A 115,343-nucleotide genomic window follows, 5' to 3' on the forward strand; every position below is an offset into this window, starting at 1 on the left:
CAAATGCATAACCAGTCACAAATTAAAATGAAAACCTATAAAAACAAAAACCAAAGTAATAGTAAAATTACTCTGGTTTAATTATTTATTTTTGTACTTTAATCTGTATCAGATTTTCAGGACTAGTCAGTAGGTATTATCTTTCAATCATTATATTCTTAACAAGGGTTTCTTCACCTACTTTTAAAATCCCTACATATACTCCGCTTTGAAGACTGGATACATCAATTTTCTTTTCATTGTTTACTCTGAGCATTGATCTTCCCATAGAATTACTGATTTCAAAACTGAAGTTTGATGTTTGCACTGGTAATTCAATATGTAAAATATCATTTGCAGGATTTGGATAGATCTTGACAGTTTCCAGAGAATTCACTGAGGCAGCTTTAGTAACAGTGGTCAGGTTGGTTGATGCTGTTGCAAAATGCTGTAATGCTCCTACAGCGGCTTTTCCAATATTATAGACATAAACCGGATCAACATTAGTAAAGGTGTCCTTTGAAGTGTGGGGATAGCTGCTTCTTATCCTTTCAAAAAAACCGGTAATTACTTCTCCTTTCCGCTCAAAAGGAATATAATCAGTAGCTTCAGCAGGGTCTACGGCAGTCTGAAGAGGAGAGTACAGGGCTGTACAGTTTCTTAGCTGTTGGGTTACAGCGGCAGAAGCTGCGTTATTAGAGGAAACCCCACCCTGATCTTCATCACAATATACCGTATTGTTATTATTTCCTTTTACGCCACCTACCTGGTCCAGGTTGAATACTAATTTTATATCCAGTTTACGGATACCTCCCTGATATACAACATTATTCACATAATGGCTGCTTCCGATAAGTCCTTGTTCTTCTCCGGAGAAATGGATGAACTTGATTGAGTATTCTGTAGGAACATCCTTTAATATCCGGGCCGCTTCCAGAATTATAGAAGTGCCGCTGCCATTATCATTAACCCCGGGACCATTAATGGTATCATAATGTCCGCAGATAATAACATATTTGTCCGGGTAAAGAGTTCCTGTTTTTGTTATAATCAGGTTTTTGGAAGTAGCAGACCCATAGGTGAATGGACTTTCCACAATCTGGCTTGCAGAATAACCATAAGAAATGTATTTGTTTTTAATCCAGGTAAGGGTGTTGTTATTGGCCTGTGAGCCGGTTGTTTTTATTCCTAAGTTTCCAAACTCCTGGAGGTTTGCCGTTATATTGGCCTGGGTAACCATATCAGCCCTGTTCTTATAGGCCTGGATAAAGCTTTGTGCTGTAACGCCCTGTATCAACATTGTGGCGCACAAGAATGTTGTAATTCTTTTCATATTATTATTTTAAATTGGTATTACGAATATAATAAATAAATCCCAACATGGTGTTTAATAACATATGTATTACATTGAAAATGTATAATTATGCTAAAACTTATACAGTTTTTATGAGCTTTATGATATTGTATACTGGATTTTATTCAAATAAAAACCTCCGTGAACGGAGGTTAGTAATTTATTTTCACAAAGGTAATGTACATCGGTTATTTTTTGATCAGAATTTTTCTGACCACAGTTTGATCGGTTGTTTTTAAAACTCCAAGATAAGCACCATTTTCCAGGCCGGCAACATTAATTTCTGTTTCATTAGTTGTCTTTAAAATAGAACGCCCAGGAAAATCAGTGACTTCAAAACTGAAGTTCTTTATATTAGAATCAGGAAGCTCGATATGGATGATATCTTTTACAGGGTTCGGATATATTTTTACATTTTCCAGCGATTTTTTCGAGTTTATATCCTGAGTCCCCATTGTATTATTACTTGTGGAAGCAACAGCAAAATGTTGCAGTGCTCCAACCGAAGCTTTTCCTATATTATAAATATAAACAGGATCAGTATTGGCAAAAGTATCATTTGAAGTATGTGGATAATTACTTCTTAATCTTTCAAAAAAACCGGTAATTACTTCCCCTTTTTCTTCAAATGGCATGTAGTCTGAATCGGCAGCCGGATCTACCGCAGTCTGAAGAGGAGAGTAGAGGGCAGTACAGTTTCTCAGTTCCTGGGTCACCGTTGCGGAAGCTGCATTATTGGAAGATACACCTCCCTGATCCTCATCGCAGTATACTGTATTGTTGGTATTGCTGCTTTTACCACCTACCTGATCCAGATTAAAAACAAGCTTAATATCTAAAACACGGGTATTTCCCTGATAAGCAATGTTATCAGCATAATGATAGCTTCCTCTTAACCCCTGTTCTTCTCCGGAAAAATGGATGAATTTAATAGAATATTCCGTGGGTACATCCTTTAGTATTCTTGCTGCTTCCAAAATAATAGAAGTTCCGCTGCCATTATCATTAACTCCCGGACCATAGATGGTATCAAAATGTCCGCAAATAATTACATATTTATCAGGATAAACCGTACCTGTTTTAGTGATGATAAGGTTTTTGGAATTCACTCCGCTAAAGCTGAATGGGTCTTCCACAATCTGGCTGGATGTATATCCGTAAGAAAGGTATTTGCTTTTAAGCCAGTTCAGGGCATTGGTATTTGCTGCAGATCCTGTTGTTTTAACTCCAAAATTGGCAAACTCCTGAAGATTATTGATAATATTAGTTTGGGTTACCATGTCAGCTCTATCCTTATAAGCCTGGATAAAACTCTGTGCACCGATATTTTGTGCTACAACAGCAGTAAGTAAAAAAGCAGCGATTTTTTTCATTTTTTTAATGGACTTGTTTTTCGGCTGCTAATATAATAAATAACCGGCGATTATTTTTTTAAAACTGAAAATTGTTTTGATGTTTATTCAGTTTTAATTCAAAAAAGATTTGCCTGCTTCCTGAAAACAAAAGTCCCGGGAAACCCCGGGACTATATTGATAACAAAAATACTATTCTACATTATTTTACTTGATCTACAACAGCTTTGAAAGCTTCAGGGTGATTCATTGCTAAATCTGCTAAAACTTTTCTGTTAAGCTCGATGTTGTTCTTTTTAAGAGCTCCCATAAATTGAGAGTAAGACATTCCGTGTTCTCTGGTACCTGCGTTGATACGGGTAATCCAAAGAGCTCTGAAATTTCTCTTTTTCTCTTTTCTACCACGGTAAGCATATTGCATTGCTTTTTCTACCGCGTTTTTAGCTACAGTCCAAACGTTCTTTCTTCTTCCGAAATAACCTTTAGCTTGCTTAAAAATTTTCTTTCTGCGAGCTCTTGAAGCTACGGCATTTACTGATCTTGGCATAATTTAAATTGTTTTTTTGAAATGTGCGACAAACTGTTTCATTGTACTTAATTGCTCCATTTCAGGGTTAAAATTTTGAATTTGTTTTGAATTCTTATAAACCGGATATAGATTTATAAAAACTACTTAATTGCTAATTGACGTTGAACGCTTTTCTCATCCACTTTAGCTACGTAAGAAGTAGTAGTAAGATTTCTCTTCTGCTTAGTTTCTTTCTTAGTTAAGATGTGGCTTTTGTAAGCGTTTTTTCTTTTGATCTTACCTGTTCCGGTAAGAGCAAAACGTTTCTTAGCACCTGATTTCGTTTTTAATTTTGGCATTGTTTTGCTTTTTTATTGTTTTTGTTATCAATATCTGTTCTGGCTACTCCTAAAGACATTAGGAATAATAGTGTGCAAAGATACAAAAAAAATCAATCCGAATTTTCATGTTCTGTGATTTTCTTGTCTTTACATAAAAAAGCCGCCTCCTAAAAAAGAAGCGGCTGTAATGTAATGCAGGCTTAATCAAAATCTTTGTAAGCTATTTCCTTTCTTTCTTCATTATTCCCGCCCAAAATAATTTTAATCCTAAAACCATTAGGAATAAAGTATCCTCCTCTTGAATAAAGCTGAAGTTTGATGTGTGGATTAGAGACGGTACCTGTAACAGCACTATTGGAATGCCAGATAGAAGTATCATTATTGTAAATAACAAGGTTTCCATCATTCTGTGCAATAAGTTTTGGGGTTCCCTGGCTTCTAACCGTATTGGAGCTCCACAATACAGAAAGGCTGCCCGGTCTTTCGCGATATAAAACCAGATTACTGTCATGTTGCATTATGAGACGGTAAGTACTGCCATTATTCTCTAAACTGATAGATTCTCCTGCATATAATATCTGAGGATGGTTGGTGGTTTCTGAAATAAACTTCAGTTCTGTAAGCCCTGTACCGGGAATGGAGTTTGTCTCATTTGTGATGGTATGAGCATTCCTGTTTTGTACCGGTGTACTGTCCAGAGTATCATCCTGAGCGCATGATGCCATAAGCATCGAAAGACTTAAAAAAGTCATTAATTTGATTTTCATGAGTTATTTATTTAGCGGGACAAATATAGTAATTATAAAATTAACTCACACATTAAAGATTACGTAAATTATTGAGACACCTTTATTCATGGTTGTTTTCATTATGTATTTAAGACACTTTTTGGTGTTTAAATGAAAAAGTCACATTGTTTTCGAATGTGACTTTTTTATATGGCAGAATAACTTAACTATGATTGAAAAAATGCCAGTAAATCTTTATTGATGGTTTCTGCTTCTGTTGTAGGCATGCCGTGTGGAAATCCGGGATAAGAAATCAGTTTTCCGTTTTTAAGAAGGATAGCAGCTACTTTTCCTGTAGTTTCAAATGGTACAATCTGGTCATCCTCACCATGCATCACCAGAACCGGTATATCAACGCTCTTCAGGTCCTCGGTAAAATCTGTTTCTGAAAATGCTTTTATGCAGTCATAATGTGCCTTGACGGAACCATTCATTCCCTGTCTCCACCAGTTTCTCTGAATACCTTCAGAAATCTCAGCACCTTCTCTGTTGTATCCATAGAATGGGAAAGTGATATCAATAAAGAATTGCTGTCTGTGTTTCGCTGTGTTATTACGGATATCATCAAAAACAGACATTGGAACTCCATTTGGATTATTTTCATTCTGAACCATAATTGGAGTAACAGCACTTACCAAAACTGCCTTTGCAACCCTTCCGTTACCGTGTCTGGCAACATATCTGATTACTTCACCACCTCCGGTAGAGTGCCCTACATGAATAACATTTTTTAAATCCAGTGCTTCTACAATTTCAGCAACATCAGATGCATATGTATCCATATCATGTCCAAAAGGTGTTTGTTCTGATCTTCCATGACCTCTTCTGTCATGAGCAATTACCCTGTATCCCTGCTCAAGGAAGAAAAACATTTGTGCATCCCAGTCATCACTTGAAAGCGGCCATCCGTGATGAAAGAATACAGGCTGCCCCTTTCCCCAATCTTTGTAATAAATCTGTGTTCCGTCTTTTAATTTAAGTGTGTTCATTGTTTTCTTTTTTATGATTAATAAATATCTAAATAATTTGACTTTTTATAATCACAAATGTAGATTGAAAATCTTTATGAATTATTGATACAGGATAATAATTGATTAAAATTAAAAAATAAGGAATAAAGTTATCAGAATACAAAATAAAAAAACCTCAAACTGATTTGAGGTTTTATATTGAATAATTGACTTAATTATTTTGCTGGTTTTTTAGGACTCATCATCATAATCATTCTCTTTCCTTCAAGTTTAGGAAGCTGGTCTACTTTTCCAACATGCTCCAATTCCTGAGCCAGCTTTAAAAGTAAAATTTCTCCCTGGTCTTTAAAGATAATCGAACGTCCTTTAAAAAATACGTAGGTTTTTAATTTTGAACCTTCTTCAAGGAATTTTTCAGCATGCTTTTTCTTGAATTCATAATCGTGATCATCAGTCTGAGGTCCGAAACGGATCTCTTTTACCACCACTTTTACCTGCTTAGCTTTAAGTTCCTTCTGTTTTTTCTTTTGCTCGTATAAAAACTTTTTATAGTCTAATATCCTTGCAATAAAAGGTTCTGCCTTGTCGGAAATTACTACAAGATCCAATTCCTGTTCTGAAGCAAGCTGTCTTGCTTTATCAATTGGATAAACTCCCGGCTCTACGTTATCGCCCACTAAACGAAGCTCTCTCACACGAATTTTATCGTTGATCAAGTGAGCGTCCTCTTGTACCGGACGTCTCTGTGGGCCCCTGTTGTTAAATCTTTGTGCTGTTGTATTATAATTTTATTGGTTAACTTTCTATTAATTTTAATCGGTCGTTCTCTGATGATTAAACCGCGGCTTCCTTCTTAAAGTAAGAAACAAAATCTTCCATTTTCATTACTCCAAGGTCACCTTCACCACGTCTTCTTACAGAAATCGTACCATCTTTTTCTTCATTTTCACCGATAACAAGCATGAAAGGAATCTTCTTCAATTCGGCATCACGGATCTTCTTACCGGTCTTCTCATTTCTGTCATCAATCTGACCGCTAATATCGTGATTTTCCAAAAATTGTGAAACTTTTTTTGCATAATCTACATATTTTTCACTGATCGGTAGAATAATAAACTGATCAGGGCTTAGCCATAATGGGAAATCCCCTGCAGTATTTTCCAGCAAAATGGCAATAAATCGTTCCATAGAACCAAATGGAGCTCTGTGGATCATTACCGGTCTGTGCTTTTCATTATCACTTCCGATATAGTGAAGATCAAATCTTTCAGGAAGATTATAATCTACCTGAATGGTTCCTAACTGCCATTTTCTTCCTAAAGCATCTTTCACCATAAAATCAAGCTTAGGACCATAGAATGCGGCTTCTCCGTATTCAATCACTGTTTTTAAGCCTTTCTTTTCTGCTGCATTGATGATCGCACTTTCTGCCTTCTCCCAGTTCTCATCGGAACCGATATACTTTTGTTTGTTTTCAGGATCTCTTAATGATACCTGAGTTACAAAATCTTCAAACCCTAAAGACTTGAAAACATAGAGAGTCAGATCAATTACTTTTTCAAATTCTTCAGAAAGCTGATCCGGAGTACAGAACAGGTGAGCGTCATCCTGGGTAAATCCACGAACTCTTGTTAATCCGTGAAGCTCTCCGCTTTGCTCGTATCTGTATACTGTACCGAATTCTGCATATCTTTTCGGAAGATCCCTGTAACTCCATTGTGAAGTTTTGTAAATTTCACAGTGATGAGGACAGTTCATTGGTTTCAGTAAAAATTCTTCTCCTTCATTCGGAGTTTTAATCGGCTGGAAGCTGTCTTCCCCGTATTTATCCCAGTGTCCTGAAGTGACATATAATTCTTTTGCTCCGATATGCGGAGACATAACAAATTCATAACCTCCTTTTTTCTGAGCTTCAGAAAGGAAATTTTCCAGCTTTCTTCTTAAAGCAGTTCCTTTTGGTAACCAAAGCGGTAAACCGGCACCTACTTTTTCAGAGAATGCAAAAATTCCAAGCTCTTTACCTAGTTTTCTGTGGTCTCTTCTTTTAGCTTCTTCCAGTCTTTCAAGATATTCTGTCAGATCTTTCTGCTTAGGGAAGGAAATACCATATACTCTCGTCAGTTGAGGATTTTTTTCATTCCCTCTCCAGTAAGCACCTGCTGCATTCAGGATTTTAACTGCTTTTACAATCCCTGTATTCGGGATGTGTCCGCCACGGCATAAGTCCGTAAAGTTATCGTGCGTTACAAAAGTAATCTCTCCATCATTAAGATTTGAGATTAATTCTACTTTATAAGGATTATCTGCATAAGTCTTTAAGGCTTCTTCTTTAGAAACCGGATATAGGGAGAATGTAGAGCCTTTCTTTGCATTTTCAAGAATTTTCTTTTCAATCTTCTCAAAATCTTTTTCAGATAAACTCTCGTCTCCGAAATCTACATCATAATAGAATCCGCTTTCAATGGCCGGACCTATTGTAAGCTTAGCATTAGGATAAAACTCAAGGATAGCCTGCGCCAAAAGGTGGGCAGAAGAATGCCAGAAGGCTTTTTTTCCAAGATCATCATTCCAGGTCAAAAGTTGTACCGTAGAATCCGTGGTTATAGGTGTGGTCGTTTCTACTTGTTTGTCATTAACAATTGCGGAAATGGTATTTCTAGCCAATCCCTCGCTTATAGATTTTGCCACATCTAGAGGAGTAACTGCTCCCTCGAATTCTTTGACACTATTGTCTGGAAGTGTAATTTTTATCATTGTTTACTAAGAAATTTTAAGATGCAAAAATACGCTTTTTTTAGATAAAATACTATACCGGCTTGTATTTAGAATGAGAATTAATATTAAAAATGAAAAGATTTTGCATTTAACCGATAAAGAAAAATTTATTTACTAATGTTATGGTGTTAAAGTAAGCTTTCAGAGCCGGAACAATAGATATTTTAAATTTTATAAACTTATTTAAAATATAATTGCAACTTGATTAATAGTGTTATTTTACCAAACAGAAATAAGTTAAAATAAATTCAAAGCCATAACTATTATGAATACTATAAACGTTGACCTGCATTGTGACCTGCTGTATTACCTGCTCAGTCCTGCATCTGTTATTGATGATAAGGAGCTGGGATGTTCTCTTCCCTATTTAAAAGAAGGAAATGTAAAACTTCAGGTAACGGCAATTTACGCCGGGACGGGAAAAGACAGCACGCACTATGGATTAGAACAAAGCCGGTTATTCTCGGAGCTGACTCAGAATGAAAACTTTTTCCTCTTTAGTAATCAAAGCTATAAAAAACCTGAAAACAGCGGTAAAATAGGAATACTGGCTTCTATTGAAAATGCATCATCCTTTTGTGATGAAAAAGAAAGCCTGGATTCAGGATTTAAAAAACTGGAAACCATTATAGAAAATACAGGGAAAGTATTATACATTGGTATTACCCATCATTTAGAAAACCGTTTCGGGGGAGGAAATTATGCTGATACAGGCCTGAAAGATGACGGAAAAGTTTTGATCGACTATATTTCAGACAGGAAAATTGCAGTTGACCTCGCTCATACAAGTGATCAGCTGGCGTATGACATTTTAAATTATATTGATCAGAAAAATTATTCTGTCCCTGTTCTGGCAAGCCATTCCAATTACAGAGCCGTTTGTGAGAACAACAGAAATTTACCTGATGAGCTGGCTAAAGAAGTCATCAAGCGGAAAGGCCTGATCGGGCTTAACTTTATCAAAGATTATATTGATCCCGACCATTCTGAAAAATTGTACGAACATATCCGGTATGGGCTGGAACTGGGAGGAGAAAACAGCATTGCTTATGGTGCAGATTATTTCTATTATAAAGACCATCCGGATACATCACGCCATCCGTTTTTCTTTACCGGTCATTCAGACGCCTCAGTTTACCCAATGATTAACGAAGAAATTAAAGAAAAATTCTCTCCGGAACTGGCAGGAAAAATCAGTCATAAAAATGCTTTGGATTTTATAGAAAGTATAGTGTAAGAAAGAAATGTTTATTTTAATTGCTCCCGCAGATGAAGTTTTTGAAGGTCTGCCTGATCAGCTTATCTGCGAGCGTTTTATACATTAAGTAATTTACATTAATTAATTTAAAAGCATCTGTTTAATGGGTGTTTATTAATGTTTTCTTTTGTACTTCACTTTCTGCTTAATAATTTCAATTACATCCACATTCTTAACTTTAGATTTGATCCATCCGTGAATGTCAATATAGAATAATGAACGGCGGTAATATTCATTTTTAGAAAATTCTTCAAGTTTTTTATCAAAATTCTCAAAGGCTTTCTGTCGTTGATCCAATACCTGATTGTTAAGATTCTTAAAGAACTGGATACTCTCAAAATGGAATTCCTCAGGCTTTTTCATTTTTCTGGCAAACTTCAAAGTAGAAACAATAAATTCATCATAATCTTCATCTTTCCCGGACTCATATTTGGCCATCAAGATCAGGATGCGGGTATGGAAAAGCAGATCTTCCTGTACATTCCCCTTAGATTCTATCACTCTCATAGAATATTCAATGGATTTTTCAAACATCTTACTGCCGAAAAACATGGCGGCCATTTTAAGATAAAGAATCATAAAATGATGTTCATCAATTCTTTCCCTGAGCTTTTCCATTTTCAGCTCAATTTCAGGAATAAGCTTTGTTCCGGTAAAAAATTCTCCTTTTACAAAATGAATGTTCATCAATGTATTGTAGTGGGTTAGAAAAATAAGCGACTGAAGATTTTCATTTTGGGAAAAATTTTCAGCATTTACCCTTTTATTAAAATTCTCAAAATGCTCTTCAAGAATGTCTATATTCCCATACAGAAACAAGATTTTTAACAGGTAAGTATTTCCTTTAATATACCACACCGGATGGCTGAAAATCATTTCCGGATTTTTATGAAAAAGATCGACCCACTGATAAGCATATTTCAGGGTATATTTATAATCCTGTAAAAGCTGGTTCTTCCAGACGTGCGCTTTAAAAAACCACAGCTTTTCTGTAAAATTCAGTTTTTCAAGTCTTATATTTTTGATCTGGGAATCAAAAATTCCCAGAATTTCTGCCCGGTCCGTATCATTTTTAACATATCCGTGAGTAAGCATTTCACTATATAATTTCAGTGAAAGATTGGATAGTTTTGTGGTATAACGGTTCTGTTTACTTATCTCCTGTGACTGCCTGATCAGCTCATCTGCCCGCCCTTCGATACTTCGTGTAATAAACTGTGACTCAATTACTTTTTCAAGATCGATAATTTCGGAAGCAATGCTTTTTTCATCCAGTTCCAATGCGGTTTGTTTGGTCTTATCTAATATTTTTAAAGCTTGCTTATAAAGCCCTTTCTGATATAAAATATTGGCAAAGTCCAACTGTTCACGAAGCTGAATTCTATAATTCTGGTGACTTGGGTTCATACGGAGACTCACCAGAATCTGTTTGTAAAGATGGGCTTTAAGGTTGGAAAGCTGTTGTTTGGTAGAAATTTTTTTCTCAATAATTACAGTTTCGTCATATTCCTTCATCTTATCCATTTCAGAAAAAAGCAGAAGAAATTTTGCGTCTACGTTAATTCCCAGACGGTTAACATATAATTTAAACTGTCGTTTTTCCGAAGTGGTCAATGACTTTACCAATACAAACAAAAAATCTTTCTGCAATTCTGCCATTGTAAATTTTTATAAATTAAATTACTGATTAATAGGTAAATAAGACTGTTTTTTCAACTGTTGAATATTGTAATTTTCAAAAAATGTGAAAATGAAAAAATATTGCAAGCTGTAGTTTTGAATCAAATTTAAGTAAAAAACTTCATTTATGAATTCCGAAAAAATTGAAATTTTTGATACGACACTGAGAGATGGGGAACAGGTTCCGGGATGTAAACTGAATACGGAACAGAAACTGATTATTGCAGAAAGGCTTGATGAGCTAGGGATTGATATCATTGAAGCAGGGTTTCCGATTTCCAGTCCGGGAGATTTTGAATCTGTTTCAGAAATTTCAAAACTGGTAAAAAATGCTAAAGTGTGCGGACTTACAAGGGCAAACAAGAAGGATATAGATACCGCTGCCGAAGCTCTGAAGTCTGCAAGAAAGCCAAGAATCCATACCGGAATAGGAACTTCCGATTCCCATATCAGATATAAGTTCAACTCAACCAGGGAAGATATTATTGAACGTGCTGCCGAAGCTGTAAAATATGCCAAGAAGTATGTGGAAGATGTAGAGTTTTACGCAGAGGATGCCGGAAGAACAGATAATGCCTATCTGGCACAGGTATGTGAAGCCGTAATTAAGGCAGGTGCTACTGTTTTAAACATTCCTGATACAACAGGATACTGCCTGCCGGAAGAGTACGGGCAGAAAATAAAATACCTGAAAGAAAATGTAAAAGGAATTGAAAAAGCGGTATTGTCGTGCCATTGTCATAACGATTTGGGATTGGCAACTGCTAATTCTATTGCCGGAGTAATTAACGGAGCCCGTCAGGTAGAATGTACCATCAACGGATTGGGTGAAAGGGCCGGAAATACAGCACTGGAAGAAGTTGTTATGATTCTGAAGCAGCATAAAAACTTAAATCTTCATACCGACGTAAACTCCAGAATGCTGAATGAAATGAGCCTAATGGTTTCAGACCTGATGGGAATGGCAGTACAGCCTAATAAGGCAATTGTGGGAGCCAATGCTTTTGCCCACAGTTCAGGAATCCATCAGGACGGAGTGATCAAGAACAGGGAAACCTATGAAATCATTGATCCTGAAGAAGTAGGAGTGAATGCCTCTTCGATTATCCTTACAGCCAGAAGCGGACGTTCAGCATTGGCATACCGCTTTAAACATATCGGTCATGAAGTTACCAAGAATGAACTTGATTACCTGTATCTGGAATTTCTGAAAATTGCGGATGTAAAAAAGGAAATATGTAATGATGATCTACGTCTTATCATGGAAGCTTTTAAACTGGAAAATAGAGTAGCAGGTTGATTTAAAGTCAAGATAAAATTAAAAATGAAGAACACACAAAAAACACTTTTTGATAAAGTTTGGGATGCGCATGTTGTGGAAACCATTCCGGACGGGCCTCAGATCATTTATATTGATAAACATCTGATTCATGAAGTTACAAGTCCACAGGCCTTTGCTGAGCTTGAATCCAGAAACCTTGAAATATTCAGGCCGGAACAGATTGTGGCTACTGCGGATCACAATGTACCAACACTTCATCAGGATCTCCCGATACAGGATGAACTTTCAAGAAATCAGGTCAGGCAGCTTACCGAAAATTGTCAGAAACATAACATTGAACTATTCGGGCTGGGGCATCAGTATCAGGGGATTGTGCATATTATTGCACCAGAACTTGGCATTACCCAACCGGGAATGAGCATTGTTTGTGGCGACAGTCATACCTCTACCCATGGAGCATTCGGAGCAATTGCTTTTGGAATAGGAACAAGCCAGGTTGCACAGGTATTTGCAAGCCAATGTCTGTTACTCAACAAACCGAAATCCATGAGAATTACCGTTAATGGAAGATTGAATGAAAATGTTCAGCCCAAAGATGTGATTCTTTATATTATTTCAAAAATAGGAACAGATGGAGGAACAGGATATTTCTGTGAATATGCCGGGAATGTATTTGAAGAAATGTCGATGGAAGGAAGGATGACAGTTTGTAATATGAGTATTGAAATGGGCGCCAGAGGAGGAATGATTGCTCCCGATGAAACCACTTTTGAATATGTGCAAGGAAGAAAATTTGCTCCTAAGGGAGAAGAGTGGGAAGAAAAAGTAGCCTATTGGAAAACCTTGAGAACAGATGACGGAGCTGCTTTTGATAAAGAACTAAGCTTCGATGCAGCAGATATATACCCAATGATTACTTACGGCACTAATCCGGGAATGGGAATTTCAATCCGCGAGACTATTCCATCACCAAAGAATGAGTCTGAAGAAAAAGCTTTGCAATATATGGGACTGGAAGCCGGACAGTCAGTTAACAGCATCAGGGTGAATTATGTTTTTATAGGAAGCTGTACCAATGCAAGAATAGAGGATTTTCGTTCAGCAGCTCAGTATATTAAAGGAAAGAGTAAATCAGAGGCGGTAAAAGCACTGATTGTTCCAGGCTCTCAGCAGGTTGTAAAACAGATTTATGAAGAAGGACTGGACAAAATCTTTAATGATGCAGGATTTCAGATCCGTCAGCCGGGATGTTCTGCATGTCTGGCAATGAATGATGATAAAATTCCGGAAGGAGAGTATTGTGTTTCCACGTCCAACAGAAACTTTGAAGGCAGGCAGGGACAAGGCTCGAGAACAATTCTTGCCAGTCCACTTACAGCAGCAAAAGCAGCAATAGAAGGCAGAATTTCAGCTTTTGAAAGTTTAAACTAGACGAATTTAAATATATTTTAACCACAAAACACAAAAGATTATAAAGCTTAAATAAAAAAGTAGTTATTATTTCTTGCTGAAAAAGGGTACTTAAGTTTTTTAAAATCTTTGATTTCCATTTTTTTAGTGAACTTCTTATAAGCATTTTGTGCCTTTGTGAGTTTAAGTCTAAACAATATAGAATACATGCAAAAATTAGTTATTATAAAATCTACTGCAGTTCCATTGCCTGCAGAAAATATAGATACAGACCAGATCATTCCGGCAAGATTCCTGAAAAGTATAGATAGAAAAGGGTTCGGAGAGAATCTGTTCAGGGACTGGAGGTTCAATATCCATACAGGAGAACCGAATCCTGATTTTGTCCTGAATAATCCAAAGTTTGAAGGTGAAATTCTGGTGGCAGGAAATAATTTCGGATGTGGAAGCAGTCGTGAACATGCTGCATGGGCATTAACAGATTATGGTTTTAAAGTGATTGTTTCCAGTTATTTTGCTGATATTTTCAAGGGAAATGCTTTAAATAACGGACTTCTTCCGGTCAAAGTATCAGAAGGATTTTTAAAGGAAATTTTAGATGGGATCAATGAAAACCCTGCTCATGAAATTGCAATTGATGTAGAACTGCAATCAATTAGCTTTAAAGATACAACTGAAACCTTTGAGCTTGATTCTTACAAAAAAATATGCCTGTTAAACGGCTATGATGATATCGATTTTTTAATCAGCAGGAAAGAGGCTATAAAAAAATTTGAATTGGCTACACTAAAGACACAAAAAACAAATGAACAACAATTATTTTAAAATCGCAGTTCTTCCCGGAGATGGGATCGGACCTGAAATTATCAGTGAGAGTATTAAAATTCTGGATGTAATTGCTGAAGTTTTTCAGTACACATTTAAATTCGATTATGGACTGATAGGCGCTGAAGCTATTTTCAAAACAGGAAACCCATTGCCTGATGAAACATTGAAAATATGTAAGGAGTCCAGCGCTGTTCTTTTCGGAGCAATAGGAGATCCGGTATTTGATAATAATCCGGAAGCAAAAGTAAGACCTGAACAGGGATTGTTAAAACTTCGTAAAGAGCTGGGATTGTTTGCCAATATCCGTCCTTTGAAGACATATCCGTCCTTGATTGATAAGAGTCCGTTGAAAAGAGAAATTATTGAAGGGGCTGATATCCAGATTTTCAGGGAGCTGGTAAGCGGAATTTATTTTGGTGAAAAATTTACCGACCCGGAAGGTAATTACGCTTATGATGTCTGCAAATACAGCCGTGAAGATATTATTCCGATTGCACATATGGCATTTCAGGAAGCACAGAAAAGAAAGAAAAAACTTACTCTTATTGATAAAGCGAATGTACTGGACACTTCAAGATTATGGAGGAAAATCTGCCAGGAAATTGCACCTCAATATCCTGATGTACAGCTTGATTATATGTTTGTAGATAATGCAGCCATGCAGCTGATTCTTAATCCTAAACAATTTGATGTTATTCTGACTGAAAATATGTTTGGGGATATTATTTCTGATGAAGCAAGTGTCATCGGTGGCTCTATCGGATTACTTCCTTCTGCCTCCGTAGGAGAAAAAAATGCTTTGTTTGAGCCGATCCACGGATCTTATCCTCAGGCAAAAGGCAAAGGAATTGCCAATCCTGTTGCTTCCATTCTGAGTGTCGCTATGATGCTTGATCATCTTAGCTTACATCCGGCTGCAGATAAATTAAGACAATCTGTGGAACATGCGATTGAGAATAAATATGTTACTGTCGATCTTAATACAAAACAATATTATTCCACAAGTGAAGTAGGCAGTTTTATTGCTGATTATATCAGGTATTCCGAAAAGTCATATTACAATTTCGAAAACGTAAAAATCGGAAAATCCACCATAGTATAGTTCGTAACCGACTAAGTTCAATAGATAGATAGTTAGAGAAAGGTTCTGCCTCACATGAGACAGAACCTTTTATTCATCTGTATTATCCGTTTTTCCTGACTTATTTTCTGAAGGTTTTTGAATATCTTCTTTATCTATATCAGGTGGGTTGGTCTTTTTTGAAGAAGCAGGAATGTTCTGGAAATCCTGATTCTGTTTTTTAGTCTCTGCAGCATTGGCAGGTTCTTTCTTTTTGGTGTTTCCTTTTGTATCCATGACTTTACATTTTAAGTTCGAAGAACATGTAGAGTATCATTCAAAGGGTTTGCCAAACAGAAAAATTTTATTCTAAAGTCCCAAAATACCAATTTTGCCGGTTTTGTCTTCAATGGTATAATTCAGAGCTTTTGCCAAAACAAAAATATTATTAAGGTTTTCCATTAATTGTTTATGACCTTCACTTCTTAATTGATTTTGATCAATTGATTTTATGGCTGTTTCCTTGGCTTTCTCGGTTACATTCCTGATGTCCTTTTCAGAAATTCTGTTAAAAAATGAATCATCCAGTGACTGAATTTCAACACTGGGAGTTATCCTTATATCCGCATCAGGGAGTTCAGTGATGACCAGTTTTTTATTGATTGAGTCTACTTCGATCTTCATTTTATTCAGATCATATGAAACCTGTGCATTGGTCTTGGTATAGGTAATAATACTGTTGCTGGAAACTTCTTTTCCAAACATTTCATATCCCATCTTAGTTTTCTGCATGCTGGAAATATTCTGTTCCATTACTACCATTTTATTCATCCTGGCAATCTGATTGGTCAGGACGTAATAATCAGACTTCTCAGTTTTTCCACCAAGATTCAGACAGGATTTAAGGCCAAAAAACAAAAGCACCATAACGCCTGCTCCTGCAATAAACGATAAGATTATTTTATTATTTCTCAAGTCTATTTAAAAATTTCTTTGATTACAGAGGAATCGTTTTTCTTTAAAATTTCAACCAGATCTCTTTCAATATATCCGGTCGTAGGCATTTCCACAATCCTTCCGGCTTCTTTTCCGTATCTCTGAAGAATAATGGTAGGAACCTTCTGGATATTGTAAAGACCTTCATCTCCGGAAGGAGATTCTTTTTTACGGTTAACAGCAATAATTGTCAGCTTGCTTTCCGGAAAGCCAACTTCTTCCAGAATCTTCATCAGTCGCGGAAAATCCCTGTGGCTATCTTCGCACCAGGTACCTATAAAAGCTATAATGTTATAAGAATTCAGTCTTTCTTTTCGGAGTTCACCAATTGCTTTCTGATCAAGAGCATATTCATCGTGTTCTTTTACGTACCAGTCAGAATAGGGAGCTTTTAAAAATTGTTCTTTTAGCTGATGCCCCAAAAGCATTTTGCCATCATTCTGGGTTTCAACCTCCCTGTTAACAACAGTTTTTTGAGCGCTAAATTGCTGAACAGCTAAAAAAATGCTTGAAAGGGCAACAATATTCGTAATAATTTTTTTCATATTTTATTTCTCAATAATAGATTTCAAATCAGCAGGAGAGTAGTATTTATTCTTTAATACTTTATGATCTGCCTTTCTGTAGACATTGAATTTCTCTCCGGATTTTTCATAAAAAGATTCTACTTCTTTATCTTTATAAAATTCAACTGTTTCTTCTGCCTGCTCTACTGTATCACAAGCTTTAGACATATTGGATCGCTGAACTTCATTGAATAGCTCTACAAATTTATTGCCAAGACCGAATTCAAGGACTGCACCACTCAAAACATACTGGAGATCACACAAGGCGTCTGCAATCTCTACAATATTCTGATCAGCAATAGCTTGCTTTAATTCGTTTAGTTCTTCCTGAAGAAGTTCTACTCTGAGGTTGCATCTTTCTGCGGAAGGAATTTGTGGGGTATCTAAAATAGGGGCTTTGAAAGTAGTATGGAATTCTGCTACTTGGTTCAGACTATCAATTTTATCCATGAATTTTTTTATTTATCACAAAGATAGAAAACGATTTGTAAATGGTAAAATGTATGCTGTGAAATGTAAGATGAACTTGTAATGATATCCGCATAAAAAACTCCACAATGTGAAACTGTGGAGTTTTCAGATAAGAAGGAATCTATAAATTATTGTATTTCTTCATATTTCCAGATTCCGGAGATCTGTAGAATTGTCATGCCGGGTTGTTTTTCTCCGTAGCCAAATACACAAATGTATTTTGAATAACAGGTTTTGCAGTGGGTTCCAAAATACAGAGTAGGCAGCTGATTAACAGTTAACTCTCCGAAATGCAACATTCCGGGAGATGTTGTTGTAACAATTTCATGCTTTAATAATTCATTTTTTGGCAGCACTTTATCTTCATTGTAAATTTGTAGAATGGGAAATCCGGACTGATGTGGAATTATTTCAACTCTGTTTTCATGACTGCAGTCACAGCAGATAAACTTTACCGTAGCTGCAGGAATGATCTCATTATTCAGGAAAACACTTTTTTCCAGAAGGGCTTTTTTGCTGATTCTTATTTTTTCTGATATTGAATACATCTGATTTTGTTTATTACTGAATAACGGTACCTGCCAAGTTATTGTATTTTCCACTTGGGCTTTTTTTAATAGTAACTTTTATATATCCTTCTTCAGCTAACTTATTCCAGGTTTTCTGATACCCTGTGGTAATATCAACAGGAATTTTCCACATGGTTTGTTTGCCGTTACCTGCCTGTCCGAACCACGGAATAATATCTGCCGTTTGAGATTGGAAAGGCAGCAGATTATTCAGGACGTCTATCTCATAGTAAAAATCATATTTATTTTCGGGCTGATTTAGAGCCCGCTCTGTAAAAGTATAGACATACCCATTGATAATCGGGCTTGTAAAACTTCCTCCTAAAGTAGGCACACCGGTTCCGTCATAGTTGCCAACAGCACCACTGTACCGGTCAAATTTTTGTCCGGCCTGAAGCGGAACATCATCCACAATATTATATCCTCCATTTGCCGGAGGCCAGCCGCTATTAAGACTGTTTGTTTTAAAGAGAGCTTCCAGTTCACTCCATTTACCCTGCTTGTACAGATCAAATGCCTGACTTCTGATTGCCTGACTTACAGATCCCGATGGATCATACGTTAAAGCAAATTCGTCTGCATTTTTATAAAATACAATTTTAACGGGGTTTGTACTGTTGTCAGTTTCATCCTCTCTGTCTGAACTACAAGCCAATGAAAAAGAAGTGACCGCTAAAAAAAAGAAATACTTAAATAAATGTTTCATATAAAAAATTTAAAGTGTGATTTTAATAATTCTATTTCCGGAGGGATATTCCATCTAAAACTCAACTGCATTAAGAGCATTTTAACCCGATATCCTACCGGGGTGAAATCAATTAAAAGAAGGATAAAGAATACGAATAAGCCGGACTTTAATTGCCTGAAATAATTTCATGACATCTGGACAAATACAATTCGGAAAACAGTACAAAGAATAATATTGCGTGATAAATTTAATAAAAAAGCATTATTGAATTAAATTTATTTAAGATAAAAAATAATAAATGTATTTACATCATAAATAATTTATTTTTAATATTGAGTTGTATTTACTGAGGACAGAATAAAAAAAGACTGCCCTATACGGGGCAGCCTTCTTTTCATCCTTAGTTTATTAAGCTGATTAATTTTTAATAAATCTTTTTGCAGACTCTCCAACCTGGATCGTATAAGCTCCTTTGATAAGAGCACTTACATTTACAGATCCTCTCTGAAGTTTTCCTGAATCAACCAGTTTTCCACCCATGTCGAAGATTTTGTAATCTTCCGATGTTGTATTAGAAACATACAATATGTCTTTAACAGGGTTAGGGAATAACTTAATATCTGTGATCAGATCTTTTGTATTAGATAATTCTCCTTTAGCGGAAGATACAATATTAAGCGTGTAATCTTCAACTTGTCCATATGTATAAGCTTCACAAGATGAAGTAGGAATGGAGCTGTATTTCATCATAACTCTCATTCTTGTTGACCCTACAGTGGCTGTCGCAGGAATTGTAATAGATCCTGATACCGGACTTGTTGTAGATCCTGATCTTGTCCAGGCAAGCTCTCCGCTGTCTGTGAAATCCCCATCTCCATTATAGTCAATATAAACTGCGTATGCTTCACTGTACTTTGTAGAAGTCCAGACCGGAGTTATAGAGATGGTATATGCGCTACCTCTGGTCACATTGGTAGAAACAGAAGTAAAGTTTTCATAGCCCGCAGTTCCTGTAGAAGTATTATTGATTGTTCCGAATTTTACATTTCCGATTCTTTCGTCTGCAGTATTGGATGCAGAAGAAGAACAGTAAGTAACAGTTCCGCCTGAAAGAGTGGTAACACTTACTGTATTGCTGGAAACAGAAGCATTTCCTGCTGCATCTTTTGCTTTCACTGAGAAAGAGTAGGTAGTTGCAGGAGTAAGTCCTGTTACTGTATACGTTGTAGAAGCAGTAGAACCAATTAATGAAGCTCCCTGATATACATCGTAACCTGTAACTCCTACATTGTCCGTAGCTCCGGACCATGAAAGATTGGTAGTTGTAGATGTTGTTCCTGAAGCTGCAAGGGTAGGAGCAGTAGGAGCGACAGTATCAGGAGTACCTGACCCTGCGTTTACTGTAATGTTGGCATTATTTACATCAAAGAAAATGTGATTTGATCCTTTTACCATAATTCTTCCTGAACTGGTAAACACATTAGGAATTGTTACAGCCTGCGAACCGTCATTTGGTGTTCCGGCCAATAGAGTAGTCCATGTATTTCCGTTATCTGTTGACCAAAGGATGTCCACATTCGCTGCATTTACACCATTTGCTGTAGTTCCTGCAACATTCCATGTCACCGTTTGAGAGCTTCCTCCGGAATATGTTGTTGCTGAATTCTGTGAAGTAATGTTAAATGGCCCGGCAGTTCCGTTAACAGTGATTACAGCATCATCAGAATTGTTTCCTGAACCTCCGGCTCTGTTATCACGAACTGTAAATCTGAAATTTAATGTTCTCGCTACTGAAGAAAGAGCTTCAACTGTAATTTCGGAGCCGGCTGTAGTAGTTGCACCTGCCAATACGGAAGCCATTCTTGGGAAATATCTTACGGGAACAGTGGTAGGAGCCCATGATCTGAAGTTAGGACCAGATGTTTTTGTTGCGCTGGCTGCGGAACTTGCTCCTGTTTGTGAAGAAGAAGCATTGTCCATCTGCTCCCAGATATAGGTTAAAGAATCTCCGTTTGCATCTGTACCGGTCCCTGTCAGTACAAAAGGTGTTCCTTTTGGAATTGTATAATCCAATCCTGCATTGGCTGTCGGAATTGAGTTTCCTGTATCGGTATTTACTGAACAGGTTTTAGCCTTAATATTATTGGTGATCTGCTGAATGCTTATCGCATGGAAGAATGCATCTGAATGCGGCTGAATATCCTGGCTTGTGATCCCGGCATATCCCATGATGGTAGATCCTGATCCCGGTTCCATATTAGCACCTGTACCTTCATTGCTCATGGAGAAGGTGTGGTTGCCTCCGAACTGATGTCCCATCTCGTGAGCTACGTAGTCGATATCAAAATTATCTCCTGAAGGAATAGCATCAGCCGGGGAAGTGTATCCGCTTCCTTTCGATCCGTTTGTACAGATACAGCCGATACATCCTGCATTTCCACCACCTCCTGACGCACCGAACAGGTGTCCGATATCATAGTTCGCTTCGCCAATTACAGAGGTTAGAGTACTTTGTAACTGAGAATTCCAGTTGCTCATTCCTGAGGCCGCAGAATAAGGGTCAGTAGAAGCGTTGGTGTAAATTACAGAGTCATTGTTGGAGATAAGAACCATTCTTGCTGCAAAATCTTTTTCAAAAACACCGTTTACACGGGTCATCGTATTGTTCATAGCAGCAAGAGCCTGAGCTTTAGTACCTCCGAAATACGCGGTATACTCACCCGTACAGGATAATGCCAGCCTGAATGTTCTTAATTTGGCATCATCAGCATTTGGCCTCGCCGTAAGACTTGTATTAGCTGTGCCCTTTTTTGCAACATCTATTACAGTACATTCAAACTTACTAAGATCATCCTTTTTATCTGACTTTCTGTAAACAACATAAGTAGAAAGATCTTTAGAATAAGGCTCAATGAATACGGCGGATCTGTCACCGTAAACTTCCATTGAAGATAAACCAAGTGGGGAAACGCTGAAATAGACTGTAGAATTGGAATCACCAAGACCTTCTCCTACATATGATTTAATATCCGGATATTTTGCAGCAAGCTCAGGTGCAAAATTGGAATTCTCCCTCACTTTAAAATTCTCCATTTTTCCTTCGGAATTCGGAAAAGAGATAATGAGTTCCGACTTTTCGCCGGCAGCCAATCTTTTGGGAGCTTTTGCCAGAGCATTCTTTAATCCGTTGATATCCAGATTGTATATCTTTGGATTATTAATGTTAGACTTGTTTTCGAAAATCTCAGATGAACTTTTTCTGGAACCTTCTGACCAAAGACGATCGGTCTGCGCGAAAGAAACACCCGTAATAAGGAGCATTCCAATCAGGGTTAATTGTTTTTTCATATTAAATATTAATTTTAATTGTGGAATGTCAAATCTAATAAAAAATATTTTACGAAAAACAAAAATTTTTAAGAAAAATTTAGACTATTTGTTCAAAATATTATGCAATACATTAAATATACTTAACAAAATCAGTGGATAAGCCATAAAAAAACAAATGGTACATACCTCAGTATATACCATTTGTTCAATTATAAATTAATTAATCTTCTGATTACATTTTATCATCTGCAGTTGGTCCATAAAGTCCCGGAACTTTATTTCCGGTTGCCCTTAAGTAAACTACAAGCTCACCTCTGTGATGATACAAATGATTATAAAGAAAACCTCTGACCACCTGAATTTTCGGTGATGGTGGAAAAAGAACATTTCCGTTCATTTCCATTTTCCACTCATTGAAATAAGTGTTTTCGTCCGATTCTTCCAGTACTCTTTGAGCTTTCGCCACATTTTCTTCAAACTTTAAAAGAATATTCTCTGCTTTGGAAATGTCTCCTTTATCATACTCATATTGCCCCATATCAAAGACATCCTGATTGAAAGTAGGAGCGTACCAGTTATAGACTTCTGCAATATGTGATGCCAGCTGGCCGGTTGTCCAGTTCTTTTCTGACGGCTTCCAGTCCAGAGCGCTGTCAGGAATTGCTTTTAAAATTTTTCTGGTGTTTTCGGCCTCATGCAGAAATTCACCTAAAAGTGCCTGTTTAATCATTTGTATTGGGATTTAATTATTTTGTAATATCTCTTCCGATCACCAGCCTCTGAATTTCAGAAGTACCTTCACCAATCGTACAAAGCTTAGAATCTCTGTAGAATTTCTCAGCAGGGAAATCTTTTGTGTATCCGTAACCTCCGAAGATCTGAACAGCATTATTTGAAATTCTCACACAAGCTTCTGAAGCATATAATTTAGCCATTGCTCCCTCTTTAGTCATTTTCTGCTTGGCATTTTTCAATGTTGCCGCTCTTTGGATGAGCAATTCAGCCGCATCAATTTCCGTAGCCATATCAGCTAACATAAAGTTAACGGCTTGAAAATCAGAAATTGGTTTGCCAAACTGATGTCTTTCTTTTGCATATTTAAGAGCAGCCTTGTATGCTCCTCTCGCAGTTCCCAGACTTAATGCAGCAATAGAAATTCTACCGCCGTCCAAAATTTTCATAGCCTGCTTAAATCCTTCTCCTACTTCTCCTAAGCGGTGTGAATCCGGTACGCGAACATTGTCAAAGATCAATTCTGCAGTCTCAGAAGCACGCATTCCAAGTTTGTTTTCCTTTTTTCCTGAAGTAAAGCCAGGCATTCCTTTTTCTAAAACAAAAGCAGTAGAGTTATTTTTAGCTCCTTTTTCACCTGTTCTTGTCATCACTACTGCAATATCTCCTGAAATAGCATGGGTAATAAAGTTTTTAGCACCGTTTATAACCCATCCATCCCCGTCTTTTACAGCAGTAGTAGACATACCGCCGGAATCTGAACCCGTATTATGTTCTGTTAACCCCCAGGCCCCGATTACCTTCCCGGATGCCAGTTGAGGAAGCCATTTGTTTCTCTGTTCTTCATTTCCAAACTCATAAATATGGTTGGTACAAAGTGAGTTATGTGCTGCTACAGAAAGACCGATCGAAGGATCAACCTGAGAGATCTCATCCAGAATGGTAACATACTCATGATACCCTAAACCGGAACCGCCATACTGCTCGGGAATTACAACTCCCATAAATCCCATTTCCCCCAATTGGTGAAACAGATCTTTTGGAAAAGTCTGGCTTTCATCCCACTCCATTATATTCGGTCGGATATTCTTCTCTGCAAATTCTCTAGCCGTCTCCGCTATCATTTTGATGTTGTCAATAGTCTCTGTATTCATATAGATAATAGTTAGTTCCCAAAGATAATTAAATTGATGGAAAGCCAAAAAAAATTATTTCCGGCATATGATTTCTCTCTCAATATTTTAATTTTCAATTTCTTATCTGTTAAAATTTATCGCTTTCTTAATAAATAACTTTAGTCCTGAAGGATCTTAATTTTCTATTTTAGTATTCAAATTTTACAATATGAAAAAACTTCTACTTCCTGTGATCTTCATTTCATCTTATCTTCTTTCGCAGGCTCCGGCCGGATATTATAACGGAACAGCAGGCCTCTCAGGGTATGCACTGAAATCTAAACTACATGATATTATTTCGGAAAAAAATATTAACTGGCATTATGGTGATCTTCCTGCATACTATGGACGGACTGATCTTGACCTGTATTATGATCATGATGTTTCGAATACCATGTATCTTCTGGATATCTATTCGGAAATACCTTCAGGAACAGATGCTTATGAATATACCCAGGGACAGTTAATTTCCTCTGCCGGAGCGGAAGGCCTGGGATATAACAGGGAACACATGATCCCTCAGAGCACATTCAGCACAAGCTCAAAAATCAGTGATTATCCGATGTATTCTGATCTGAATTTTATAGTCCCTGTTGACGCAAGAATTAATCAGTTAAGAAATAACTACCCTTACGGAGTAGGGGGAACAGTCAGCTATTACAATTTCACAAACAGTTCCAGAATGGCCAATTCTGCGATTCCCAATTATCCTTATACGGGACGTGTATATGAGCCCATTGATGAGTTTAAAGGAGATATTGCAAGAACCCTGTTGTATTTTGTTGTAAGATATGAAGGAAAATTAAATTCATTTAATACCGCCTACAGTACTTCTTCAACCATCACTCCGGCAACAGACCAGTGTCCGTTCGACGGAACCGAAGAACGGGCTATTGATTTAGCTTATATTGAAATGCTGAAACAATGGAATACCCTGGATCCGGTTTCACAAAGGGAAATTGACAGAAACAATACTGTCTACACAATACAAAAGAACAGAAATCCCTTCATTGATCATCCTGAGTGGGCAAACCTTATCTGGTCAGAAACTCCGGATATGGTACCTCCTGCAGCACCCGGAACTCTTGTCTCTACTCAACAGAATGCTCATTTTATTAATCTGAGCTGGAGTGCTCCTTCTGATGCAGATCTTTTGGGATACAGGATATATATGAACGGTTCTGCAACTCCTGTTGCCGTCACAAAAAATACGTCTTTAAGTATTGACCACCTGGATCCGTCCACTACTTATACTTTTACAGTAAAGGCTTTTGATAAAGGGTATCTGGAATCACCGGCCAGCAATACGGTAACAGTAACAACACTGACTTCTGATTCTTATGCAAAGGACCTTCTGATCACGAAATACATTTCAGGAACCCATAATATGACTGTCAGCAATAACGCCCTGGAAATTAGTAATAAGACAGGTCATGAAGTTAATTTAAACAACTACAGAATCAACATTCTTTTTAAAAATACAACCAGCGGAGCTTATTATAATGGTGACACTTATGAGCTGGAAGGAAAAATAGGAAACAATGAAAGCTTTGTTATTTTAAACCCCAGAGCTGATCTGAGCTGTTACAGTAACGGGCAGGCAAAGTTTGTAACCGCTTCTGATCCGATGACATATAAGGGGACCAATTATGTTGAACTGGCATACAACAAAACGGTAACTGTAGATGCAATAGGTGTAAAATATACAGATAATACCAATGGAAATGTTTCCTTATACAGGAAAAACACGGTCACTCAGCCTGTCAATACATTTAACATCAATGAGTGGGATGCTTTCCCTTCCGACTATTGTCAGAATTTAGGGGGAACGTTATCCGCGGATGAACTGATCACCTCTGCAGAAGAATTTAAAGTTTATCCTAATCCTGTGGATGATTATTTGTTTATCACCGGAAAATATGAGAATATCGGAAATGTAAAAATCACAGACCTTTCCGGCAAGATAATTTATACAGAAAAATATCCTTTTAGAAATAAGAAGAGTATTCCTGTGCAAGGACTTCCGGCGGGAGTTTACATTTTGAAACTGGACGGTCACATTCATAAATTTATTAAGAAGTAGTATATTTTCCACAGGTTTACAGTCATTAAACCTGGTGTTTATCCTATTATTGATATAAGCAGATTCACTAATAATCAATATCTATAAGTGTTTCTGCTTATATTTTTTATTTATAAGTATTTATGCTTATATTTGCAGTATGATAGCGGTTATTACCGGTGATATTATAAATTCACAACATGCGGATACGGAAGTTTGGATTACCAAACTAAAAAATCTTCTCGAAAATTGGGGAAGCACACCCCAAACATGGGAGATCTACAGAGGAGATGAATTTCAGTTCAAATGTAATATTGATGATGTTTTCTGGTATTTTCTAGCCATAAAATCAATTATTAAAAGTCAGGAAAATTTAGACGTAAGAATGGCCATAGGTATAGGTGAAGAAAGTTTTTCTTCGGAGAAGATCACCGAATCCAACGGTACCGCATATGTACATTCAGGAAGATTGTTAAATGACCTGAAGAGCGATGGCCATACTGTTGCTATTAAAACATCCAATGAGTCTGTAGACAGAGATCTGAATATTCTCTTAAAATGGGCTTCTAAAGATTTTGACAACTGGACTATGGCTACTGCAGAGATCATACACGAAATGATTATGAATCAGGACATCACCCAGGAAGATCTTGCTAAGAAATTTACAATTTCACAATCTTCGGTAAGCCAGAGACTGAAACGGGCCAACTATGAGCTCATTGTAGAAACGAATCAATACTTCAGAAAGAAAATCTCAGAATTATAATCATGATCTTTATTCAACTCATATTGGCACATCTACTCGGAGATTTTATTCTTCAGCCGGATTCATGGGTTGCAGATAAAGAAAACCGCAGATTAAAAAGCAAATTTTTATATCTTCATATTCTGATACATACTGCTTTAAGTTTAATTTTCCTGTGGAATCTTACACTTTGGTGGGTAGCTGTTCTGACAGGTGCTTCTCATTTCATTATTGATGCAGCTAAGCTTACCTTTCAAAACATCAAAACTAAAAAAAGATGGTTCTTCATTGATCAGGTTTTACATGTCCTGGTAATTGCGGGAGTGTCTTTTTACTTCGGGGAATTTGATTTAAGCTTTTTAAAGAACCAGGAATTTTTAAAAATACTTATGGCGGCATTATTTCTTACAATGCCCGCTTCTATTTTTATCAAAATACTTTTGTCATCCTGGACACCGTCTCCGGATGGCCCCAATAATATACAAACCGAATCATTAACAAGTGCCGGAAAATATATCGGAATTTTAGAACGTTTACTGGTTTTCACCTTTATAATGGTGGATCACTGGGAAGGAGTAGGTTTCATGGTTGCTGCAAAATCTGTTTTCAGATTCAGTGACCTTGCCCAGGCAAAACAGAGAAAGCTCACAGAATATGTACTGATTGGTACACTGCTGAGTTTCGGACTGGCTGTCTTAACAGGAATAATAATTAAATAAATCAATAAATCTAACTACAATTTAGAAAGTAAAATTATGAGTCAAAAGAAAGAAATGTTGTATGAGGGTAAAGCGAAACAAGTATTTGCTACCGATAATCCTGATGAAGTAGTAGTACGTTTCAAAGACGATGCTACAGCATTTAACGCTCAAAAAAGAGGGCAGGTTGACCTGAAAGGGGAAATGAACAATGCAATTACAACCCTTATCTTTGAATACTTAAATGAAAAAGGAATCAAAACTCATTTCATCAAGCAATTAGACGAAAGAGAGCAATTGGTAAGAAAAGTATCAATCATTCCATTGGAAATGGTAGTAAGAAACTATTCTGCCGGAAGTATGGCCCAAAGATTAGGTGTTGAAGAAGGCATCAAATCCCCGGTAACCATCTTTGACATCTGTTATAAAAAAGACGAATTGGGGGATCCGCTTATCAATGACCACCATGCCGTTTTCTTAGGTGCTGCTACCTACGAAGAACTTGATGAAATGTATGAATTGACCTCAGATATCAATGAAATCCTTATTGACCTTTTTGACAAGATCAATATTATTCTGGTAGATTTCAAAATTGAATTGGGTAAAACTTCAGACGGCCAGATTATTTTAGCGGATGAAATTTCTCCTGATACATGCAGACTTTGGGATAAAGACACCATGAAGAAGCTGGATAAAGACAGATTCAGAAGAGATCTGGGAGAAGTTACAGAAGCTTACGTTGAGATCTATAACCGTCTTAAAAACCTTCTTGGGAAATAAGACAGATCAGATGTCAGAGATCAGATTCTGACTGCCGAAAGCATTTTAGTAAGAAATACAATTTGAAGTCATTTTTGGGGCTGATATCTTAATCTGACTTCTAAAGATCTACAATTAGAAAAAATAGAAATGAAAAGTTTAGACATTCATAAAAGTGAATATTTAAAACAGTTTAAAGACCAAACCTACGGCAGAAACCTTTTCAGAACACAGGAAGAAGAAAGGCTGGATGCTCCCAATGAAGAATGTGGGATCTTTGGACTATATTCAGATAATGATCTGGATACATTCTCTCTTTCACAGTTCGGACTTTTTGCATTACAGCACAGGGGCCAGGAGGCGTGTGGTATTTCTGTTCTGAAAGACGGGAAAATCACAAACATGAAGGATGAAGGATTGGTTTTGGACGTTTATAAAGACATTCAGGAACCTGAAACTTTTATGGGAAATTCTGCTATCGGACATACCCGTTATACGACAGCAGGAGATAAAAAGAAATATAATTTCCAGCCATTTTTCGCTAAAAACGAATATGACCAGATTATACTTTCCATTGCTCACAACGGAAACCTTACCAATGCAAAAGAATTAAAAGCTGAACTGGAAGCTGAAGGAGTAGTTTTCAGAGCAACTTCTGATTCTGAAGTTATTCTGAGATTAATTCAGAAAAACCTTGACCTGGGTCTTCGGGGTGCCATTAAAGCTACTATGGAAAAAATCGAAGGAGCGTATTCTGTAGTAGGAATGACAAGAAATAAATTCTTTGCATTCAGAGATTTCAATGGCATCCGTCCGCTGGTTTTGGGAGCAATTGACGAAAAGTCTTATGTAGTTGCTTCAGAATCAGTAGCGTTAGACGCTGTAGGAGCACAGTATGTACGTGATATTCTTCCGGGTGAAATTATTTATACCAATGAAAATGAACCGGGTAAACTTCATTCTTATATGATGGATGAAGCTAAAGGAAAGCAAAGAATCTGTTCGTTTGAATATATTTATTTTGCAAGACCGGATTCAACGCTGGAAAATATTAATGTTTATGAAATCAGGGAAAAATCAGGAGAAAAAATCTGGGAACAGGCACCTGTGGATGCTGATGTTGTAATCGGAGTTCCGGATTCCGGAGTTCCTGCCGCTATTGGATTTTCAAAAGCTTCAGGCATACCTTTCCGCCCTGTACTGATCAAAAACAGATATATAGGAAGAAGTTTTATCGTTCCAACACAGGAAATGAGAGAACGTGTTGTTAACCTGAAATTGAACCCGATTATCTCTGAAATAAAAGATAAAAGGGTAGTAATCATTGATGACTCTATTGTTCGTGGTACAACCTCTAAAAGACTGGTTAAAATTTTAAAAGACGCAGGTGTAAAAGAAATTCATTTCAGAAGTGTTTCTCCTCCTATTATTGCACCTTGTTATTTAGGAATTGATACGCCTTCAAAAGACGATCTGATTTCAGCTAATATGTCAACAGAAGAACTTAAAAATTATTTGGGAGTAGACTCTTTAGAGTTTTTAAGTACAGATAACCTGAAAGAAATTCTAGGATCTTCCAATCACTGCTTCGGATGTTTTACAGAAGAATATCCGGTAGGAAAAGGAGAGGAGGTAGATTTATTTAACTGATTTCAGTTTAGAAAATAAATAGCAGCCAGGTATAATAAGATCATTATGCCTGGCTTTTTTATGCTCTGCCAACGGATTAATCAATAACATATAAGCTCCTTCTAAGTAAAGCAGGAGCGTATTTATAGAAAATTAGCAAAAGGTTAATATTCCCTTTATGATCCAACGTAGTGGTAAACTCTAAATTTGTATCATAATCAGAAATATGAAAAAGATCATTTATGCGGTAATTCTTTTAGTATCTATCCATCTGTACAATGCTCAGTCTTTTGATAAACAGGCTCACCGGGGAGGAAAAACCTTATACCCTGAAAATACAATTCAGGCCATGAAAAATGCATTAGAAATGAATGTTACTACATTGGAAATGGACCTGGCTATAACAAAGGATAAAAAAGTAATTCTTTCTCACGATGCTTTTCTTTCTCCTGAGTTAGTAACCAGACCGGATGGGAAATATATACCAAAGGATTCAGGTTTTTATTATAAAATCTATGAGATGGATTATGCAAAAATCCAGACATTTGATGTAGGATTAAAGAAGCTGTCTAACTATCCCGACCAAAAGAAAATCAAAGTACAGAAGCCTCTTTTTTCAGAGGTAATTGATGCCTGCGAAAGCTATTCCCGTGAATTGAAAAGACCTTTACCTTTTTATAATATAGAAACTAAAACACGACCATTTTCTGATAATATCCTTCATCCTGAACCAAAAGATTTTGTGGAGATGATGATGAAAATTATTTTAGAAAAGGGGATTCAGGATCGCGTAATCATCCAGTCTTTTGATCCGAGAACGCTTGAAATCATTCATCAGGATTATCCCGGCATAATGACCGCTTTGCTGGTAGAAAAAGTGGATGACAGGAAACTGGAACAACAGAGAGCCCATTTCAAAAATGTACCTGTAGAAAAATTCAGATTATATCCAGATCACCTGAACGGAGTATCCGGAGATATGAAATTTTTAAGTTTTATTCCAACCATTTACAGTCCGGAACATTCCCTTGTTACTCCTCAGTTGATTAAAGAATGTCATGCTGCAGGAATGAAGGTCATTCCCTGGACGGTTAACAGCAAAGAAAGATTAGAGGAATTGAAAACAATGGGAATAGACGGAGCCATCAGTGATGATCCCAGAATATTTGAATAGCTTATCATTAATAAAAAAATGGCCGGAAAAAATTCCGGCCATTTTCAATGCATAAACTGCATTTGGAGTTAAAAAAATTGATTAAATCTAATTAAAATTTATAATTCAGACCTAACTGGAATACCCTGTTGTTATTATCAGCAGCCGGAACTCTTTTATCAATCTTTGTCAAGCTGTTCACGTATCTTGCATTGATCCCGATGTTAGGTGTAATGTCATATCCCAGACCAAGTCCTAAACCAAAATTAAATTTGTTGATATTATCCTTGTTAAGATCTTCAGAGTGAGATTCTGTTGTGGTTGTAGTAATACCTCCTGTAGTACTGGCAACCGTAGCTTCTCCTTTCGTTTTACCATTCAGAAAATAACTGAATTCAGGTCCTGCTTCAATATAAAACCCTTCAAATGGCTTCATTTGAACCATTACAGGAACTGAGATATAATTCATTGTCAGTTTATCCTGACCTTTGGTTTTTATAGTAGTAGCTCCTTGCACTTCTTCGGTTGAATAAGCGACATCTCTTGCTCCCATCTGATTATATAATACCTCAGGTTGTAAGCTGAATTGTTTAGAGATTGGAATATTAACCAAAACCCCTGCATGGAATCCTAATTTCTGGCTGTTAAGACCAAAGCTTTGCTGGCTCATGTAAGCAGAGTTACCTCCGGCTTTAATACCAAATCTGACAGGCTGAACATCATTTTTAAGTGGAGATGATTTTACAGTTTCTGTTTCCTGGGCGAAAGCTAACGTACCAGCCGTTAATGCAAATCCTAAAAATAACTTCTTCATAATTTCTATTTTTAATTTTACTATTTGTCTCTGTTATTTTACAAAATGCTTGCCAAACTCACCAAACCCTGATTAACAGACCGTTGAGCAAGGTTTTTTCTTGTTAAAAAAAGACACTAAAAGCAGTTGTTTGTTTAAAATATTTCAATGTATATAGAATATTATGATAATTTTTAAACTTAATTTCTCTGATAGAATATATCTGTTTTTTTAAGTTTGTGATAAGGTTTATGGTTGCTGTTTCTATAATTCAGAAAATAAAGGTAAACTATCAGATCAATTTATACAGGATACCTGAACTTAACAACATATAATAAATGAAAAGGTCAGACTTAAAAATTAAAGTCCAACCTTTTCTATTGAAATCAAAATGTATTGCTTATTTCGTAGCTGTAATATTCTTAATTCTTTTTGATACTGGTTTAAGTTTGAAATGATAAGTGGAGTATATGTATTTCAAATGAACAGGTATTATAATTGAGGAATATTATAATAGTACAATCAGTACTTCAATTTGCAAATTCCTTGCCAAAGTATTTTGCATAAAAAAGGTCGGGTTAAATAATAACCTGACCTTTTAATATTTAAAAAGTATGTCTTATATTAGAATTTATAAGCTAATCCAACCTGGAATACATTGTTTTTTAAAGAATTAGTACCGTTAGGTCTGTTTTCAAGGGTATCGGATAATCCGGCAACATATCTGACGTTAACTCCGATATTTGGAGTAAAGTAGTAACCGGCACCAATACCAAGACCAAAATCAAAAGTCTTCATTCCATCTTTAACATCAAGAGAATTTGAATTGTCTTTTAATTTTGAGCTTAACAGGAAGCTAAATTGAGGACCTGCTTCTAAATACAGATTAGGAAGTGCATTATACTGGAACATAACCGGTACTGAAATGTAATCCATGTTCAGTTTAACATCACTGTTTGACTCGGCTTTTGCTCCCATACCGCTATACAAAACTTCCGGCTGGATTGAGAAATCCTGAGCTACAGGAATATTTGCGAATACACCGCCATAAAATCCAGCTTTTGAATTCCATGCATCGTTGGAAAGACCTGAAACATTAAGACCGGCTTTTAAACCAAATCTAACCGGTGACGAAGAAGTATTGGTAGAAGTTTTTTGTGCGAAAGTGAAAGTGCCTGCTATAAGTGCAAGACCTAGAAAAATCTTTTTCATAAGTATTATTTAATAGTTTTTAAGTTTTATTTAACATTTTATTTATTATCAAACATCGTGCCAAGATAAAATAACAATACACAAAATCCCTCTTAAGTTAAAAATATTCAATATTTTATAATAAATAACTCTCCTTATATAAGAGTTAAAAGGATAAATGGTAATATGTTTTATTAACATATTTTATGATTTTAAACAAAAAAAAGACCAGATTAAATTAATCTGATCTTCTATTGAATATAAAATTTGTTAGTGAATGTGAAACAGCTTATTATTTGAATTTATAAGCTAATCCAACCTGGAATACATTATTTTTTACAGCATCACCGGAATTATTCTTATAAATGTCCGTAAGGCCCGCTGTATATCTTGCTGTAATCCCTAAATTAGGAAGGAAATAATACCCCGCTCCAATACCGATACCAAAGTTGAACGTTTGGAAATCATCTTTATCAAGGGTAGCGATTTGAGTGCTGCTGTTACTGTTTGTTGAATTTTTAATCTTATCCTTAGCACTTACCAGGAATCCGAACTCCGGTCCTGCTTCAAGGAAGAACTCAGGAGTGGCATTATACTGGAACATTACAGGAACCGCAATATATCCTAAATTTCTTGAATATTCATTTCTATAGGTATTTCCTCCTGCAGTAAATTCTCTGGTTACTTTTGAACCTAAATCATTATAAAGAACCTCAGGTTGTACACTGAATGAACTTGCTAGTGGGATATTAGCGAAAACACCTGCATTAAAACCAATTTTTGATTTTGAATCACTTAAGTCAGCACCGTTAGAAAGTGAAGATACGTTCATTCCTCCTTTCACCCCGAATGTTGCTGAACTTGTAGATGTTGTCTGTTGAGCGAATGCTAACGTGCTTGCAGTTACTGCTAATCCTAAAATTAACTTTTTCATAACTTTAATTTTTTAATTTTACTCTTTCTTAATTTTAAATTTTACTACTGTCAACATTTCAGTTGAACGCAGAGTATCTTCCAAATTGCTTGCCAAAATTATTTTTTATGATTAAAATCAATAATAAAACCACTTATAACATAAGTGGTTTTAGATTTAAGTTATTGATATACAAATATATATTTAACTAAATAAACATTTGTTTAGAAAAACTCTAAATTGACAATTTTGTCAAAATCAAGCTATATTTTTCATTTTGATTCTACTGAAACAGTTACGCATCATTGAGTTTTCTGTAAAAATGCAGAGATTCAAGAATGTTTTTCTGGCTGCACTGATAATCATAGGTGCATTTCCCGATTTCCGATAACAGGGAAAAATTGATTTTGCTATCAGTATTCTTTTTATCATTAAGTAATAAGGCGGTAATATCATCATCTTTAAAATCACTGATGTCCAAATAAGGATAATAACGTTGGATATTTTCAATAATGCGCTGCGAATCCTCTTCGGAAATAAGATTTTCAAGATAACCAAGGTGAGCTTCACAAATCATTCCCATTGCTACAGCTTCACCATGAAGTATCGGATTTCCCTGTTGCAGGCATAAACTTTCTACTGCATGTCCTATAGTATGTCCAAAGTTCAGTGTCTTTCTGATATTTTTTTCATGAAAATCTTTTTCCACTACTTCCTGCTTAATATTCATTGATGTTTGAATGTGAGGAATAACAGCCTCTACATCAAGCTTGTGAATCTGAATCAATTGGTCCCAGTGGGCTCTATCTGCAATCAGCCCATGTTTAAGCATTTCTGCAAAACCGCTTCTTAACTCTTTAAACGGCAGGGTTTCCAGGAATTTAGGATAAATAAATATTTGCTCAGGAAAAGCAAATGTCCCCACCATATTTTTATAATGCATCAGGTCAATGCCCGTTTTTCCTCCAATTGAAGCATCACACATGGAAAGAAGAGTTGTAGGAATATTGATAAACTGAATCCCTCTTTTATAGGTAGAAGCTACAAAACCTCCCATATCCGTAATTACACCGCCACCAAGATTGATAACCAGTGCTTTTCTGTCCGCCTGCATTTCCGTAAGAATCTCCCAAAGCTGGTTAGCAGTCTGAATATTTTTCATTTCTTCACCGGCTTCAATTTCCAGAATTTCAAAACCAAGGTCTGTTTCCATATTTCCCAGCAGAACCGGGAGGCAATATTCATGAGTATTCTCATCTACCAGTATAAAAATTTTACTGAATGATTTTTCGTGGAGAAACTGGTTCAGTTCATTGAAATTATCGTTTAATATTGTAATCATCTTCAATTTTCTGTAAAGTTAAAAAGTAAACTATACTGCAAAGTTATGATTCTTAATTTTTAACTCGTAACTAAATTACTATCTTTGCAGAAATTTTTAGAATGAGCAGAGATAATAATAATTCAGAAAAACCAAAAAGACCAAGAATTTCAACAAGAAAAAGTTCTGATGATTCTCGTGCTTCCAAATCTGGAAATTCCTCAGGGTCAAAATCTTTCAAGAAATCTTTTTCAAAAGACGGAGGAAGAAAAGGTCCGGAACATAAAGGATCCAATTCAAAATTTGACAAAAAGCCCTTTAGAAAAAATACGGAAAGCTTTGAAAATTCCGGTGATGATTTTGAATCAAAATCAGGAAAAAAGCCATACATCACTAATAAAAGTGAGAGTTATGAAAAAAAATCTTTCGGTAAATCTAAAAGGGGAGGAAAAAACTTTGATACAAGAGATAAGTATGAAAGAGGCAGCCTGAAATATGGACGAAGACCATCTGGTGATGAAAGGAATGAGGATAAAGCAAAATCTTTTGTACAGAAAAGAAGATTGAACAAGATCGAAAAAGATGTTCATAAAGACAGTATCCGTCTCAATAAGTATATCGCTAATTCCGGAATTTGCAGCAGAAGAGAAGCTGATGAATTAATTACTCAGGGGCTGGTAGAAGTCAACGGAAAAGTGGTAACCGAGATGGGATACCAGGTACAGAAAACTGACAGGGTGGTTTTTGACGGGCAGAGTATTACTCCTGAAAAACCGGTATATGTTCTTTTAAATAAGCCTAAAGGATATATTTCCACCACTAAAGATGATAAGGCAAGAAAAACAGTAATGGATCTTGTAGCGAATGCTTCTCCTTACAGACTTTTCCCGGTAGGGAGGCTGGACCGTTCAACGACAGGAGTTATTTTGCTAACCAATGATGGACATATGACAAAGAAACTGACCCATCCTTCTTTTGATGCCAGAAAAATCTACCATGTAACTCTTGATAAGAAGCTTACCGGTGAAGATTTACGTCTTATTGCAGAAGGAATCCGCCTGGATGAGGGAGTAGCTGTTGTTGATCAGATTTCTTATATTGAAGGAAAGCCTAAAAATGAAGTTGGAATTGAAATTCACATCGGATGGAACCGTGTGATCAGAAGAATATTCCAGAGATTGGGGTATGAGGTAGAAGCTTTAGACCGTGTTATGTTTGCAGGACTTACAAAGAAGAACATCAAAAGAGGACACTGGAGAATTCTTACAGAACTGGAAGTGAATAATCTTAAAATGTTGTAAAAGATCATGCATTATAAGCCTGGATTATCTTATCCAGGTTTCCAATGGATCTTATATTCAACATTCAGGATATAAAAGTAAAAGCGCAGAATATTTTCTGCGCTTTGTTTTTTCTTATAGGACTATCCTAATACAGTTACTCCCTTTTCAATCATTTCATAGATTGCATCTCTGCCATTATCCGGTTTTACATTTACTGCACGGGTACCATTAAAATGAAGGCAGGTGATATATCCGTTGGCAACTGCATCCAGACAGGTAAATTTCACACAATAATCCAATGCCAGACCTACGATTTCCACCAGTTGGATATCATGATATTTCAGGAAATCGTCCAATCCTGTTTTCATAAAGTGATTATTATCCTGAAAACCACTGTAACTGTCAATTTCCGGATTTTTCCCTTTCTGTATAATATGAGTTACTTTATCCCTATTCAGATCTTTATGAAATTCAGCGCCAAAAGTCCCCTGAATACAGTGGTCCGGCCACATAAACTGTGGCACCCCGTTTAAAATAATACTTTCTCCTACTTTTCTGTCATTACTGCTTGCAAAGCTTTTATGCCCTGCTGGATGCCAGTCCTGGGTCAACACAACCTGGTCATATTCATTTTCTTCCATTAAAAGATTGATATATGGAATAATTTCCCCGGCTCCGGGAACTGCAAGTGCTCCGCCTTCACAAAAATCATTCTGTACATCGACTATTATTAACGCTTTTTTCATATCTAGATTTCTCGAATTTTTGATAAATTTACAAAACTAATGCACAAAAAATTGTCCAAAAATGAATTATCGGACAAATCGGCAATATTTAAAAATTAAAACCTGAACAATGAGTGATTTAGAGAAAAAGAAATTTCCAATAGGACCATTTGAAGCGCCTGAAAATATTTGTGATACCACCCTGGATTCTTATATTAAAATCATCAAAGACTTTCCGGGCAGACTAAAAAACCTCATTGAAAACTTTACGGATGACCAGCTTGATACGCCTTACAGAGAAGAAGGATGGACTGTAAGGCAGCTTGTGAATCATCTTGCAGACAGTCACATGAACAGTTTTATCCGCTTTAAACTGGCTCTTACAGAAGATAATCCTACCATAAAACCGTATGACGAAGCCAAATGGGCAGAACTTCAGGACAGTTTTCAAATGCCGGTAAAGCCAGCAATGAGAATGTTAAAAGGAACACATCAGAGATGGGTAGTCCTTCTTAAGAGCCTTACCAATAAACAATTTGAGAGAACCTTTCACCATCCTGAACACAACAGAAGCTATAACCTCAGGGAAAGTCTGGCTCTATATGTCTGGCATTGTCATCACCATTTTGCACATATTGAAAACCTGAAGAAAGAAAAAGGTTGGTAAAAAAGAGTCTTCATCATCCTGTTTATTATGACGAAATTGTAGACAGGATTTCCAGGCTGTCAGAAAATTCCCGGGGGAAATGGGGACGCATGAACGTATGCCAGATGCTAAAACATTGTGATCTTGTACTCCAGATTGCCCTTAAAAAGACCGAGCTTCCCAGGATCAATTATGCTTTTAAAGCCATCGGGATTGTTACTAAAATAGAAATGCATATTTTCAATAACGGAATTCCCAGAAACATGCCTACATTTCAAAAACTAATTGTTAATTTTGAGTGTGATTTTGATGAATCAAAAAACAATCTCCTGAAAACTCTGGAGGAGTTCCGGACAGCATGTAAAAGCAAAACACTGCCGGATCATCACAGTTTATTCGGGAATATGACTGAAAAAGACTGGCAGTTTTTAGAATATAAACATCTTGATCATCATTTAAAACAATTTAATGTATGAGTTTCTTTGATAAAATATTCGGTGGTAAAAATGAAGCCCCTGACCATAAATCTTTCTGGAAAAAGATAGAATCTGAAGAAGACCTGACCAAGGCCATTGAGAATTCCCACCATCATAAAATAGCAATTTTCAAGCATTCAACAAGCTGCTTTATAAGCAGAACAGTATTGAAGAATTTTGAAAAAGAAGTTGAGAATTCGGATCAGAAAGCAGAACTCTATTATCTGGACCTGTTAGCTCACAGACCTCTTTCCAATAAAATTGCAGATAATTTTGACATAAGACATGAAAGTCCGCAATTAATTGTTGTAGAAAACGGAAAAGCCGTTAATAGTGCTTCACATCAGGATATCTCTTTAAGCCAGATTATAAAATGAAAAATATAAATAATTACTTAGCCAAAGTATTAAATGTTCCCCTCCAAAATGTGAATGCCTGCAGCCTGCATTACGAAGTAAAGAAAATTCCTAAAAACCAGTTTCTCCTTCAGTACGGTGAAATCTGCAGACATATTTTCTTTGTTGAAAAAGGGTTGTTAAAAATGTATTCCATTGATAAAAACGGAAAGGAACACATTATACAGTTCGCCCCTGAAAGCTGGCTGATTTCTGACAGGAGCAGTCTTTATTTTAATGAAAATTCAAACTATTATATAGAAGCTGTTGAAGATTCGGAGGTATTGTTCCTTCACCCCGATTTTTTTAATAAACTGGTTGAACAATTTCCCAACAGCATTGAAAGGAGTGACTTCCTTCTTCAGAAGCATATCAGAAGTCTTCAAAACAGAATTAATTCTTTACTGGGCGAAACTGCCGAAGAAAGATATATGAAGTTTATCAAAATGTATCCGGACTTGTTACTTAGAGTACCTCAATGGATGATTGCCTCTTATCTGGGGATTACTCCGGAAAGCTTAAGCCGTGTAAGGAAAGAGCTTGCAAGAAAAAATTTTGTCCCCGATAACAAATAATAAAAAGCTACATCTTTTTTGCCAGATTTCCAACCTGTCTGAGTTTAGCCTGCGTTTCTTCTGACCATGGAAGCCCTATGCATAGTCTCATACAGTTTTCAAACTGCTCCTGGAGGGTAAACATCCTTCCGGGAGCTATACTTATATTCTGTTTGATAGCAAGGTCGTATAATTCTGTAGTACGGATGTCTTTATCCAATTCCACCCAGAGAGATAACCCTCCTTGCGGCCGGCTTGTTTTTGTTCCTTCAGGAAATGATTCTGCAATGGTCTGAACATAATTCTGATAATTGCTCTGCAAGGTTTTACGCAATTGCTGAAGATGTTTTTCATACCTTCCGGATTTCAGGAAATTAGCGACAGCTTCATTGACAATGGAAATTGATGAAGTGGAATGCAAAAGCTTAAGTTTCATAATCTTGTCTTTATATTTTCCGGGAGCGATCCATCCGACACGATATCCGGGAGCAAGTGTTTTAGAAATAGAACTGCAATACAATACATTGTCGTCTTTGTCAAAAGATTTACAGCATTTTGGCCGGTTTGAACCAAAATACAGATCTCCGTACACATCATCTTCAATCAATGGAATATTATGTTCAGATAATATTTTTACAATCTCTTTTTTATTCTCATCAGGCATACAGCTTCCCAGCGGAGAATTAAAATTAGGAATCAGCAGACACAGGTCAATCCTGGGAAGTAGTTTTTTCAGTGCTTCAATTTCAATTCCGGTTGTAGGATGGGTAGGCAATTCCAGAACCCTGAGGCCTAATCCGTTCGCCAGCTGTAAAATTCCGGGATAACACGGACTTTCAATAGCAATAGTATCACCGGGCTTCCCTAAAGCCATCAGACAGAAAGACAATGCGTTCATTCCGCCGTTAGTTGTAATCAGATCCGTTTCATGGAAGTTTCCTCCCCATTGCAGAGAACGGACAGCAATCATTCTGCGTAATTTAATGTTTCCCTGCAGTTCTTCATATTCTGTTCCTCCATCTTTCAGCTCCCGGGTTGCATTTACAATTTCTTTTTTAAGTTTAGCCTGAGGCAGCAGATCACCCGATGGAATTCCAATAGAGAAAAAAGTCAGGTCTTTTCGTCCCATATTTTCATACACTTTGCTGATGAGTTCATCAGGTTCATCATTATTGGCAATTAATGACGGCCGGCTTACTTCAGGCAATGGAAGTTTCACTGATAAAAGCTGGCTCACAAAATAGCCCGATTGTGGCCTTGATTCTATCAGGGACTGGGATTCAAGCTCCAGAAAAACACGTTTTGCAGTATTCATACTTACCTGATGTTCATTACACAACATTCTGACCGAAGGAAGTTTATCGCCTGTTTTGAGAAGACCGTTCCTGATCTGTGACGCAATGCCATCTGCTATTTCCGTATATAAAAATTCTCTGCTCATATTTTCAAACTGTGCTCATACAAATATACAAAACTGAGACTGTGTTTATCAAATGAAGCGCTCTAATTTTGAATAATAATTAAATTTAAATTAATGATAAAAAATAAAACATCAAAAGACCAGATTGCGAGCGGATGGATCAATGGTTTCATAGGCGTATTGCTTTTCAGCGGATCAATGCCGGCAACAAAACTGGCAGTAATGGAGATGAGTCCCATATTTGTAACAATTGCCCGTGCAGTGATAGCAGGTATCCTGGCGCTTTCTGTGCTAGTGTTATATAATGAAAAACGTCCGGAAAAAGAACAGTTTTTTTCGTTGGTTTTGGTTGCAGTCGGGTGCGTTATAGGATTTCCTCTCTTATCATCCCTGGCGTTGCAATATGTGTCATCTGCCCATTCTATTGTGTTTTTAGGAATGCTTCCGCTGGCAACAGCCATTTTTGGTGTATTAAGAGGCGGAGAGAAGCCCCATCCTATATTCTGGCTTTTTTCAGTTGCAGGAAGTCTTCTGGTAATAGGATATGCATTTGCTCAGGGAATCTCAGCATCTCCCATAGGGGATGTTCTGATGCTTCTTGCTGTAGCCCTTTGTGGGCTGGGCTATGCCGAAGGTGCTAAACTCTCAAAAACACTCGGAGGCTGGCAGGTGATTTCCTGGGCGCTGATCATATCTTTACCGGCAATGCTTCTTTTATTTTTTATTTATTTTCCGGATGATCTCAAAATAATAAGCTTTAAAGGGTGGTTTGGATTGGGTTACATTTCCTTATTCAGTATGTTTATAGGATTTATTTTCTGGTATAAAGGACTGGCGCAGGGTGGTATTACTTCTGTGGGACAGCTCCAGCTGCTCCAGCCGTTTTTTGGCCTTGCCCTGGCTGCATACCTCCTGCATGAACAGGTAAGTTTTGGTATGCTCGGGGTTACTATTGGAGTGATCCTTTGTGTAGCAGGTACAAAAAAATTTGCGAAATAATTAAAAATAAAGCATTATGACCTAAGTCATAAAAAACGGAGACATAATAGGCTACTTTTGGACAATCACACTACAAAATATATTATTATGAAATTCATTATGTCATTTATGTTTATAGGAATTATTTTCCTGAGTTGCAAAAAAGAGCAGCAAACTGAAAATACCATTAACACAGACAGTGTCATTGCTGATACAGTGATTACAGACACGGCAGGCACTACACCTGCACCAATGCTATCAGACACTGTACGGATGGATACTACAGCCCTGAAAAACAGCGATACCGCCCAAACGGCAAAGGCGAGAGCCCAAAAAAAATAATAACTTCCGTGTACAATTATAAGAACCCGTTTTTTATTTTTTGAAAGGCGGGTTTTCTTACCTGACAATTCCAGACTGATTATAATAACATCAGAAGAATTACGATTATAAAAATATAAGAATAATTAAATATAAAATATTTTTAATAACAATATTTAAGTAATAATATTAAATTTTATAAAAATATATTAAAATATTTAACTTTATTTAACACAAACACATTTATTAAGGTTCAATATTTGCATACAGATTAGTGATAGTTCCCCAATGATTTTTACTAAGAGAAGAGAACAACACCAAAAACAACTATTATGGTTATCAACGAAAATATTTTACAGTCAGCGGGAGCAGAGGTCAGGCACTATACCCCTTCAGAAATTATATTCTGTGAGGGGGATACTCCAAATTATTATTACCAGATTATAACCGGAGAGGTAAAGCTTAATAACTACAGTGAAGACGGTAAAGAGTTCATTCAGAATATTTTATCTGAAGGACAAAGTTGCGGGGAATCTATACTTTTTATAGACAAGCCTTATCCAATGAATGCTGAAGCAATTACAGAATGTAGCATCCTCCGGCTTCATAAAACTATTTTTTTTAACTTATTAAATGAATCTCCCGAATTATGTATGGAGGTTAGCAGCTTCCTTTCCCAGCGTCTTTATTATAAATTTATGATGATGCTGAACATTTCCTCACAAAACCCATCAATAAGGCTTAAAGGACTTATGGATTATCTTAAAAGTTTTCAGGATGATACCCGTCCGTACTCTTTCATGATCCCTTTAACAAGGCAGCAGATGGCAAGTCTTACCGGACTCTGTGTAGAAACTGCGATAAGAACCATTAAACATATGGAAAGAGACAAAATCGTTAAAATTGAAAATCGTAAAATTTTATATTAACACAACCACTATTAATTTACGATTTTTTAATTTAAAATAACGAAAATTTATGAAAACGATAAGCTGCATGAATGTCGATAAAAATCTTCTGTATTCTTTTGGTGCAGAAGATATATCCTTTAAAACCCGTGAACCAGTTTTCAATGAAGGAGATCATTCACAGTATTATTTTCAGATCTCAAAAGGAAGGGTAAAGCTTAATCATTACAATGAGGACGGAAAAGAATTCATTCACAATATTTTAGGGAAGAATCAAAGTTTTGGAGATCCTCTCATTTTTGTTAATCAACCTTATCCGATGAATGCTATATGTCTGGAACCATCGGAAATTATCAGGCTTCCCAAAAACAATTTTATTGAGATGCTTAAAGTACATCCTGACCTTTCGTTAGAAATGAACGCCTGCTTTTCACAACAGGTTTATTATAAATTGATTATGATGCAGAGTCTGGCATCACAAAACCCTGTACAACGGATAACAGGTCTGCTGGATTATCTTAAAAGTTTTCAGGATGGCGATTGTTCTGCATATTTTGAACTTGCATTGACCAGACAGCAATTGGCCAATCTGATAGGATTGCGTGTGGAAACAGTAATCCGTGCCTTAAAAAAAATGGAAAAAGAAGGCAGCATTCAATTAAAAGACAGAAAAATTTTATATTAATATTGATCAACATGACTCAGGTCATAAAAAAGTGAGTTATTCAGTCGTACATTTGAAATACAATTTTCAGTACAATTCTCAAACCTTAGTAAAGGAACAAACAAAAAGGTATTTAACCTTTTGGCTCAATTTGAAATTATCGAATCAAACCATTGCCGTCTAATACTAGTCACGGGCTGCAATACATCACTTAATATTAATTATAAAAAATTCAGTTATGAACACTAGAAATTCAAGAAATCGTGGCTCAAGAGGACAATCAGAAAACCTTGAAGAAGTTTACCAGTTAGGGTATGATCATGGTTATAACGATGCATCGAGAGATGAAGATTATGATGATGATTTTTCAGAATATGAAGATTATTTCGATGACGAAGACGAAGATTATGATGACTATGATGATTACGATGAAGATGAGGATTATGATGACTACGATGATGAGGACTATGATGACGATGAAGATGAGGATTATGATGACTACGATGATGAAGATGACGATGACCAGAGGGGCCGTGGACGTGGTTCCAGAGGAGGCAACAGAAACCAGCAGAGAGATAGCCAGGGTAGATTTACGTCCGGAAGGGGCGGCTCCAGAGGCAGTTCTGGTGGTGGATCAAGGGGCCGTTCCGGTTCAGGCTCTTCAGGCTCCCGATCAGGAAGCAGAGGCAGGTCATCTTCCGGCTCAGGTAATTCAAGAAGAGGCTTTGCTTCTATGAGTAAAGCTGAACGTACAAGGATTGCCAGAATGGGCGGACAGGCATCCCACGGGGGTGGACGATCTTCCGGATCAGGGTCTGGCTCAGGTAGAGGCGGCTCCAGATCCGGAGGCAGCAATAACTCAGGACGTGGTTCAAATTCCGGTTCAGGCACTTCAAGAAGAGGCTTTGCTTCTATGAGTAAGGCTGAACGTACAAGAATTGCCAGAATGGGCGGACAGGCATCCCACGGAGGTGGACGATCTTCCGGATCAGGATCTGACTCAGGTAGAGGTGGCTCCAGATCCGGAGGCAGCAATAACTCAGGACGTGGTTCAAATTCCGGTTCAGGTAATTCAAGAAGAGGCTTTGCTTCTATGAGTAAGGCTGAACGTACAAGAATTGCCAGAATGGGCGGACAGGCATCCCACGGAGGCGGACGATCTTCCGGAAGATCCGGATTCGGAGGCAGACGTAATTCATAATTCTTTTTCCATGATTGCCTCTTTATTAAAAAAGTAAAGAGGTAATCTTTCAACAACCAAACATCATTTCACATCATGGCAAGTAAAACATCAGAAACCACAAATACAGCATCCACAGCAAAAAAAACAACTGTAGGAAATGCAACAGTTAAAGAGGATGAAATGAAAAATTCACCTCTTCATAAATTCTTTGTAAGTGCCCTTAAAGACATCTATTATGCTGAAAATGCCATTATAGAAGCATTGGAAAAAATGCAGGAAGCAGCAACTACAGATGAACTTAAAGACGCATTTGAAGATCATCAGCTTCAAACCCAAAAACATGTAAAACGTCTTGAAAAAGTATTTAAGCTCATTGATGAGGAGCCTGAAAAAAAAGAATGTAAGGCTATAAAAGGAATCATTGAGGAGGGGGAAGAAGTAATTAAATCTACTGAAGAAGGATCTGCAACAAGAGATGCAGCATTGATCATGGCAGCTCAGAAAGTGGAACATTATGAGATTGCAACGTACGGTGGCCTTGCACAGCTAGCCATCACTATGGGACATGATAAAGCAGCAGACCTTCTTGAAAAAACACTTCAGGAAGAAGAAGATACAGATTATCTGCTTACAGAAATAGCGGAAACTTCCATCAATTTTGATGCAGAGCAAGAAGATTAAACCTACTTATATAATAAGCCATGTAGCTTGTTCTATGTGGCTTATTTTAATCATGAACTCAACTATATATGGACTGTCAGAAAATAATAAAAACTCTGAAACACAAAGACTTTATAAAAGTTACCAATACAGGCAAGTGTTTTGAAAACGGAGCAGCAATCTATGCCAAAGAGATAAAGGATAATATTTTTTTACTGTTCGTTATCCTTAAAGATATTGATATTGAAAATATCCAGGCATTAATAGCTCATTTCGACTGCTTTAACAGTATTGGCATAAAAGAGCCGGAACAGATCATGTTTTATTTTTCCATTAAAGACAAAGATGACCTCCATTATTTTGAGCAATATTTAGAGGCTGCTAACAACTAATAACTTTTTTTTGAATATGGTATTTGAAAATGACACCTTACAGCATTCCGAACTGAATGATAAAAACAACGCTTTAGAAAATGAGTCTCTATTTCCGGTTGTCATAAATTCTTACGGAGTTACTGCTTTTCTGATCAAGTCATTGGAAAAGATTAAAAAAAATGCAAAATGTGAGATCCTTAAGAAAGTTATCGATACTTATCTGGAAGAATACATTCTCCATATCCGTGAGTTTCATACAAACCATACAAAAGAATCTGCTGATATGGATACTGAAATAAGAATTGAATCTCCTTCTTTTACCCTTTATGCCAAAACGGCCTATTACAAAGTACTGAAGGAAGAAGAATATATAAACCGTCTCCTGGATATCCTGGAGAATGGTAAGACAGATCAGCTTCTGTAATGTAAGCTTTATACTGCTTTAAAAATCACACCCAACCATAAAAAGATTATGAATATGAAAACCAACGAAACCAACAACAAAAAAGCAGAACAGCTGGAGACCCACAGTACTTCCAATGTGGATGAAAAACTAACCACCAACCAGGGCCTTAAAATCAATAACAATCAGGATTCACTAAAAGCAGGAGAAAGAGGTCCCTCTTTACTGGAAGACTTTATTCTACGAGAGAAGATCACCCATTTCGATCATGAACGGATTCCTGAAAGGGTAGTTCATGCCCGTGGCTCGGGAGCGCATGGAGTTTTTAAGCTTACCAAAAGCCTTGCAGAATATACCAAGGCAAAGTTTTTAACGGAACTGGGGAAAGAAACACCGGTTTTTGTCAGATTTTCAACCGTTGCCGGAAGTAAAGGAAGTACCGATCTGGCAAGGGATGTAAGAGGATTTGCTGTTAAATTCTATACGGAAGAAGGAAACTACGACCTCGTTGCAAACAATATGCCTGTATTTTTTATACAGGATGCTATAAAGTTCCCTGACCTTGTTCATGCTGTAAAACCGGAGCCTGATAATGAAATACCTCAGGCAGCTTCCGCTCATGACACCTTCTGGGATTTTATATCGCTGATGCCGGAAAGCATGCATATGATCATGTGGCTGATGAGTGACAGAGCTATTCCAAGAAGTTTAAGAATGATGGAAGGCTTTGGAGTACATTCATTTAAGTTTATCAATGAAGAAGGAAAGGTACATTTCGTGAAATTCCATTTTAAACCGAAACTGGGTGTACATTCCGTGGCGTGGAACGAAGCTCAGATCATTTCCGGAGTAGACTCTGATTTCCATAAAAGAGATCTGTGGGAAGCGATTGAGAACGGAGACTATCCTGAATGGGATTTTGGCGTTCAGCTTATTCCTGAAGAAGATGAACATAAGTTTGACTTTGACCTGCTGGATCCTACAAAGATTGTCCCTGAAGAAGAAGTTCCTGTTCAGATTGTCGGAACATTGACTTTAAACAGAAATCCTGACAATTTTTTTGCTGAAACTGAGCAGGTAGCTTTTCACCCCGGTCATATTATTCCCGGTATAGACTTTAGTAATGATCCGTTGTTGCAGGGAAGATTATTCTCCTATACAGATACCCAGCTATCCAGATTAGGTTCTCCGAATTTTCATGAAATTCCAATTAACAGATCCATTAATACAATTCACAATAACCAACGTGACGGGCATATGAGGCAGCAGATCGTTAAAGGAAAAAGCAGCTATGATCCCAATTCAATCGGTGGGGGATGTCCTTTCCAGGCTATGATGTCTGAAGGAGGTTTTGCTTCCCATCAGGAAAGGATTCCCGGAGCTAAAGTCAGAGAAAGAAGTAAAAGTTTTGTAGATCATTACTCCCAGGCTAAATTATTTTATAACAGCCAGTCAACACCGGAAAAAATGCATCTCCAGAATGCCCTCATATTTGAGCTTTCTAAAGTTACACGTCCCGAAGTAAGGGAAAGAGTTGTCGGCCAGCTGGCTTATATTGATATGTTCCTGGCATGGAGAGTTGCTGAAAAGCTGGGGGTTGAAGTAAAAAAATTAGAATGGCCTAATCAGAGTTTACCGGCAGACAGTAATATAGTAGAGCTTCAGAGTGAAGAAAAAGAACCTCATACAAAAGTTTCGGAAGCCTTAAGTATGAAGAACACAGTGAAAAATACGATTAAAAGCAGAAAGATTGGCTGTATTCTGGCAAACGGAGCGGATGGAGGTGCACTAACCGACCTTAAAACAAAAATAGAAGAAGAAGGAGCAAGAATAGAATTAATTGCACCAAGCCTGGCCCCGGTAAGAATGAATGACGGTTCAGAGCTTATTCCTAAACATTCTTTAACAAGTACTGCCAGTGTATGTTTTGATGCCCTTTTTATCTGTTCAGGAGAAGATTCTGCTAAAGAACTTATCATTCCTGAAAATAAACACCTGACATTACATTTTATTAATGAAGCATATAAACATTGCAAAGCCATTTACTTTGGAAAAGGTACGGAAATCCTGTACCAGAACTCCAATGTCGGAGCTAAACAGCATGAAGATCCCGGAATTATTACCTGGGAAGATACAGCGCCTGTAAATATGTTTATCGATGCCATTGAAAAACACAGAGTCTGGGACCTTGAGACAGAGAGAAACGCCTGATCATAATCACCCCTTCACACCACACACTTAAATATAAAATTATGAAAGCAGCAGTTTTTCACTCCCCGGGTAAAATTACCTGTGATACCGTTGACGATCCCACGATTCAGGATGATCATGACATTATTTTGAAAGTTACTTCTACAGCTATATGCGGAAGTGATCTTCATATGTATTCAGGAGGTATTCCTCAGGCACGGCCAATGGTAATGGGACATGAATTTATGGGTATAGTGGAAGAGACCGGGAAAAATATCACTCATTTAAAACCCGGAGACAGGGTAGTCGTACCTTTTCCTGTTGCCTGCGGAAGCTGTTTTTTCTGTCAGCATGATCTTCCAACTGCCTGTGAACATAGCAATCCTGATTATTATGGCCCGGAAGGAGGTATATTTACAGATAAAGGAGGTGCATTGTTCGGATATACAGATCTGTATGGAGGATATAACGGAGGGCAGGCTCAATATGTAAGAGTTCCCTATGCACACTTTGGACCAAGAAAGGTACCTGAAAACCTTACGGATGAACAGGTTTTATTTCTTACGGATATTTTCCCTACCGGTTATACCGGAGTCATGTGGGGAGAACTGAAAGGAGGGGAAACTGTTGCTATTTTTGGAGCCGGTCCTGTAGGATCAATGGCTGCTAAAAGTGCAGTTCTTTATAATGCAAAGAAAATCATTGTCGTGGATACTCTTCAATACAGGCTGGACCGGATCAAAATGCTCACGGGATGTGAAACCATACTGTGGGAAGACGCCGAAAATGTCATTGGGCAGATCAGGGATATGACCGGCGGCAGAGGTGCTGATGTATGCATTGAAGCAGTAGGCTTTGAACCTGAAAGAAGCTTTATAGACAAGGCAAAAGCCGTACTCAACTTTGAGAAAGGCTCTGTTAAAGTTCTTGAAGCCTGCATGAGTGCAGTACGAAGAGGAGGCATTGTTTCTGTTCTGGGAGTATATCCCGTTAATTATGATAATTTTAAACTTGGACAAATCTTTGACAAGGGAATCACCATCAAAGCAGGCCAGTGTAATGTTCATCCTATTATAGATCAGCTTATGAGCTATGTGCAAAACGGACAGGTTACCCTGGATGATATTATTACCCATCGTCTTCCTCTTGAAGCTGTTGATAAAGGCTACGAAATCTTTGATAAAAAAGAAGACGGATGCGTAAAGGTCGTTCTTGACCCGTGGAAGCGTACAGACTTTTAAAAGACAATTTACCAACCAATCATCATTCAAAATATAATGCTATGGAATTTCAAAAAAATCTTCTTGAATATATAAGCCAATCTCTGATCACTACAGATGAAACGATATCTATCGCTGAAAGCGTTACATCAGGATGTCTGCAACTGGCTTTTTCGCAAATGCCGAATGCTTCATTATTTTATAATGGTGGACTGACAGCCTATACCTTACCGGAAAAAGTAAGGTTATTGAAGGTTAACAGACAGGAAGCAGAAGAATGTGACTGTGTTTCTGAAAATATTGCAGAAACAATGGCACTGAACGTTGCAAAATTATTTGAAACTGATTGGTCTATTGCTACTACAGGATATTGTACACCAATCAGGAATTCCGCATATAAAATTTTTGCCTATTTCTCATTTTCATACAAAGGAGAGATTATCCTGACTAAAAAATTAGAACTGCACCCCAAAACACAGGCTCTGAATGCTCAGCTATATTATACAGAATTCATTTTGGGGTGCTTTAAAAGTGAACTTAACAGGCTTTTAATCTTAAAATAAAAACAAATGGAACGTAAGAATCAATATGCTCTGATTACGGGGGCTACAAGTGGGATAGGATATGAGCTGGCCAAACAGTTTGCCAGAAACGGATATGATCTTGTCATTGTCGCCAGAGACCACGAAGAGCTGAAAAAAAAAGCCGATGAGTTTAAAGGTTTTGGTGTTAATGTGATCAGTATTTCTAAAAATTTATTTCTGCAGGATGAGGTTTATTCCCTCTATTCAGAGTTAAAATTAAACGCAATAAGTCCTGAAATTCTGGTTAATGATGCAGGGCAGGGGGCTTATGGAAAATTTCAGGATACTGATATCCATAGAGAAGTAGATATTGTTAACTTAAATATTATTTCTGTCATCATACTGACCAAACTGTTTATAAAAGACCGCTTATCCAAAGGATCAGGAAAAATTCTGAATCTGGCCTCTGTGGCGAGTAAAGCTCCCGGTCCCTGGCATTCGGTTTATCATGGCACCAAAGCATTTATATTATCATGGTCGGAAGCCATTCGTGAAGAACTGAAAGATACAGGAATCACTGTTACAGCTCTCCTTCCAGGTCCTACGGATACCGATTTCTTTAACAAAGCGGATATGAACAGGAGCAAATTACTGGAAGACAAAGACAATCTGGCATCTCCTGAAGAAGTGGCTGCTGATGGCTATAATGCCTTGATGAATGGTGATGATAAGATTGTTTCAGGTCTGAAAAATAAGCTTAATGTAGCCATGACTAATCTTTCAACAGATAGTATGGCCGCACATAGAATGGCTGAAATGCAAAAACCTTTAGCTGAAAAATAAAAAACGGAAATATGGGAAAATTAGAAGATAAAACCGCTTTAATTACAGGCGCCGATAGTGGTATCGGCAAAGCAGTGGCCCTTCTTTTTGCTTCTGAGGGGGCAGATATTGCCATCATTTATCACTCTGATGATAAAGAAGCAAAGGAAACCAAAAAAGAAGTTGAAAACTTAGGAAAAAGATGTGTTATTTTTCAGGGCGATATTAATGATTACGAATTTTGTGAGGAAACTGCTAAACAGGTTATCAGGGAATTCGGGAAAATAGATATTCTCATAAACAATGCAGGGGTTCAGTTTCCTTCTGATAATATTGAAGATCTTGAAGAAAAAAATATACGGAAAACCTTTGATTCCAATATTGTCGGAATGATCTTACTGACAAAAATTGTTTTTCCTTACCTGCAGGAGGGAAGTTGTGTTATTAATACTACTTCAGCCACGGCATATCAGGGTCATCCTGAACTGCTGGACTATTCCGCAACGAAAGGAGCTATCGTATCTTTTACCCGTTCTCTTGCGTTACAGGCAAAACCTAAAGGCATCCGTATCAATGCTGTAGCTCCGGGGCCTGTAGCTACCCCCCTTACCAAAGAAACTTTTGGTGAAGAAGAAGAAAACCCCAACAAACCTCCGTTTGAACGGAATGCTACTCCGGAAGAAGTTGCTTCAAGTTTCCTGTTTCTGGCAAGCAATGATGCAGCCCAAATCACCGGGCAGGTACTTCACCCGAACGGAGGCTTAATCGTGAACGGATAGAAAAGAAATAATCCATTAACCTATAAAGAATTATGAAAACAACAGCATTAATTTTAAGTATTTTGAGCTTAATTACCTTTTCTTCATGCAAATGTGAACTTGATGAAGATAAAGCCAGGGACCGGGAGCGGGATCAGCGGAACAGAAATACTGAAACAACAGCTAATTCTGCCGCAACTATGCAGGAAGAAGATAGCTTAAGCATGCAATAAGTTTAACCTTAAATACTTTAATCATGTACAGAGATGGCGCAAGAAAAAGTATATGGCAGGAAGAAATCCGGAAATTTTCAACCGAAAATGACCTTAGCCAGTTATTTGATGTAGCCGTTATAGGAGGAGGAATTACAGGCGTTTCAACTGCTTTAAAACTTCAGGAATCCGGGAAAAAATGTATTATTCTTGAAGGTTCCAATATAGGATATGGAACAACCGGGGGAACCACTGCTCATTTGAATGACTTTTTTGATACCACTTTTTCAGAGGTCATTCAGGATTTTGGAATAGACAATGCCAGACTGTATGCCGAATCCGGTACAGATGCTATAAGCATTATCGAAAATAATATCCGGAAGTATAATATCAGCTGTGACTTTACCCGGAAATCTGCTTATCTCTTCGCTCTGGATGAAAAGCAGGAAAGCCAGCTTAAAGATATTGTAGAAGGAGCCGCTAAAGTAGGACATGAAATGACATACATTAGTGATATTCCGTTTCCGATACCATTCAGGGAAGCTGTACACATTTCCGGACAGGGACATTTCCATCCGATAAAATATATCAAAGGACTTTGTGATGCTTTTATTAAAATGGGTGGGGCAATAAAGGAAAATTGTTTTTGTGAAGATCATGATGAACAGGAAAATGAAGTTATTTTAAGAACATCAGCAGGAGAAGTAAGAGCAAAAAATGCAATTTATGCCACTCATATCCCTCCGGGAATTAACCTCCTTCATTTTACAAATGCTCCTTACCGGAGCTATGCAATGGCTTTTACTCTTAAAGATGATAAATACCCATGGGAATTAGGTTATGATCTTGATGACCCATATCATTATTACCGGATTCAGGAAATAAATGGTGAAAATTTACTGATTGCAGGTGGTGAGGATCATAAAACAGGGCATGCAGATGATACCGGGGAATGCTTTTCAAGACTTGAAAACTACGTACGTCAGTACTTTAATGTGGAAACGGTTTTTTATAGCTGGTCAAGTCAGTATTACGAGCCTGTTGACGGTCTTCCTTATATCGGAAAATTACCTGGTAGCAATGGAAAAATATTTGTAGCTACCGGCTTCAGAGGCAACGGAATGATATTCGGGACCCTTTCTTCACAAATCCTGCATGACCTTATTGTTACAGGAAAAAATAAATACCAGGATTTGTTCAGCCCCACAAGAATAAAACCAGTCGCCGGATTTTCAGATTTTGTAAAAGAAAATGCAGCTGTCGCAATGGATTTTGTAAAAGATAAGCTTTTCATAGAAAAAATTGATTCTTTTTCAGAAATCAAAGCCGGAGAAGCAAAAGTAATAAGATACGAATCAGAATCGTATGCCTTATATAAAGAGTCTGACGGAACTTTACACCTCCTGAAAAGTACCTGCCCACATGCTGCCTGTGAGGTTCGCTGGAACAGTGCGGAATTAAGCTGGGATTGTCCCTGTCATGGATCACGTTTTAATGTCAATGGGAAAATACTTACAGGACCCACTACCAGAAATCTTCAGAAAATATTTCCTTATCAAAAACATTAAAGAAAAAACATATGTCTCGTACAAGTTTCTTTTACCGCAACAGCCTGAGTATTGTTTTAATTACCTTAATGATTATTTCTCTGGTGGGTCAGTTCTTCACAGGCTGGCAGACAGAAAATAAAGAACTGATTGAAAATGGTGAGCAGGCATTGAAATTAAATGAATATATCTGTAGCGGACATTTTATTCAGGCAACATTTGAAAACTGGGAAAGTGAGTTTTTACAAATGATGCTGTACGTGCTACTAACCATTTCTTTAAGACAAAAAGGCTCCAGCGAATCCAAATCAATGGAAGGAAAAGAAGATGTGGACAAAGAACCTGTTGCCCACCCTAAAGCGCCCTGGTCTGTAAAAAAAGGAGGATTATGGCTCAAAATATATAAGCACTCCCTTTCACTGGCATTTGCCATTTTATTTCTGATCAGTTTTATTCTGCATTTTTATGGAAGTCTTAAAGATTTTAACAGTGAACAGCTTATGAAAAATAAATTACCGGTAACAGCAGGGCAGTACATTTCTGAATCAAGATTCTGGTTTGAATCATTCCAGAACTGGCAAAGCGAATTTTTAGCCGTTGCATCCATTGTTATTTTATCTATATGGCTCAGGGAAAAAGGATCTCCTGAATCAAAACCTGAATCAAAACCTGTAGATATGCCTCATGATGAGACTCCCTGATCTTTGTTTATCCTGGGTTTTACTTTCATCACAGAAAAGTAAGAGGAAGTAAATGCAGACAAACTCTGATAGCCTACCTTATAGGCAATTTCACTTAATGTATATTGCCGGGTATCGATCAGCTCGATACTTTTCAGTATTCTGGTAAGCTGATGGTATTTTTGTAAGGTAATTCCTGTTTCGTATTTAAAGGTCCTCTGCAGGCTTCTCACGGACATCTTTGCTTTTTCAGCCAGAGAATCAATATCCAGTTTGTATTTAAAATGTGTATTGATTTCATTACAGACAGGAATCAATCTTATGTTAACAGGCGCAGGAATTTCAAGCCCATTACTTTCTTTACAGAAATTGGGAAGACTTTTTAAAATCGCTTTAAAAAAAATATCCTGCTCTTCATTTTTGGCCAGTGATTTATTCCATTTTGATGCATAAAGCAACATCTCTTTCAGCACAGGAGGCGCAGTAAAAACCTGAACATTCTGATAAAATTCATCATCAAAAACAGGTTTAAACAGAAATACAGTAAGATTAACCGTCTTTGCCTCAGAAGTTATTTTATGAGCTTTACCTGAAGGAATCCAGATCACATGATGTTGTGGCACAAGGTAAATTTTATGATCAATGTGAAAATACTGATAACCGTCTTCAACAAAAGTAAGCTGTGCGCGGTTATGTACGTGCTCATGGTCATCATGCTTCCAATCTTTTTCGCACCAGACATAAGCTTCCTTTTCAATGGTGTCTACAAAATGGCTCTCCGTTTTTTCAATCAGACCACATTTCATTATTGTCGTTTTAAATATAATTTTTGGCAAATTTAATAAAAACGCCAATATTAATTTTGTATTATTGAAAACATCAACTTATAACTCCTTCAAAATGAAAAAAATATATTCCATTTTTATTTTAATTTTACTATTTAACACCACTCAGATTATGGCACAAGATAAAGCAAATATATTGGTTCTGATTCACTCTGATAACGGAGGAACATATAAACTGGCTAAAGAAATAGCCAAAGGAATTGAAAGCGAAAATAAAGCTATATCCTATATCAAACTGGTAAAACCATCATCAAATCCAGAGCTCAAAGGTTTACCTGTAGCTACTGTTGAAGAGTTGGGCACTTACGATGGGATTGCCTTTGGATCACCTGTTTATTTTGGGAATATAAGTACCGGAATGAGTGAATTTTTATCTAAAACAGTAGCCTTATGGACAAATCACGCACTGGAGGGAATGCCTGCCACAGTCTTTATGTCAGCAGGAAGCGGCGCAGGAAAAGAACTGGCTCTTCAGGCATTCTGGAACAGCCTTTCTGTACATGGGATGGTTCTGGTATCCAATGGTATTCGTGGTACAGAAGAGTTGAATAAAGCTATTCCACAGGGAAACTCTGTACTTGGAATAACGAGCATGGCTTCTTTAAAAGATGTTGAAAGACCCTCAAAAGGAGAACGTTATCTTGCTGAGCTTCAGGGACGGAATTTTGCTAAAGTAGCATTAGCTTTAAGAGCGATACAACCCGAAAAAAACATTCCTGTCATGGAAAATCCTGAGAATTTCAATGAGATTTTAAAGCGAAAAAACATTATTCTTCCTCAGGTTCCAAAACCTGCCGGAAATTACCAGCCGTTCGTACGTTCCGGAAATCTGGTATTTATCAATCAGGTTGCTTTGAAAGACGGCAAAATTTTTTATCCGGGGAAATTAGGTATTGAAGTGAATGAACAGCAGGTAAAAGAGGCAACAAAAGTAACTATGCTGAACGTAATTTCAGTGTTAAATGAAGCTGTAGGAGGTGATTTGAGCAGAGTAAAACGATGTGTTCAGCTAACAGGAATTTTCAACACAAAAGATGACTATACCAAACACGCAGATCTTATGAATACGGCTTCAGATCTGACTGTTGAAATTTTCGGAGACAAAGGAAAACATGCAAGAGCAACATTGGGAGCGTCATCTATTCCTGTGGGCTCTTCAGTAGAGATTCAGGCCATTTTTGAAGTCGAGTAAGCTCAATCTATGGTTAAAAACCTTGAAAAAATCCTGGCAATTAAAGGAATAGTCTGTTCCAGCTGCTCTTCTGAAAGTGCTCCATAACTCAATCTGAAGCCATTAACATTTTGTCCGTATTGCCCTGGGTGAATAATCTTAATATTTTTCTTCAATAAAAGGGCAGTTACAGCATTCCAATCCAATTGAGCTTTAGGAACAATCCAGAAGGCAAGGCCACCTTCAGGAAGTGTAAACTCCGCAACATCCTTCATGTATTTTTTCAACAGTTCAAAAACGAAATCTCTTTTGTTTTTATAGTGAACCGTTGCTTTTCTGATGTGCTTTTTTACAGCACCTTCTTTGATCAACTGAAGGACAGCCTGTTCCATGATAACATCCCCATGAACATCAATAATTTTCCTCAGATCACCAACTTTTTTCAGTAATTCCTGATTTTTAGTAGCCAGATAGCCGATTCTCAGGGCAGGTGCCACTACCTTACTTAAAGTTCCGATATACACATAATGCTGAAGGCCGGGAAAACTTGAAATAGGCAGGATAGGGCGGTATCCGAAATGAAATTCGTTATCATAATCGTCTTCAATGATGGTTATATTGTATTGGTTTGAAAGCTCAATTAATTTTAATCTTCTGGAAAGGCTTAAAGTAACTGTTGTAGGATATTGCCTGTGAGGAGTAATATAAATGGCTTTTATATTCTGATATTGGGTCAAAAGAGTTTCAATCGCTTCAATGCTGATTCCCTCCTTATCTACAGACACAGGCAAAAGTTGGGCACCTGCATATTCAAAAGCCTGCCATGCAGGCTGATATCCCGGTTCTTCCACAATAACACGGTCACCGGAAGTTAAAAGGGTCTGAGCCGTAAGAAACATTCCCATCTGGCTGCCTCGTGTAATGGAGATCTCATTTTGATGAATATGCATTCCACGCTGGTGATTGAGCATTTGGGAGATCATTTTACGGAATTCCACATCGCCATGTTCATGTCCATATCCCATCATCTGCCATTTTGCTTTGATGCTGAAGATCTGCCTGTAAGCTCTAGCCAGCTCAGTTACCGGCGCGATTTTACTGTCGGGATGTCCGTCATCGAAATTAATCAACATTCCCCCAGACATTACCTGTTGATTGTATGAATCGTGAAGTGCATCTGTATTTTTTTCATGCAAAACGGGAAGCCTTTCCGATACAAAAATGCCTTTTCTCTCTTTGGAAATCACCCATTCTTCATTAATCAGAACCTGATAGGCTTCCACAACAGTATTTCTGTTAATCTTTAAGGTTTGGGCAAGATTCCGGCTTCCGGGAAGTGCATCTCCGGGTTTTAATCTTCCTGAACGGATATCAGTGATGATGATATCTGCAATCTGTAAATAAACTGCTTTACCAAGCTTTTTATCAATTTCTAATTCCAACTTCCAAGGTCGTAACATCTGGACTATCCATTTATGTAAAAACTGAATCATTTAAACAGTCCAAAGATAGAATAATTTTGTCATGCAATAAAGCACAAAACCCTAATAATTTAAAAATCATGGACAAGAAACAATTCAGTTCAAAAGACTTTCACGAAACCTTTGCAAAACCAAAGTATGTAAAACCAAGCCATTTGATCCATAAAAATGTAGAAAAGGCAGGTGAGCACAATCAGTTTTCAACAGAAAGAAAGCATCCTGTTTTCTTTGTAGATCTTCCGAGTAAGAATGTCAGCATGACAATTGGAGGATTAACTCCCGGACAGCAAACCAACAGACACCGTCATACGTATGAAACCGTATTGTTTGTCATTGATGGAAAAGGCTGGACAGAAGTGGAGGATGAAAGAGTATACTGGGAAGCAGGTGATGCGGTATATATTCCTTCATGGGCCTGGCATAAACACCAAAATCTGAGTAATACTGAACCTGCCAAATATATTGCCTGTGAAAATGCACCTCAATTGCAGAATCTGGGAGTCGCATTGAGAGAAGAAGAAGGCAGAGATCTTTAGTACCAATTATTTAGCTCAAGAACATGAAAAATGTACCATTTAAAGGGATTATTGCCTATCCCATAACTCCATTTGATGAAAATGAGAAAGTAGATATTCCTCTTTTTAAACATCTTGTGGAAAGGCTGATTACTTCCGGAAGTCATGGAATTGCTCCATTGGGCAGTACTGGTGTAATGCCTTACCTGTCTGATGAAGAAAAAGAAGAAGTTACAGAAGCCACCTTACAGCAGGTAAAAGGTAGAATTCCCACACTTGTTGGGGTTTCCAATCTTACAACAGAAAAAACCATTCATCATGCTCAGTTCGCTGAGAAAGCAGGCGCTGATGCGGTGATGATCATTCCCATGAGCTACTGGAAACTGACCGATGATGAAATTGTAGCTCATTATGACGCTGTAGCACGTAAAATATCTATTCCGATTATGGCTTACAATAATCCGGTAACAAGTGGAGTAGATATGTCTCCGGCTTTGTTGAAAAGACTCCTTGAAATTCCTAATGTCACAATGATCAAAGAAAGCACGGGAGATGTTCAGAGGATGCATTATCTGAGAAGAGAATTAGGAGAAGAAGTAGCGTTCTATAACGGTTCAAATCCTTTGGCTCTGGCGGCATTTTCCGCGGGAGCAAGAGGTTGGTGTACCGCTGCTCCTAATCTTATTCCTGAACTGAATATCGGTCTTTATAATGCAGTTGAAGAAGGTGATTTTGAAAAGGCAAAAACAATTTTTTACCAACAGTTTGATCTTTTAAAATTTATCGTGAATAAAGGATTGCCAAGAGCTGTGAAGTCAGGGCTTAATATCCTGGGTGAAAACGGCGGAAATCTGAGAAGTCCTTTAAAACCCCTGCACGAGAAAGAAACCGATGAGTTAAAAAATATATTAAAACCCTTATTAATTAATACTATCATATGAAAAAATCCATTTTTTATCATGCAGGATGCCCTGTATGCATCAGCGCAGAACACGATATTGTAAACCTTATTGGTTGGGAAAACGTTGAAATTATCCATTTGGGTAATGACAAAAACAAAATAGAAGAGGCTGAAAAGGCTGGTATAAAATCTGTGCCTGCCTTAGTAACACCTAACGGGAATGTGCTTCATATTAATTTTGGAGCATCTATGGAAGATGTGAAAAATTAGCATTATTAATTTTGTGTAAACGGCTCAAAAAATGAGCCGTTTTTTACTGTTGGAAAACGCTAAGGTGCAGGGATTTACTTTGTGTCATAAGACACAAGGATTTTATAGGTTAAATTATTGCATTTCCTTCCACACCATCAGCATTATTGGTTTTATGTCCGGTTATGGCAGAAGCTACGAAACTGAAAAGACTGACCAGCTTTCCTGCTTTGGTGTCCCAATAATAGGTTTCTTTAGGCTCTACACGGATAATGGTAACATCGGGATCATCCTTCCCGTCAAACCATGCTTTTGCCAGAGGAGACCATTTTTCTTCTATGGTTGCTTTATCCTTATAAACAGAAGCTTCTCCGTATACGGAAAGATATTGGGAATCACTGTTATTCATAAAAAACAGCTGTACTCTCCGGTCTTCTTTTATTTCAAAATTTTTGTTGCTCGTACCGCTGCTGATAAACCACAGGTTCCCGCTTTCATCCGTTTCCTGCAGAGTCATTGGTCTTGAGTTGACAGGAATTGTTTCCAACTCTGTACAGAACATACAGATTCTGGCTTTCTCTGACAGTTCTTTAATTTTTTTGATTGCTTCAAGGTGGGTAAGATTTTGTGTTGACATAATATAATATTTTAAGTGATTGGTAATGATTAAATAATTCATATTCAGCAGAATAATGAATTATACATTTAAAATCATTCAAATACCTGACCAAAAGAGACTAAAATGTGGTACCTGGGATTGATTTCTTTTCAATAAATAAGTTTTATGTACATTTGATCAATGCAGATTTCACCTCCAAAACACTTAGCAGCGTATATCAGGCATTATATCTTTCTGGAAAACTCCAGAGAGGATATAAGAAGCTTAAGGCTCTTTACGGATGGAAGTTCCGGACTTATTCTATCCGGAGATATAAATCTGTGTTCCGGTATTTCTAATTATCGGATGCCGCTTTCCTTTTTCTACGGAGCTTTGAACGGATATAAAGATTTTTTATCAAAAGGCAGATTTTCTTTGATTGCGGTTGTATTTCAGCCTTATTTTTTGAATATCCTTTTGAAAACTTCTGCCAAAGAAACCCGCAATCAGATTATTTCCGTGGAAGATGTGTTGAAAAGTAAACTGGAAGTATTTCAGGAAAAACTGTTCAATAAATCAAATCCATTAGCCATTATTACTGATCTGAATATTTTTTTCACCCATTTTTTATACGAAAGAATGAGTACAGATCATCATTTAATAACAGCTGCACAACAATATCTTCTTCAAAGTAAAGGTTCTGTATCCTCCCGAGAATTGCAGCATTTCACAGGTTATTCGGAGCGCCATCTGGAAAGAAAATTTGAGCACTATATTGGAATGTCTCCCAAAAAATATGGAAATATCATCCGTCTCCATTACTTTCTAAGTATCCTGAATAATGGGACGGATGAAAAAAATATGACGATGCTTTCGTATGAAGCAGGATATGCTGACCAGTCTCACCTTATCAGAGAATTTAAAAACAATATCGGACTTACTCCTAAACAATATTTAAATACACAAAACAAAATGGCGGTTAATTTCATTGAGCTGTAAAACAGGATGTCGGTTTTATACAATTTTTTATAGGAACGACCCTCTAGTTTTGCTTAAAAAAATCAATGAATATTAAAATTTCAACAGCACAGTTTGAAAACAAAGGCGGAAATAAAGCTTATAATTTGTCCGTTATTGAAAAGTTGTCTGAGGAAGCCGCATCCAAAGGGTCTCATGTAATTGCTTTCCATGAATGCTCCATTACAGGCTATACTTTTGCCCGAAAGCTCTCCAGAGAACAGCTTCTTGACGTTGCTGAACAAATACCGGAAGGTGACAGCATTCAAAGGCTGCAGGAAATTGCCACTAAATATCATATCACCATTCTGGCCGGATTGTTTGAGAAAGATGAGCATGATAACCTTTTCAAGGCCTATGTATGTGTTGATAAAACAGGGCTGAAAGCTAAATACAGAAAACTGCATCCTTTTATCAATCCGAATCTAACACCAGGTAACACATATTGTGTATTTGATATTATGGGCTGGAAATGCGGTATCCTGATCTGTTATGACAACAATATCACGGAAAATGTAAGAGCTACACGGCTCCTTGGTGCAGAAATTATTTTTATGCCTCACGTTACCATGTGCACTCCTTCCACAAGACCGGGAGCCGGTTTTGTAGATCCTGTGCTTTGGAAAAACAGGGTAGTGGATCCTACTTCATTACGGCTGGAATTTAACGGAATGAAAGGCCGGGACTGGCTGATGAAATGGCTTCCGTCAAGAGCTTATGATAATGGAGTCTATATTGTTTTTTCGAATCCCATCGGTATGGATGATGATCAGCTGAAAAACGGATGCTCAATGATTATAGATCCTTTCGGAGATGTAATAGCAGAATGCCGTTCGTGGGAAGACAGTTTTGAATCGGCTGTCATTACTCCTGAAAAGCTTACTCAGTCAGGGGGCTACCGATATATTAAAGCCCGGAGACCCGAGTTATACAGGGATATCATTGGACAGGAGCATTCATCCGATCAGAAAGTAGTATGGCTGGATGATAAAACAGTTTAAAAACTTAATCCCTCTATGATTTCTTAGAGGGATTGAATTATTTTACTTGCTGATGGTTTCCTGAAGGTCGCTCCAGGCTCCGCCGTTGTAAACATGTTTAAAGCCCTTTTCTTTCAGTATATTTTCAGCTTTTACACTTCGCAGTCCGTGAGAACAAACCGTGATGTATGTCTTCTCAGGGTCCAGCTCTGTATATCGTTCTCTGATGGTTCCCAATGAAATATTGACAGAACCTTCAATATGTCCCGTTTCGTATTCTTTTTCAGTTCTTACATCCAGGATAACAGCTCCTTTTTTGAGCAATTTAGGAAGACTGTCATCTAAAGTCTGAAACCGGTAAACTTTATACACTACATACAGCATAAAGGCCATTCCACAGATGATAAAAAGACTCTTCATAGCTTGCTCAGAATTTTTTTGTCTATATAAAATGTTCCAAACGGGATGAAACAGGCAAGGATTACTTTCCATGTTATTTCTCTGAACTTCCAGTTCTGTTCTACACCAACACTCAGCGTATTGAAAAGGAAGAGCAGGAATAATGTTCCGTGAACGGGTCCTAATAACCGCACAAATAGAGGGTTACCCATCCAATATTTTACAGGAACGGCAATACATACCAGGCTTAGCAATGAAATGCCTTCCAGAATTGCCAGAATTCTCAAACGGCCGATTTTTGTTTTCAATAAGTCTATCATAGTTTATCTGAAATAAGGTCTGTTGGCAAAAGGGGAGAAAGGCCAGGGAATAGCTATGAAAATAATGACCAATGCTATAGAAAACCAGATAACCATCGTTCTGAACTTTTCTTTATCTGAAGATTTTCTTTTGGCTAAAGCAGAACCGATTGTGATGATAATGATAGCCGTAACCATCAATGAAATATGAATCAGTCCGAAAAACAGATGTTCAAACGATTCTTTAGCCTCATTAAAATGCTTCCAGAAGTATTGAATCACCGGACTCTTAAAATAGAATATCATTCCTATTACCAATTGTAAATGGGCTATAGTTGCTGTCCAATGCCTTACTGTATTATCTGTTCCTGTAAATTTTCTATTTGAAATATATCCTGTGAAAGAACGGTAAATTGCATAGATCAAGCTTATTAAAACCAGCCAACGGACTAGAGAATGTAAAAAAGTAAGAGTCTGATACATCGTTTATTTTTTGAGCACAACAAAGGTATGACAAAAACATACTAATTAGTATGTTTTTGTATAAAAAAATTACTGTAATGATTCAAAATAAGTTTTAAGTCCCTTTAAGTAAGCAAGATATACTGATCTGGAATTTTCAAGTTTGCCAAGATTTCTGACTCCCCAATATCCGGACATTACAAAAACAGCAATTTCTTCTGCTTGTATGGCTTTTTTAATAAGACCTGTGTCTTTGCCTTTATTTATGCTTTCTACTATGGCAGCCTCCCATTGCACCGACAGTTCATTAAGTGCTTTGGTAAAATCCTTATTCCAAGGAGCCATTTCCTGTGTAAGATTGGAAGCCGGACAACCGTATTCTACTTTTAAAAAGTCATTATTCATCAGCACTTCATACATCAGTGTGTAAATACCCTCCAAAGGATTTCCATTTTTTTGAAGAGGTTCTATAAATGTTTTTTTGAAATTGGGAGCAAGCAATTCATTAATAATAGCAACCCCCATTTCATCTTTCGTTTTGAAGTGATAATAAAAAGCTCCTTTAGTCACCTGGGTTGTAGCAATGATATCATCAATGCTGGTAGTCTGGTAACCTTTTACGTAAATGAGTTCAAAGGCTTTCTGAAGAATAGTAAGACGTGTTGCTTCTGATTTTTTCATGAATGTATTTTCCTCTTACTGCAAAGGAACAAATTTTTAAACAGAAAGAAAACTATTATTATTCTGATAAATAACTACAATTTAAATAATTTTTATAATACATATTTTCAACGGAAATTTGCATAGTCAAGATCAATAAATTATAATGTAATGAATTATCAGAAAGAAATACAGATTAAAAGTGCATCACAAACTGCTAAGAAAGGACTTCCTGCAGCACTTTGGGCACTAACAATAAGTGCATTCGGAATAGGAACTACAGAATTTGTAATTGTAGGCCTGCTCCCAACAGTAGCTTCCGATCTTGGAATCACCATTCCTTCAGCAGGGCTTCTGGTAAGTCTTTATGCAATTGGAGTAGCTATCGGAGCTCCGGTATTAACGGCTTTAACAGGAAAAGTTCCCCGCAAGATGCTACTGGTATCTATCATGTTGTTATTTGTAATCGGAAATGGTCTGGCTTCTGTAGCGCCCGGTTTTATAACTTTGGTTCTGGCAAGAATACTTACGGGATTTGCACATGGGGTATATTTTTCCATAGGTTCTACCATTGCGGCTTCTCTGGTACCGGAAGAAAAGAGGGCTACTGCGATTTCCATTATGTTTGCGGGGCTTACCCTGGCGATTGTAACCGGAGTTCCGCTGGGAACATTCATAGGTCAGCATTTCGGATGGAGAGCAACTTTTATAGGAGTTTCAATCCTGGGAATCATTGGATTAGCGGCCAGTTTAATGCTGGTTCCCAACAATCTGAAAAACGGGGAATCAGCTTCTTTAAAAAGTCAGTTTAAAGTACTGGGGAACAGACGTTTGATTTTTGCCTTTTTAATGACAGCGATGGGATATGGAGGAACATTTGTAGTTTTCACCTATCTGTCACCTATTTTACAGAAAATCACAGGTTTTCAGGAATCAACAGTTACTTTTATCCTGCTGATCTACGGAATTGCTATTGCTTTGGGAAATCTTCTGGGTGGAAAAATGGCTAATAAAAATCCTCTTAAGGCACTTCTATGGATGTTTGCCGCTCAGGAATTGGTATTATTTGCATTTTACTTTACGGTAAGCAGTCCTGTTTTAAGTATCATTACGCTTTTCTTTCTGGGAGCATTATCATTTGCTTCTGTTCCCGGATTGCAGCTGTTGGTAGTACAGATTGCAGAAAAAGAACTTCCGGGAACCGAGGATGTCGCTTCTGGGATTAATATTGCCGCCTTTAATATTGGTATTGCTATCGGATCATATGCAGGAGGGATTATCGTGACGTCATCTTTAGGATTAGCGAGTACTCCCTGGATCGGAGCATTATTTCTGGTGATTACCGTACTGATCACACTGTACAGTATCCGTTTGAGTAAGAAAGGTTAAGATTTTACTATCTGATGTATCATCTGTGTCAAGTTTTAAACCTTGACACGGATATATTGTCAGAGATAAGTAGAAAATCAGACTTCATATATCTCTGCATCTGTGAAGACAAAAAAAGTACTTTTCTCTGGCAGGTTTTTCGTATCCAGTCCGGTGAATTCACTAAAAGCCGGTAATAATAATTGGTTGCTGCTGAGAGCAAAGCAGGGCAGTCTGATATTCCTTACCGAAGAATTCAGTACAATTCCGGGATGAATGTGCCCGGTAATCTGGAATCCTGACCTTGTTTTATCAAAATCATGGATAAAAGTAATACCTGCTATTTCGAGTGACTCTGACTTATAATTAAAACATAATTTTTCTTCCAGAGCTTTTGATATCCGGTCATGATTTCCTTCAATAAGATAAAATTGCATATCAGGATACCGGGATTTCCATGTGCAGAATTCATCCACATCAGAATTGTCTCCTGCATGAAGTAAATCCCCAACCACAACAAATTTTTCAGGGTGAAAAAATTCAATCAGCGCAGATAATCTTTGCAGGTCACTTTTCATAATATGATTAGCCAGTGCAATACCATTTTTGCGGAAATGAGCCGTTTTTCCGATATGAAGATCTGAAAGAACAAGCGCTTTTTCTTTTTCCCAGAATGCTGCACGCTGATTGGTAAGAATAAAAATTTCGTCCTGAATAGAAATGCTTTTGGTGGCTATAAACACGCTGTATGGATTGAAAATTTAATGTCCAAAGATAAGCTTTATTAACCGGATCAGCCAACTTTCCGGCTTGCATGAAAGCTTTCATCAAAAATATAAGTAATGGGAACACCTGTGGCAATTTCTCTTTCCAATATTTCCTCAGGAGACAGATGTTCCAGATACATGATGAGTGAACGGAGACTGTTACCATGAGTTACGATCAAAATATTTTCTCCCTTTTTCAGAAGAGGTGCTACTTTATTTTCAAAATAGGGGATTACCCTGTTATATGTATCCTTAAGGCTTTCACCTCCGGGTGGAATTACATCATAAGATCTTCGCCAGATATGAACCTGTTCATCTCCGTACTTCTGAGCTGTTTCAGCCTTATTCAACCCTTCCAGACTTCCATAAGAGCGTTCATTCAGTGCCTTGTCTATAATTACCGGAATATCGGGCTTTCCTATTTCACTAAGAATAACCGTAAGGGTATGCTGAGCCCTGATGAGGGCGGAAGTAAAAGCAATATCTATTTTTTCATCCTTTAAGATCATCCCTGCTCTTTTTGCTTCTTCTATACCCAGTTCGGTGATATCGATATCATGCCAGCCTGTAAATCTGTTTTCCAGATTCCAGAGTGACTGTCCATGACGGACCAGAAATAATTTTGCCATTATTTTATCTCTTAAAAGAATAATCCAAGATACGGCTATTATTAAACTTAACAAAGAGATTCGGTCTGTAAAACCTGTCAGTCATCAGAAAAATTTTATTATTTATAATTCAGCATCCTTTTAATTCTTGCATCCAGCCCTTCACTGGAAAGGGTCTGTCTGAGACTGTCCACTTTTATAGGAAAGCTCAGGGGAGTAAAGGAACGGGAGTATTTTAAAATAACTTCTGATTTTTCGATTCTTTTAAAAGCTTCTACAAGCCTTTGCTCCTGAAGCTGCATATTAAAAACTTCGGTATAGGCCTGTTTAATAAGGAAATGGCCCGAATCAAAATCATCCAGCACTTTAAAGATCAGCCCGGCAGAACTTTGTAAAGATTTATTGGAACGTTGCTTACCTGCATAGTTCTGAATTACCATTCCTGAAATCACCGCAATATCCCTGAATTTCCTTCTGGCCATTTCTGCGGAATTGATACTTGCGATCACATCATTCATTAGATTTTCCCGGGTTAAGATCTGTTGCAGATTCTCCTCATTTAACGGAATTTCTTTATCACTAAACAGTTCAAATCCGTAATCATTCATTGCCATTGAAAATGAAATAGGCGCCAGCTTTGAGATACGATAGGCAATCAATGCGGCCATGACCTCATGTACCAGGCGTCCTTCAAAAGGATACATAAACAAATGATAGCCTTCCCGGTTTTTAATCATTTCCACCAAAAATTCATCTTCTTTTGGAATATGGGAATTCTCTTCCTGATTTGCCAGTAAAGGATGCAGGAACTTCAGTTCTTTTTCAGAAGCCTTAGGACTAAGTGCATGTGAAAGCTTTTCTCTTAAAAAGTGTCCCAGATTGGAACTTAGCGGCAGCCTTCCGCCAAGATAACTAGGAACTAAAGCTCTTCCTTTAGCGGCTCTTACATAGACTGTCATATCTTTAATCATGGCGACTTCCAGGGTTCGTCCTGCCAGAATAAACTTTTCCTCTTTTTTCAGTTTTGAAATAAAATATTCTTCAATCATTCCAACGTAGCCTCCGGATATAAATTTCACTTTCAGCATGGCATCGCTAACGATTACTCCCATATTCATTCTGTGAAGCATAGCGATCTTTCTTGAAGTCACTTTGTAAAGCCCGTCTTCCATAATGACAACCTTATGGAATTCTTCGTAACTTTTTAAAACACTCCCTCCAATCGTCAGAAATTCAAGGATACTTTTCCATTCTTCATCCAATATTTCCTGAAACGCATAGACTTTTTTAATTCTTTCATATACTTCGTCAGGATAAAACCCATCACCGACCGCGAGGGTCATCAGAAACTGAACCAATACATCAAAGCACAGGACCTGAGGTTCTCTGGGCTCAACAACTTTCTGTTTTACTGCTTCTTTTAATGCTGAAACTTCAATCAGTTCCAGAGAATGGGTAGGAACACAGTAAATTTTAGAAGTTTCAAAAGGGGAGTGTCCACTGCGTCCGGCACGTTGCAGGAAACGGGCAACACCCTTGGCAGAACCTATTTGAATAACAGTATCCACAGGTTTAAAATCAATTCCAAGATCAAGTGAGGAAGTGGAAACTACGGCTTTTAATTTGCCGGAGCTCAGGTTTTCTTCAATCCAGATCCTTAAATGAGCATCAATAGAGCTGTGATGTATTGCGATCTGTCCTGCAAAATCAGGGTATGCATCCAGCAATAACTGATACCACATTTCACTCTGGCTTCGTGTATTGGTAAAAACAATAGTAGATTTTGACTCTAAAATAATAGGAACAACTTTATCTGCAAGCTTGTTTCCCAGATGCCCTGCCCACGGCAAAATTTCAATTTCATCCGGGAAAACAGGCAGAATATCTATTTTCTTATGTTCTTTGGCCGTAACCTTTGTCTTTTTAATATCATAAGGAATAAGAACTTCCATGGCCTCATCCAGATTCCCGATAGTGGCGGTAATTCCCCAGATCTTAACCTTCGGAACGTATTTTCTGAGCTGGGAAATGGCAAGTTCTACCATGACCCCGCGTTTTGAACCGAGTAATTCATGCCATTCATCCACCGTAACACATTTCATATCCCTAAAAAAGGACTCATGATTTTTTTGGGCCAGCAGTAAATGAAGACTTTCAGGAGTTACCACAAGAATTTCCGGCATTTTTTTTACCTGCTGTTGTCTCACTTTCGGATCGGTATCTCCGTTTCTTACCCCAACAGCCCAATCCAGTCCGATTTCATCAATAGCTTCCTGCATCGCCTTCGCAATATCTTTGGATAATGAGCGAAGCGGGGTGATCCAGATCATTCTTAATCCTTTTTTGTATTGTTCAGGATGATTCAGGAAGTCTGAAATCAATGCTAAAAAGACAGAAAAAGTTTTCCCGAAACCAGTAGGAGCGACTACCATTCCACTATATCCATTTCCGAATTTCCGCCATGTATCCGTCTGGAACTTAAAAGGAGCAATACCTTTATCGCTCATCCATTGCTGAATGATCTTAAATCCATCGGTATGTTCAAAAGCAGCCAATTTATTGTATCAGTTTTTTTATTTCTTCTAGAGTGTCTATTTCATCTACTGTTTTATCTTTCCGCCATCTTACAATTCTCGGGAAACGGAGCGCAACACCGCTTTTATGTCGGTTGCTGAAACCTATCCCTTCAAAAGCAATTTCGAAGACCAGCTCTGCTTTTACCGTTCTTACAGGACCGAACTTCTCAATAGCATTTTTGGTCACAAAGCGGCTTACTTCCATGATTTCTTTATCTGTAAGCCCGGAATACGCTTTGGCTATGGTTACTAAAGCATCACCATTTTTCACGGCAAAAGTATAATCAGTATAGTAAGCACTTCGTCTTCCGCTTCCTTTCTGGGCATAAATAAGCACAGCATCAATGGTAAACGGATTGATTTTCCACTTCCACCAGTCACCTTTTTTCCGGCCGGAATGGTAAGGAGAATTTTTCTGCTTCAACATCAGTCCTTCACTGTTTACTTTCCTTGAATTTTCTCTGAGAGTATTCAGTTCTTCCCATTTTTCGAAGTCCAGACTTTTGGAGATGCTGATGTTCTGAGGATTTTCATTCAATAACAGTTCTTCAAGCAAAGCTCGTCTTGCAGAGAGCGGCTTCTCCCTCAGATCATTATCTTCAAGTTCCAGCAGGTCATAAGCAAAAACTTCAATCGGAATTTCCGACAGCATTTTTTTAGTTAAAGTTTTCCTGTTTAATCTTTTTTGTAATTCATTAAAATTTAAAACCTTACCGTCTTTTACTGCTAATATTTCTCCGTCTAATACAAAATTGCCTTTCATTTCCTGTACAACTTCCCTGATCTCCGGAAATTGTTCTGTCACAAGTTCTTCACCTCTCGACCAGATGAAGACTTCATCGTTTCTCCGTATGATCTGTCCGCGTATTCCGTCCCATTTGTATTCTACCAGCCATTCATCAGGATTTCCCAGTTCTTCAGGTTCTTTTTCCAAAGGATAGGCGAGGCAGAAAGGATAAGGTTTTGAGTTATCAGGATTAATGTTTTCTGCATCAATAAGCTCTTTGAAAGACACTTCATCCGGGAGCCATTTTCCCATCAGGCTATGCATCAAAGCACTGGATTCCTGACCGGAAAATCTGGTTAATGCATTGATTAACGTTTTATCTGATACTCCGATACGAAAACTTCCGCCAATTAATTTATTGAAAATCAAACGTTCTGTGTAATCCAAACCATTCCATGACTGCAGTACAAATTCTTTTTTCTCTGTATCTGTTTTACTTTTTAAATTAACAATATCATTCATCCATTCTGATAAAGTACGCTCGATTTTTTCCTGTGGAGGAGGCAATATCAATGATAAGGTTTCCCCAAGATCTCCTACAGAAGAATAAGACTCCTGAAACAGCCAGTAGGGAAGCTGCGTAATCTCCAAAGCCCATTCTTTCATATAATTGGTATTCACATTTCTCTTGGGTCTTTTTCCGGTAAACAAGGCAATAAACCATACTTTATCTTTATCGGGAGCACGCTCCAGGTAATCAATGATGGCATCTATTTTAGCATTGGTCTTATTGGTGGTTTCCAACGCGTTGATAAGTTCTGCAAAGTGTCTCATGATTCCGGGGTTTCAAGGGTTTCTTTTTCAGATTCTTCTTCGTCTTCCCCAAACAGAGTTTCCACAACATCTGCCCGGACTCCGATCTCATTCAGGTATTTTGAAAAGACTTCCGTCTGTCCGTGGGTAACATGTACAAGCTCGGCTTCGGTGGCTTTTACAGTCTGTAATAATCCTTTCCAGTCGGCATGGTCACTCATAGCAAATCCTGCGTCTGCACTCCGCCATCTTCTGGCGCCGCGCACCTGCATCCAGCCTGAGCATATGGCAGTAGTAGGATCAGGAATCTTTTTGATGATATTACTGTCCAGTAAGGCAGGTGGTACAATGACAATTTCATGCTGTACTTCTTTGGGACGTTCCCTGAAATCTGCAATTGTGTATTCTGGAAGATCAATCCCAACAGTTTCGAAGGCTTCATTCAGTTTTCCGATAGAGTAGTGTACATATAGATTACCCAGCCCTTCCACAGCTTTCATGATTCGCTGGGCTTTTCCCAGAGAATATCCAATGAATACTGATGTTTTATTATTCTCTTTATTTTTAAGGACCCAGTTTTGAAGCTTTTTATCAAGATCTTCAACTTCCAGCCAGTTGTAAATAGGCAGACCAAAAGTACTTTCTGTCACAAATTCATTACATTTTACCAGCTCGAAAGGGGTACTCAGTCCATCATTCTGTACCTTATAATCCCCCGAAATTACAGTTACATATCCTTTATATTCAAGCCTTATCTGAGCTGACCCGATAATATGTCCGGCAGGATGAAGGGAAAGCTTTACTCCATTAATGGTAACAGCTTCTCCGTATTCTACGCTCTGACATTCTATATCTGCTCCGATTCTCTGATGAAGGATAGGTTTTGTGAAATGATGACAAAGGTACTTTTTCATTCCCCATCGGGCATGATCAGCATGGCCATGGGTGATGACTGCCATATCTACAGGTCTCCAGGGATCAATATAAAATTTACCCTGCGGACAGTAAATTCCTTTTTTTGTAAATGTGATTAATTTCAATGGTGTGACTGGTTTTATAGAACACGCTTCAAAAACTTAACCAATTTACAACAAACTGTTTATTTTTTATCCTTGAAAATCCGGGAAGAAGTAAAAAAGCTGTTTTTATTCAAAGCAGTTGGTTATTTTTTATTTAAGTAGATACTGGTTTTTAGTTTTAAGCGTAAATCTAACGATAAATATATTTTTTATGGTGTAAAAGAGTATTTGAAAAACATCCGCTTCTGAACGTTTTCCTGAACTTTCCAGCAATATGAAAATGAACTTTCAGACAACATTCTCCTTGTGGAAATCTTTGAACTTTGTATCATCATTAAAAAAGAATACAATGAGTAAAACAATTTTAATTACAGGTGCAGCAAGTGGATTTGGAAAGATTGCTGCCTTTGATCTTGCTAAAAAAGGACATAAGGTAATTGCCACAACACAGGTCTACCCTCAAATGAGTGATTTAATCCGTGAAGCTAAGGAACAGGAAATTGATCTTACAGTGGATAAGCTGGATGTAACCAGCCAAAGAGATATTGATTATATCCTGAAAAAGTATGAAATAGACATATTAATCAGCAACGCAGGAATTATGGAAGGTGGCCCTATTGCTGAACAGCCGGTAGATATTATCCGTTCTATGTTTGAAGTGAACGTATTTGGTGCATTAAACCTTGCTCAGGGCTTTATCAAAAAATTTGTTGAAAAGAAAAGTGGTAAGATTGTTTTCACGTCTTCAATGGGAGGTTTATGGACTGTTCCTTATGTAGCAGCTTACTGTTCTTCCAAACATGCGCTGGAATCTATTGCAGAAGGATTGAGAACTGAGCTTGCTCCGTTTAATATTAAAATTGCAACCTGCAATCCGGGGGTATTCGGAACAGGCTTTAATGACAGGGGTGTAGATTCTATCTTTCATTGGTATGATCCTAAAATTAATTTCACCCCGGAATCTGCTTTTGACGGTGCTGCTGAATCTTTAGCACACCAGCTTGATCCTCAATCTATGGCTGAAGTGATTGTAAATGTAGCTTTAGATGACAACAGTAATTTCAGGAATGTGCATCCAAAGGAAACTGAAGATTTTGTAAAACAGCTTCAGGCAGATGCATGGAACGCAAAAAGCTAATGGTATGGAACTGAATTATCAAGTTGCTGAAAAAGCCTTATATGCAGCAAAAGAGAAGGCATTATCTATGAATATTCCTGTAAGCATCGCTGTAGTAGATAACGGAGGACATCTTATTGCAATGGCAAGATTGGACAGTGTGTATGGAGTGATTGATTTTGCGATTAAAAAAGCAAAAACAGCGGTAATGTTTGGAGTAAACAGTGATATAATGGGAGGGATTATTTCAGAAACAGGTATCCATAGCTATGGAATGCTGAATTCAAATGAGGGACTTCTGACCATTGCAGGCGGTGTTGTTTTAAAAGATACAGCTGGAAAGATTATTGGTGCAATAGGTTCTTCAGGAGGAACTCCGGAACAGGATAAGGAAATAGCAGAAGCAGGAGCGCAGGCTATAGCTTAAATTTCAGATATTTGTATCATGGAAAATACTACTGAGATTATATTTGACAAACTGGTTTATTCATGTGCTTTTGAATCTTACAGAGGCCATGAGGAGTTTATCCCTGATCATTTTCTGGGGTTTCAGATTTCAGGAGAAACTCATGCCTTCCATGAGCACGGGAAGACGGTAATTAAAGAAAAAACAGTAGTTCTGGTAAGGAAAAATCAGCTGATCAGAACAATCAAATATCCGTCTGCCAAAGAAAAATATCAATTTATTTCTATTACGCTTGATGATGAAACACTGAGACAATATGCCGCTGAAAACAAAATAGTTGTGCATACTAATTTTCCAGGCGATCAGCGGTTATTTTTTGAACCTGATGATTTTTTTAAGAGCTATTTTGCTTCTCTTATTCCCTATATTGACAAGACACAGGAAATACCTTCAAAACTGGCTGCTTTAAAGGTAAAAGAAGCTATAGAATTACTTTTACTGAGTAATCCTGATTTTAAAAATCTTCTTTTTGATTTTTCCGAACCTCATAAAATTGATCTTGAAGAGTTCATGAACAAGAACTTCATGTTCAATGTATCAGTAGATGCTTTTGCAAGGCTTACAGGCCGTAGTCTTTCCGGGTTTAAGAGAGATTTCAGTAAAATATTTCAGATGACACCCAGACAATGGCTGAAAGAAAAAAGATTGAAGGAAGCCTATTATTTAATAAAAAACAGAGATAAAAAACCTTCAGATATTTATCTTGATCTGGGTTTTGAGAATTTATCGCATTTTTATTCTTCGTTCAAAAAGAAATTCGGGATGACCACTACTGAAGTTTAATCCCCGATCATTAAAAGCACAAATTATAGCATAAACAATGTTTGTTTAAATACAAAGGCACAGGATACATCTTGTGTCTTTGTATTTTTAACAGCTTTGAACTTTAACTAAAGCAGCTGTCCAATCAACAGCTGCCAACGCTCTATGTTTCAAAATCATAAAGATTGATTCCCGTTTCTTCGTTTTTAATTTTTACCACTCTGGTATTCAGCGGATAGAAAATAAATTCTGCGGCTCCCTGAATTTTTGCTTCTAAAAGGTGCCCCGCCAAAGCAGTGTAATCCTCTCTTCCCAACGTAATGTGAAGGTGAAGCGTCAGTTTCCCTTCTATTTCTGAGACATTTCCGGAAATATTGGTGACTTCCATCTGTTCTTTAAAGGTTTTATCCACATATTTTTTAGCAGCCGGATTAAAGAAACGCAGTGTTGCTTCACTCACAGCCCCGATTCCTGTTACTTCTCCCGCCTGAATTTTCTGATCCCTGATAAAATCCGTTAAAGCCTCTACAATATTGGAATGGTTGTCAATACTTACGATATAAATATGATCTGCTTTTCTTGCAGACCAATGTTTTCCTTTATAATTGATGATCTCCATATTATTCTATTGTTTTTAAATAATTGATGATTCCTATTACATCATCCTGACCAAAGCCTTTATCATGTGCATTTTGATAGGTTTGAACCAATACTTCAGATAAAGGAAAATCAGCACCGGCATTTTTAGCCAGAAGAATATCTTTGAGCATAAGATCAAGAGCAAATGCCGGGGCATATTCGTCCGCAATCAGCAGAGGTGTTTTTACCTTTGTTGCACCGCTTCCACTGGCACTTTCATTGATTATGTCAAGCATATCGGACCGTTCTATTCCTAATTTTCCGGCCAGTAACACAGTTTCCGCGAGTCCCTGATAAATGGCAGACAGAAAATAATTAACCGATAGTTTTCCCGCGAGTCCTTTTCCGTTTTCACCGAGATATTTTATGGATTTTCCCATTTTCAAAAGATAAGGCATAGCACGCTGGATGTCCTTTTCTTCACCTCCTGCCATAATAATGAGTGTTCCTTCCTTTGCAGGCGTAGTGCTTCCTGCTACAGGAGCATCAATAAAAGAAGCTTCCTTTATTTTCAGAGCTGCTGCAGTTTCTGTAGAGGTTTCGGGAGAAATCGTACTCATATCCACGAAGAGCTTTCCCTGAATATTTAAAGGGATGATTTCCTCATAAACTGCTTTTATGGCATTGTCGTTGGTAAGCATTGTGAATATAATATCACTGTTTTGTACAAGGTCTTTAATTTGAGTGCAGACTGACGATTTTTCCTCAAAATCTCTGGTTTTTTCAAAAGATCTGTTGTAAACGGATAACTGAAAGCCTGCTTTCTCAAGGTTTTTGGCCATAGGATGTCCCATATTTCCTAATCCGATGAATCCGATTTTTTCCATTGCCATATTTTAATATTTTATTAATAATTAGATTAAAGTCAATCTCCTGAAAAAAGGAGTTCTATGACAAATAAGTAAGTTTGTAAATATGTTTATTTTGCTGCAAAATGCCTACCAAATCACGATCTTATAAAGTTAAGTTTTAATTACATTTTCAGTCATAAATTTTTTAAACCGGAGAAACTTTCAGAAATTTGCTGTAAATAAGAAGTAATGAAGATCGTAGATATAGACAACTGGAACAGAAAAGAGCATTTTGAATTTTTCTCTAATATGGCAAGTCCTTATTTTGGATTTACAACTGAGGTAGACTGTACAAAAGCGTATGATACCGCCAAAGAAAAAGGATATTCATTTTTCGCCTACTATTTTCACAAGTCTATGGTGGCAATCAATACAGTTGACGAGTTAAAGCTGAGAATCATTGATGAACAGGTTGTACAATTTGATACCGTTCATGCCGGCAGTACAATCGGAAGACCAGATGGTACTTTCGGGTTTTCTTTCACCCACTATTCTGAGGATTTTGAAACATTTAATGCTGCTTTGCAGAAGGAAATAAAAGGAGTACATGAGACTTCCGGCCTTAGATTAAGTAATGAAAGGCTTGGGAAAGATCATGTAAGGCATACTACCATTCCGTGGAATTCCTTCAGTGCTATATTGCAGCCTACAGATTTTAATACAAAGGAATCAGTTCCTAAAGTTGCTTTTGGAAGATTTAACATCCGGGACGGAAGAAAATATCTTCCGGTTTCTATTGAAGCACACCATGGATTAGCAGATGGAATTCACATTGCAAAATATCTGGAAGAATTTCAGAAGCAGCTTAACCGGTAATTATTATTGCTGGTTAAATATTCTGTTCTCCATCTTCACATCCAGTCTTCCTGTAGCCAGCAAAGTTCAGAGGGTTCTAAGTGTAAGCTCACGGATAACAGCCCAAAAAACACGAACAAACTGTTTTCATAGTTTAATCACGTGAAAGCTCAGTCTTAGACATTAACTTAAAAGAATATATTCGAATTTAACTTACTTTAATATTACATTAATATTCCTGAAAACTATTGATCAGGATCATAAAAAGTTAAGAAAAGAATCCGGTACATTTATCCTTTGTAAAAAACACAAGTGAAATTATTTGAAATGGCCTGAGGAAAGCACTTATGATATTTGTAGTTAAAATATAACGTGGTATGTATGTGGTACACTGTTTTAACAAAATTTTAATCATTTTTTCTTTCTTTGCCCTGTATAAAAACAAAGTAAAATTCACAGGTCTTGGTATTATCATTCAATTAGTATACAAACTATAGGTAAAGATTTAAGAAAGAGGCTTAGTTTAAATGTGAAAATTGTTTTAGTATATTAAATATCAATATCAAGTATCATTGATAAGAGAAAAGATTGTGAACTGATGTACAACGAATGCCACATCAGAAATTTAGTGAGATGAGAACGTATTATGAAAAACAAAAAACCTGAATCCAACTTAGAGGATTTGAATCAGAAGATTCTTGTACAAGACGAAATCATGGCATTAGCCAAAGCAAATTCTCCTCGTTTGCTGAATAAGTTCAGATTGGTCTATCCGGATTTTTTCGAAAAATTATCTGCTATACAGCCAGGCCTAAAAAACTCTGAATTAATATTTTGTATTTACCTTAAGCTCAATATGACCACTAAGGAAATTGCAACCTGTATTTTCGTAACGCCAAAAGCCATACAAAACAGGAAAAACAGGATCCGGAAAAAGCTCAATATCCCTTCGGAATTTGATATCTACAAATGGTTTAATGAAATTTAAACCATTTTTTTTAAACTTCTGCAATGGCATTATCCAGATCATGATACAAAAGAATTTTCCATCGGTTTTCCCTGGCTTCTTTTTCCCATTTAAGTCGTAATTCCATTGCTTTTCTACCATCAAAATCACTCTTATAGGCCAAATGATATTGTAAATAAGAAGCCTGCGGCAGATCATCGGCACCGTAGAAAACTGTTTCCTCATTTTCACTGATCCAAAAGACCTGCATAAATGGAGTATGTCCTCCAGCCACTTCATATGAAATCTCATTTGTAATCTGTCCCTGATCTTCATTCATCCAGATAATATTCGGGAGCTGAATCAATTTTTCCAGCATGTCAAAATCAAAAGAAGGATTACCTTTCTGTTCCATTGCAAAATCCAGCTCACGTTTCTGAATGTAAATCCGTGCATTGGGGAAAGCTGCTTCAAAACCACTATCGGTGAGTGTTACTGCTCCTTGAATATGATCTTTATGAAGATGGGAAAACAATAATTTCGTGATCTGGCCGGGATGAATATTTTCCCTTTCCAGAATTTCAGATATGACCGTTGTTCCGGACTCATTTTTCCATCCGATTCCTGCATCCAGAAGGATATAGTCATTTTCAGTAATGATGAGAAACGGTTGTACAGACATCTTGATTCCCCCGACCTTATCAAAATTTTCTTCTGTTAAAAGTGTAAAATCCTTGGTTTTGCTTGCCGAAAAATTACCTTCTTTAAGTGGAATGATTTTCATGCTGCAAATTTCTTTAATATTTCCAATATGTAAAAGGTTTTTCATCGATATACATCATCAATAAAAACAATTATTCAGGAAGTATATTGAAATCGTTCTACTTATCTAAGCATCCGGCCACATTCATAAACGTAAAGCCGGGAACGATGTAATTTCTTTTTTTTATGATTATCTTTGATCTCTTAAAAATCTGGCAATATCAGCTGTCAGATAATATTCAATTCAAACAAAACTTTATACATAATGCAGGAGAGCTCTACCCATGGTATTTCCCGGACGGTTATCTGGCTTATGGCCATTATTTCCGGACTCGTAGTTGCCAACAATTATTATAATCAGCCGTTACTGGCACTTATTTCAGAAGAACTTCAGGTCTCTGAGAGTGCAGCGAGCAAAATTTCTGTACTTACCCAGATCGGTTATGCATTAGGCCTCTTATTGATTGTTCCGTTGGGAGATAAGTTTTTTCGCAAAAAATTAATTTTAATTGATCTGTTTCTTGTTTTCGGATCATTGTTATGGATGACTTTTGCTACTCAATTATGGATGCTGTATGCAGCCAGTTTACTGATCGGAGCAACATCTGTTATACCACAGCTTTTTGTACCTATTGCAGCAGAACTTTCCTCAGATAAAGAGAAATCGGGCAATATCGGATTGGTAATGTCAGGACTTTTACTAGGTATTCTTTTATCCCGTTTTGTCGGAGGAATTGTTGGCGAAGTATGGGGCTGGAGAGCGATGTTTGGTATCGCGGCAGGATTAATGATCCTGGTTTGGCTGGCTGTATATAAAATGCTGCCTGAGTTATCTCCGAACTTTAAAGGGACTTATAAAGAACTGATGCGCTCTGTTGCCCATCTTGCGAAAACCCAGCCGGTTCTTCAGCTGGCATCTTTCCGGGGAGCTATGGCTTTCGGGTCTATGTGTGCCTTATTTACAACATTGGTTTTTCACATGGAGAAACCACCTTTCAATGCAGGATCTTCTGTAGTGGGAAGTTTTGGATTAGCTGGAGCAGTAGGAGCTTTGGCCGCTGCAAAAGTGGGAAAACTGCAAAAATATCTTGATATTAACAGGATTATACTGTATTCGCTGCTGATTGTCATTGGAAGCTGGGGATTTACCTACTTTGCAGGAGAAACCTACTGGGGACTTATTGTCGGAGTAATTCTTGTTGATCTGGGAGTGCAATCCAGTCATATTATGAACCAGACCAATTATTTTTTACTTAAATCAAATGCCGTAAACAGACTGAATACAGTTTATATGGTATCTTACTTTATTGGTGGATCACTGGGAACCTGGCTGGCTTCTATTGCATGGCAAAAGGCACAATGGGGTGGTGTATGCTTCGTAGGTACCACATTTGGAGTATTGGGTCTGATTGCGCATATTTTATTTTCAAGAAAAGTAAATAAAGCTGCCATAGAGAAGTAATTGTTTATCTTAATGTATGTTTTAGAATGCTGATATTTGCTTTTTTATATTCAAAACTAAATGTAATAATTTTTGTTACATTAAATAAATTGTAGTAAATTTGTACTATTAATTTGATTTAAAATTAAATACAATGAAAATAGAAATCTGGTCGGACGTAATGTGTCCGTTTTGCTATATCGGGAAAAATAATTTTGAACAGGCTTTGAATAAGCTTCCTTTTAAAGATGAAGTAGAAGTGGAATGGAAGAGTTTTCAGCTGGATCCAACTTTAGATCCCAATAAAACTCAGGATACCATTCAATATTTCAGGGAGAAAAAAGGAGTTGCTGAAGCTCAGGCTGCTCAACTGCTGGGGCAGGTTACCCAAATGGGAAAAGGAGCCGGAATTGATTTCAATTTCGGTAAAGCTTTGATTACAAACACTTTCAGCGCTCACAAATTGCTTCATTTAGCTAAGAAGCATAACAAATCCAATGAAATGGAAGAGGCATTATTTATCGCTCACTTTATTGACGGTAAAAACGTAGGAGATACTGAAGTTTTAATTGCTCTTGCAGAAAGTCTTGGAATTGATAAAGATGAAGCCAGAGAAGCCGTTACAACAGATCAGCTCGCTTATGAAGTTAATCAGGATATTCAGGAAGCAAGAAACAATGGGATTTCCGGAGTTCCTTTCTTTGTTCTGAATGGTAAATATGCCGTTTCCGGAGCTCAGCCTGCAGAAGTATTTGAAAATGCACTTCAGCAGACCTATAAAGAAACAATGAGTCCGTTTAAGGATCTTTCCGGTGGCAGTGGAGCAGCATGTGATGCTGATGGATGCAGCATTTAAGATATGAGAACCCCAAAACAAATATTTGTTTTGGGGTTTTTAATAGAGTATATAATAGAGTATTTATATATTTGAAAAACTTCAATAAAATCCTTTAAGATTTAAGAAAATGAACATTAACATTTTTAGATATACTTCAATTATTTTTTACATGTTCATTATTTTAATGGGACAAATGATAGGATTACCATTTATTTTCTGGCTTCTATTTACTGCTTTTGATTTCTGGAATATAGAGCAGATTTTTGCTGTATTAGGACTTTTGGGTATTATACTTAATGTTACACGATGGAAAAATAAAGTATCAATAACTATATTAAGTTTTATGTTGATGCTTTCACCTATTATAAGCAGGATCATACAGATTTCTACAGAAAAGTTTAATTATCTTGCATTCAAAATTCCATTGTTTTTATTTATTGCATGTTATTTAATATTCATCATTCTTAATGCTGTAAAAAGAGAAAAACCTGATGTATCTTTGTAACAGTACTTACAGCAATTGTATAAACCTAATTTTTCAATGATAAAAATTAACAACAACACCCATTACTCAATTGATGATACTCTTTTTGTTTTCGCATTAGATTCCGAAGCAGGAACTGTATTTGATGATAAAAACAAATTAATTACAGGCATCGGAAAAGTGAATGCTGCTATAGAACTAACCAAAGAAATTCATGCCAGAAAACCTAAACTGATTGTCAACTTAGGCTCTGCAGGAAGCAAAGGTTTTCAGAAAGGGGAAGTAGTGTGCTGTACAAAGTTCATCCAGAGAGATATGGATGTAAGAGGGCTTGGATTTAAACTGTATGAAACTCCGTTATCCGGAGTGCCACCTGTACTGGAATACGGTCTTAAAATGGATACCCTAAAAGAAGGAATCTGCGGTAGCGGCGACAGTTTTGAAATGAACCATTCCGAAACAGATTATAATATTGTAGACATGGAAGCCTATCCACTGGCATTGATTGCCCAAAAGGAAAATATTCCGTTTTTATGCCTGAAATACATTTCTGACGATGCAGGAAGCGATGCCGCAGACGACTGGAGCGTACAGGTACATCTGGCTTCTGAAGCATTTAAGAAAATTCTTTTTTCATAACATTTATTCTTATCACCATGAGTTCAATTATCATTAATAAAGTCTCCACAGAAGACGTAGAAATTATACAGAATTTAGGAATACAGACTTTCTCTGAAACGTTTGCAGAAGATAATACTGAAGAAGCTATGAAAAAGTATCTGGAAGAAAGCTTTAATACGGAGAAGATAAAATCGGAACTTAGTAATCCTGATTCTCTTTTCTATATTGCCTGGGAGGAAGACAATCCGGTAGGCTATCTGAAGGTAAATACAGGTAATGCACAGACAGAGCTTCAGGACGAGACCAGCCTGGAAATTGAAAGGATCTACGTAAAGAAAAGTCATCATGGGAAAAAAGTGGGGCAGCTTCTTTATAACAAGGCTTTAGAAACGGCTCAGCAGCTTGGTAAATCATACCTTTGGCTTGGAGTGTGGGAAAAAAACCTTCGGGCTATCAATTTCTACAGTAAAAACGGATTTGTTGAATTTAACAAGCATATTTTCAGGTTGGGGGAAGAAGAGCAGACTGATCTTATGATGAAAAAAAATACTGGACTAGACAGATGAACAGGGAAATAACATTTACAAAATCTTCTTTGAAGAAAACAGCTTTGTTGCTTCTACAGCTGCCATCATAAAAAATGAACCCAGTGACATTTTTCAGCATGAAAAAGCTTATTAACATTGTATGTGTTCTTACTGTATTTATTCAGCTATCAGCATAAAAATTTATTCATCAGGAAATTTTCACGAAAAATAAATAAAGAGATCAAAACAGTGATCATCACCCGGGTTAAAGTCCGTTCCTATTAATATTGATTAGTTTTATATCGATAGAAGCGGGCTAAAGCCCGCTTACTTTTATTGTTTATGTAATACTGGTTTTAGCCAGAACTTACCACCTTTGATCCTTATCAAGGTTTAAAACCTTGACAAGGATCAATCAAGTGAAAATTAAACAAAAATCCTTTTTGAGCGATGCCCAAAAAGGATTTTGATTGATTGAATGTTCAAAAAATGCTAACTAATCAGCATCCTAAAAGTGTTGAAAGTTTTTACCCAGATGTTCCTCTATGACAAAAAACGGATCTTCCGTAAGGGTATGTGCTCTCATATCAATAAGGCTCACTTTACTCATCATCCGGAGCATGATTCTTCGTTCACACGACTGTTCTACACCGTCAATATTTCTTACTCCCGCACGGAAAGCCGATCTTCCGTGAGCACATAAATGATTATTAACCAGAATAACATCTCCAGCCTGAGGCGTAAATCCTGAATAAATCAAATGTCTGGCTTCTTCCCAGAACTCATGCAGGGTATGCTGCGCTTCTTCTGACTGTCTGATACTGGAATTGAAAAGCTGTTCCGCCGCATCAAATCGCATAAAAGGAAGATTGGTATTGCCATACAATACAGAATCCAGGGTTTCTTCTTCATTTTCTCCCGTTTCAAGATTGGCGTCCTTCGGGATTTTATAAATAGGCTCAAAAAGAGGTTTATAATTTTCACCAATCGATTCGTGAGAACGGATAGAATAAAGAGTTGAAGGTACCTGCTCTTCATTTCGAACATACATAAAGCTTAAAAAGTCAGCCTGATGTTTCAGAAAAGCATCTTCGGTATGTACATACAAATCTGTTGAAGATCCTGATCCGGTCTGTGTTTCCTTCATTTTTTCATCAGGGATAATAGCGTGGATCAATCCTCCGCCTTTACGCTGTGAATAATATTGTACAGGCTTTGAGGGAAGTGCTCCATGAATAAGCGCGCACGCAAAACCATATAAATTAAACTTTGAATAATCTGCCGATTGCCAGTTCGGTGGGGTAGAACCTATTTCCTCCTGGTCTATATCCATCAATCCTGTAAAAATCAGCGCTCCATACTGATTTTCAGAAAAATCACTGGCAAAATCAGCTGCTATATTTAAAATCCTTTCTGGCAAAAAGTAGGATGCCAGTTGGTGAACATGTTTTATAAAATCCCGGTTTTCATAAGTGTCATACTTTTTCTGAAGATGCAGAGCCGCATCTTTTATCATTCTTCTTTCCTGCGGGGTGACTTCTATAACTGTAGGAAGCAGTTTTACTGCTGTTAAACAGTCTTTATCTAAAATTTCTGTAGAATTCATTAAAAAAAATTTGATGTTAAATAATAATTTTTATCTTTGTTTTTAATTATTCTAAATAACAATAGTCGAGTCAAATTTAGTAATAATTTCGCAATCACAAAATTAAATATAATAAAAAATGTAAAAATTAAAAACTTGATTACCAGATATATACAATAGTGTATCTAAAAAACCACAACAATTCAAAGATTTAAAAAATCACATTACAAAACATTTATGAACAACAATTTAATATCCCTGGAAGCGCTCACAAGCACAACTTCACACCACATTTCAGGGAATTTTGGAAATATTTTCCATCCTGACAATTATGATCATTATCGTAATGCTGTCAACAGTACTTTAGACCTTGTCCGGGAATTTCTTTACAGGAATAATAAACCCTTCAGCGGCATAGAAGCCCAAACAATGAAGGGAATGGTACAACAGATTGATCTTAACCAAAAACTTTCCAATTATAATGAGCTTCTGGCAGAAGTAGATAACATCTATGTAAAACACGCCACAGCTTTTCATCTTCCACAATATGCAGCTCACCTTAACTGCCCTGTAGTAATTCCGGCACTGGCTGCAGAAATTCTTGTAAGTGCCATCAATTCTTCTCAGGATACTTATGATCAGAGCGCAGGAGGGACTTTCATGGAAAGAAAACTGATCGACTGGACCGCTGGCCAGATCGGATATAACACGAATGAAAGCGATGGTGTTTTTACAGCAGGAGGATCACAGAGTAACTTAATGGGGCTGGTCATGATGCGCGACTGTTTTTCTCAAAAAAGATATAATCACAATATTAAAATGGACGGTCTGCCGGCAGAGGCCAGCCGTTTCAGAATATTTGTTTCGGAGAAATCCCACTTCAGCAATCTGAAAAATGCTTCCATAATGGGACTCGGAGAAAAAAGTATCGTTAAAGTTCCGGCCGATGAAAGATTCCGTATGGATATTTCTCTTTTGAAAAAGTATATCAAGCGGGAAGAACAATTGGGAAATATTCCTATCGGAATCGTAGCGACGGCCGGAACTACAGACTTTGGAAATATTGATCCACTGGACGATATCGCGAATATTGCAGAGCATTATAACATCTGGATGCACGTAGATGCAGCTTACGGTTGTGCTTTATTATTAAGTGAAAAATACCGTGATCTGATTAATGGGATTGAAAGAGCAGACTCCGTAACGATAGATTACCACAAATCATTCTTCCAGCCTATCAGCAGCAGTGCTTTTATTGTTAAAAACAAGAAAGAACTGTTGATTCTGAAACATCACGCCGATTATCTGAATCCGAAAGAAATGGATGAAGAGGAAATTCCGGCACAGATTAATAAATCCATTACGCAAAGTACCCGGAGATTTGATGCTTTAAAACTTTGGTTTACCCTGAGAATGATGGGTAAAGAACAGCTGGCAGAATATACAGACACTGTGATTGATCTTACCAAAGATGCAGCAGCCATGATTACGGAAGATGCAGATTTTGAACTTCTTTCAGATTCCGACTTAAGTGTTCTTGTTTTCAGGTATGTAAGACCGGAAATCAGTGATCTGAATGCCCTGAATCAGTACATCAAGATGAAATTGTTCTACAGCGGAGAAATCCTTGTAGCCAGTACAAAGGTAGACGGAAACTTCTATCTGAAATTCACCTTCCTGAACCCGATTACGACTACAGAAGACATTCATCAGATTCTCACCACAATCAAAAATCATGGAAAAGACTTTAATTCAGAAAAATAAAACAGGAGAAAAAGCCAGGGAAATTACTTTCAGGATTTTATTAAACGGAATGCTGAGAGAACTGGGAAACGGGAAATTCTATCAGGGCGTTCCGAAATATGATCTTCTCACGGCAAAAGCGCTTCAAAACAGCGATTATTCATTGTTTATGAGATTTGAAATGAAGAAAAGCGGACTGTTTTTATTTGCTCCGGTTTCGTATCGTTCCGAGACTCTTTTTCATGAATACGGACCTGTTTTATGGGCGGTAAATCATCAAAATCAGGAGGTTTTTGAAGTGAATGACCAAAAACTGATCGAATTGGTTTACAAAGAATTTTCGGAGACAACCGACGAAAGCGGATTCAAACAATTTGTGGAAAGGATTCAGAGTAGTAAAAGAAATCTGGAACTGACAACAAAAGCCTGTCTTCAGGATGATCAGCTTTTAACGTATTCTTTCCTTGAATCTGAGCAAATGCTTCCTGCAGGCCACAATCTGCATCCTTTCACCAAATCAAGAATGGGATTCTCTGAGGAAGAACAGCTTTTATACGGCCCCGAATTCGGAAAAGGATTTCAGCTGGATTATTTCCTGATCCATAAAGACTGCATCACAGAAAAATCTCTTCCGGGAATCTCGGCCAAAGAAATCTTTGAAAAATGGACTTCGTTACCAGAAAGCTACGATTTTGAAAACATCAATGATTTTTACATCGTTCCATGTCATCCATGGGAAGCGCAATATCTTCTGTCTACAGAAGAATATCCTGAAATGCTCGGTTCCGGGAAAATCATTCATATAGGACCATTGGGAGAAGATTTTTATGCAACATCTTCCATAAGAACGGTGTATAATCCTGATTTCAGCTGGATGCTGAAATTTTCTCTGCATGTTTTAATGACAGGTTCTGTAAGGACAAACAGTTTAAAAGATCTCAACAGAGGATATGCTTCCGCTATCTGGTGGCAGCAGGAAAAAACCTCATTTGAAAATGACTTTCCGAATTTTAAATTATTGCTGGAGCCTTCCACATTAAGCGTTCATTATGAAGGGAAGAATATGGACAGTCTGAATATACTGCTCCGTGAAAACCCCTTCTCAGCTGAAGATAAAGTTATTTTATTAGCAAGACTTTGTCAGGATGAATCTACAGACGGATTCAATTTTACGGCACATTTCTTTAAAAATGTTGCGAATCAACTGGGACTTGATGCAGAAAAAGCAGCTATTATCTGGTTTGAAAAATATATAAATCTCCTGCTTTCGCCTATAAACAGATTGTATAATCAATTGGGAATGGCTCCGGAAGCTCATCAGCAGAATCTGCTTGTACAATTGGATAATCAATTGCTTCCTCAATCTATTTATGTGAGAGACGGACAAGGCTATTTAATCAAAGAAAGCTTCAAAGGACAATATGAATCTCTGATCAAAGATTATCCTGAAGTGGAAGATCTTTTTATCAGAGATGAACGTCTTCTGGATATTGTTTCTCACCATCTTTTGGTAAGCAATCTAAGTGCCCTGATCGCTTCTATTGGTAAAACAGGATTGGTTAAAGAACGAAAACTGATTCATATTCTGTACAGAGAATTTGAAAACCTTCATAAATCTGAACCATCATTTTTAACAGATTATGCGTTGAATCGAAGATATTGGGCAGTAAAATCAAATCTTCAGTCAGCGGTTTCAGATGTGGACGGAGGAGTGAATGCTTCAGCTGTTTCTTATGCTAAAGTTCCGAACCTTCTTCACAAACATTTCTTCTCAGATCAGCTGATCCATCCTCAAGGGAAAGAAGTTTTCTTTAAACGGTATTTCCAGAAAGAGGATGTAACCATGAGTATGCGTCCTATTGATCTTGAAAATGACCTTGAAATGCTTCATGAATGGTTCAACCGTGAACATGCCGTGAAAATCTGGCAGATGAACTGGCCTATTGATGAACTGGAAACGTACTACAGACTGATGCTTCCAGGCGATGAAGCGCACAGCTACATTATCGCAGGGAATAACGAACCTTCATGCAATATCGAAGTGTATTGGGCCTGCAGAGATATTGTAGGCGATTATTATGAAGTATTGCCGACAGATTATGGAACGCATCAGTTTATTGCACCTACCGATCCAAAGAAAAAATTCGTTTCTCCATCCACACAGTCTATGGTTGATTATGTTTTTGCGCAGCCACAGGTAGGAAAAATGGTAGGAGAAGGATCTGTAGACTCGCTTGCTTCTATGATGAACAAAGCCCATGTAGGCTTCAAAGTAGAAAAAGTAATTGAAATGCCTCATAAAAAAGCCAACCTGAACTTCTGTTACAGAGAATGGTACTGGGAAAAATTCCCACAGAATAAAGAGGTACAAATCACCACAAACATCACAAAAAATGACTAACGAAGCCGTATACAATGTAATAGGCATAGGAATTGGCCCTTTTAATCTGGGACTTGCCGCATTATCCAATCCGATTCCGGAACTGAAAACTCTTTTCCTGGACCAGCGAGATGGTTTCGACTGGCATCCGGGACTGATGATCGACCATGTAACCCTGCAGACTCCATTTTTATGCGACTGCGTATCCATGGCTGATCCTACGAATCCTTTGAGCCTTTTGAATTATCTGAAAGAAACCGGAAGACTGTATAAATTTTTTATCAGAGAAAACTTCTTCATTCCGAGAAAAGAGTACAACCATTACTGCCAATGGGTGATTGAACAGCTTCCGCAATGCCGTTTTTCTACTCAGGTAGTAGATATTACTTATGAAGAAGGATTATATCATGTAACCACCATTCACACAAAAACCAAAGAAACAACTGTTTTTAAAACGGAAAGATTGATTTTAGGTACCGGAACCCAACCCCATATTCCTTCTTTTATTCCAAAAGATGATTCCAGAATTATTCATACGAGCTCTTATCTGTACAGAAAAGAGGAATTATTATCTCAGGGAAAAAAAATTGCGATTATTGGTTCAGGGCAGAGTGCTGCAGAAGTATTTTATGATCTTCTTCAGAACAGAAATAAAGAAATGCATCTTGGCTGGTATTCCCGTCCCGATAGATTTTTCCCTATGGAATATTCTAAACTGACACTGGAGCTTACTTCTCCGGATTACGTTGATTATTTCTACAACAGAAGCGAATCTGTAAGAAAAACAATTTTAAGCAAGCAGCAAGCTCAGTTTAAAGGAATCAATTACGATCTGATCAATGATATCTACGATTTTATTTATGATCTGAATATCGATAATGCGGATCCTAATCTTAAAATTATTCCTAACAGCCAACTGAATAGAGTAGACAACAGCAATCCGGATTTCATCAATCTTGAGTTTACCCAACTGGAACAGGAAGTTCCTTATGACCAGGAAGCCGATTATCTGATTCTGGGAACAGGATACCGTTATCACGAACCTGGGTTCCTGAAGAATATTCAGTCCAGAATCAAAAGAGATTCCAGCGGATTGTTTGATGTCAACAGAAATTATTCAATAGATCACAACGGAGGCGAAATCTATGTTCTCCATGCTGAAGTTCATACCCACAGCTATATTTCTACAGATCTGGGAATGGCTGCGTACCGTAATTCCTACATCATCAATGATATTCTGGGAAGAGAGCATTATAAAATTGAAAAGAAAATTGCTTTCCAGGACTTTGATGTCGAAAAATATGCTGACTTACCAACTGCCAAAATTTAATCAAAATGAACACCAACTTAAAAAATACAGTAAGCCAGGAAAACTGGAATCAGGCCAACAGAAACCTAATGGCCAAAACCATCGCAGAATTAATGCATGAAGAGCTTCTAAAACCTGCGGCAACTTTTGAAGATAAGGAAGGATATACAGTTTTCAAACTTGAAACAGGCTTTGAAAATATTTCATACAGCTTCCGCGGACAGGAAAGAATGATGGATTACTGGCATATTGATAAAGACAGCATTACGAAAACCGAAAACGGAGAAGACCTGTCTTCGGTAGATGTAGCGGCTTTTTTCCTGGAGATGCAGTCTGTTTTTGACTTAGACCCTTATACCATTGCAAGATATACTGAAGAATTACTGCATACACTGTATTGTGATGCTTTAATCCTATCCAAAGGTGTAATGTCTTCAAAAGAACTTGCTGATGCAGATTATCAGACTGTAGAACACAATATGACAGGACATCCGTGGGTAATTGTAAACAAAAGCCGGTTAGGCTTTTCTCCAAGAGATCTTAAGACATACGCTCCTGAAGCCGCTGAAAATTTAAAAGTCATCTGGCTGGCTTCCCATAAAAGCAGGTCATCATTTCAGGCTTTGGAACATATTAACAGAGATGAGTTCTATCGTTCTGAAATAGGAGATTTATTGTATAATGATTTTCAGCAGCAGCTATTGAGCAAAGGAAAAATTGTTGAAGATTATCATTTCATTCCTGTACATCCATGGCAGTGGGAGCATAAGCTTCAGATTCATTTTGCCGGGGATATTGCTTCCGGACTCTTAATCCAATTAGGAGAGGGTAGTGATACCTACAGTCCGCAGCAGAGTATCCGTACTTTATTTAATGTAGATCATCCACAGAAAAGATATCTGAAAACAGCTGTTTCCATTCTGAGTACAGGGAATATCAGAGGATTATCGCCTAAACAGATGAAAATTGCTCCTGCCATTACAGATTGGGTAAAAGGATTGATAAAAGATGACGCATATCTGGAAAATAAAGAAACGATTTTCCTGGGAGAAGAAGCCGCCATCACTTATCTGCATCCACAGTATGGAGCTATTGCAAGCGTTCCTTATCAATATAATGAATTCCTCGGAGCATTATGGAGAGAAAGTGCTGAAAATTATCTGAAAGAAGATGAGCAAATGGTAACCATGGCTTCTTTACTGTATGTAGATGAAAGCGGAGTTCCGCTGGTTCAGGCATTTGCAGAAAAAGCAGGTCTGAGCATTGAAAAATGGATTGAAAGCTATCTTGAAGCTTATCTTACCCCATTATTACACATCTATTATACACATTCACTATGTGTAACTCCACACGGGGAAAATATTATGGTGGTTCTGAAAAATGGAGTTCCAAAAAGAATCGTCATCAAAGACTTTGTGGATGATATTGTACTTACCACTGAAGCAAGAGAAAAGCTTCCTGCACACCTTGCAGATGGTTTGATTCAGTCTTCCAATAAAGAAAATATCCCATTATTTATTTTACTTGGAGTGTTTGATGCCTTCTTCAGATATCTGTCGAATGCTTTGCATACGTATTCCGGTTTTAAAGAAGAGAAATTCTGGGAATTGGTTCACAACTGTGTAGAAAATTATAAAGCTGAGAATACCCACCTTCAGGAAAGATACGAAAAGTATGATCTGTACGTGCCTGCATTCAAAAGATTCTATATTAACAGTCTGCGTCTGAAAAATAACGGTTACAGTGAAAACAAGGCATTTGCTATTCCGAGAAAAGACGGAGCACTGCCTAATCCGCTGTACCAGATTGCCAATAAAAATTCAGTAGCAGCAGTATGAGGAAATTCCTGCATTTACTAAAAGAGGGAGCGGTTTTTACGTATGGAGCCATAGCAGGAAAAAAGGTTGAACTGACTTCCGGAAGTATCAACCGTTCCATCTTTAGTCTTGCCATTCCCATGGTGATGGAGCTTGTCATGGAATCTGTTTTTGTGAGTGTCAATCTATTGATTATCGCAAAATTAGGCGACAAGGTTCTTGGTCTTGTGGGAATTACAGATAACTACATCAATTTCGCTTATGCCATTGCCGTAGGACTTGGCATCGCAGCAGCAACCCTTATTGCAAGAAGAGCCGGAGAAAAAGATCAGGAAGGAATGGGCAGAACGGCTCAGTACATTATCCTGCTTGCCCTGTTTTTTGCCCTGCTTATTGGTGGTATTTCCTGTTATTTTTCCCCTGAAATTGTTGATTTTCTGGGTGTCAATGTCAATACGGTAACAGATGGAGTCTCTTTTTCAAGACTGGTGTTTTTGAGTATCGGACTTGTGATTCTCCGTCTTTCGGTGAATGGACTTTTCAGAGGTGCCGGTGATGCAGATATTGCCATGAAATCACTTTGGATCTGCCATATTTCGAATATCATTTTTGCAGTGGTCCTTGTTTTCGGATTAGGATTTATTCCTGCTTTCGGATTGATGGGATTGGCGTATGCTACGGTTTTATCAAGGCTTTTAGGAGTTTTGTATCAGGCTTTTATATTTCTGTCCGGAAAAACCAGCATCAGCATCGGAGTTCCTTTTCAGCTTGATATTCCATTGTTACAGAAGATTCTGAAACTCGCCTTTGGAGGATTGGTTCAGTATATCATTCCCACGTCCAGCTGGCTTATTATGGTGAAGATCATTTCTACTTTCGGAACAACCGCTCTTGCAGGATACATTATTGCCCAGCGTATTGCTTCAGTGGCTACAATGCCTGCCTGGGGAATAGGAAATGCGGCCGGAGTTCTTACAGGTCAGAATCTGGGTGCCGGAGAACCGGAACGTGCAGAAAAAACAGTCTGGAGGGCCGGAACGATCAATATGACTTATCTGGTCATTGTAGCCTTATTCTGGCAGATAACAGCGGAGTATGTGGTGAAATTTTTCACTACTGAACCTGAAGTTGCAGCATATGCAGTGCAGTACATCCATGTGGTCTCGATGGCTTACCTGCTGTTGGGATTCACAATGGTCATCAGCCGTGCATTGAATGCTGCCGGAAATATTATGCAGGTTACCCTGTTGTATCTTGTCATGTTTTATGTGATTCAGCTTCCTATGGCTTATCTCTTGGGGGTAAAGCTTCATTGGGAACTGACAGGAATATTTACCGCTATCGTTTCTTCGGAAATTGTCCTAGCAGTGTTATTCCTGATGATTTTTAGAAATGGAAAATGGAAAACTATAAAAATTTAAAATGAACACTACAGAAGAATTTTATGAAATTATCGCCTCTGCCATCGCTATAAAAAAAGAATTGGTAGATGAAAAGCTTACGTATCAGGAAATCCCGGAATGGGATTCTATGTCTCATCTTCTGATCGTAGAAGCGCTTGAACAGTTTTATCAGATCAAATTTGATTTTAATGATATTCTTGAGATGGGAACCGTCGGAAAGATTCGTGAAAAAATGAAAAAATATGATGTATTCGTAGAAAACTAAGCCTATGAAAATTTTAGAAAATGTAATTGCCAATAAGAACCTGGCGTTTACAGATGCTTCCACCGGTACAACAATACCGGTGGGAACACTGTATCGGTCTTTAGGCTTAAACCCCGTAGAAAAAGGCCTGCTTTTTTTGTACAATGATAATCAGCTTCCAAGCATTGAAGTGCTCCTCAATTTTTATGGAACAGCACATACCATTGCGTTACTGGGACAGAAACTTCATGAGGAATTTAAAGAACGTATTGAGGCAGAATACCGTCCGAAATACATCTTTGATCCACAGAGAGAAGCCATTGAAGGATATACTCTGAAAGCATTCTCAGACAACACCAGAATCTTTGCAAAGGATGATTATAAAGCTGAGATTATCATTCATCCGGACATTAAAATACTTCTGAGTACTTCAGGGACAACAGGTGTTCCGAAACTGGTTAAGTTATCTGATGAAAGTCTTTATCAAAATGCTCTGAGCATCCTTCAGTACATGCCGATTCAGGAAACGGATGTGGTTCCCTTAAACGTTCCGGTCAATTTTGTATACGGGTTCTCTATTTTCACCACCAACTGCATGCGCGCCGGAAGAATTGTGTGTACAGATAAAGACATCATGCAGAAAGCATTTTGGGATGAAATGGAAGAGTACGGCTACAGCACTTTGGGCGGGGTTCCCTTTCTTTATGAAAACCTGAACAGAATAGGATTTTTCAGAAAAGATTCTCCAAGCCTTAGATATTTTACTCATACCGGAGGTGTGATTAATGCGGAATTGAGAAAAACTATTTTCTCTTATTGTCATGAATTTAAAAAGGAATTCTTTGCACAATACGGTCAGACCGAAGCGGGGGGAAGAATGGCTTATCTTACAACAGAAGGTTTATTAGAAGGAGAAACATCCATCGGAACTCCTGTGCATAACGGAGATTTCAGAATTGATCCTGAAACGGATGAACTTCTCTTTTCTCATGTCAGTATTTTTGGAGGATATGCCAATACACTGGAGGATCTTGCTACGTACGAGCAGCCTTCCGTACTGCATACCGGAGATACTGCCAGAAAAGGTGAAAACGGAATTTATTATATCACAGGAAGAATAAAACGTATCATGAAGCTTTTCGGAATACGCCTTAATCTCGATGAGGTAGAATTCATTCTTAAAAATGAAATGCAGGGCAATACCTTCGTATGTCTGAATGCCAATGATAAAAAAATCGTTGTGCTGTATGACAATCCGGAAATAGATCCTCAGATCATCACCGAAACCATTAAAAATAAACTACGTATCAATCCACAATATGTACGCGTAGAACTTATAGAAACATTTCCTTTATCACAAAACGGTAAAATAAACTATCCCCTGTTACAAAAATTACAGCATGAAAACATCTAAAACCCTTATATTACTTCTTGGTCTTGCTTTATCTTCCAACTCGCTTTCTGCACAGCAGGGCGACAGGATTCATGGCAAAATCATGCTGTCTGAAAAAGCACCGGTAAAAAATGCTATTTTAAGACTTGTCAATACGTCTTATCAGGCAAAAACCAATAATTCAGGAGAATATTACTTTGAAAATGTGCCGCCTGGCGAATATACCCTTCAGGTGGTTTTAAATGACATTGAACTGATGAGGGAACCCATCCACATTCAGAAAGATGTCTATGAAATCCCTGCGATCTACGCTCCTTTACACAACAATGTTATTGAAGGAATTACTGTATATGCCGTGAGCAGAAATAAATTTTTGGATAAAGACAGCACTTCAGTGGCTAAAATGCCTCTGAAAGTTCTTGAAAATCCACAGGCTTACACAAGCATTAACCAGCAGATCATGAAGGAACAGCTTACTTACGATATTTCGGAAGTATTGAAAAATGTTCCAGGTATGGTAAAAATGCAGGGTAGTCCGGGAAGAGGCTCGGGAGACGGAAGTTTCTACTACAGCCTTAGAGGATTTCCTACCAAAGTATCGATGGTAGATGGTGTTCCTGCAACCACCAATGGTGAGATCGATCCTGCCGATATTGAACGTCTGGAAGTAATTAAAGGCCCATCAGGAACATTGTACGGAGGGGCTGTAACTTCTTTTGGAGGTTTGATTAATGCTGTAACCAAAAAACCGAAAGATTATTTCGGAGGAGAAGCTTCTTATCTGATGGGAAGTTATAATCTGAACCGTGTAACCGCTGATGTTTACGGCCCGATGACAGAATCCAGAAATATGTTATTCCGTTTAAATGCGGCGTATCAGTATCAGAATGGCTTCAGAGATTCCGAATTCAGGAAGTCTTTCTTTGTGGCACCAACAATAAGTTATCAGGTGAATGACAGATTGAAATTTAATTTAGGAGCCCAGATCTACAATTATGAAGGAACCAATACTCCGATTATTTTCCTTCCGAGAACAAGAGCCTATTTTGCCCACAACCCGGACGAGCTGGGCTTCGACTGGAAAAAGTCTTATTCTAATAATGATATTACTTTAAAAGCACCTTCGATCAATGTAAAAGCTGAAGCGAATTACAAAATTTCAGACAAATGGACTTCACAAACTTTGCTTTCAAGAAACTTCAGAAAAACAGAGGGATTATATCAGTACCAGTTCATCAGAGGAAATGCCAGTGATGCGATGCTGGAACGTAATGTGCAGTGGCAAAACTCAGAAGCTTCTTCTACAAGTGTTCAGCAGAACTTCAACGGAGAATTTAAAATCGGAAGTATTAAAAATAAAGTATTGATCGGACTGGATTATCTGAATCAGACCATCAACAACAACCATTCCCCGATCGTGGTGTATGACAATATCAACGGGCAGACTTTAGCAGGATATGCCAACATTACGAGAGATCTTGTGCTGCAAAAAATTCAGACTTCAACAGCACCTTTGGTAAGAAATAACTCTTCATCCAATCTTTATGGAGCTTATATTTCAAATGTCACCTATATTACAGACCGTTTGATCACTCTTTTAAGCTTGCGTATGGATCATTATGAAAGTAAAAGACAGCTGAACCTGAATACCAATATCCGGACCGGTGATTTCAATCAAACTGCATGGTCTCCGAAAGTAGGTATTGTATATCAGATTCTTAAAGACCAGTTATCTGCCTATGGTAACTTCATGAATGGTTTCAGCTATACAGCCCCTGTTGCCCAGCAGCTCCCAGACATTAGCGGAGATATGAAACCTCAGATGGCCAACCAGTGGGAAGTAGGAGTGAAAGGAAACCTTTGGAGAAACAAGATTAATTTTACCGTTTCATATTACGATATTCTTGTTGACAACATCCAGAGAGGAAGCGGTGTAATACGTGACGGAAAAGAATACAATATTGTTGTTCAGGATGGAAAGCAAAGGAGTAAAGGGATTGAAATCGAAACCATCATGAATCCTGTTCAGGGATTAAACATCATGGCCGGATACAGTTATAATCACAGCAGATACGAAAAAGCAGATCCGGCGGTAGACGGGCGCCGCCCGGAATCTGCAGGTCCTGCCAATGTATTCAATTCATGGATCAGCTATATCCTTCCCATCAAAGGACTTCAGGGACTAGGAGTAGGTTTTGGAGTAAACCGTGTAGGAAAACAGATTACCGGAAATAAAGTGGTTACCGGACAGTTTGCATTTCCTGCCTACACTTTAATCAATGCTTCCATTTCCCTTGAAAAAGAAAGATACAGATTAGGATTTAAAATGAATAACCTGGGTAATGTACAGTATTTTGCAGGGCAGGGAGTTATCGTAGCTCAGATGCCTCGTAATTTTGTTGCTGAGGTAAGCTTTAAATTTTAAGGATGAAATTAAAGTTGAGAAAAATTGCCTATCAGTTACATCTATGGCTCGGATTCACGTCCGGGCTTATCGTTGTTATTATGGCAGCTACCGGATGCATTCTGGCTTTTGAAGACGAATTAAAACATATTGTTTACCCCAACAGATATTTTGTTGAAAACATTGGCAGAAAAAAACTTTCATTGTCTGAGCTTACGGAAAAAGCAGAAAAAGCACTTCCTGAAGGATTGAAGGTTAAAAGGGTAGTGATGTCTTCCGATCCTTCAAGAACCTATGTATTCCGTACTCTGAAGTTAGATAATGAAGCATGGACCTATTGGGGAACTTATCTTTATTATCATCGAATTTACGTAGATCCTTACACCGGAAAAGTGCAGGAAGTAGAAGATGCCAAAAAAGATTTCTTCGAAATTGTACTGAATCTTCACCGAAGACTTCTGCTGGGTGAGAAAATCGGAAAAACGATTACCGGTTATTCCACATTGATATTAGCTGTAATCCTTTTATCGGGGCTTGTGATATGGTATCCCCGAAAAATGAGTAAAGCCATGCTGAAAGGAATGTTTTTCATTAAAATATCGGCCAATTGGAAAAGAATCAACTATGATGCTCATAATGTTTTAGGATTCTATGCCATCATTCCTTTACTTTTAATATCTTATTCTGCATTGATATGGAGCTTTGAAGATGTAGATAAATGGGTAAAGAACACACTGAACGGAAACATTCCTACAGAAAAGAAAGCCAAAAGCGCCATTCCTTCTGAAGAATTTTCAAACCGGGAAAACATTCTCAATCTTATTGGAAACACCGTGGAAAAAGGACTTCAGGATAAGAAATCAGCCTTTATCAATTTTCCGAGATCGGAAGAAGGAACTTATTATGCAGAGTTGACCTATGACAGAAGACAATACAGAAATGAACAGTTTAATTTTGATCAGTATTCAGGAGAAATTTTAAAATATCAATCATATAAAAACAAAAATACCGGATATGGAACCGCATTAAGGGAAAGAAATTACGATCTTCACACCGGAAGTATTCTGGGACTGACCACCAGAATCATTTATTTTCTGACAGCCATTATCGCAACTTCACTTCCCATCACCGGTTTTATTATTTATTTCAATAAGAAAAAGAAGAAACCAAAACATAAGAAGAACAAAATAATTTTTCCTTCTCATCATTAATAAAAGCCTCTGGAAAAGGGCTTTTACTCTTTTTAAAACCACAAAAGGCATAAAGAATTTTATTTAAACACTTTAGTCACTTAAGTAAGATTGAAATTAATAATGCAGAAAAGATCACATAAGAAAATCAAAGATTTTCAAGAAACTTAGGTATACTTTTATTATTTATTAAGTTTGGCTTAAAAAAACTTAAGTGTTTAAAAACTTTTGTGCCTTTTATGGTTAAAAAAAATAATCAATCTAAAAGGTTAGAACGTCATATTATCCAGTGTCAATTTTATCGAAGATAAAATCCTCGCGCCTTAAAACACATTATTTTGGTCCTTATTTGCGCCTTTGCGTTTTCCAACTAATAAAATAATCAGCTTATCAACCCTTTCACATTTTTAGTAAAAACTTCAATTCCTTTATTCATTTCTTCAACATTCAAATCCCCAAAACCCAGACGCATTGCCGTAAGATCTTTATTCTGATACAACAGTGTTTTAGGAATAAAAAGATTATCCCTTGTACAATTCCGGCTCAGCTGCATCAGATTCAATGGAATATTCCATTCCAGCCATATGGCCAGCCCTCCGGAAGGTTTTTGAAAAGAGATAAAATCACCCAGATTCTCTTCCAGCAACAAAGAAAAATAATCACGTCTTTCCTGGTAGACTTTTAAAGATTTCTTTAGATAACGGTTGATTTCACCTTCTGCAATCATCTCTCCAAGCGCTCTTTCCATGAGAATATCTCCCTGACGGTCGATTATTCCCAGATATTTACGCATTTCTGTCATTAAATTCTCAGGAGCCACAATAAACCCTGTCCTGAATCCCGGAGCCAGAGACTTTCCAAAAGAACCGATGTAGATCACCATTCCGTTGGTATCAGCGCTGGCTAAGGGAAGAATCGGACTTTTATCATAATGAAATTCATAATCATAATCGTCTTCCAGAATAATAAATCCGTATTCATTAGCCAGTTCCAGCAACTCAAAACGTCTTTGAGCACTCAATGCAACTGTAGTAGGATAGTGGTGATGCGGCGTAAGGTAAAGCATCCGTATATTCTGCTTTTTACAGGCTTCACGGACATTTTCTACTATAATTCCTTCTTCATCAATGGGAATCGAAACAATGTCAACACCAGCTTTCATAAAGATCATATTAACTGAAAAGTAGCTCAAAGCTCCTACTAATACGGTATCACCTTTGGAAAGAAGAATCTCGGAAACAATATAAATACTCATTTCCGTACTTCGGGTGATCAGCAGATTGTTCTTGGAAATAGGAAGCCCCCGGGAAAGGTTCAGGTATTGGGATAAATGTTCTTTAAAAAATTCACTCCCGTCATGATTATAATGTCCAAAAGCTTTCTGGCTGGATTTGCGTTTCAGGATAGAACTGTAAAACCGTGAATGCTGTCCGATTTGCGTCAAGCGGATATCCGGTACCCCATCATTAAAGACATATTCACAATTGGAATGCTCAAAAGGATTATCTAAAATATTAGATGTTTTAAATGAAAAACCAGTCGAAACAGGGTAGTTCTGAAGGTTATTTTGCTTAAAATCATTCAATTTAACGGGTTTTTCCTGATCCTTTCCAATGACAAATGTACCTTTATTCGGAAAACTCTCCGTCCAGCCCTGGGCTGATAATTCATCGTATACGGCAACTGCTGTATTCCTGTGGATCTCCAGCATTTCACTGAACGTTCTTGTTCCCGGAAGCTTGGTTCCGAAAGGCAAAAATCCCCGCTGAATTGCATTGATCAGCTGATTAGCGATCTGTAAATAGATAGATGTTTCTGATTTTCTATCAATTTTTATAAAACTTTCGTAAGGAATCTTAACCGGACTATCCATAATATCAAAACTGGCACCATACAACCATCCGGCAATATACTACTTTTGACATCAAAATAAAAATCTATGGAATTTCATCATCTGTTAAAAAGAATTGTACAGGACGGAAGTACCCATGCCAAATGGCTCAATACACTTTCTTTCATGGAAAATGCCGGTGCAAAAAAGATATCAAAATGTGAACATCCAACATTGGTTTCTCAGATCCAGCTGAAACATGCTGCCGAAGAGCACCGCCACGCTTATTATCTGAAAAAACAGATCGGTAAAATAAACCCTGAACTCTGCAAAACATACGAAAGGTCAGAGCTTCTGGCACCTATAGCAACAAGCCAATATCTTCACTCATTAGATATTAAAGCATGCCGCTATCTTCAGAAAGCTTTTAATCTTAATAAAACAGATATTAAATATGCTGCCTATCTGTTCGTAACCTATGCTATTGAGGTTCGGGCAGATGAACTTTATCCGGTTTATCAGCAGGCGCTTACTGAAGCCTCTTCTAAAATTATGGTGAAATCTATTATTCTTGAAGAAGAAGGTCATTTAGAAGAAATGATTCATCAGCTCAATGAGTTTTCACCAGACTGGAAACACCATGCAGATCATATTCTGGACATAGAAAAAGAACTGCATAAAGAGTGGATTAATGCGATTACAGAAGAAGTAGCTCAATTAAATTATGCTTAGCAATACTTCCCGTTTTCAGGAATATCTTGATAAACGAAAAGAGAAGGGAACCTTAAGAAGTTTAAGGCTTCAATCCGATGGAATTGATTTTTATTCCAATGATTATCTGGGGTTTGCAAAAAGTAAAGACCTTCAACAATTACTGCTGCAAAAGATTATGGATAATCCTCAACTGCTTTCGGGAAGCACAGGTTCAAGGTTAATTAGCGGAAACAGTGATATTGCAGTTTCCGTGGAAAATGAGATTGCGCAGAAACATCATTTTGAATCGGCATTGCTTTTCCCATCCGGATACAATGCCAACCTGGCTTTGTTTTCAACGCTTCCCAGCCGTCATGATATCGTTATTGTTGATGAACAGATTCATCGGTCTGTACATGATGCGTATAAGCTTTCGAATGCTAAAAAACTGAAATTTAAGCATAATGACACTGAAGACCTTGAAAATATTTTGAAAAGACAGCAGGGACATTGTTATATCGCGATCGAAAGTTTGTACTCGATGGAAGGAGATTTTGCTCCAATTCATGAAATCGCTGGACTTGCCAGTAAGTATAAAGCTTCTTTGATTGTTGATGAAGCCCACGCCTTCGGAGTTTTTGGATATGGATTGATTGAAAAATATCAGTTGCATGATCAGGTTTCAGCAGCAGTTATCACTTACGGAAAAGCTCTTGGAAGCCACGGAGCAGCAATTCTTTGTAATGAAACGGTGAAATCTTATCTGATCAATTTTGCCAGTCCGTTCATTTATACCACATCAGCACAGGATTTTCAATGGATGAGTATAAAGACTGGATATGAATTTTTGGATCAAAACCATGAACCGACAATCCAGCTTCAAAATAATATCAAAACTTTCCGAAGCCAAAATTTACCGTCTCCATCCGCAGAAACAAGTCCTGTTCAGGCTATTGTGATCCCGGATAACCAAAGACTGAAAGAATTACAGGACATTTTATCTGAAGAAGGATTTTTAACCTATGCCATATACAGTCCTACAGTAAAAGAAGGAAGCGAAAGACTGAGAATATGTCTCCACAGCTTTAATACAGAAGAGGAAATTATGAAACTAACAGGAATTATTAAAGAATTTGTTTAAAACAAAAAATAAACTTTCAAAACCCCTGAACACGAATCCCGAACCCCGAATCCAAAAAAACATGAAATTATTTATAACAGGAATAGGAACCGAAATAGGAAAAACAGTGTGCTCTGCTGTTTTGGTTCAGCATTTTAAAGCAGAATACTGGAAACCCATACAGTCTGGTGATCTGCATTATACAGACAGCCATAAAATTGAAGCATGGACAGATACCAACGTCTGCCATCCGGAAACTTACCGTTTACAGCTGGCAGCATCACCACATCAATCTGCAAGAGAAGAAAATATCACCATCAATCTGAATGATTTTCAACTCCCCAAAACAGCAAATCCACTGATTGTAGAAGGAGCCGGAGGCCTTATGGTACCGATTTCAGACACAATATTTATGATCGATCTGATTGAGGAACTAAACCTTCCCGCAGCATTGGTTGTAAGAAACTATCTGGGCTGCATCAATCACAGCTTACTTTCAATCTTAGCCTTACAACAGAGGGAAATACCATTGCAATATCTAATTCTTAACGGAGATTTCCCGGAAGATACAGAAAGAGTGATCTGCAGTTTTATCGAAAAAGAAACAAAAATTATAAAGATTCCGGAAATCAATACTACTGATAAGGAATCTATACAACTTGCTGTAAAGCAATTAACAATAACAAAAATAGGATAATGGATACAAAAACAACATTGAGAAACGACTGGACCAAAGAGGAAATCGAAGAAATTTATCACCTTCCTTTAATGGAACTGATTTATAAGGCAGCAACCGTACACCGGGAATGGCATGATCCTTCTGAAGTGCAAATCTCTACTTTATTATCCATCAAAACCGGTGGATGCCCTGAAGACTGCTCCTACTGCGGACAGGCAGCCCGTTATCACACCAACATCAAAGTACAGGCTTTATTACCTACAGAAACGGTAATTGCCCATGCACAGAAAGCAAAAGATTCCGGATCTTCAAGATTCTGTATGGCAGCAGCATGGCGTGAAGTTCGTAATAACCGTGATTTTGACCGGGTGATTGACATGGTAAAAGGGGTAAACGAACTAGGGCTGGAAGTTTGCTGTACACTGGGTATGCTTACCGAAGAACAGGCCATCAGACTTCAGGAAGCTGGATTATATGCTTATAATCACAACCTTGATACTTCTGAGCAGTATTATGAGGAGATCATCTCTACCAGAACTTTTGACAACAGAATCAATACGATCAACAATGTAAGAAAAGCAGGAATTACAGTATGCTCCGGAGGAATCATCGGACTTGGTGAAACTCACAAAGACAGAATTTCAATGCTTCTGACGCTGGCAACAATGCCAAAACATCCGGAATCTGTTCCTATCAATGCATTGGCAAGGGTAGAAGGAACACCATTGGCTGATAATGAAAAAGTAGACACCTGGGAAATGGTAAGAATGATCGCTACGGCAAGAATCGTAATGCCATCTTCTATGGTAAGATTAAGTGCAGGACGTATAGAAATGTCTGAAACAGAACAGGCATGGTGCTTTATGGCAGGAGCCAATTCCATTTTCACGGGAGAAAGAGAAACCTTATTGGTAACGCCTAATCCGGGAGTTTCTGAAGATATGCAGATGTTGCAGACATTAGGATTGAAACCTATGATGAAAAAAGAAACCTGTTGTTAGATCAAAAATGAATACAATAACAAAAGAAATCAGTCTGCAGGAGAGAGATAAAGCAGTCAACTGGCATCCGTATACGCAGATGAAAACAGCTGATGATGCCATTCCTATTGTAAAAGGAAAAGGGATTTATCTGTATGATACCGAAGGAAAAAAATATCTGGATGTTGTTTCATCATGGTGGGTAACATTGCACGGCCATTCTCATCCTTATATTGCTCAACGTGTTTTTGAACAATTAAATACTTTAGAGCAGGTTATTTTTGCAGGATTTACCCATGAGCCGGCAGTACAGTTTTCAGAAAATCTGCTGAAACTTCTGCCTGATAGCCAGGAAAAGGTCTTTTATTCGGATAATGGCTCTACCGCAGTAGAAGTTGCTTTGAAAATGTGTATTCAATATGCATACAATAAAGAGAAAAAGAAGACGAAGATTTTGGCTTTTAAAAATGCGTATCACGGAGATACCTTCGGAGCCATGTCTGTAAGCGGAAAAAGCTTCTGGACAAAACCTTTTGAAAGCATGCTGTTTGAAGTTGTTTTTATAGATACACCCAATGCAGAAAATCTTGAAAATCTGCAGCAACAGATTAAAGAACTGGCCGGTGAAGTCGCTTGTTTTATCTATGAGCCATTAGTTCAGGGGGCTGCCGGAATGCTGATGTATAAAGCTGAAGACCTAAGCCAGCTGATGAATTTCTGCAGGGAAGAAGGTATTCTTATGATTCAGGATGAAGTTTTTACAGGATTCGGAAGGACAGGAAAACTTTTCGCAGCAGATTATCTTACAGAAAAGCCGGATATCATGTGTTTTTCAAAAGGATTGACAGGAGGAACCATGCCCATGGGAATCACTACCTGTTCCAATGACATCTATGATGCTTTCCTTTCTGAAGACCGTTATAAAACCTTATTTCACGGGCATTCGTTTACAGCCAATCCTTTAGCCTGTACCGCGGCTCTTGCCAGTATGGAATTACTATTGACAAATGAAACTCAAATGAATATCAACCGCATCACTCATCAACATTCAGAGTTTGTGAAAGCACTTGCTTTACATCCTCGTGTAGAAAAGGTTCGTCAGATCGGAACTATTTTAGCGTTCGATTTCAAAACCGGGAATGGTACTTCTTATTTCAATGAAATAGGGAAGAAGCTTTACAATGAATTCTTACAGAGAGGGATTATCATGAGGCCGTTGGGAAATGTAATATATCTGGTTCCGCCATATTGTATTACTTCCGAAGAATTGGATTTTGTCTATCAGAATATAATAGAAATTCTTGATACCTTCAGGGATTAAGGTCATTTCCCCAATTATGCAGTGCATTAAGGATTGGTCCTAATTTTCTAGCTCTGTCTGTCAGGGTATAATAAACTTCCGGAGGAAAATTATAAACTTCAATCCGTTGAATAATATCATTTTCCTCCAATTGTTTCAGTTGTTCAGAAAGAACCTTTTTTGAAACCCTGGGCATCTGTCTCCAGAGTTCCACAAAACGCACTTTATCTTCTTCAAAAAGACAGGAAAGGATCAGCGGTTTCCATTTGCCGGATAAAATATCAAGACTGCGGCGGAGTCCACAGTTTTTAAACTCTTCAAAATTCATCAGTTACTTTAATGTATATGGTTAACCTTTTGGTAACCTTCGATTATCTTTCGCTGTTTTAGCAATAGCTTTGAAGACAAATTTAAACAAATGAAACTACAATTATGGCGCAATGCAACATTAGTGTTAAAGGTTAATGGTATTCAGATTCTTGTTGATCCTATGTTGGGAAAAAAGGGATCATTAGGTATATTTCCAATGACAGATAATGAATTAGCAAATCCTTTGGTAGATCTACCTTTTGATAAAGAAGAATTAAAGAAAAAGCTAGAAAGAGTAGACGCAGTTGCTGTAACCCACCTTCATCCTGATCATTGGGATGCTGCTGCTATTGAACTCCTGGACAAGAATATTCCGGTCATCTGTTCCGATGTTATTTCAGGACAGATTGCAGAACAAGGCTTTACCAATATCATCGTTCTGAAGGATCAGCTTCAATGGAATACTATTGAAATATCCAAAACCAAAGGCCGGCATGGAACCGGAGAAATCGGAGAGAAAATGGGAATCGTGAATGGTTTTGTTTTTAAAAAAGACAATAAATCCGTATACATCGCAGGAGACACGATCTGGTATGATGAAATTGCTGCAGAAATTGACAAACATCAGCCACAGCACATCATTGTAGCGGGTGGAGCTGCTACTTTTTCCGTAGGAGATCCTATTATTATGACCAGTGAAGACATCGTAAAAGTATGTGAATCTGCTCCGGAATCTACTGTTTGGGTAACGCATCTGGAAGCCCTAAGCCACTGCAGGGAAGACAGAAAATTTATTCAGAAAAAGATCCATGAAAACGGAATAGCGGGAAGATGTTTTATACTTAATGATGGTGAAGAGGTAAGCCTGAAATAGATATGAACAAATAACAGGGAGTTATGGCTTATTTTTTGAATATCCCCTGATAAATAATTTTTATGCTGTCAGTTTTTCTCTTAAATCTTGATTGGAAAGAATTATTATTGGGTCACGAAGAATGGTCTTTTCTTTTAGAGATCATTCTTCGTACCATAATTATGTTCCTGGCTATTATCATCGGACTTAGAATTTTAGGTAAAAGAGGTGTAAAACAACTCTCAATCTTTGAATTGGTAGTCATAATCGGTCTGGGGTCGGCAGCAGGAGATCCGATGTTTAATAAGGATGTCGGAATTATTTCATCCCTTATTGTTTTTATTGTTATTATTCTCCTGTATTCCATTGTGACCCATTTTATCGGAAAAAGTAAAGATTTTGAAAATTTGGTTGAAGGGAAGTCCATCTGCCTGATAGAAAATGGCGAATTCTCCATTAAAAACTTTCAGAAAGAAAATCTGGGGAGTGACGAATTCTTTGCAGAGCTCAGGCTAAAAGGAGTTTCACAGCTAGGGCAGGTTGAAATGGCTATAGAAGAAATATCAGGAGAGATCAGTGTATTCTTTTTCGAAGATGAATCTGTAAAATATGGCCTTCCTATTATGCCGGACTCATTAAATAATCCGTTAAAACATATTCATGAGGAAAGACATTATTCTTGTACATTCTGCGGATATACAGAACATAAAAAAACGGGTAATGCCGGATGCTGCCCCAATTGCCAAAAAGAAGAATGGGTAGCATCCAGCAATAAAAGACGGGTGACCTGACCTTTACCCCTGATCCTCAACACATCTGTTTCTTGCGGCCTTCATTCCGAAATAAAACATGAACAATACAGCTGTACTCAAAAAATAGAACGAAGTGTTCCAGGAAGTATCCCTGTCATGCAGCTTCCCAAAAACCGGAGGTCCGAATGCCGCAATCAGATATCCTACAGATTGTGCCATTCCGGAAATTTTTACCGCATTGATACTATTTTTGGTTCTTGTAGAGAAAAACAAAATGGATAAACTAAAGGACAATCCGTTAGAAATTCCTATGATAACGGCATTTACATAGATCCATTCTGACTTAAAGAAAATAAACATCATTGTACTTCCAAACATTAATGCACATATAAACAGGATCATTATTCTTTGATCTTTCATTTTCCCTGCAATAATCGGACAACAAAAGGTTATCGGAATCATCGTAAACTGAATAATAAAAAGAACCCACCCTGAGCTTTCCGCCTGCATATGATAATCGGAAAGAAAAGAGGGCAGCCAGGCAACCATACAATAATAAAACAATGATTGCAACCCCATGAAAATACTGATGTTCCAGGCCTGGGAAGATTTAAACATATTAAAGCCCGAAGCCCTTAAAACTGCTTTAGGCTGCTCAGAAGCCCTCTTATTGAAAATAAGTTCCAGAATTACCACAAGCAATCCCAAAACGGCTATAACCAGCCAGACTCCCAGAGAACCACGCCAGCCTAAACCGGTCCATTCTCCGATTTTCACACTGAACCCAGAAGCTAGGGCAGCAGTAAGATTCATTGATACTGCAAAAATTCCAGTCATCAGTCCAATCTGGCCGGGGAAATTATTTTTGACATATCCGGGAGTAACTACATTCCCTATACATATTCCTAACCCTATAAACAGGGAGCCTAAAAACAACAGCCAGACGGAACCTGAGATACGGAGGAGTAACCCCATACTTAAGATGATCAATGAGTACATTAAAAGCCTGTTAAGCCCCAGCTTACCGGAAAATCTGCTGACCAGAACAGAACAGGCCGCAAACATAAAAAGTGGAATAGAAGTGAGAAGGCTTACCTGAAAATTATCCAGTTTCAATGCATCTCTTACTTCTCCCAATACAGGCGAAACTGCAACAATAGGAGACCTGAGATTACTTGAAATCAGGATAACAACCAATACGTTAATGATCAATAAAACATAAGAAGCATCTTTTTTTACTTCATTCTTCATCATAATAAAAACTTTTGCACAAAATTAATACAGCTGTTTTGTTTAATTTTGCCAAAGTTTTAACCCGAAACGACATGAATACTCAAAATAATATAGAAATTGATGAGCTGGATAAATCTTATTTTGTCTGGTTTGAAAATAACTGGACTCATGATGATGTTCTCCATTACCATGAGAGAGGACAGCTGGTATATGTTGAAAGTGGATTCCAGTATATTACCATTGAAGAAAAGATCTACCTGCTTCCACAAAATCATGCCATCTGGATCCCTTCCCGTGCTTTTCATAAAACCAACTCACATTCGGAAAAAATCAAATTGATGATTATGTTTGCGGATCTACATAAAAAAGACCCTTTTTATCAGGAAGTTAATGTATTTTCCGTACCGCCAGTCTTGAAGGAGATGATAAAATACGCCGAAAGGTGGTCAAAACTTACTGTGAAAAACGACGATGAAACCGTATTCCTTAAAGCACTTTTCAATGAATTGCCTCATTTTGTGGAACATTCCCTGAAACTTCATATCTGTCTCCCCAAAGACAGGCGGTTAAACAAAGTTATAGCGCATCTTCATGATTATTATCGTAATGACATCAAAATCGAAGACCTGGCTGATAGAGCTCACCTGTCTCTGCGTACTCTGGAGCGTATCTTCAAAAAAGAGACAGGGCTAACCCTGACCAAATACCAACAAATACTCCGTATTATCAAAAGTCTGGAACTCCTAAGCTCAGGTAATCTTACAATTTCTGAAACAGCATTTGAAGTAGGATACAAAAGTGTGCAGGCTTATACAAGAAGCTTCCAGTCAGTCATGCAGTTCAGGCCTACTGATTTTATGAAAAATATCAAATAATATTGAATTGAAAAGGGTTTAATTCCATAGACGGAACAACTTTTCCGTATACATTCCGCATTTACATTTAGACACTCAATAATCAATTATTACAGTATTTAAAATAAAAAGGTCTCCAATACTGGAGACCTTAAAAAAACACAAATGATGAAAAAAAATTATTTCGATTCACAAATATAAGCAAAATTTATATTATGCAACACATCGTATGTGTATTTTTTATTAAAAATATTTATTTTAATTAAAAATAGGTAATTCTATAACACTTGCCGATTTTCTTTAGGATTCTCAAATTTGGCTGTACACTCCTTATAAACTACAATTATAATATATTTCATGGTCACTATTCTGGTTTAAAAGACTTGTTCATCATACTTTTTTTATTCTTTTGTTCATAGTAAAACGGATTCAAATACGATTCTTGTGATCCGGCTCATAAAATAAAATCTTAAATTTTCATTTATTTGTTTTAAAACAGACTGTGTATGAAACCAAAACAAATAAAAGGAGTTCCCCGGCAAAAATCCGGAGGATTCCATGACACTGAAAGCAAAAAGCAGTTTGATCAGGCTCTTATTCCGCTGAAATTTGAGATCCTTAAAAATAGATTTTTTTCAATCAATAAATGGAAAAGCTATTGCGGTGAAGCGTTTGCAGCATTTAAACTTTACGATTCTGAAGCTAATCCTGTGGAACGGGAACCCCAGAAAGGAGATTTTATCAGGATCAATATTCCCGGGCCTGGAGAAACAGAAGCAAAAGGATATGACTGGGTAGAAATAACAGATCTTTGTTATTATCAGGATAATATCTCTGAAAGCATCCTTATAACCTGTAAACCATCACGAAATCCTGAAAATAAAAAAAGCAGGCATATTGCTCACTTTTACAGTTCAGGGGCTACTTCTACATTCATCATCCATAAAAGTCCGGACCACTTAAAAGCTGCCGTATACGGACGGAATGAAAAACCTAACTTCAATGCCAAATTCCTAGACATAATAAGAAATCTTTTTATTGCTATTCCCGGAATGTTTGGAGTTGCCAAAATACAATGGAAACAGCTTACTGATAGTCTTTTAGATTTTGATTAAAGCTACTGTATCTTTTTTTGACCTGGATCAAATTTTTGTACTGACTGTTCGGAGACCTTTGCTCCCGATATTTTAAACAAAATTTATAAATAAAACATTAAAAAAGGTCAGATTATTAGTTACTGGCTGTATTATTTCAGGCCTGCCCATTATTATAGCAAGAATTATTCATGGTACAGGTGAAGTTTTTGGTTGCAGACTTTCTGATAAAATGGCGGCTTCCTGTCTTAATATTTCACAGGAAGTCCTGAGCCACTCTGATTTTGTTTACTTGTTATGGATAGCTTTTATTTAAACTATTTTTAAACTATACAAAATTCTCAAAAAATTAATACCAGAGCTCTGTCAGGAAAAATTTAACCCTTATATTTGCATTGATGTTAAAATGGTTCTCCATATTATGCTCAATGATGTATGTACTGGCTACCACCAATGCGGGGGAAGTACTTAAGGTACCTATGTTTGTAGAACACTTTATGGAATATCATGGAAGTCTTTCAGAATTTGTTATGGAACACTATGACAATCACAAAAAAGACTCCGACTGGGATACCGACCAAAAGCTGCCTTTTATCAATCCTCCTATTGTATTGACTGTTCATGCGCAGCTTCCCGAACACAGTTTTCACATTGAAAAACCCAAAGAAATTACAATTCCCCAAAAAAACAGCATCTATCAGGAAAAAGATTTTTCCAATCTTTATCTTTCCCGGATCTTTCAGCCTCCGCGCTTTCTTAGTTGATTTTTAATAGAAAATAAAACACTTTGGATATCTTTTTCAAAGTAATCCTTTTTTAACACATATCAATTAACCTGTTATACACTATAGCTGTGTATGCTTAAACGTAAACCGGATATCTTATATCAATACAAAGAGGCTTTTGATAAAAAGAGATCAGGATTCAGAAAAGTGTGTTATTGCTTTAATGTTTCCGGTTATTTTGTGGAAACAGAGTCTGCATAGCTTTTATTGTATTCCGGGTTATCAATTATTCTTTTTATGCTAAATAAAATTATTGAGTTTTCTGTAAAGAATAAACTCATCATTGCTCTGTTTACAGTGGGGCTCATCCTTTTTGGAATCTATGAGGCCACCAAGCTTCCCATTGATGCCCAACCCGACATTACAAACAACCAGGTGCAGATCATTACCACAGCTCCCTCATATGGTGCAGCTGATATTGAACGGCTGGTCACGTTTCCTATTGAACAGTCAACAAGCAATATCAGCGGAATTACCGAACTCCGGAGCCTGTCCCGGTTCGGGCTTTCTCTGGTAACCGTTGTTTTTGATGATGATACCGATGTATATTGGGCCCGCCAGCAGGTACAGGAACGTTTACAGCTTGTTCAGGACAATATCCCGGCAGGTATCGGAAAACCGGAACTGGGGCCTATTTCTACCGGATTGGGGGAGATTTTCCAATATGTTGTAAGAGCAAAGAAAGGCTACGAAAATGTATATGATGAAACCGAACTCAGAACGATTCAGGACTGGGTGGTGAGACGCCAGCTCTTAGGAACAAAAGGAGTGGCAGATGTCAGCAGTTTTGGAGGAAAGCTTAAACAGTATGAAATAGCCATCAATCCGAACAAGCTCCAGTCATTCAACATCAATATCAATGATGTTTTCTCTGCTCTGGAAAAAAACAACCAGAATACCGGAGGTGCCTATATTGAAAAAAAAGAAACCGTTCTTTTCATCAGAAGTGAGGGCCTTTTGGGGACTACGGAAGATATCGGAAATATTCAGGTGGCAAATACCCGGGAGGGAATTCCGGTACACATTAAGGATGTTGCATCTGTAAAAACCGGTTACGCAACCCGATACGGAGCCATGACCTATAATGATACCGGTGAAGTATCGGGAGCAATTGTATTGATGCTGAAAGGTGAAAATGCCAATAAAGTCATTGCCAATATTAAACAGAAGCTGGAAAAGATCCAGGAGTCGTTGCCGGAAGGGGTGGTTATTGAACCTTTCCTTGACCGTGCTAAAATGGTAAACAACACCATAAGCACTGTAAAGACCAACCTGATGGAAGGTGCTTTGATTGTCGTATTCATCCTTGTTTTATTCCTGGGAAATTTCAGGGCCGGATTATTAGTAGCTTCAGTAATTCCTTTATCCATGTTATTTGCCATCATTATGATGAACATCTTCGGAGTTGGAGGCAATCTTATGAGTCTTGGCGCATTGGATTTCGGGCTTATTGTAGATGGTGCGGTTATTATTGTTGAAGCCGTCTTACATCAGTTAGCCCATAAAAAACACTTTGGCTCCGATAATCAATTGAGTAAAAAAGAAATGGATGACCAGGTTTCGGGATCAGCAACCAAAATGGTAAACAGTGCTGTTTTCGGACAGATTATTATTCTTATCGTTTACCTGCCTATTTTTACCCTCCAGGGGATAGAAGGCAAAATGTTCAAACCGATGGCACAGACGGTTGCATTTGCCCTGATTGGAGCTTTTATCCTTTCTCTTACTTATATTCCAATGATGAGTGCTCTTGTCCTGAGCAGGAAGAAAAAAGAAAAAGATACCATTTCAGACCGGGTAATGGCTAAAGTAGAAACAATCCACCAGAAACTTCTTATAAAAGCCCTGGCATACAGAAAAACGATTATTTCCGGGGTATTGATTCTTTTCGCAGGAGCTGTCTTTATCCTATCCGGAATGGGCGGAGAGTTTATCCCCTCTCTGGAAGAAGGTGATTTTGCCGTTGAAATGAGAATCCTCCAGGGGAGTAATATCAATGAAACAAAGAAAGCTACTACCCGGGCAGCCCATATTCTTTTGACAGATTTTCCTGAAGTAGAAAAGGTCGTAATGAAGATTGGTAGTGCGGAAATTCCTACAGAACCTATGCCAATGGATTCCGGAGATATGATCATTGTTTTAAAACCTAAGAAAGAATGGACTTCTGCAGAAACATTTTCTGAGCTTTCAGACAAAATGAGTAAGGCATTAAGCGTTATTCCCGGACTGACAACCAGTTTCCAGTTTCCCGTACAAATGCGTTTCAATGAGCTGATGACCGGAGCAAGACAGGATGTAGTATGTAAAATTTATGGTGAAGACCTGGATAGTCTGGCTGCCTATGCAAAGAAAATGGGAAGTATCATCAATACGGTAAAAGGTGCGCAGGATCTTTATATTGAACCTGTTGTAGGTGCCCCGCAGGTAGTTATTGATTACAACCGTTCAGAATTATCCCGATACAATATTTCTGTTGCCGATATCAACAGAGTCATCAATATGGCTTTTGCAGGGCAAACAGCAGGAGCCTTATATGAAGGCGAGAAAAAATTTGATATTGTAGTCCGAATGGATAATGAACACAAAAAAGATCTAACCAGCATTCAGAACTTACTTGTTCCTACAGGGTCGGGTGAACAAATCCCGTTATCCCAGCTTGCAAAAGTAGAACTTAAAGACAGCCCTAATCAGATTCAGAGGGAGGATACGAAAAGAAGGATTATTGTTGGTTTCAATGCAAGGGGAAAAGATGTCCAGAGCATCGTGGAAGAATTACAGCTGAAAGAGAAAAAAAATCTCAGACTTTCTCCCGGATACACCATTTCTTATGGAGGGACTTTTGAAAACTTAAACGAGGCAAAAGCCAGACTTGGCATTGCTGTTCCTGTATCCCTGGTGATGATTTTCCTGTTGCTTTTCTTCGCTTTCGGATCGGTGAAACACAGTTTACTGATCTATACAGCTATTCCATTATCTGCAATAGGCGGTATCTATTTTCTTGCATTGAGAGGAATGCCTTTCAGCATCAGTGCAGGGGTAGGATTTATAGCTCTTTTCGGAGTAGCAGTACTTAATGGAATTGTTTTAATATCAGAGTTTAACCGTTTGAAAAATAATGGGATAAAAAATACCAGCAGAATTGTACTTATGGGAACAAAAATCAGGCTTCGCCCTGTTTTAATGACCGCTTTTGTAGCTTCTCTCGGGTTCCTTCCCATGGCATTGAGCAGCGGGGCCGGGGCTGAAGTACAAAGACCTTTGGCTACAGTGGTCATCGGCGGACTGATGCTGGCAACCCTTCTTACCTTATTTGTACTTCCGATCCTCTATGTATTGTTTGAACACTTTAATAAAAATAAAATGAAATTTTCAAAAAGAATAAACGATAAAAAACTGGCTGTTTTCTTACTGATATTTACTTTCGGTAGCTTCCAGGCTCAGGAAAATATTACTTACGAACAGGCTTTGGAAAAAGCATTTCAACAGAACGGAACCCTTAGGAACACAAAGCTGATGTCGGAATATCAGGAAAAGCTGAAAGCCAGCTATCTGGATATTCCCCAGCTGGAAATTTCGGGTGCACTGGGCCAGATCCAGGGAGAAGAAACGGATAATTCATTCGGAGTTTCCCAACGATTCAGCTTTCCGACAGTATATTCAAAAAGGAAGCGGATGCTGGATGCGGAATGGTCTGCAAGTATTATCAATCAGAATCTGACAAAGACACAGCTTACCAAAGAAGTTTCAGATGTTTTCTATAGAATACTGGTCCTTCAGGAGAAGAAAAAGGTACTGGAATATATCAGAGGGCTTTACACTAACTTTGCTGACAAAGCCAGCCTGAGATTAAAGAAGGGGGAGGCCAATATCCTGGAAGAATCAACTGCTGAAATTCAAAAGGAACAGATCAGTGTACAACTGAATACTCTGGAAAATGATCTGAATATTGCCAGCCTTCAGTTTCAGCTGCTTCTTCAGTCCGAAAAACCGTATCAGCCTGTTGCCGGGAAACCTGTTATGGATATTGCACTTCAGATATCTGAAGACATGGTGAAACAACATCCGGAACTTCAGTACCTGCAACAACAGATCAAAATAGGAGAAGCAGAAGTACAGCTGGAGAAAAGCAGACTACTCCCGGAACTGATGGTAGGGTATACGAACCAAAGTATGAAAAATATTAATAACAACCGTTTTAGCTCGGTGCAGGTGGGAGTAGGAATCCCTTTATTCACCAAAGGACAAAAGGCTTTGGCAAAAGCAGCTGAAGCAAAAATTGCAATTTCTGAAAATCAATACCAAAGAAAAGAAATTGAACTTAAAAACAGATTAAGACAGCAACTGGGCAACTATATGAACCAGCAAAGCATCATTGAGAATTATGAGCAGAAGCAGCTTCCTAAATCTGAAACCATCCTAAAGACAGCACAAAAACAAATGGAAGCAGGGGAAATTGATTATCTGGACTGGGTAATATTGGTCAACCAGGCTGTAAAGACAAAAGCCGACTATATTGATCAGCTGGAAAAACTTAATCAGATTGGTTCCGAACTTCATTTCTTAATTTCAAAATAACAGCGTCATGCATTTCAGAAAAATATCAATATACAGCCTTGGTCTGGCTCTTGTCTTAACATCATGTTCAGGAAAAAAAGAAGAGGAAAAGACCGTGTATGAAAATACAAAGTTTGCCAAAAATGATCAGAATACCGTTCATCTTACGGACAAACAGCAGCAAACCATAGGAGTAACCACAGTCACCATTCAGAACAGGAATATGGAAAAGCTGATAAAGCTTAACGGGAAAGCAGAAATTGCACCCTCCCATATCAGTTCAGTTTCCAGTATTATGGGAGGACATATTAAATCCATTCATGTGATCAGTGGGAGCCATTTTAATAAAGGGCAGGTTCTTGCTGTAGTGGAAGATCCGCAATTCATACAGCTTCAGCAGGATTATCTTGTAACCAAAGCCCAGCTTGAAGCAGCAAGGCTAAACTATAACCGTCAGAAAGATCTTAACAGCAGTAAAGCAAGCAGTGATAAAACAATGCAAACAGCACTGGCAGACTATTCTACTTTAAATGCAACATTGCGGGGACTTGAAGAAAAGCTTCAGCTGATCGGAATCAATGTAAAAGGACTCCACACAGGAAACATCAGAAGCAGGATCAACGTCTACGCTCCCTTTACCGGTTTTGTAAGTAAAATCCTGGTCAATAACGGCCAGTATATCAATCCGGCTGATACCTTATTTGAACTGATCAATCCGGCCGGGTTACTTTTAGAATTAAAAGTCTTTGAAAATGATATGAACGATGTAAAACCCGGGCAGGAAATCCTGGTGTATAACAATCAGAATCCTGAA

At 37.6% G+C, this 115,343-nt stretch carries 113 protein-coding genes (1 of these 113 running past the window's edge); 70 read left to right on the top strand and 43 right to left on the bottom strand.

Going from position 1 to position 115,343, the window contains the following annotated elements:
- Positions 1-136 precede the first annotated feature (136 nt).
- The 8 genes from DRF59_RS12960 to thrS form a co-directional block, all read right to left on the bottom strand.
- Positions 137-1,312, bottom strand: a complete 1,176-nt coding sequence (locus DRF59_RS12960) for a M28 family peptidase (protein WP_115960715.1) — start codon at positions 1,310-1,312, stop codon at positions 137-139.
- A 209-nt stretch (positions 1,313-1,521) separates the two neighbouring features.
- The gene (locus tag DRF59_RS12965) at positions 1,522-2,706 is read right to left on the bottom strand and encodes a M20/M25/M40 family metallo-hydrolase (protein WP_115960718.1); all 1,185 of its coding nucleotides are present in this window, start codon (positions 2,704-2,706) and stop codon (positions 1,522-1,524) included.
- A gap of 181 nt (positions 2,707-2,887) precedes the next feature.
- Entirely contained in the window at positions 2,888-3,232 is a 345-nt protein-coding gene (gene rplT / locus DRF59_RS12970; RefSeq protein ID WP_050020978.1) for a 50S ribosomal protein L20, read from the bottom strand.
- A 122-nt stretch (positions 3,233-3,354) separates the two neighbouring features.
- Entirely contained in the window at positions 3,355-3,552 is a 198-nt protein-coding gene (gene rpmI / locus DRF59_RS12975) for a 50S ribosomal protein L35 (protein ID WP_034676300.1), read from the bottom strand.
- 182 nt (positions 3,553-3,734) lie between these two features.
- Positions 3,735-4,301 (bottom strand): hypothetical protein, encoded by a 567-nt coding sequence (locus DRF59_RS12980; protein WP_115960721.1) that lies wholly within the window; start codon positions 4,299-4,301, stop codon positions 3,735-3,737.
- Positions 4,302-4,489: 188 nt separating this feature from the next.
- A complete protein-coding gene (locus DRF59_RS12985) occupies positions 4,490-5,311 on the bottom strand; it encodes an alpha/beta fold hydrolase (protein WP_115960724.1) in 822 nt (273 codons plus the stop codon).
- A gap of 197 nt (positions 5,312-5,508) precedes the next feature.
- Positions 5,509-6,009: a translation initiation factor IF-3 gene (gene infC, locus DRF59_RS12990; protein WP_115960727.1), complete on the bottom strand. Its 501-nt coding sequence runs from the start codon at positions 6,007-6,009 to the stop codon at positions 5,509-5,511.
- A 118-nt stretch (positions 6,010-6,127) separates the two neighbouring features.
- The gene (gene thrS / locus DRF59_RS12995) at positions 6,128-8,047 is read right to left on the bottom strand and encodes a threonine--tRNA ligase (RefSeq protein WP_115960730.1); all 1,920 of its coding nucleotides are present in this window, start codon (positions 8,045-8,047) and stop codon (positions 6,128-6,130) included.
- A gap of 286 nt (positions 8,048-8,333) precedes the next feature.
- On the opposite strand from thrS, the gene DRF59_RS13000 reads away from it, so the two are divergent.
- Positions 8,334-9,305: a dipeptidase gene (locus DRF59_RS13000; protein WP_115960733.1), complete on the top strand. Its 972-nt coding sequence runs from the start codon at positions 8,334-8,336 to the stop codon at positions 9,303-9,305.
- Between the two features lie 135 nt (positions 9,306-9,440).
- On the opposite strand, the gene DRF59_RS13005 is transcribed toward DRF59_RS13000, so the two are convergent.
- Positions 9,441-10,985 (bottom strand): hypothetical protein, encoded by a 1,545-nt coding sequence (locus tag DRF59_RS13005; protein WP_115960736.1) that lies wholly within the window; start codon positions 10,983-10,985, stop codon positions 9,441-9,443.
- Between the two features lie 148 nt (positions 10,986-11,133).
- On the opposite strand from DRF59_RS13005, the gene DRF59_RS13010 reads away from it, so the two are divergent.
- The 4 genes from DRF59_RS13010 to leuB all read left to right on the top strand — a co-directional run bounded on the left by DRF59_RS13010 (position 11,134) and on the right by leuB (position 15,628).
- Entirely contained in the window at positions 11,134-12,306 is a 1,173-nt protein-coding gene (locus DRF59_RS13010; RefSeq protein ID WP_115960739.1) for a 2-isopropylmalate synthase, read from the top strand.
- A 24-nt stretch (positions 12,307-12,330) separates the two neighbouring features.
- The gene (gene leuC / locus DRF59_RS13015; RefSeq protein WP_115960742.1) at positions 12,331-13,719 is read left to right on the top strand and encodes a 3-isopropylmalate dehydratase large subunit; all 1,389 of its coding nucleotides are present in this window, start codon (positions 12,331-12,333) and stop codon (positions 13,717-13,719) included.
- A 186-nt stretch (positions 13,720-13,905) separates the two neighbouring features.
- Positions 13,906-14,523, top strand: a complete 618-nt coding sequence (gene leuD, locus DRF59_RS13020) for a 3-isopropylmalate dehydratase small subunit (RefSeq protein ID WP_115960745.1) — start codon at positions 13,906-13,908, stop codon at positions 14,521-14,523.
- The gene (gene leuB, locus DRF59_RS13025) at positions 14,504-15,628 is read left to right on the top strand and encodes a 3-isopropylmalate dehydrogenase (protein WP_115960748.1); all 1,125 of its coding nucleotides are present in this window, start codon (positions 14,504-14,506) and stop codon (positions 15,626-15,628) included. The genes leuD and leuB overlap by 20 nt, the downstream gene beginning before the upstream one ends.
- 69 nt (positions 15,629-15,697) lie before the next feature.
- Here leuB and DRF59_RS13030 read toward each other — a convergent pair whose 3' ends face one another.
- The 9 genes from DRF59_RS13030 to DRF59_RS13070 form a co-directional block, all read right to left on the bottom strand.
- Complete coding sequence (locus DRF59_RS13030; RefSeq protein ID WP_115960751.1) at positions 15,698-15,883, bottom strand: hypothetical protein; 186 nt, start codon at positions 15,881-15,883, stop codon at positions 15,698-15,700.
- A 72-nt stretch (positions 15,884-15,955) separates the two neighbouring features.
- Entirely contained in the window at positions 15,956-16,561 is a 606-nt protein-coding gene (locus DRF59_RS13035; protein ID WP_115960754.1) for a DUF4230 domain-containing protein, read from the bottom strand.
- Between the two features lie 2 nt (positions 16,562-16,563).
- Positions 16,564-17,127 carry a TlpA family protein disulfide reductase gene (locus DRF59_RS13040; RefSeq protein ID WP_115960757.1) on the bottom strand — a complete coding sequence of 188 codons (564 nt, stop codon included), beginning with the start codon at positions 17,125-17,127 and terminating at the stop codon, positions 16,564-16,566.
- 3 nt (positions 17,128-17,130) lie between these two features.
- The gene (locus tag DRF59_RS13045) at positions 17,131-17,598 is read right to left on the bottom strand and encodes a pyrophosphohydrolase domain-containing protein (protein WP_115960760.1); all 468 of its coding nucleotides are present in this window, start codon (positions 17,596-17,598) and stop codon (positions 17,131-17,133) included.
- Positions 17,599-17,747: 149 nt separating this feature from the next.
- Positions 17,748-18,167, bottom strand: coding sequence for a hypothetical protein (locus DRF59_RS13050; protein WP_115960763.1), 420 nt, complete (start codon positions 18,165-18,167; stop codon positions 17,748-17,750).
- 13 nt (positions 18,168-18,180) lie between these two features.
- Entirely contained in the window at positions 18,181-18,894 is a 714-nt protein-coding gene (locus DRF59_RS13055; RefSeq protein ID WP_115960766.1) for a glycohydrolase toxin TNT-related protein, read from the bottom strand.
- A 399-nt stretch (positions 18,895-19,293) separates the two neighbouring features.
- Positions 19,294-22,224, bottom strand: a complete 2,931-nt coding sequence (locus DRF59_RS13060) for a reprolysin-like metallopeptidase (RefSeq protein ID WP_115960769.1) — start codon at positions 22,222-22,224, stop codon at positions 19,294-19,296.
- Between the two features lie 214 nt (positions 22,225-22,438).
- Positions 22,439-22,936 carry a DinB family protein gene (locus DRF59_RS13065; RefSeq protein WP_115960772.1) on the bottom strand — a complete coding sequence of 166 codons (498 nt, stop codon included), beginning with the start codon at positions 22,934-22,936 and terminating at the stop codon, positions 22,439-22,441.
- Positions 22,937-22,952: 16 nt separating this feature from the next.
- Positions 22,953-24,092, bottom strand: coding sequence for an acyl-CoA dehydrogenase family protein (locus tag DRF59_RS13070; protein WP_115960775.1), 1,140 nt, complete (start codon positions 24,090-24,092; stop codon positions 22,953-22,955).
- 190 nt (positions 24,093-24,282) lie between these two features.
- On the opposite strand from DRF59_RS13070, the gene DRF59_RS13075 reads away from it, so the two are divergent.
- The 6 genes from DRF59_RS13075 (at position 24,283) to DRF59_RS13100 (ending at position 31,180) form a co-directional block, all read left to right on the top strand.
- Positions 24,283-26,196, top strand: coding sequence for an endonuclease (locus DRF59_RS13075; protein ID WP_115960778.1), 1,914 nt, complete (start codon positions 24,283-24,285; stop codon positions 26,194-26,196).
- 139 nt (positions 26,197-26,335) lie between these two features.
- Positions 26,336-26,941 carry a SatD family protein gene (locus DRF59_RS13080; RefSeq protein WP_115960781.1) on the top strand — a complete coding sequence of 202 codons (606 nt, stop codon included), beginning with the start codon at positions 26,336-26,338 and terminating at the stop codon, positions 26,939-26,941.
- Between the two features lie 2 nt (positions 26,942-26,943).
- The gene (locus DRF59_RS13085) at positions 26,944-27,639 is read left to right on the top strand and encodes a DUF3307 domain-containing protein (protein WP_115960784.1); all 696 of its coding nucleotides are present in this window, start codon (positions 26,944-26,946) and stop codon (positions 27,637-27,639) included.
- A gap of 36 nt (positions 27,640-27,675) precedes the next feature.
- Positions 27,676-28,398 carry a phosphoribosylaminoimidazolesuccinocarboxamide synthase gene (gene purC / locus DRF59_RS13090; protein ID WP_115960787.1) on the top strand — a complete coding sequence of 241 codons (723 nt, stop codon included), beginning with the start codon at positions 27,676-27,678 and terminating at the stop codon, positions 28,396-28,398.
- 129 nt (positions 28,399-28,527) lie between these two features.
- On the top strand, positions 28,528-30,027 hold the full coding sequence (purF, locus tag DRF59_RS13095; RefSeq protein WP_115960790.1) for an amidophosphoribosyltransferase: 1,500 nt from the start codon (positions 28,528-28,530) through the stop codon (positions 30,025-30,027).
- 205 nt (positions 30,028-30,232) lie between these two features.
- Positions 30,233-31,180: a glycerophosphodiester phosphodiesterase family protein gene (locus tag DRF59_RS13100; RefSeq protein ID WP_115960793.1), complete on the top strand. Its 948-nt coding sequence runs from the start codon at positions 30,233-30,235 to the stop codon at positions 31,178-31,180.
- A gap of 91 nt (positions 31,181-31,271) precedes the next feature.
- Here DRF59_RS13100 and DRF59_RS13105 read toward each other — a convergent pair whose 3' ends face one another.
- The 4 genes from DRF59_RS13105 to aroB form a co-directional block, all read right to left on the bottom strand.
- Positions 31,272-31,973, bottom strand: a complete 702-nt coding sequence (locus DRF59_RS13105; protein WP_115960796.1) for a porin family protein — start codon at positions 31,971-31,973, stop codon at positions 31,272-31,274.
- A gap of 603 nt (positions 31,974-32,576) precedes the next feature.
- On the bottom strand, positions 32,577-33,164 hold the full coding sequence (locus DRF59_RS13110; protein ID WP_115960799.1) for a porin family protein: 588 nt from the start codon (positions 33,162-33,164) through the stop codon (positions 32,577-32,579).
- A gap of 271 nt (positions 33,165-33,435) precedes the next feature.
- Positions 33,436-34,077, bottom strand: coding sequence for a porin family protein (locus DRF59_RS13115; protein ID WP_115960802.1), 642 nt, complete (start codon positions 34,075-34,077; stop codon positions 33,436-33,438).
- Between the two features lie 274 nt (positions 34,078-34,351).
- A complete protein-coding gene (gene aroB, locus DRF59_RS13120; protein WP_115960805.1) occupies positions 34,352-35,398 on the bottom strand; it encodes a 3-dehydroquinate synthase in 1,047 nt (348 codons plus the stop codon).
- A gap of 101 nt (positions 35,399-35,499) precedes the next feature.
- On the opposite strand from aroB, the gene DRF59_RS13125 reads away from it, so the two are divergent.
- Positions 35,500-36,678: a pseudouridine synthase gene (locus tag DRF59_RS13125; protein WP_241505589.1), complete on the top strand. Its 1,179-nt coding sequence runs from the start codon at positions 35,500-35,502 to the stop codon at positions 36,676-36,678.
- 122 nt (positions 36,679-36,800) lie between these two features.
- Here DRF59_RS13125 and pncA read toward each other — a convergent pair whose 3' ends face one another.
- Positions 36,801-37,406: a bifunctional nicotinamidase/pyrazinamidase gene (gene pncA, locus DRF59_RS13130; protein ID WP_115960808.1), complete on the bottom strand. Its 606-nt coding sequence runs from the start codon at positions 37,404-37,406 to the stop codon at positions 36,801-36,803.
- 109 nt (positions 37,407-37,515) lie between these two features.
- Between pncA and DRF59_RS13135 the strand changes: the two genes are divergently transcribed.
- Genes DRF59_RS13135 through DRF59_RS13150 form a run of 4 tightly spaced genes read left to right on the top strand, consistent with a single transcriptional unit; the run spans position 37,516 to position 39,477 of the window.
- Positions 37,516-38,052 carry a YfiT family bacillithiol transferase gene (locus DRF59_RS13135; protein ID WP_115960811.1) on the top strand — a complete coding sequence of 179 codons (537 nt, stop codon included), beginning with the start codon at positions 37,516-37,518 and terminating at the stop codon, positions 38,050-38,052.
- The gene (locus tag DRF59_RS13140) at positions 38,046-38,507 is read left to right on the top strand and encodes a DUF1569 domain-containing protein (protein ID WP_241505590.1); all 462 of its coding nucleotides are present in this window, start codon (positions 38,046-38,048) and stop codon (positions 38,505-38,507) included. The genes DRF59_RS13135 and DRF59_RS13140 overlap by 7 nt, the downstream gene beginning before the upstream one ends.
- A complete protein-coding gene (gene ytxJ, locus DRF59_RS13145) occupies positions 38,504-38,884 on the top strand; it encodes a bacillithiol system redox-active protein YtxJ (RefSeq protein WP_115960814.1) in 381 nt (126 codons plus the stop codon). The genes DRF59_RS13140 and ytxJ overlap by 4 nt, the downstream gene beginning before the upstream one ends.
- On the top strand, positions 38,881-39,477 hold the full coding sequence (locus DRF59_RS13150; RefSeq protein ID WP_115960817.1) for a Crp/Fnr family transcriptional regulator: 597 nt from the start codon (positions 38,881-38,883) through the stop codon (positions 39,475-39,477). The genes ytxJ and DRF59_RS13150 overlap by 4 nt, the downstream gene beginning before the upstream one ends.
- Positions 39,478-39,484: 7 nt before the next feature.
- Here the strand turns inward: DRF59_RS13150 and DRF59_RS13155 are convergent, their stop codons facing one another.
- Positions 39,485-40,897, bottom strand: a complete 1,413-nt coding sequence (locus DRF59_RS13155) for an aminotransferase-like domain-containing protein (protein WP_115960819.1) — start codon at positions 40,895-40,897, stop codon at positions 39,485-39,487.
- A gap of 93 nt (positions 40,898-40,990) precedes the next feature.
- Between DRF59_RS13155 and DRF59_RS13160 the strand changes: the two genes are divergently transcribed.
- From DRF59_RS13160 to DRF59_RS13235, 16 genes are all read left to right on the top strand, one after another.
- The gene (locus DRF59_RS13160) at positions 40,991-41,875 is read left to right on the top strand and encodes a DMT family transporter (protein WP_115960822.1); all 885 of its coding nucleotides are present in this window, start codon (positions 40,991-40,993) and stop codon (positions 41,873-41,875) included.
- 87 nt (positions 41,876-41,962) lie between these two features.
- Entirely contained in the window at positions 41,963-42,196 is a 234-nt protein-coding gene (locus tag DRF59_RS13165; RefSeq protein WP_115960825.1) for a hypothetical protein, read from the top strand.
- Between the two features lie 311 nt (positions 42,197-42,507).
- Complete coding sequence (locus DRF59_RS13170) at positions 42,508-43,104, top strand: Crp/Fnr family transcriptional regulator (RefSeq protein ID WP_115960828.1); 597 nt, start codon at positions 42,508-42,510, stop codon at positions 43,102-43,104.
- Positions 43,105-43,153: 49 nt separating this feature from the next.
- Positions 43,154-43,768: a Crp/Fnr family transcriptional regulator gene (locus DRF59_RS13175; protein WP_241505591.1), complete on the top strand. Its 615-nt coding sequence runs from the start codon at positions 43,154-43,156 to the stop codon at positions 43,766-43,768.
- A 217-nt stretch (positions 43,769-43,985) separates the two neighbouring features.
- Entirely contained in the window at positions 43,986-44,948 is a 963-nt protein-coding gene (locus DRF59_RS13180) for a KGG domain-containing protein (RefSeq protein ID WP_115960831.1), read from the top strand.
- A 75-nt stretch (positions 44,949-45,023) separates the two neighbouring features.
- Complete coding sequence (locus tag DRF59_RS13185; RefSeq protein WP_241505592.1) at positions 45,024-45,611, top strand: ferritin-like domain-containing protein; 588 nt, start codon at positions 45,024-45,026, stop codon at positions 45,609-45,611.
- Positions 45,612-45,679: 68 nt separating this feature from the next.
- Positions 45,680-45,982: a hypothetical protein gene (locus DRF59_RS13190; RefSeq protein WP_115960834.1), complete on the top strand. Its 303-nt coding sequence runs from the start codon at positions 45,680-45,682 to the stop codon at positions 45,980-45,982.
- A gap of 16 nt (positions 45,983-45,998) precedes the next feature.
- A complete protein-coding gene (locus tag DRF59_RS13195) occupies positions 45,999-46,388 on the top strand; it encodes a hypothetical protein (RefSeq protein ID WP_115960837.1) in 390 nt (129 codons plus the stop codon).
- A 48-nt stretch (positions 46,389-46,436) separates the two neighbouring features.
- Positions 46,437-48,578, top strand: a complete 2,142-nt coding sequence (locus tag DRF59_RS13200; RefSeq protein ID WP_115960840.1) for a catalase — start codon at positions 46,437-46,439, stop codon at positions 48,576-48,578.
- 41 nt (positions 48,579-48,619) lie between these two features.
- Complete coding sequence (locus DRF59_RS13205) at positions 48,620-49,798, top strand: zinc-dependent alcohol dehydrogenase (RefSeq protein ID WP_115960843.1); 1,179 nt, start codon at positions 48,620-48,622, stop codon at positions 49,796-49,798.
- A 41-nt stretch (positions 49,799-49,839) separates the two neighbouring features.
- Positions 49,840-50,340 (top strand): CinA family protein, encoded by a 501-nt coding sequence (locus DRF59_RS13210; RefSeq protein WP_115960846.1) that lies wholly within the window; start codon positions 49,840-49,842, stop codon positions 50,338-50,340.
- Between the two features lie 6 nt (positions 50,341-50,346).
- Positions 50,347-51,144, top strand: a complete 798-nt coding sequence (locus tag DRF59_RS13215) for an SDR family NAD(P)-dependent oxidoreductase (protein WP_115960848.1) — start codon at positions 50,347-50,349, stop codon at positions 51,142-51,144.
- 11 nt (positions 51,145-51,155) lie between these two features.
- Positions 51,156-51,902 carry an SDR family oxidoreductase gene (locus tag DRF59_RS13220; protein WP_115960851.1) on the top strand — a complete coding sequence of 249 codons (747 nt, stop codon included), beginning with the start codon at positions 51,156-51,158 and terminating at the stop codon, positions 51,900-51,902.
- A gap of 32 nt (positions 51,903-51,934) precedes the next feature.
- Positions 51,935-52,114, top strand: coding sequence for a hypothetical protein (locus tag DRF59_RS13225; protein WP_115960854.1), 180 nt, complete (start codon positions 51,935-51,937; stop codon positions 52,112-52,114).
- A 23-nt stretch (positions 52,115-52,137) separates the two neighbouring features.
- Positions 52,138-53,661 carry an FAD-dependent oxidoreductase gene (locus DRF59_RS13230; protein ID WP_115960857.1) on the top strand — a complete coding sequence of 508 codons (1,524 nt, stop codon included), beginning with the start codon at positions 52,138-52,140 and terminating at the stop codon, positions 53,659-53,661.
- Positions 53,662-53,672: 11 nt separating this feature from the next.
- The gene (locus DRF59_RS13235) at positions 53,673-54,341 is read left to right on the top strand and encodes a DUF6766 family protein (protein WP_115960860.1); all 669 of its coding nucleotides are present in this window, start codon (positions 53,673-53,675) and stop codon (positions 54,339-54,341) included.
- Here the strand turns inward: DRF59_RS13235 and DRF59_RS13240 are convergent.
- Positions 54,323-55,126: an AraC family transcriptional regulator gene (locus DRF59_RS13240; RefSeq protein WP_115960863.1), complete on the bottom strand. Its 804-nt coding sequence runs from the start codon at positions 55,124-55,126 to the stop codon at positions 54,323-54,325. The genes DRF59_RS13235 and DRF59_RS13240 overlap by 19 nt on opposite strands.
- A gap of 94 nt (positions 55,127-55,220) precedes the next feature.
- Here DRF59_RS13240 and DRF59_RS13245 point away from each other — a divergent pair, with 94 nt between their 5' ends.
- Positions 55,221-56,357 carry an Atu1372/SO_1960 family protein gene (locus DRF59_RS13245; protein WP_115960866.1) on the top strand — a complete coding sequence of 379 codons (1,137 nt, stop codon included), beginning with the start codon at positions 55,221-55,223 and terminating at the stop codon, positions 56,355-56,357.
- Between the two features lie 2 nt (positions 56,358-56,359).
- Here the strand turns inward: DRF59_RS13245 and pdxR are convergent, their stop codons facing one another.
- Positions 56,360-57,796, bottom strand: coding sequence for a MocR-like pyridoxine biosynthesis transcription factor PdxR (pdxR, locus tag DRF59_RS13250; protein WP_115960869.1), 1,437 nt, complete (start codon positions 57,794-57,796; stop codon positions 56,360-56,362).
- 101 nt (positions 57,797-57,897) lie between these two features.
- Between pdxR and DRF59_RS13255 the strand changes: the two genes are divergently transcribed.
- Genes DRF59_RS13255 through DRF59_RS13265 form a run of 3 tightly spaced genes read left to right on the top strand, consistent with a single transcriptional unit; the run spans position 57,898 to position 59,503 of the window.
- Positions 57,898-58,353, top strand: a complete 456-nt coding sequence (locus DRF59_RS13255) for a cupin domain-containing protein (RefSeq protein ID WP_115960872.1) — start codon at positions 57,898-57,900, stop codon at positions 58,351-58,353.
- A 23-nt stretch (positions 58,354-58,376) separates the two neighbouring features.
- Positions 58,377-59,273: a dihydrodipicolinate synthase family protein gene (locus DRF59_RS13260; RefSeq protein WP_115960875.1), complete on the top strand. Its 897-nt coding sequence runs from the start codon at positions 58,377-58,379 to the stop codon at positions 59,271-59,273.
- A complete protein-coding gene (locus tag DRF59_RS13265; RefSeq protein WP_115960878.1) occupies positions 59,270-59,503 on the top strand; it encodes a thioredoxin domain-containing protein in 234 nt (77 codons plus the stop codon). Before DRF59_RS13260 ends, DRF59_RS13265 begins: the two co-directional genes overlap by 4 nt.
- Positions 59,504-59,612: 109 nt before the next feature.
- Here DRF59_RS13265 and DRF59_RS13270 read toward each other — a convergent pair whose 3' ends face one another.
- Complete coding sequence (locus tag DRF59_RS13270) at positions 59,613-60,119, bottom strand: pyridoxamine 5'-phosphate oxidase family protein (protein WP_115961106.1); 507 nt, start codon at positions 60,117-60,119, stop codon at positions 59,613-59,615.
- Positions 60,120-60,281: 162 nt separating this feature from the next.
- On the opposite strand from DRF59_RS13270, the gene DRF59_RS13275 reads away from it, so the two are divergent.
- Positions 60,282-61,079 carry a helix-turn-helix domain-containing protein gene (locus tag DRF59_RS13275; protein ID WP_115960881.1) on the top strand — a complete coding sequence of 266 codons (798 nt, stop codon included), beginning with the start codon at positions 60,282-60,284 and terminating at the stop codon, positions 61,077-61,079.
- 65 nt (positions 61,080-61,144) lie between these two features.
- The gene (locus DRF59_RS13280; protein WP_115960884.1) at positions 61,145-62,098 is read left to right on the top strand and encodes a nitrilase family protein; all 954 of its coding nucleotides are present in this window, start codon (positions 61,145-61,147) and stop codon (positions 62,096-62,098) included.
- Positions 62,099-62,140: 42 nt separating this feature from the next.
- Here DRF59_RS13280 and DRF59_RS13285 read toward each other — a convergent pair whose 3' ends face one another.
- The 4 genes from DRF59_RS13285 to DRF59_RS13300 all read right to left on the bottom strand — a co-directional run bounded on the left by DRF59_RS13285 (position 62,141) and on the right by DRF59_RS13300 (position 63,918).
- Positions 62,141-62,497: a rhodanese-like domain-containing protein gene (locus tag DRF59_RS13285; RefSeq protein ID WP_115960887.1), complete on the bottom strand. Its 357-nt coding sequence runs from the start codon at positions 62,495-62,497 to the stop codon at positions 62,141-62,143.
- Complete coding sequence (locus tag DRF59_RS13290; protein ID WP_115960890.1) at positions 62,494-62,796, bottom strand: DUF3817 domain-containing protein; 303 nt, start codon at positions 62,794-62,796, stop codon at positions 62,494-62,496. Before DRF59_RS13290 ends, DRF59_RS13285 begins: the two co-directional genes overlap by 4 nt.
- A gap of 3 nt (positions 62,797-62,799) precedes the next feature.
- On the bottom strand, positions 62,800-63,258 hold the full coding sequence (locus tag DRF59_RS13295) for a hypothetical protein (RefSeq protein WP_115960893.1): 459 nt from the start codon (positions 63,256-63,258) through the stop codon (positions 62,800-62,802).
- Between the two features lie 69 nt (positions 63,259-63,327).
- Complete coding sequence (locus tag DRF59_RS13300; RefSeq protein ID WP_115960896.1) at positions 63,328-63,918, bottom strand: TetR/AcrR family transcriptional regulator; 591 nt, start codon at positions 63,916-63,918, stop codon at positions 63,328-63,330.
- Between the two features lie 150 nt (positions 63,919-64,068).
- On the opposite strand from DRF59_RS13300, the gene DRF59_RS13305 reads away from it, so the two are divergent.
- Complete coding sequence (locus tag DRF59_RS13305; RefSeq protein ID WP_115960899.1) at positions 64,069-65,286, top strand: MFS transporter; 1,218 nt, start codon at positions 64,069-64,071, stop codon at positions 65,284-65,286.
- Between the two features lie 77 nt (positions 65,287-65,363).
- Here the strand turns inward: DRF59_RS13305 and pdeM are convergent, their stop codons facing one another.
- The 5 genes from pdeM to DRF59_RS13330 form a co-directional block, all read right to left on the bottom strand.
- Complete coding sequence (gene pdeM, locus DRF59_RS13310; protein WP_157967457.1) at positions 65,364-66,008, bottom strand: ligase-associated DNA damage response endonuclease PdeM; 645 nt, start codon at positions 66,006-66,008, stop codon at positions 65,364-65,366.
- A 50-nt stretch (positions 66,009-66,058) separates the two neighbouring features.
- Entirely contained in the window at positions 66,059-66,661 is a 603-nt protein-coding gene (locus DRF59_RS13315; RefSeq protein WP_115960905.1) for a 2,3-bisphosphoglycerate-dependent phosphoglycerate mutase, read from the bottom strand.
- Positions 66,662-66,759: 98 nt separating this feature from the next.
- Positions 66,760-69,195 (bottom strand): ligase-associated DNA damage response DEXH box helicase, encoded by a 2,436-nt coding sequence (locus DRF59_RS13320; protein WP_115960908.1) that lies wholly within the window; start codon positions 69,193-69,195, stop codon positions 66,760-66,762.
- Position 69,196: 1 nt separating this feature from the next.
- A complete protein-coding gene (locus DRF59_RS13325; RefSeq protein ID WP_115960911.1) occupies positions 69,197-70,777 on the bottom strand; it encodes an ATP-dependent DNA ligase in 1,581 nt (526 codons plus the stop codon).
- Positions 70,774-71,796 (bottom strand): ligase-associated DNA damage response exonuclease, encoded by a 1,023-nt coding sequence (locus DRF59_RS13330; RefSeq protein WP_115960914.1) that lies wholly within the window; start codon positions 71,794-71,796, stop codon positions 70,774-70,776. Before DRF59_RS13330 ends, DRF59_RS13325 begins: the two co-directional genes overlap by 4 nt.
- A 328-nt stretch (positions 71,797-72,124) precedes the next feature.
- On the opposite strand from DRF59_RS13330, the gene DRF59_RS13335 reads away from it, so the two are divergent.
- From DRF59_RS13335 to DRF59_RS13345, 3 genes are read left to right on the top strand one after another with little or no spacing between them, the layout of a single operon-like run.
- Positions 72,125-72,913, top strand: a complete 789-nt coding sequence (locus DRF59_RS13335) for an SDR family oxidoreductase (RefSeq protein ID WP_115960917.1) — start codon at positions 72,125-72,127, stop codon at positions 72,911-72,913.
- A gap of 4 nt (positions 72,914-72,917) precedes the next feature.
- Entirely contained in the window at positions 72,918-73,319 is a 402-nt protein-coding gene (locus DRF59_RS13340) for a GlcG/HbpS family heme-binding protein (protein WP_115961109.1), read from the top strand.
- Between the two features lie 18 nt (positions 73,320-73,337).
- Positions 73,338-74,141, top strand: a complete 804-nt coding sequence (locus tag DRF59_RS13345) for a helix-turn-helix domain-containing protein (protein ID WP_115960920.1) — start codon at positions 73,338-73,340, stop codon at positions 74,139-74,141.
- 142 nt (positions 74,142-74,283) lie between these two features.
- On the opposite strand, the gene DRF59_RS13350 is transcribed toward DRF59_RS13345, so the two are convergent.
- Positions 74,284-74,739 (bottom strand): PPC domain-containing DNA-binding protein, encoded by a 456-nt coding sequence (locus tag DRF59_RS13350; protein WP_167456679.1) that lies wholly within the window; start codon positions 74,737-74,739, stop codon positions 74,284-74,286.
- Between the two features lies 1 nt (position 74,740).
- Positions 74,741-75,592: an NAD(P)-dependent oxidoreductase gene (locus DRF59_RS13355; protein WP_115960923.1), complete on the bottom strand. Its 852-nt coding sequence runs from the start codon at positions 75,590-75,592 to the stop codon at positions 74,741-74,743.
- Positions 75,593-75,799: 207 nt separating this feature from the next.
- Between DRF59_RS13355 and DRF59_RS13360 the strand changes: the two genes are divergently transcribed.
- Together DRF59_RS13360 and DRF59_RS13365 are read left to right on the top strand one after the other, a co-directional pair.
- A complete protein-coding gene (locus DRF59_RS13360; protein WP_115960926.1) occupies positions 75,800-76,426 on the top strand; it encodes a CatA-like O-acetyltransferase in 627 nt (208 codons plus the stop codon).
- Positions 76,427-77,051: 625 nt separating this feature from the next.
- Positions 77,052-77,393, top strand: a complete 342-nt coding sequence (locus tag DRF59_RS13365) for a helix-turn-helix transcriptional regulator (RefSeq protein WP_115960929.1) — start codon at positions 77,052-77,054, stop codon at positions 77,391-77,393.
- A gap of 10 nt (positions 77,394-77,403) precedes the next feature.
- On the opposite strand, the gene DRF59_RS13370 is transcribed toward DRF59_RS13365, so the two are convergent.
- Positions 77,404-78,135: an MBL fold metallo-hydrolase gene (locus DRF59_RS13370; protein ID WP_115961114.1), complete on the bottom strand. Its 732-nt coding sequence runs from the start codon at positions 78,133-78,135 to the stop codon at positions 77,404-77,406.
- 243 nt (positions 78,136-78,378) lie between these two features.
- Here DRF59_RS13370 and DRF59_RS13375 point away from each other — a divergent pair, with 243 nt between their 5' ends.
- From DRF59_RS13375 to DRF59_RS13395, 5 genes are all read left to right on the top strand, one after another.
- Positions 78,379-79,575 (top strand): MFS transporter, encoded by a 1,197-nt coding sequence (locus tag DRF59_RS13375; protein WP_115960932.1) that lies wholly within the window; start codon positions 78,379-78,381, stop codon positions 79,573-79,575.
- A gap of 133 nt (positions 79,576-79,708) precedes the next feature.
- The gene (locus DRF59_RS13380; protein ID WP_115960935.1) at positions 79,709-80,410 is read left to right on the top strand and encodes a DsbA family oxidoreductase; all 702 of its coding nucleotides are present in this window, start codon (positions 79,709-79,711) and stop codon (positions 80,408-80,410) included.
- A 151-nt stretch (positions 80,411-80,561) separates the two neighbouring features.
- A complete protein-coding gene (locus tag DRF59_RS13385; RefSeq protein WP_241505593.1) occupies positions 80,562-80,897 on the top strand; it encodes a hypothetical protein in 336 nt (111 codons plus the stop codon).
- A 36-nt stretch (positions 80,898-80,933) separates the two neighbouring features.
- Positions 80,934-81,515 carry a 5'-methylthioadenosine/S-adenosylhomocysteine nucleosidase family protein gene (locus DRF59_RS13390; RefSeq protein WP_115960938.1) on the top strand — a complete coding sequence of 194 codons (582 nt, stop codon included), beginning with the start codon at positions 80,934-80,936 and terminating at the stop codon, positions 81,513-81,515.
- A 17-nt stretch (positions 81,516-81,532) separates the two neighbouring features.
- Positions 81,533-82,063 (top strand): GNAT family N-acetyltransferase, encoded by a 531-nt coding sequence (locus DRF59_RS13395; protein ID WP_115960941.1) that lies wholly within the window; start codon positions 81,533-81,535, stop codon positions 82,061-82,063.
- Positions 82,064-82,532: 469 nt separating this feature from the next.
- On the opposite strand, the gene DRF59_RS13405 is transcribed toward DRF59_RS13395, so the two are convergent.
- The gene (locus DRF59_RS13405; protein ID WP_115960944.1) at positions 82,533-83,630 is read right to left on the bottom strand and encodes a TauD/TfdA family dioxygenase; all 1,098 of its coding nucleotides are present in this window, start codon (positions 83,628-83,630) and stop codon (positions 82,533-82,535) included.
- A gap of 216 nt (positions 83,631-83,846) precedes the next feature.
- Between DRF59_RS13405 and DRF59_RS13410 the strand changes: the two genes are divergently transcribed.
- The 9 genes from DRF59_RS13410 to DRF59_RS13450 are packed head-to-tail and all read left to right on the top strand — an operon-like array spanning position 83,847 to position 97,513.
- Positions 83,847-85,373: a pyridoxal phosphate-dependent decarboxylase family protein gene (locus tag DRF59_RS13410; RefSeq protein WP_115960947.1), complete on the top strand. Its 1,527-nt coding sequence runs from the start codon at positions 83,847-83,849 to the stop codon at positions 85,371-85,373.
- Complete coding sequence (locus DRF59_RS13415; RefSeq protein ID WP_115960950.1) at positions 85,345-87,753, top strand: GNAT family N-acetyltransferase; 2,409 nt, start codon at positions 85,345-85,347, stop codon at positions 87,751-87,753. The genes DRF59_RS13410 and DRF59_RS13415 overlap by 29 nt, the downstream gene beginning before the upstream one ends.
- Positions 87,746-89,062: a lysine N(6)-hydroxylase/L-ornithine N(5)-oxygenase family protein gene (locus DRF59_RS13420; RefSeq protein WP_115960953.1), complete on the top strand. Its 1,317-nt coding sequence runs from the start codon at positions 87,746-87,748 to the stop codon at positions 89,060-89,062. The genes DRF59_RS13415 and DRF59_RS13420 overlap by 8 nt, the downstream gene beginning before the upstream one ends.
- A gap of 5 nt (positions 89,063-89,067) precedes the next feature.
- On the top strand, positions 89,068-90,879 hold the full coding sequence (locus DRF59_RS13425) for an IucA/IucC family protein (RefSeq protein WP_115960956.1): 1,812 nt from the start codon (positions 89,068-89,070) through the stop codon (positions 90,877-90,879).
- A complete protein-coding gene (locus tag DRF59_RS13430) occupies positions 90,876-92,279 on the top strand; it encodes an MATE family efflux transporter (protein WP_115960959.1) in 1,404 nt (467 codons plus the stop codon). The genes DRF59_RS13425 and DRF59_RS13430 overlap by 4 nt, the downstream gene beginning before the upstream one ends.
- A 1-nt stretch (position 92,280) precedes the next feature.
- Positions 92,281-92,526, top strand: coding sequence for an acyl carrier protein (locus DRF59_RS13435; RefSeq protein WP_002979498.1), 246 nt, complete (start codon positions 92,281-92,283; stop codon positions 92,524-92,526).
- Between the two features lie 4 nt (positions 92,527-92,530).
- Entirely contained in the window at positions 92,531-93,919 is a 1,389-nt protein-coding gene (locus DRF59_RS13440) for an AMP-binding protein (RefSeq protein WP_115960962.1), read from the top strand.
- Positions 93,906-96,323 (top strand): TonB-dependent receptor, encoded by a 2,418-nt coding sequence (locus DRF59_RS13445; protein ID WP_115960965.1) that lies wholly within the window; start codon positions 93,906-93,908, stop codon positions 96,321-96,323. Before DRF59_RS13440 ends, DRF59_RS13445 begins: the two co-directional genes overlap by 14 nt.
- Before the next feature lie 2 nt (positions 96,324-96,325).
- A complete protein-coding gene (locus DRF59_RS13450) occupies positions 96,326-97,513 on the top strand; it encodes a PepSY-associated TM helix domain-containing protein (RefSeq protein WP_115960968.1) in 1,188 nt (395 codons plus the stop codon).
- Positions 97,514-97,874: 361 nt separating this feature from the next.
- Here the strand turns inward: DRF59_RS13450 and DRF59_RS13455 are convergent, their stop codons facing one another.
- Positions 97,875-99,365: an aminotransferase-like domain-containing protein gene (locus DRF59_RS13455; protein WP_115961120.1), complete on the bottom strand. Its 1,491-nt coding sequence runs from the start codon at positions 99,363-99,365 to the stop codon at positions 97,875-97,877.
- A gap of 66 nt (positions 99,366-99,431) precedes the next feature.
- On the opposite strand from DRF59_RS13455, the gene DRF59_RS13460 reads away from it, so the two are divergent.
- The 5 genes from DRF59_RS13460 (at position 99,432) to bioA (ending at position 104,116) form a co-directional block, all read left to right on the top strand.
- Positions 99,432-100,055, top strand: coding sequence for a hypothetical protein (locus DRF59_RS13460; protein WP_115960971.1), 624 nt, complete (start codon positions 99,432-99,434; stop codon positions 100,053-100,055).
- On the top strand, positions 100,048-101,157 hold the full coding sequence (locus tag DRF59_RS13465) for an aminotransferase class I/II-fold pyridoxal phosphate-dependent enzyme (RefSeq protein ID WP_115960974.1): 1,110 nt from the start codon (positions 100,048-100,050) through the stop codon (positions 101,155-101,157). The genes DRF59_RS13460 and DRF59_RS13465 overlap by 8 nt, the downstream gene beginning before the upstream one ends.
- Before the next feature lie 61 nt (positions 101,158-101,218).
- Positions 101,219-101,833 (top strand): dethiobiotin synthase, encoded by a 615-nt coding sequence (gene bioD / locus DRF59_RS13470; protein WP_115961123.1) that lies wholly within the window; start codon positions 101,219-101,221, stop codon positions 101,831-101,833.
- Complete coding sequence (gene bioB, locus DRF59_RS13475) at positions 101,833-102,816, top strand: biotin synthase BioB (RefSeq protein WP_115960977.1); 984 nt, start codon at positions 101,833-101,835, stop codon at positions 102,814-102,816. The genes bioD and bioB overlap by 1 nt, the downstream gene beginning before the upstream one ends.
- 7 nt (positions 102,817-102,823) lie before the next feature.
- On the top strand, positions 102,824-104,116 hold the full coding sequence (bioA, locus tag DRF59_RS13480; RefSeq protein WP_115960980.1) for an adenosylmethionine--8-amino-7-oxononanoate transaminase: 1,293 nt from the start codon (positions 102,824-102,826) through the stop codon (positions 104,114-104,116).
- Here the strand turns inward: bioA and DRF59_RS13485 are convergent.
- Positions 104,106-104,423, bottom strand: a complete 318-nt coding sequence (locus DRF59_RS13485; RefSeq protein WP_115960983.1) for a winged helix-turn-helix transcriptional regulator — start codon at positions 104,421-104,423, stop codon at positions 104,106-104,108. The genes bioA and DRF59_RS13485 overlap by 11 nt on opposite strands.
- Before the next feature lie 90 nt (positions 104,424-104,513).
- On the opposite strand from DRF59_RS13485, the gene DRF59_RS13490 reads away from it, so the two are divergent.
- Both DRF59_RS13490 and DRF59_RS13495 read left to right on the top strand, forming a co-directional pair.
- Entirely contained in the window at positions 104,514-105,278 is a 765-nt protein-coding gene (locus DRF59_RS13490) for an MBL fold metallo-hydrolase (RefSeq protein WP_115960986.1), read from the top strand.
- A gap of 62 nt (positions 105,279-105,340) precedes the next feature.
- Complete coding sequence (locus DRF59_RS13495) at positions 105,341-106,048, top strand: DUF421 domain-containing protein (protein ID WP_115960989.1); 708 nt, start codon at positions 105,341-105,343, stop codon at positions 106,046-106,048.
- A gap of 3 nt (positions 106,049-106,051) precedes the next feature.
- Here the strand turns inward: DRF59_RS13495 and DRF59_RS13500 are convergent, their stop codons facing one another.
- A complete protein-coding gene (locus DRF59_RS13500; protein WP_241505594.1) occupies positions 106,052-107,263 on the bottom strand; it encodes a CynX/NimT family MFS transporter in 1,212 nt (403 codons plus the stop codon).
- 71 nt (positions 107,264-107,334) lie between these two features.
- Between DRF59_RS13500 and DRF59_RS13505 the strand changes: the two genes are divergently transcribed.
- The 5 genes from DRF59_RS13505 to DRF59_RS13525 all read left to right on the top strand — a co-directional run.
- Complete coding sequence (locus tag DRF59_RS13505) at positions 107,335-108,117, top strand: helix-turn-helix domain-containing protein (protein ID WP_115960995.1); 783 nt, start codon at positions 107,335-107,337, stop codon at positions 108,115-108,117.
- Between the two features lie 485 nt (positions 108,118-108,602).
- A complete protein-coding gene (locus tag DRF59_RS13510) occupies positions 108,603-109,211 on the top strand; it encodes a hypothetical protein (RefSeq protein WP_115960998.1) in 609 nt (202 codons plus the stop codon).
- A gap of 407 nt (positions 109,212-109,618) precedes the next feature.
- Entirely contained in the window at positions 109,619-109,954 is a 336-nt protein-coding gene (locus DRF59_RS13515) for a hypothetical protein (protein ID WP_115961001.1), read from the top strand.
- A gap of 258 nt (positions 109,955-110,212) precedes the next feature.
- Entirely contained in the window at positions 110,213-114,550 is a 4,338-nt protein-coding gene (locus DRF59_RS13520) for a CusA/CzcA family heavy metal efflux RND transporter (protein ID WP_115961004.1), read from the top strand.
- A gap of 7 nt (positions 114,551-114,557) precedes the next feature.
- Positions 114,558-115,343: the 5' portion of an efflux RND transporter periplasmic adaptor subunit gene (locus DRF59_RS13525; RefSeq protein ID WP_115961007.1), read on the top strand. 366 nt of this gene lie beyond the right edge of the window; the window shows 786 of its 1,152 coding nt (coding positions 1-786); it begins with the start codon at positions 114,558-114,560; its stop codon lies off the right edge, out of view.

Origin of the sequence: Chryseobacterium flavum (assembly GCF_003385595.1) — a bacterium.
Lineage (GTDB): Bacteria > Bacteroidota > Bacteroidia > Flavobacteriales > Weeksellaceae > Chryseobacterium > Chryseobacterium flavum.

Excerpts from the sequence above, each read along its gene's own strand:
- DRF59_RS12960 (WP_115960715.1), bottom strand. The coding sequence starts at position 1,312 with ATGAAAAGAATTACAACATTCTTGTGCGCCACAATGTTGATACAGGGC.
- DRF59_RS12965 (WP_115960718.1), bottom strand. The coding sequence starts at position 2,706 with ATGAAAAAAATCGCTGCTTTTTTACTTACTGCTGTTGTAGCACAAAAT.
- rplT (WP_050020978.1), bottom strand. The coding sequence starts at position 3,232 with ATGCCAAGATCAGTAAATGCCGTAGCTTCAAGAGCTCGCAGAAAGAAA.
- rpmI (WP_034676300.1), bottom strand. The coding sequence starts at position 3,552 with ATGCCAAAATTAAAAACGAAATCAGGTGCTAAGAAACGTTTTGCTCTT.
- DRF59_RS12980 (WP_115960721.1), bottom strand. The coding sequence starts at position 4,301 with ATGAAAATCAAATTAATGACTTTTTTAAGTCTTTCGATGCTTATGGCA.
- DRF59_RS12985 (WP_115960724.1), bottom strand. The coding sequence starts at position 5,311 with ATGAACACACTTAAATTAAAAGACGGAACACAGATTTATTACAAAGAT.
- thrS (WP_115960730.1), bottom strand. The coding sequence starts at position 8,047 with ATGATAAAAATTACACTTCCAGACAATAGTGTCAAAGAATTCGAGGGA.
- DRF59_RS13000 (WP_115960733.1), top strand. The coding sequence starts at position 8,334 with ATGAATACTATAAACGTTGACCTGCATTGTGACCTGCTGTATTACCTG.
- DRF59_RS13005 (WP_115960736.1), bottom strand. The coding sequence starts at position 10,985 with ATGGCAGAATTGCAGAAAGATTTTTTGTTTGTATTGGTAAAGTCATTG.
- DRF59_RS13010 (WP_115960739.1), top strand. The coding sequence starts at position 11,134 with ATGAATTCCGAAAAAATTGAAATTTTTGATACGACACTGAGAGATGGG.
- leuC (WP_115960742.1), top strand. The coding sequence starts at position 12,331 with ATGAAGAACACACAAAAAACACTTTTTGATAAAGTTTGGGATGCGCAT.
- leuD (WP_115960745.1), top strand. The coding sequence starts at position 13,906 with ATGCAAAAATTAGTTATTATAAAATCTACTGCAGTTCCATTGCCTGCA.
- leuB (WP_115960748.1), top strand. The coding sequence starts at position 14,504 with ATGAACAACAATTATTTTAAAATCGCAGTTCTTCCCGGAGATGGGATC.
- DRF59_RS13030 (WP_115960751.1), bottom strand. The coding sequence starts at position 15,883 with ATGGATACAAAAGGAAACACCAAAAAGAAAGAACCTGCCAATGCTGCA.
- DRF59_RS13040 (WP_115960757.1), bottom strand. The coding sequence starts at position 17,127 with ATGAAAAAAATTATTACGAATATTGTTGCCCTTTCAAGCATTTTTTTA.
- DRF59_RS13045 (WP_115960760.1), bottom strand. The coding sequence starts at position 17,598 with ATGGATAAAATTGATAGTCTGAACCAAGTAGCAGAATTCCATACTACT.
- DRF59_RS13050 (WP_115960763.1), bottom strand. The coding sequence starts at position 18,167 with ATGTATTCAATATCAGAAAAAATAAGAATCAGCAAAAAAGCCCTTCTG.
- DRF59_RS13055 (WP_115960766.1), bottom strand. The coding sequence starts at position 18,894 with ATGAAACATTTATTTAAGTATTTCTTTTTTTTAGCGGTCACTTCTTTT.
- DRF59_RS13060 (WP_115960769.1), bottom strand. The coding sequence starts at position 22,224 with ATGAAAAAACAATTAACCCTGATTGGAATGCTCCTTATTACGGGTGTT.
- DRF59_RS13065 (WP_115960772.1), bottom strand. The coding sequence starts at position 22,936 with ATGATTAAACAGGCACTTTTAGGTGAATTTCTGCATGAGGCCGAAAAC.
- DRF59_RS13070 (WP_115960775.1), bottom strand. The coding sequence starts at position 24,092 with ATGAATACAGAGACTATTGACAACATCAAAATGATAGCGGAGACGGCT.
- DRF59_RS13075 (WP_115960778.1), top strand. The coding sequence starts at position 24,283 with ATGAAAAAACTTCTACTTCCTGTGATCTTCATTTCATCTTATCTTCTT.
- DRF59_RS13080 (WP_115960781.1), top strand. The coding sequence starts at position 26,336 with ATGATAGCGGTTATTACCGGTGATATTATAAATTCACAACATGCGGAT.
- DRF59_RS13085 (WP_115960784.1), top strand. The coding sequence starts at position 26,944 with ATGATCTTTATTCAACTCATATTGGCACATCTACTCGGAGATTTTATT.
- purC (WP_115960787.1), top strand. The coding sequence starts at position 27,676 with ATGAGTCAAAAGAAAGAAATGTTGTATGAGGGTAAAGCGAAACAAGTA.
- purF (WP_115960790.1), top strand. The coding sequence starts at position 28,528 with ATGAAAAGTTTAGACATTCATAAAAGTGAATATTTAAAACAGTTTAAA.
- DRF59_RS13100 (WP_115960793.1), top strand. The coding sequence starts at position 30,233 with ATGAAAAAGATCATTTATGCGGTAATTCTTTTAGTATCTATCCATCTG.
- DRF59_RS13105 (WP_115960796.1), bottom strand. The coding sequence starts at position 31,973 with ATGAAGAAGTTATTTTTAGGATTTGCATTAACGGCTGGTACGTTAGCT.
- DRF59_RS13110 (WP_115960799.1), bottom strand. The coding sequence starts at position 33,164 with ATGAAAAAGATTTTTCTAGGTCTTGCACTTATAGCAGGCACTTTCACT.
- DRF59_RS13115 (WP_115960802.1), bottom strand. The coding sequence starts at position 34,077 with ATGAAAAAGTTAATTTTAGGATTAGCAGTAACTGCAAGCACGTTAGCA.
- aroB (WP_115960805.1), bottom strand. The coding sequence starts at position 35,398 with ATGATTACAATATTAAACGATAATTTCAATGAACTGAACCAGTTTCTC.
- DRF59_RS13125 (WP_241505589.1), top strand. The coding sequence starts at position 35,500 with ATGAGCAGAGATAATAATAATTCAGAAAAACCAAAAAGACCAAGAATT.
- pncA (WP_115960808.1), bottom strand. The coding sequence starts at position 37,406 with ATGAAAAAAGCGTTAATAATAGTCGATGTACAGAATGATTTTTGTGAA.
- DRF59_RS13135 (WP_115960811.1), top strand. The coding sequence starts at position 37,516 with ATGAGTGATTTAGAGAAAAAGAAATTTCCAATAGGACCATTTGAAGCG.
- ytxJ (WP_115960814.1), top strand. The coding sequence starts at position 38,504 with ATGAGTTTCTTTGATAAAATATTCGGTGGTAAAAATGAAGCCCCTGAC.
- DRF59_RS13150 (WP_115960817.1), top strand. The coding sequence starts at position 38,881 with ATGAAAAATATAAATAATTACTTAGCCAAAGTATTAAATGTTCCCCTC.
- DRF59_RS13155 (WP_115960819.1), bottom strand. The coding sequence starts at position 40,897 with ATGAGCAGAGAATTTTTATATACGGAAATAGCAGATGGCATTGCGTCA.
- DRF59_RS13160 (WP_115960822.1), top strand. The coding sequence starts at position 40,991 with ATGATAAAAAATAAAACATCAAAAGACCAGATTGCGAGCGGATGGATC.
- DRF59_RS13165 (WP_115960825.1), top strand. The coding sequence starts at position 41,963 with ATGAAATTCATTATGTCATTTATGTTTATAGGAATTATTTTCCTGAGT.
- DRF59_RS13170 (WP_115960828.1), top strand. The coding sequence starts at position 42,508 with ATGGTTATCAACGAAAATATTTTACAGTCAGCGGGAGCAGAGGTCAGG.
- DRF59_RS13175 (WP_241505591.1), top strand. The coding sequence starts at position 43,154 with ATGAAAACGATAAGCTGCATGAATGTCGATAAAAATCTTCTGTATTCT.
- DRF59_RS13180 (WP_115960831.1), top strand. The coding sequence starts at position 43,986 with ATGAACACTAGAAATTCAAGAAATCGTGGCTCAAGAGGACAATCAGAA.
- DRF59_RS13185 (WP_241505592.1), top strand. The coding sequence starts at position 45,024 with ATGGCAAGTAAAACATCAGAAACCACAAATACAGCATCCACAGCAAAA.
- DRF59_RS13190 (WP_115960834.1), top strand. The coding sequence starts at position 45,680 with ATGGACTGTCAGAAAATAATAAAAACTCTGAAACACAAAGACTTTATA.
- DRF59_RS13195 (WP_115960837.1), top strand. The coding sequence starts at position 45,999 with ATGGTATTTGAAAATGACACCTTACAGCATTCCGAACTGAATGATAAA.
- DRF59_RS13200 (WP_115960840.1), top strand. The coding sequence starts at position 46,437 with ATGAATATGAAAACCAACGAAACCAACAACAAAAAAGCAGAACAGCTG.
- DRF59_RS13205 (WP_115960843.1), top strand. The coding sequence starts at position 48,620 with ATGAAAGCAGCAGTTTTTCACTCCCCGGGTAAAATTACCTGTGATACC.
- DRF59_RS13210 (WP_115960846.1), top strand. The coding sequence starts at position 49,840 with ATGGAATTTCAAAAAAATCTTCTTGAATATATAAGCCAATCTCTGATC.
- DRF59_RS13215 (WP_115960848.1), top strand. The coding sequence starts at position 50,347 with ATGGAACGTAAGAATCAATATGCTCTGATTACGGGGGCTACAAGTGGG.
- DRF59_RS13220 (WP_115960851.1), top strand. The coding sequence starts at position 51,156 with ATGGGAAAATTAGAAGATAAAACCGCTTTAATTACAGGCGCCGATAGT.
- DRF59_RS13225 (WP_115960854.1), top strand. The coding sequence starts at position 51,935 with ATGAAAACAACAGCATTAATTTTAAGTATTTTGAGCTTAATTACCTTT.
- DRF59_RS13230 (WP_115960857.1), top strand. The coding sequence starts at position 52,138 with ATGTACAGAGATGGCGCAAGAAAAAGTATATGGCAGGAAGAAATCCGG.
- DRF59_RS13235 (WP_115960860.1), top strand. The coding sequence starts at position 53,673 with ATGTCTCGTACAAGTTTCTTTTACCGCAACAGCCTGAGTATTGTTTTA.
- DRF59_RS13240 (WP_115960863.1), bottom strand. The coding sequence starts at position 55,126 with ATGAAATGTGGTCTGATTGAAAAAACGGAGAGCCATTTTGTAGACACC.
- DRF59_RS13245 (WP_115960866.1), top strand. The coding sequence starts at position 55,221 with ATGAAAAAAATATATTCCATTTTTATTTTAATTTTACTATTTAACACC.
- pdxR (WP_115960869.1), bottom strand. The coding sequence starts at position 57,796 with ATGTTACGACCTTGGAAGTTGGAATTAGAAATTGATAAAAAGCTTGGT.
- DRF59_RS13255 (WP_115960872.1), top strand. The coding sequence starts at position 57,898 with ATGGACAAGAAACAATTCAGTTCAAAAGACTTTCACGAAACCTTTGCA.
- DRF59_RS13260 (WP_115960875.1), top strand. The coding sequence starts at position 58,377 with ATGAAAAATGTACCATTTAAAGGGATTATTGCCTATCCCATAACTCCA.
- DRF59_RS13265 (WP_115960878.1), top strand. The coding sequence starts at position 59,270 with ATGAAAAAATCCATTTTTTATCATGCAGGATGCCCTGTATGCATCAGC.
- DRF59_RS13270 (WP_115961106.1), bottom strand. The coding sequence starts at position 60,119 with ATGTCAACACAAAATCTTACCCACCTTGAAGCAATCAAAAAAATTAAA.
- DRF59_RS13275 (WP_115960881.1), top strand. The coding sequence starts at position 60,282 with ATGCAGATTTCACCTCCAAAACACTTAGCAGCGTATATCAGGCATTAT.
- DRF59_RS13280 (WP_115960884.1), top strand. The coding sequence starts at position 61,145 with ATGAATATTAAAATTTCAACAGCACAGTTTGAAAACAAAGGCGGAAAT.
- DRF59_RS13285 (WP_115960887.1), bottom strand. The coding sequence starts at position 62,497 with ATGAAGAGTCTTTTTATCATCTGTGGAATGGCCTTTATGCTGTATGTA.
- DRF59_RS13290 (WP_115960890.1), bottom strand. The coding sequence starts at position 62,796 with ATGATAGACTTATTGAAAACAAAAATCGGCCGTTTGAGAATTCTGGCA.
- DRF59_RS13295 (WP_115960893.1), bottom strand. The coding sequence starts at position 63,258 with ATGTATCAGACTCTTACTTTTTTACATTCTCTAGTCCGTTGGCTGGTT.
- DRF59_RS13300 (WP_115960896.1), bottom strand. The coding sequence starts at position 63,918 with ATGAAAAAATCAGAAGCAACACGTCTTACTATTCTTCAGAAAGCCTTT.
- DRF59_RS13305 (WP_115960899.1), top strand. The coding sequence starts at position 64,069 with ATGAATTATCAGAAAGAAATACAGATTAAAAGTGCATCACAAACTGCT.
- DRF59_RS13315 (WP_115960905.1), bottom strand. The coding sequence starts at position 66,661 with ATGGCAAAATTATTTCTGGTCCGTCATGGACAGTCACTCTGGAATCTG.
- DRF59_RS13325 (WP_115960911.1), bottom strand. The coding sequence starts at position 70,777 with ATGAGACACTTTGCAGAACTTATCAACGCGTTGGAAACCACCAATAAG.
- DRF59_RS13335 (WP_115960917.1), top strand. The coding sequence starts at position 72,125 with ATGAGTAAAACAATTTTAATTACAGGTGCAGCAAGTGGATTTGGAAAG.
- DRF59_RS13340 (WP_115961109.1), top strand. The coding sequence starts at position 72,918 with ATGGAACTGAATTATCAAGTTGCTGAAAAAGCCTTATATGCAGCAAAA.
- DRF59_RS13345 (WP_115960920.1), top strand. The coding sequence starts at position 73,338 with ATGGAAAATACTACTGAGATTATATTTGACAAACTGGTTTATTCATGT.
- DRF59_RS13350 (WP_167456679.1), bottom strand. The coding sequence starts at position 74,739 with ATGGAGATCATCAATTATAAAGGAAAACATTGGTCTGCAAGAAAAGCA.
- DRF59_RS13355 (WP_115960923.1), bottom strand. The coding sequence starts at position 75,592 with ATGGCAATGGAAAAAATCGGATTCATCGGATTAGGAAATATGGGACAT.
- DRF59_RS13360 (WP_115960926.1), top strand. The coding sequence starts at position 75,800 with ATGAAGATCGTAGATATAGACAACTGGAACAGAAAAGAGCATTTTGAA.
- DRF59_RS13365 (WP_115960929.1), top strand. The coding sequence starts at position 77,052 with ATGAAAAACAAAAAACCTGAATCCAACTTAGAGGATTTGAATCAGAAG.
- DRF59_RS13370 (WP_115961114.1), bottom strand. The coding sequence starts at position 78,135 with ATGAAAATCATTCCACTTAAAGAAGGTAATTTTTCGGCAAGCAAAACC.
- DRF59_RS13375 (WP_115960932.1), top strand. The coding sequence starts at position 78,379 with ATGCAGGAGAGCTCTACCCATGGTATTTCCCGGACGGTTATCTGGCTT.
- DRF59_RS13380 (WP_115960935.1), top strand. The coding sequence starts at position 79,709 with ATGAAAATAGAAATCTGGTCGGACGTAATGTGTCCGTTTTGCTATATC.
- DRF59_RS13385 (WP_241505593.1), top strand. The coding sequence starts at position 80,562 with ATGTTCATTATTTTAATGGGACAAATGATAGGATTACCATTTATTTTC.
- DRF59_RS13390 (WP_115960938.1), top strand. The coding sequence starts at position 80,934 with ATGATAAAAATTAACAACAACACCCATTACTCAATTGATGATACTCTT.
- DRF59_RS13395 (WP_115960941.1), top strand. The coding sequence starts at position 81,533 with ATGAGTTCAATTATCATTAATAAAGTCTCCACAGAAGACGTAGAAATT.
- DRF59_RS13405 (WP_115960944.1), bottom strand. The coding sequence starts at position 83,630 with ATGAATTCTACAGAAATTTTAGATAAAGACTGTTTAACAGCAGTAAAA.
- DRF59_RS13410 (WP_115960947.1), top strand. The coding sequence starts at position 83,847 with ATGAACAACAATTTAATATCCCTGGAAGCGCTCACAAGCACAACTTCA.
- DRF59_RS13415 (WP_115960950.1), top strand. The coding sequence starts at position 85,345 with ATGGAAAAGACTTTAATTCAGAAAAATAAAACAGGAGAAAAAGCCAGG.
- DRF59_RS13420 (WP_115960953.1), top strand. The coding sequence starts at position 87,746 with ATGACTAACGAAGCCGTATACAATGTAATAGGCATAGGAATTGGCCCT.
- DRF59_RS13425 (WP_115960956.1), top strand. The coding sequence starts at position 89,068 with ATGAACACCAACTTAAAAAATACAGTAAGCCAGGAAAACTGGAATCAG.
- DRF59_RS13430 (WP_115960959.1), top strand. The coding sequence starts at position 90,876 with ATGAGGAAATTCCTGCATTTACTAAAAGAGGGAGCGGTTTTTACGTAT.
- DRF59_RS13435 (WP_002979498.1), top strand. The coding sequence starts at position 92,281 with ATGAACACTACAGAAGAATTTTATGAAATTATCGCCTCTGCCATCGCT.
- DRF59_RS13440 (WP_115960962.1), top strand. The coding sequence starts at position 92,531 with ATGAAAATTTTAGAAAATGTAATTGCCAATAAGAACCTGGCGTTTACA.
- DRF59_RS13445 (WP_115960965.1), top strand. The coding sequence starts at position 93,906 with ATGAAAACATCTAAAACCCTTATATTACTTCTTGGTCTTGCTTTATCT.
- DRF59_RS13450 (WP_115960968.1), top strand. The coding sequence starts at position 96,326 with ATGAAATTAAAGTTGAGAAAAATTGCCTATCAGTTACATCTATGGCTC.
- DRF59_RS13455 (WP_115961120.1), bottom strand. The coding sequence starts at position 99,365 with ATGGATAGTCCGGTTAAGATTCCTTACGAAAGTTTTATAAAAATTGAT.
- DRF59_RS13460 (WP_115960971.1), top strand. The coding sequence starts at position 99,432 with ATGGAATTTCATCATCTGTTAAAAAGAATTGTACAGGACGGAAGTACC.
- DRF59_RS13465 (WP_115960974.1), top strand. The coding sequence starts at position 100,048 with ATGCTTAGCAATACTTCCCGTTTTCAGGAATATCTTGATAAACGAAAA.
- bioD (WP_115961123.1), top strand. The coding sequence starts at position 101,219 with ATGAAATTATTTATAACAGGAATAGGAACCGAAATAGGAAAAACAGTG.
- bioB (WP_115960977.1), top strand. The coding sequence starts at position 101,833 with ATGGATACAAAAACAACATTGAGAAACGACTGGACCAAAGAGGAAATC.
- bioA (WP_115960980.1), top strand. The coding sequence starts at position 102,824 with ATGAATACAATAACAAAAGAAATCAGTCTGCAGGAGAGAGATAAAGCA.
- DRF59_RS13485 (WP_115960983.1), bottom strand. The coding sequence starts at position 104,423 with ATGAATTTTGAAGAGTTTAAAAACTGTGGACTCCGCCGCAGTCTTGAT.
- DRF59_RS13490 (WP_115960986.1), top strand. The coding sequence starts at position 104,514 with ATGAAACTACAATTATGGCGCAATGCAACATTAGTGTTAAAGGTTAAT.
- DRF59_RS13495 (WP_115960989.1), top strand. The coding sequence starts at position 105,341 with ATGCTGTCAGTTTTTCTCTTAAATCTTGATTGGAAAGAATTATTATTG.
- DRF59_RS13500 (WP_241505594.1), bottom strand. The coding sequence starts at position 107,263 with ATGATGAAGAATGAAGTAAAAAAAGATGCTTCTTATGTTTTATTGATC.
- DRF59_RS13505 (WP_115960995.1), top strand. The coding sequence starts at position 107,335 with ATGAATACTCAAAATAATATAGAAATTGATGAGCTGGATAAATCTTAT.
- DRF59_RS13510 (WP_115960998.1), top strand. The coding sequence starts at position 108,603 with ATGAAACCAAAACAAATAAAAGGAGTTCCCCGGCAAAAATCCGGAGGA.
- DRF59_RS13515 (WP_115961001.1), top strand. The coding sequence starts at position 109,619 with ATGATGTATGTACTGGCTACCACCAATGCGGGGGAAGTACTTAAGGTA.
- DRF59_RS13520 (WP_115961004.1), top strand. The coding sequence starts at position 110,213 with ATGCTAAATAAAATTATTGAGTTTTCTGTAAAGAATAAACTCATCATT.